Annotated in this window: 100 protein-coding genes, 4 pseudogenes and 1 riboswitch; of the genes and pseudogenes, 61 read left to right on the top strand and 43 right to left on the bottom strand. The window is 40.3% G+C overall.

Annotated elements, in window-relative coordinates; all coding sequences use genetic code 11:
- Nucleotides 1-179 (top strand): IS3 family transposase (locus AC1DVK_RS13340; RefSeq protein ID WP_477626661.1); only part of this gene is annotated, 179 nt, incomplete at its 5' end.
- A 55-nt stretch (nucleotides 180-234) separates the two neighbouring features.
- Here the strand turns inward: AC1DVK_RS13340 and AC1DVK_RS13335 are convergent.
- Nucleotides 235-1,419: a MalY/PatB family protein gene (locus AC1DVK_RS13335; RefSeq protein WP_410863597.1), complete on the bottom strand. Its 1,185-nt coding sequence runs from the start codon at nucleotides 1,417-1,419 to the stop codon at nucleotides 235-237.
- 94 nt (nucleotides 1,420-1,513) lie between these two features.
- Between AC1DVK_RS13335 and AC1DVK_RS13330 the strand changes: the two genes are divergently transcribed.
- Nucleotides 1,514-1,774 (top strand): DUF1871 family protein, encoded by a 261-nt coding sequence (locus tag AC1DVK_RS13330; protein ID WP_089361851.1) that lies wholly within the window; start codon nucleotides 1,514-1,516, stop codon nucleotides 1,772-1,774.
- Nucleotides 1,775-2,208: 434 nt separating this feature from the next.
- Here AC1DVK_RS13330 and AC1DVK_RS13325 read toward each other — a convergent pair whose 3' ends face one another.
- Nucleotides 2,209-3,051: an alpha/beta fold hydrolase gene (locus AC1DVK_RS13325; protein WP_477626658.1), complete on the bottom strand. Its 843-nt coding sequence runs from the start codon at nucleotides 3,049-3,051 to the stop codon at nucleotides 2,209-2,211.
- A gap of 308 nt (nucleotides 3,052-3,359) precedes the next feature.
- Here AC1DVK_RS13325 and AC1DVK_RS13320 point away from each other — a divergent pair, with 308 nt between their 5' ends.
- Nucleotides 3,360-3,860 carry an Lrp/AsnC family transcriptional regulator gene (locus AC1DVK_RS13320; RefSeq protein ID WP_061465425.1) on the top strand — a complete coding sequence of 167 codons (501 nt, stop codon included), beginning with the start codon at nucleotides 3,360-3,362 and terminating at the stop codon, nucleotides 3,858-3,860.
- The gene (locus AC1DVK_RS13315; RefSeq protein ID WP_089361849.1) at nucleotides 3,857-5,026 is read left to right on the top strand and encodes an aminotransferase; all 1,170 of its coding nucleotides are present in this window, start codon (nucleotides 3,857-3,859) and stop codon (nucleotides 5,024-5,026) included. Before AC1DVK_RS13320 ends, AC1DVK_RS13315 begins: the two co-directional genes overlap by 4 nt.
- 157 nt (nucleotides 5,027-5,183) lie before the next feature.
- Here the strand turns inward: AC1DVK_RS13315 and AC1DVK_RS13310 are convergent, their stop codons facing one another.
- On the bottom strand, nucleotides 5,184-5,540 hold the full coding sequence (locus AC1DVK_RS13310; protein ID WP_410863593.1) for a helix-turn-helix domain-containing protein: 357 nt from the start codon (nucleotides 5,538-5,540) through the stop codon (nucleotides 5,184-5,186).
- A gap of 141 nt (nucleotides 5,541-5,681) precedes the next feature.
- The gene (locus tag AC1DVK_RS13305) at nucleotides 5,682-7,025 is read right to left on the bottom strand and encodes a sodium-dependent transporter (RefSeq protein ID WP_477626657.1); all 1,344 of its coding nucleotides are present in this window, start codon (nucleotides 7,023-7,025) and stop codon (nucleotides 5,682-5,684) included.
- Nucleotides 7,026-7,372: 347 nt separating this feature from the next.
- Here AC1DVK_RS13305 and yugI point away from each other — a divergent pair, with 347 nt between their 5' ends.
- Nucleotides 7,373-7,777 (top strand): S1 domain-containing post-transcriptional regulator GSP13, encoded by a 405-nt coding sequence (gene yugI, locus AC1DVK_RS13300; RefSeq protein WP_061465421.1) that lies wholly within the window; start codon nucleotides 7,373-7,375, stop codon nucleotides 7,775-7,777.
- 141 nt (nucleotides 7,778-7,918) lie between these two features.
- On the opposite strand, the gene AC1DVK_RS13295 is transcribed toward yugI, so the two are convergent.
- Entirely contained in the window at nucleotides 7,919-8,152 is a 234-nt protein-coding gene (locus tag AC1DVK_RS13295; protein WP_089361846.1) for a DUF378 domain-containing protein, read from the bottom strand.
- 201 nt (nucleotides 8,153-8,353) lie between these two features.
- Between AC1DVK_RS13295 and AC1DVK_RS13290 the strand changes: the two genes are divergently transcribed.
- From AC1DVK_RS13290 to AC1DVK_RS13280, 3 genes are all read left to right on the top strand, one after another.
- Complete coding sequence (locus AC1DVK_RS13290; RefSeq protein ID WP_089361845.1) at nucleotides 8,354-9,517, top strand: iron-containing alcohol dehydrogenase; 1,164 nt, start codon at nucleotides 8,354-8,356, stop codon at nucleotides 9,515-9,517.
- A gap of 145 nt (nucleotides 9,518-9,662) precedes the next feature.
- Entirely contained in the window at nucleotides 9,663-11,009 is a 1,347-nt protein-coding gene (locus tag AC1DVK_RS13285; RefSeq protein WP_089361844.1) for a glucose-6-phosphate isomerase, read from the top strand.
- Between the two features lie 445 nt (nucleotides 11,010-11,454).
- Nucleotides 11,455-11,859 (top strand): YugN-like family protein, encoded by a 405-nt coding sequence (locus AC1DVK_RS13280; protein ID WP_089361843.1) that lies wholly within the window; start codon nucleotides 11,455-11,457, stop codon nucleotides 11,857-11,859.
- Here the strand turns inward: AC1DVK_RS13280 and AC1DVK_RS13275 are convergent.
- Together AC1DVK_RS13275 and AC1DVK_RS13270 are read right to left on the bottom strand one after the other, a co-directional pair.
- Complete coding sequence (locus AC1DVK_RS13275) at nucleotides 11,856-12,848, bottom strand: potassium channel family protein (protein WP_477626656.1); 993 nt, start codon at nucleotides 12,846-12,848, stop codon at nucleotides 11,856-11,858. The genes AC1DVK_RS13280 and AC1DVK_RS13275 overlap by 4 nt on opposite strands.
- 271 nt (nucleotides 12,849-13,119) lie before the next feature.
- On the bottom strand, nucleotides 13,120-14,406 hold the full coding sequence (locus AC1DVK_RS13270) for a glycoside hydrolase family 18 protein (RefSeq protein ID WP_477626655.1): 1,287 nt from the start codon (nucleotides 14,404-14,406) through the stop codon (nucleotides 13,120-13,122).
- A 166-nt stretch (nucleotides 14,407-14,572) separates the two neighbouring features.
- On the opposite strand from AC1DVK_RS13270, the gene AC1DVK_RS13265 reads away from it, so the two are divergent.
- On the top strand, nucleotides 14,573-14,782 hold the full coding sequence (locus AC1DVK_RS13265; RefSeq protein ID WP_061465414.1) for an alpha/beta-type small acid-soluble spore protein: 210 nt from the start codon (nucleotides 14,573-14,575) through the stop codon (nucleotides 14,780-14,782).
- Nucleotides 14,783-14,841: 59 nt separating this feature from the next.
- Here AC1DVK_RS13265 and AC1DVK_RS13260 read toward each other — a convergent pair whose 3' ends face one another.
- Nucleotides 14,842-15,591 (bottom strand): glycerophosphodiester phosphodiesterase, encoded by a 750-nt coding sequence (locus tag AC1DVK_RS13260; RefSeq protein ID WP_176431798.1) that lies wholly within the window; start codon nucleotides 15,589-15,591, stop codon nucleotides 14,842-14,844.
- Between the two features lie 146 nt (nucleotides 15,592-15,737).
- On the opposite strand from AC1DVK_RS13260, the gene AC1DVK_RS13255 reads away from it, so the two are divergent.
- The 4 genes from AC1DVK_RS13255 (at nucleotide 15,738) to AC1DVK_RS13240 (ending at nucleotide 20,036) form a co-directional block, all read left to right on the top strand.
- On the top strand, nucleotides 15,738-16,565 hold the full coding sequence (locus AC1DVK_RS13255; protein ID WP_089361839.1) for an undecaprenyl-diphosphate phosphatase: 828 nt from the start codon (nucleotides 15,738-15,740) through the stop codon (nucleotides 16,563-16,565).
- A gap of 377 nt (nucleotides 16,566-16,942) precedes the next feature.
- Nucleotides 16,943-18,265 (top strand): APC family permease, encoded by a 1,323-nt coding sequence (locus AC1DVK_RS13250; RefSeq protein ID WP_089361838.1) that lies wholly within the window; start codon nucleotides 16,943-16,945, stop codon nucleotides 18,263-18,265.
- A 148-nt stretch (nucleotides 18,266-18,413) separates the two neighbouring features.
- On the top strand, nucleotides 18,414-19,607 hold the full coding sequence (locus tag AC1DVK_RS13245; protein WP_477626654.1) for an MFS transporter: 1,194 nt from the start codon (nucleotides 18,414-18,416) through the stop codon (nucleotides 19,605-19,607).
- 99 nt (nucleotides 19,608-19,706) lie between these two features.
- The gene (locus AC1DVK_RS13240; protein ID WP_410863583.1) at nucleotides 19,707-20,036 is read left to right on the top strand and encodes a hypothetical protein; all 330 of its coding nucleotides are present in this window, start codon (nucleotides 19,707-19,709) and stop codon (nucleotides 20,034-20,036) included.
- A gap of 91 nt (nucleotides 20,037-20,127) precedes the next feature.
- On the opposite strand, the gene AC1DVK_RS13235 is transcribed toward AC1DVK_RS13240, so the two are convergent.
- On the bottom strand, nucleotides 20,128-20,271 hold the full coding sequence (locus tag AC1DVK_RS13235; protein ID WP_176431797.1) for a hypothetical protein: 144 nt from the start codon (nucleotides 20,269-20,271) through the stop codon (nucleotides 20,128-20,130).
- Nucleotides 20,272-20,416: 145 nt separating this feature from the next.
- Between AC1DVK_RS13235 and AC1DVK_RS13230 the strand changes: the two genes are divergently transcribed.
- The 4 genes from AC1DVK_RS13230 (at nucleotide 20,417) to AC1DVK_RS13215 (ending at nucleotide 24,618) form a co-directional block, all read left to right on the top strand.
- Nucleotides 20,417-21,280, top strand: coding sequence for an STAS domain-containing protein (locus tag AC1DVK_RS13230; RefSeq protein ID WP_410863581.1), 864 nt, complete (start codon nucleotides 20,417-20,419; stop codon nucleotides 21,278-21,280).
- Nucleotides 21,281-21,321: 41 nt separating this feature from the next.
- On the top strand, nucleotides 21,322-21,456 hold the full coding sequence (locus AC1DVK_RS13225; RefSeq protein WP_477626653.1) for a hypothetical protein: 135 nt from the start codon (nucleotides 21,322-21,324) through the stop codon (nucleotides 21,454-21,456).
- Nucleotides 21,457-21,543: 87 nt separating this feature from the next.
- A complete protein-coding gene (locus AC1DVK_RS13220) occupies nucleotides 21,544-21,981 on the top strand; it encodes a hypothetical protein (RefSeq protein WP_061465406.1) in 438 nt (145 codons plus the stop codon).
- A 267-nt stretch (nucleotides 21,982-22,248) separates the two neighbouring features.
- Nucleotides 22,249-24,618: a penicillin acylase family protein gene (locus AC1DVK_RS13215; protein ID WP_477626652.1), complete on the top strand. Its 2,370-nt coding sequence runs from the start codon at nucleotides 22,249-22,251 to the stop codon at nucleotides 24,616-24,618.
- A 53-nt stretch (nucleotides 24,619-24,671) separates the two neighbouring features.
- Here AC1DVK_RS13215 and AC1DVK_RS13210 read toward each other — a convergent pair whose 3' ends face one another.
- Both AC1DVK_RS13210 and AC1DVK_RS13205 read right to left on the bottom strand, forming a co-directional pair.
- Nucleotides 24,672-24,890, bottom strand: coding sequence for a hypothetical protein (locus AC1DVK_RS13210; protein ID WP_089361833.1), 219 nt, complete (start codon nucleotides 24,888-24,890; stop codon nucleotides 24,672-24,674).
- Nucleotides 24,883-25,506, bottom strand: coding sequence for a sigma-70 family RNA polymerase sigma factor (locus tag AC1DVK_RS13205; RefSeq protein WP_089361832.1), 624 nt, complete (start codon nucleotides 25,504-25,506; stop codon nucleotides 24,883-24,885). The genes AC1DVK_RS13210 and AC1DVK_RS13205 overlap by 8 nt, the downstream gene beginning before the upstream one ends.
- A 156-nt stretch (nucleotides 25,507-25,662) precedes the next feature.
- On the opposite strand from AC1DVK_RS13205, the gene AC1DVK_RS13200 reads away from it, so the two are divergent.
- The 4 genes and pseudogenes from AC1DVK_RS13200 to AC1DVK_RS13185 all read left to right on the top strand — a co-directional run bounded on the left by AC1DVK_RS13200 (nucleotide 25,663) and on the right by AC1DVK_RS13185 (nucleotide 31,727).
- A complete protein-coding gene (locus tag AC1DVK_RS13200) occupies nucleotides 25,663-25,824 on the top strand; it encodes a YvrJ family protein (protein WP_081092540.1) in 162 nt (53 codons plus the stop codon).
- Between the two features lie 392 nt (nucleotides 25,825-26,216).
- Nucleotides 26,217-27,053: a GNAT family N-acetyltransferase gene (locus tag AC1DVK_RS13195; protein ID WP_477626651.1), complete on the top strand. Its 837-nt coding sequence runs from the start codon at nucleotides 26,217-26,219 to the stop codon at nucleotides 27,051-27,053.
- Nucleotides 27,054-27,091: 38 nt separating this feature from the next.
- Nucleotides 27,092-27,550 (top strand): annotated as a pseudogene (locus AC1DVK_RS13190) (DinB family protein).
- Between the two features lie 358 nt (nucleotides 27,551-27,908).
- Nucleotides 27,909-31,727: a bifunctional 2',3'-cyclic-nucleotide 2'-phosphodiesterase/3'-nucleotidase gene (locus AC1DVK_RS13185; protein ID WP_477626650.1), complete on the top strand. Its 3,819-nt coding sequence runs from the start codon at nucleotides 27,909-27,911 to the stop codon at nucleotides 31,725-31,727.
- A gap of 312 nt (nucleotides 31,728-32,039) precedes the next feature.
- Here AC1DVK_RS13185 and AC1DVK_RS13180 read toward each other — a convergent pair whose 3' ends face one another.
- Nucleotides 32,040-32,252: a hypothetical protein gene (locus AC1DVK_RS13180; protein ID WP_477626649.1), complete on the bottom strand. Its 213-nt coding sequence runs from the start codon at nucleotides 32,250-32,252 to the stop codon at nucleotides 32,040-32,042.
- A gap of 241 nt (nucleotides 32,253-32,493) precedes the next feature.
- On the opposite strand from AC1DVK_RS13180, the gene AC1DVK_RS13175 reads away from it, so the two are divergent.
- Complete coding sequence (locus AC1DVK_RS13175; RefSeq protein ID WP_477626648.1) at nucleotides 32,494-34,089, top strand: spore germination protein; 1,596 nt, start codon at nucleotides 32,494-32,496, stop codon at nucleotides 34,087-34,089.
- Between the two features lie 194 nt (nucleotides 34,090-34,283).
- Nucleotides 34,284-34,505, top strand: a complete 222-nt coding sequence (locus tag AC1DVK_RS13170; protein ID WP_410862284.1) for a hypothetical protein — start codon at nucleotides 34,284-34,286, stop codon at nucleotides 34,503-34,505.
- A gap of 454 nt (nucleotides 34,506-34,959) precedes the next feature.
- Here AC1DVK_RS13170 and AC1DVK_RS13165 read toward each other — a convergent pair whose 3' ends face one another.
- Complete coding sequence (locus tag AC1DVK_RS13165) at nucleotides 34,960-36,171, bottom strand: Ger(x)C family spore germination protein (RefSeq protein WP_477626647.1); 1,212 nt, start codon at nucleotides 36,169-36,171, stop codon at nucleotides 34,960-34,962.
- A gap of 105 nt (nucleotides 36,172-36,276) precedes the next feature.
- Nucleotides 36,277-37,383, bottom strand: a complete 1,107-nt coding sequence (locus tag AC1DVK_RS13160; protein ID WP_477626646.1) for a GerAB/ArcD/ProY family transporter — start codon at nucleotides 37,381-37,383, stop codon at nucleotides 36,277-36,279.
- Between the two features lie 310 nt (nucleotides 37,384-37,693).
- Between AC1DVK_RS13160 and AC1DVK_RS13155 the strand changes: the two genes are divergently transcribed.
- A complete protein-coding gene (locus tag AC1DVK_RS13155; protein ID WP_289336897.1) occupies nucleotides 37,694-38,557 on the top strand; it encodes a DUF4349 domain-containing protein in 864 nt (287 codons plus the stop codon).
- A gap of 51 nt (nucleotides 38,558-38,608) precedes the next feature.
- Here the strand turns inward: AC1DVK_RS13155 and AC1DVK_RS13150 are convergent, their stop codons facing one another.
- The 6 genes and pseudogenes from AC1DVK_RS13150 to AC1DVK_RS13125 form a co-directional block, all read right to left on the bottom strand.
- Nucleotides 38,609-39,976, bottom strand: coding sequence for an amino acid permease (locus AC1DVK_RS13150; protein ID WP_410862291.1), 1,368 nt, complete (start codon nucleotides 39,974-39,976; stop codon nucleotides 38,609-38,611).
- 309 nt (nucleotides 39,977-40,285) lie between these two features.
- Nucleotides 40,286-40,564, bottom strand: a pseudogene (locus AC1DVK_RS13145) (endonuclease); the annotation flags it as partial.
- Nucleotides 40,565-40,577: 13 nt separating this feature from the next.
- Complete coding sequence (locus AC1DVK_RS13140) at nucleotides 40,578-41,753, bottom strand: MFS transporter (RefSeq protein ID WP_477626645.1); 1,176 nt, start codon at nucleotides 41,751-41,753, stop codon at nucleotides 40,578-40,580.
- Nucleotides 41,754-41,881: 128 nt separating this feature from the next.
- Complete coding sequence (locus AC1DVK_RS13135) at nucleotides 41,882-42,193, bottom strand: ArsR/SmtB family transcription factor (protein ID WP_089362084.1); 312 nt, start codon at nucleotides 42,191-42,193, stop codon at nucleotides 41,882-41,884.
- A gap of 421 nt (nucleotides 42,194-42,614) precedes the next feature.
- On the bottom strand, nucleotides 42,615-42,962 hold the full coding sequence (locus tag AC1DVK_RS13130) for a phage holin family protein (RefSeq protein ID WP_061465392.1): 348 nt from the start codon (nucleotides 42,960-42,962) through the stop codon (nucleotides 42,615-42,617).
- Nucleotides 42,963-43,116: 154 nt separating this feature from the next.
- A complete protein-coding gene (locus tag AC1DVK_RS13125; protein WP_061465391.1) occupies nucleotides 43,117-44,007 on the bottom strand; it encodes a TetR/AcrR family transcriptional regulator in 891 nt (296 codons plus the stop codon).
- A gap of 644 nt (nucleotides 44,008-44,651) precedes the next feature.
- Between AC1DVK_RS13125 and katA the strand changes: the two genes are divergently transcribed.
- The 3 genes from katA (at nucleotide 44,652) to AC1DVK_RS13110 (ending at nucleotide 47,626) form a co-directional block, all read left to right on the top strand.
- Entirely contained in the window at nucleotides 44,652-46,106 is a 1,455-nt protein-coding gene (gene katA / locus AC1DVK_RS13120; protein WP_477626644.1) for a catalase KatA, read from the top strand.
- A 131-nt stretch (nucleotides 46,107-46,237) separates the two neighbouring features.
- Nucleotides 46,238-46,363 (top strand): hypothetical protein, encoded by a 126-nt coding sequence (locus tag AC1DVK_RS13115; protein ID WP_477626643.1) that lies wholly within the window; start codon nucleotides 46,238-46,240, stop codon nucleotides 46,361-46,363.
- Nucleotides 46,364-46,432: 69 nt separating this feature from the next.
- Nucleotides 46,433-47,626 carry a M14 family metallopeptidase gene (locus AC1DVK_RS13110; protein ID WP_477626642.1) on the top strand — a complete coding sequence of 398 codons (1,194 nt, stop codon included), beginning with the start codon at nucleotides 46,433-46,435 and terminating at the stop codon, nucleotides 47,624-47,626.
- A 109-nt stretch (nucleotides 47,627-47,735) separates the two neighbouring features.
- Here AC1DVK_RS13110 and AC1DVK_RS13105 read toward each other — a convergent pair whose 3' ends face one another.
- The gene (locus AC1DVK_RS13105) at nucleotides 47,736-47,948 is read right to left on the bottom strand and encodes a hypothetical protein (protein ID WP_477626641.1); all 213 of its coding nucleotides are present in this window, start codon (nucleotides 47,946-47,948) and stop codon (nucleotides 47,736-47,738) included.
- A gap of 373 nt (nucleotides 47,949-48,321) precedes the next feature.
- Between AC1DVK_RS13105 and purT the strand changes: the two genes are divergently transcribed.
- Nucleotides 48,322-49,479, top strand: coding sequence for a phosphoribosylglycinamide formyltransferase 2 (gene purT, locus AC1DVK_RS13100; RefSeq protein ID WP_477626640.1), 1,158 nt, complete (start codon nucleotides 48,322-48,324; stop codon nucleotides 49,477-49,479).
- Nucleotides 49,480-49,776: 297 nt separating this feature from the next.
- On the opposite strand, the gene AC1DVK_RS13095 is transcribed toward purT, so the two are convergent.
- Nucleotides 49,777-49,926, bottom strand: a complete 150-nt coding sequence (locus AC1DVK_RS13095) for a hypothetical protein (protein ID WP_477626639.1) — start codon at nucleotides 49,924-49,926, stop codon at nucleotides 49,777-49,779.
- A gap of 53 nt (nucleotides 49,927-49,979) precedes the next feature.
- On the opposite strand from AC1DVK_RS13095, the gene AC1DVK_RS13090 reads away from it, so the two are divergent.
- From AC1DVK_RS13090 to AC1DVK_RS13055, 8 genes are all read left to right on the top strand, one after another.
- Complete coding sequence (locus tag AC1DVK_RS13090; RefSeq protein WP_477626660.1) at nucleotides 49,980-51,344, top strand: alkaline phosphatase; 1,365 nt, start codon at nucleotides 49,980-49,982, stop codon at nucleotides 51,342-51,344.
- Between the two features lie 22 nt (nucleotides 51,345-51,366).
- A complete protein-coding gene (locus AC1DVK_RS13085) occupies nucleotides 51,367-52,014 on the top strand; it encodes a DUF4352 domain-containing protein (protein WP_477626638.1) in 648 nt (215 codons plus the stop codon).
- A 103-nt stretch (nucleotides 52,015-52,117) separates the two neighbouring features.
- Nucleotides 52,118-52,270 (top strand): YpzG family protein, encoded by a 153-nt coding sequence (locus AC1DVK_RS13080; RefSeq protein ID WP_072272311.1) that lies wholly within the window; start codon nucleotides 52,118-52,120, stop codon nucleotides 52,268-52,270.
- A gap of 214 nt (nucleotides 52,271-52,484) precedes the next feature.
- Nucleotides 52,485-52,865, top strand: coding sequence for a nucleotide excision repair endonuclease (locus AC1DVK_RS13075; RefSeq protein ID WP_176431821.1), 381 nt, complete (start codon nucleotides 52,485-52,487; stop codon nucleotides 52,863-52,865).
- A gap of 164 nt (nucleotides 52,866-53,029) precedes the next feature.
- A complete protein-coding gene (locus tag AC1DVK_RS13070) occupies nucleotides 53,030-53,200 on the top strand; it encodes a hypothetical protein (protein ID WP_176431796.1) in 171 nt (56 codons plus the stop codon).
- 520 nt (nucleotides 53,201-53,720) lie between these two features.
- A complete protein-coding gene (locus AC1DVK_RS13065; protein WP_477626637.1) occupies nucleotides 53,721-54,914 on the top strand; it encodes a GTP-binding protein in 1,194 nt (397 codons plus the stop codon).
- A 21-nt stretch (nucleotides 54,915-54,935) separates the two neighbouring features.
- Nucleotides 54,936-55,085, top strand: coding sequence for a 50S ribosomal protein L33 (rpmG, locus tag AC1DVK_RS13060; RefSeq protein ID WP_061465383.1), 150 nt, complete (start codon nucleotides 54,936-54,938; stop codon nucleotides 55,083-55,085).
- A 66-nt stretch (nucleotides 55,086-55,151) separates the two neighbouring features.
- A complete protein-coding gene (locus AC1DVK_RS13055) occupies nucleotides 55,152-56,297 on the top strand; it encodes an NAD(P)-binding domain-containing protein (RefSeq protein ID WP_477626636.1) in 1,146 nt (381 codons plus the stop codon).
- 14 nt (nucleotides 56,298-56,311) lie between these two features.
- On the opposite strand, the gene AC1DVK_RS13050 is transcribed toward AC1DVK_RS13055, so the two are convergent.
- Complete coding sequence (locus tag AC1DVK_RS13050) at nucleotides 56,312-56,515, bottom strand: hypothetical protein (RefSeq protein ID WP_477626635.1); 204 nt, start codon at nucleotides 56,513-56,515, stop codon at nucleotides 56,312-56,314.
- A gap of 59 nt (nucleotides 56,516-56,574) precedes the next feature.
- Here AC1DVK_RS13050 and rpsN point away from each other — a divergent pair, with 59 nt between their 5' ends.
- Nucleotides 56,575-56,844 carry a 30S ribosomal protein S14 gene (gene rpsN / locus AC1DVK_RS13045; RefSeq protein WP_061465381.1) on the top strand — a complete coding sequence of 90 codons (270 nt, stop codon included), beginning with the start codon at nucleotides 56,575-56,577 and terminating at the stop codon, nucleotides 56,842-56,844.
- A 373-nt stretch (nucleotides 56,845-57,217) separates the two neighbouring features.
- Here rpsN and AC1DVK_RS13040 read toward each other — a convergent pair whose 3' ends face one another.
- Nucleotides 57,218-57,604, bottom strand: coding sequence for a VOC family protein (locus AC1DVK_RS13040; RefSeq protein ID WP_061465380.1), 387 nt, complete (start codon nucleotides 57,602-57,604; stop codon nucleotides 57,218-57,220).
- Between the two features lie 31 nt (nucleotides 57,605-57,635).
- Here AC1DVK_RS13040 and AC1DVK_RS13035 point away from each other — a divergent pair, with 31 nt between their 5' ends.
- Nucleotides 57,636-57,782, top strand: coding sequence for a hypothetical protein (locus tag AC1DVK_RS13035; RefSeq protein WP_477626634.1), 147 nt, complete (start codon nucleotides 57,636-57,638; stop codon nucleotides 57,780-57,782).
- A 48-nt stretch (nucleotides 57,783-57,830) separates the two neighbouring features.
- On the opposite strand, the gene AC1DVK_RS13030 is transcribed toward AC1DVK_RS13035, so the two are convergent.
- Nucleotides 57,831-58,514: a DUF3600 domain-containing protein gene (locus tag AC1DVK_RS13030; protein WP_477626633.1), complete on the bottom strand. Its 684-nt coding sequence runs from the start codon at nucleotides 58,512-58,514 to the stop codon at nucleotides 57,831-57,833.
- Nucleotides 58,514-58,981, bottom strand: a pseudogene (locus tag AC1DVK_RS13025) (sigma-70 family RNA polymerase sigma factor); the annotation flags it as partial. The pseudogene AC1DVK_RS13025 and the gene AC1DVK_RS13030, both read right to left, overlap by 1 nt.
- A 180-nt stretch (nucleotides 58,982-59,161) precedes the next feature.
- Between AC1DVK_RS13025 and AC1DVK_RS13020 the strand changes: the two are divergent.
- From AC1DVK_RS13020 to AC1DVK_RS13010, 3 genes are all read left to right on the top strand, one after another.
- Nucleotides 59,162-59,431: a DUF1292 domain-containing protein gene (locus AC1DVK_RS13020; protein WP_089361813.1), complete on the top strand. Its 270-nt coding sequence runs from the start codon at nucleotides 59,162-59,164 to the stop codon at nucleotides 59,429-59,431.
- A gap of 457 nt (nucleotides 59,432-59,888) precedes the next feature.
- Entirely contained in the window at nucleotides 59,889-60,359 is a 471-nt protein-coding gene (locus AC1DVK_RS13015; protein WP_477626632.1) for a hypothetical protein, read from the top strand.
- Between the two features lie 18 nt (nucleotides 60,360-60,377).
- The gene (locus tag AC1DVK_RS13010) at nucleotides 60,378-60,758 is read left to right on the top strand and encodes a hypothetical protein (protein WP_477626631.1); all 381 of its coding nucleotides are present in this window, start codon (nucleotides 60,378-60,380) and stop codon (nucleotides 60,756-60,758) included.
- Between the two features lie 222 nt (nucleotides 60,759-60,980).
- Here the strand turns inward: AC1DVK_RS13010 and AC1DVK_RS13005 are convergent.
- Nucleotides 60,981-61,064: pseudogene (locus AC1DVK_RS13005) on the bottom strand (SF0329 family protein); the annotation flags it as partial.
- 393 nt (nucleotides 61,065-61,457) lie between these two features.
- On the opposite strand from AC1DVK_RS13005, the gene AC1DVK_RS13000 reads away from it, so the two are divergent.
- Complete coding sequence (locus AC1DVK_RS13000) at nucleotides 61,458-61,652, top strand: hypothetical protein (RefSeq protein ID WP_477626630.1); 195 nt, start codon at nucleotides 61,458-61,460, stop codon at nucleotides 61,650-61,652.
- 34 nt (nucleotides 61,653-61,686) lie between these two features.
- Entirely contained in the window at nucleotides 61,687-61,854 is a 168-nt protein-coding gene (locus tag AC1DVK_RS12995) for a hypothetical protein (protein ID WP_176431795.1), read from the top strand.
- Nucleotides 61,855-62,090: 236 nt separating this feature from the next.
- On the opposite strand, the gene AC1DVK_RS12990 is transcribed toward AC1DVK_RS12995, so the two are convergent.
- Complete coding sequence (locus AC1DVK_RS12990; RefSeq protein WP_477626629.1) at nucleotides 62,091-62,300, bottom strand: hypothetical protein; 210 nt, start codon at nucleotides 62,298-62,300, stop codon at nucleotides 62,091-62,093.
- 433 nt (nucleotides 62,301-62,733) lie between these two features.
- Here AC1DVK_RS12990 and AC1DVK_RS12985 point away from each other — a divergent pair, with 433 nt between their 5' ends.
- Nucleotides 62,734-63,162: a cell wall hydrolase gene (locus AC1DVK_RS12985; RefSeq protein ID WP_061465376.1), complete on the top strand. Its 429-nt coding sequence runs from the start codon at nucleotides 62,734-62,736 to the stop codon at nucleotides 63,160-63,162.
- 137 nt (nucleotides 63,163-63,299) lie between these two features.
- The gene (locus AC1DVK_RS12980) at nucleotides 63,300-64,760 is read left to right on the top strand and encodes a PAS domain-containing sensor histidine kinase (protein WP_477626628.1); all 1,461 of its coding nucleotides are present in this window, start codon (nucleotides 63,300-63,302) and stop codon (nucleotides 64,758-64,760) included.
- 37 nt (nucleotides 64,761-64,797) lie between these two features.
- Here AC1DVK_RS12980 and AC1DVK_RS12975 read toward each other — a convergent pair whose 3' ends face one another.
- Complete coding sequence (locus AC1DVK_RS12975; protein ID WP_477626627.1) at nucleotides 64,798-65,790, bottom strand: NADPH:quinone oxidoreductase family protein; 993 nt, start codon at nucleotides 65,788-65,790, stop codon at nucleotides 64,798-64,800.
- A 161-nt stretch (nucleotides 65,791-65,951) separates the two neighbouring features.
- Between AC1DVK_RS12975 and AC1DVK_RS12970 the strand changes: the two genes are divergently transcribed.
- The gene (locus AC1DVK_RS12970; RefSeq protein WP_089361807.1) at nucleotides 65,952-66,392 is read left to right on the top strand and encodes a peptidylprolyl isomerase; all 441 of its coding nucleotides are present in this window, start codon (nucleotides 65,952-65,954) and stop codon (nucleotides 66,390-66,392) included.
- A 468-nt stretch (nucleotides 66,393-66,860) separates the two neighbouring features.
- On the opposite strand, the gene AC1DVK_RS12965 is transcribed toward AC1DVK_RS12970, so the two are convergent.
- Together AC1DVK_RS12965 and AC1DVK_RS12960 are read right to left on the bottom strand one after the other, a co-directional pair.
- The gene (locus AC1DVK_RS12965) at nucleotides 66,861-67,799 is read right to left on the bottom strand and encodes an oxidoreductase (RefSeq protein ID WP_410862312.1); all 939 of its coding nucleotides are present in this window, start codon (nucleotides 67,797-67,799) and stop codon (nucleotides 66,861-66,863) included.
- 123 nt (nucleotides 67,800-67,922) lie between these two features.
- Entirely contained in the window at nucleotides 67,923-68,693 is a 771-nt protein-coding gene (locus AC1DVK_RS12960; RefSeq protein WP_089361806.1) for a TSUP family transporter, read from the bottom strand.
- A gap of 226 nt (nucleotides 68,694-68,919) precedes the next feature.
- On the opposite strand from AC1DVK_RS12960, the gene AC1DVK_RS12955 reads away from it, so the two are divergent.
- The gene (locus AC1DVK_RS12955) at nucleotides 68,920-69,702 is read left to right on the top strand and encodes a TrmB family transcriptional regulator (RefSeq protein ID WP_318686569.1); all 783 of its coding nucleotides are present in this window, start codon (nucleotides 68,920-68,922) and stop codon (nucleotides 69,700-69,702) included.
- Nucleotides 69,703-69,794: 92 nt separating this feature from the next.
- Here AC1DVK_RS12955 and AC1DVK_RS12950 read toward each other — a convergent pair whose 3' ends face one another.
- Nucleotides 69,795-70,148 carry a hypothetical protein gene (locus tag AC1DVK_RS12950; protein WP_089361804.1) on the bottom strand — a complete coding sequence of 118 codons (354 nt, stop codon included), beginning with the start codon at nucleotides 70,146-70,148 and terminating at the stop codon, nucleotides 69,795-69,797.
- 271 nt (nucleotides 70,149-70,419) lie between these two features.
- On the opposite strand from AC1DVK_RS12950, the gene nagZ reads away from it, so the two are divergent.
- Together nagZ and AC1DVK_RS12940 are read left to right on the top strand one after the other, a co-directional pair.
- Nucleotides 70,420-71,664: a beta-N-acetylhexosaminidase gene (gene nagZ, locus AC1DVK_RS12945; RefSeq protein ID WP_477626626.1), complete on the top strand. Its 1,245-nt coding sequence runs from the start codon at nucleotides 70,420-70,422 to the stop codon at nucleotides 71,662-71,664.
- Between the two features lie 89 nt (nucleotides 71,665-71,753).
- A complete protein-coding gene (locus AC1DVK_RS12940; RefSeq protein ID WP_410862316.1) occupies nucleotides 71,754-71,942 on the top strand; it encodes a hypothetical protein in 189 nt (62 codons plus the stop codon).
- A gap of 267 nt (nucleotides 71,943-72,209) precedes the next feature.
- Here the strand turns inward: AC1DVK_RS12940 and AC1DVK_RS12935 are convergent, their stop codons facing one another.
- The 3 genes from AC1DVK_RS12935 to AC1DVK_RS12925 form a co-directional block, all read right to left on the bottom strand.
- Nucleotides 72,210-72,611, bottom strand: a complete 402-nt coding sequence (locus tag AC1DVK_RS12935; protein WP_056523115.1) for an SET domain-containing protein — start codon at nucleotides 72,609-72,611, stop codon at nucleotides 72,210-72,212.
- A gap of 273 nt (nucleotides 72,612-72,884) precedes the next feature.
- On the bottom strand, nucleotides 72,885-74,510 hold the full coding sequence (locus AC1DVK_RS12930) for a M4 family metallopeptidase (RefSeq protein ID WP_410862318.1): 1,626 nt from the start codon (nucleotides 74,508-74,510) through the stop codon (nucleotides 72,885-72,887).
- A 146-nt stretch (nucleotides 74,511-74,656) separates the two neighbouring features.
- Nucleotides 74,657-74,845: a hypothetical protein gene (locus AC1DVK_RS12925; RefSeq protein ID WP_477626625.1), complete on the bottom strand. Its 189-nt coding sequence runs from the start codon at nucleotides 74,843-74,845 to the stop codon at nucleotides 74,657-74,659.
- A gap of 134 nt (nucleotides 74,846-74,979) precedes the next feature.
- Between AC1DVK_RS12925 and AC1DVK_RS12920 the strand changes: the two genes are divergently transcribed.
- Nucleotides 74,980-76,464 (top strand): amino acid permease, encoded by a 1,485-nt coding sequence (locus AC1DVK_RS12920; protein WP_061465366.1) that lies wholly within the window; start codon nucleotides 74,980-74,982, stop codon nucleotides 76,462-76,464.
- Nucleotides 76,465-76,785: 321 nt separating this feature from the next.
- A complete protein-coding gene (locus AC1DVK_RS12915) occupies nucleotides 76,786-77,310 on the top strand; it encodes a hypothetical protein (RefSeq protein WP_061465365.1) in 525 nt (174 codons plus the stop codon).
- A gap of 102 nt (nucleotides 77,311-77,412) precedes the next feature.
- Here the strand turns inward: AC1DVK_RS12915 and AC1DVK_RS12910 are convergent, their stop codons facing one another.
- From AC1DVK_RS12910 to AC1DVK_RS12900, 3 genes are all read right to left on the bottom strand, one after another.
- On the bottom strand, nucleotides 77,413-78,588 hold the full coding sequence (locus AC1DVK_RS12910; protein WP_410862322.1) for an MFS transporter: 1,176 nt from the start codon (nucleotides 78,586-78,588) through the stop codon (nucleotides 77,413-77,415).
- Nucleotides 78,589-78,743: 155 nt separating this feature from the next.
- On the bottom strand, nucleotides 78,744-79,046 hold the full coding sequence (locus tag AC1DVK_RS12905) for an ArsR/SmtB family transcription factor (RefSeq protein WP_410862324.1): 303 nt from the start codon (nucleotides 79,044-79,046) through the stop codon (nucleotides 78,744-78,746).
- Between the two features lie 211 nt (nucleotides 79,047-79,257).
- Nucleotides 79,258-80,361, bottom strand: coding sequence for a 5-methyltetrahydropteroyltriglutamate--homocysteine S-methyltransferase (locus AC1DVK_RS12900; protein ID WP_477626659.1), 1,104 nt, complete (start codon nucleotides 80,359-80,361; stop codon nucleotides 79,258-79,260).
- A 247-nt stretch (nucleotides 80,362-80,608) separates the two neighbouring features.
- A riboswitch (SAM riboswitch) is annotated at nucleotides 80,609-80,710 on the bottom strand.
- 175 nt (nucleotides 80,711-80,885) lie between these two features.
- Here AC1DVK_RS12900 and AC1DVK_RS12895 point away from each other — a divergent pair.
- From AC1DVK_RS12895 to glpK, 4 genes are all read left to right on the top strand, one after another.
- A complete protein-coding gene (locus AC1DVK_RS12895; protein ID WP_477626624.1) occupies nucleotides 80,886-81,314 on the top strand; it encodes a hypothetical protein in 429 nt (142 codons plus the stop codon).
- A gap of 154 nt (nucleotides 81,315-81,468) precedes the next feature.
- Entirely contained in the window at nucleotides 81,469-82,011 is a 543-nt protein-coding gene (locus tag AC1DVK_RS12890) for a glycerol-3-phosphate responsive antiterminator (protein WP_089361795.1), read from the top strand.
- Between the two features lie 237 nt (nucleotides 82,012-82,248).
- Entirely contained in the window at nucleotides 82,249-83,073 is an 825-nt protein-coding gene (locus tag AC1DVK_RS12885; protein ID WP_377385844.1) for an MIP/aquaporin family protein, read from the top strand.
- A gap of 24 nt (nucleotides 83,074-83,097) precedes the next feature.
- Complete coding sequence (gene glpK, locus AC1DVK_RS12880; RefSeq protein ID WP_089361793.1) at nucleotides 83,098-84,588, top strand: glycerol kinase GlpK; 1,491 nt, start codon at nucleotides 83,098-83,100, stop codon at nucleotides 84,586-84,588.
- Nucleotides 84,589-84,683: 95 nt separating this feature from the next.
- On the opposite strand, the gene AC1DVK_RS12875 is transcribed toward glpK, so the two are convergent.
- Together AC1DVK_RS12875 and AC1DVK_RS12870 are read right to left on the bottom strand one after the other, a co-directional pair.
- Complete coding sequence (locus AC1DVK_RS12875) at nucleotides 84,684-84,917, bottom strand: hypothetical protein (protein ID WP_477626623.1); 234 nt, start codon at nucleotides 84,915-84,917, stop codon at nucleotides 84,684-84,686.
- A 66-nt stretch (nucleotides 84,918-84,983) separates the two neighbouring features.
- Nucleotides 84,984-85,304, bottom strand: a complete 321-nt coding sequence (locus tag AC1DVK_RS12870; RefSeq protein WP_477626622.1) for a hypothetical protein — start codon at nucleotides 85,302-85,304, stop codon at nucleotides 84,984-84,986.
- Here AC1DVK_RS12870 and AC1DVK_RS12865 point away from each other — a divergent pair.
- From AC1DVK_RS12865 to AC1DVK_RS12845, 5 genes are all read left to right on the top strand, one after another.
- On the top strand, nucleotides 85,292-86,944 hold the full coding sequence (locus AC1DVK_RS12865) for a glycerol-3-phosphate dehydrogenase/oxidase (RefSeq protein WP_477626621.1): 1,653 nt from the start codon (nucleotides 85,292-85,294) through the stop codon (nucleotides 86,942-86,944). The two genes, AC1DVK_RS12870 and AC1DVK_RS12865, sit on opposite strands and share 13 nt — an antisense overlap.
- A 204-nt stretch (nucleotides 86,945-87,148) precedes the next feature.
- Nucleotides 87,149-88,603, top strand: a complete 1,455-nt coding sequence (locus AC1DVK_RS12860) for an alanine/glycine:cation symporter family protein (protein WP_477626620.1) — start codon at nucleotides 87,149-87,151, stop codon at nucleotides 88,601-88,603.
- A gap of 212 nt (nucleotides 88,604-88,815) precedes the next feature.
- Nucleotides 88,816-89,520, top strand: coding sequence for an MBL fold metallo-hydrolase (locus tag AC1DVK_RS12855; protein WP_477626619.1), 705 nt, complete (start codon nucleotides 88,816-88,818; stop codon nucleotides 89,518-89,520).
- Nucleotides 89,521-89,538: 18 nt separating this feature from the next.
- The gene (locus tag AC1DVK_RS12850) at nucleotides 89,539-90,138 is read left to right on the top strand and encodes a TetR/AcrR family transcriptional regulator (protein ID WP_477626618.1); all 600 of its coding nucleotides are present in this window, start codon (nucleotides 89,539-89,541) and stop codon (nucleotides 90,136-90,138) included.
- Nucleotides 90,139-90,236: 98 nt separating this feature from the next.
- Nucleotides 90,237-90,440 carry a hypothetical protein gene (locus tag AC1DVK_RS12845; RefSeq protein ID WP_477626617.1) on the top strand — a complete coding sequence of 68 codons (204 nt, stop codon included), beginning with the start codon at nucleotides 90,237-90,239 and terminating at the stop codon, nucleotides 90,438-90,440.
- 113 nt (nucleotides 90,441-90,553) lie between these two features.
- Here the strand turns inward: AC1DVK_RS12845 and AC1DVK_RS12840 are convergent, their stop codons facing one another.
- Entirely contained in the window at nucleotides 90,554-91,990 is a 1,437-nt protein-coding gene (locus AC1DVK_RS12840; protein ID WP_477626616.1) for a 4-hydroxyphenylacetate 3-hydroxylase family protein, read from the bottom strand.
- Nucleotides 91,991-92,069: 79 nt separating this feature from the next.
- Nucleotides 92,070-92,540, bottom strand: a complete 471-nt coding sequence (locus AC1DVK_RS12835; protein ID WP_477626615.1) for a cysteine dioxygenase — start codon at nucleotides 92,538-92,540, stop codon at nucleotides 92,070-92,072.
- Between the two features lie 271 nt (nucleotides 92,541-92,811).
- On the opposite strand from AC1DVK_RS12835, the gene AC1DVK_RS12830 reads away from it, so the two are divergent.
- A complete protein-coding gene (locus AC1DVK_RS12830) occupies nucleotides 92,812-93,234 on the top strand; it encodes an RrF2 family transcriptional regulator (protein ID WP_061465352.1) in 423 nt (140 codons plus the stop codon).
- 182 nt (nucleotides 93,235-93,416) lie between these two features.
- On the opposite strand, the gene AC1DVK_RS12825 is transcribed toward AC1DVK_RS12830, so the two are convergent.
- Nucleotides 93,417-94,637 (bottom strand): PucR family transcriptional regulator, encoded by a 1,221-nt coding sequence (locus AC1DVK_RS12825; RefSeq protein ID WP_410862341.1) that lies wholly within the window; start codon nucleotides 94,635-94,637, stop codon nucleotides 93,417-93,419.
- Nucleotides 94,638-94,917: the final 280 nt, after the last annotated feature.

Below are 94,917 nucleotides of genomic sequence, written 5' to 3'. Positions count from 1 at the left end.
GTATAGAAAGTTTCTTCTCGCATTTAAAAACAGAGAAGTTATATTTGGTATGTCCAAAAACAGCAGAGGAAGCTTATGTAGCTATTCAGGAGTATATAGACTTCTACAATACGGATCGCTTCCAGGAAAAATTTAACGGCCTTTCCCCGATTGAATATCGAGAAAAGGCCGCAGCTTGAAATACTCTTTTTTTATTGTCTACTTGACAGGGTTATGTGCAACCTGGTTCTTTTTTTATGAAAAAGCCAATTTTAAACGGTTTAGACCTTCCATCATCATGCTGCGTGAGCAACCTAGATTCATTCGGACGAAACCTTCTCCGCCAGGTCCATATTTTGAACCAGGCTCCAATGCGAGCTTCCCTTGATGGATAAGCCGTTCCTTAATTTCCTTGTCATTCAATCCAAGATCACGGCAGTCAATCCATAGAAGGTAAGAAGCATCCGGATGCATGACATGCAAAGAAGGGATTTCAGCAGCGATGAATTCCTCAGCCACTTTTATATTCTCCTCAATGTAGCCAATCATGTCTTCCAGCCAGTTTAAGCCCTCTCGATACGCAGCTTCCATCGCTGTTAAAGCGAGGATGTTAAGGCCATGAAATGCCAATTTCGTTTGTGCCTTTTGCAATTTATTTTGTAATTTTTCATTACTGGTGACCAGGAATGAAGCCTGAAGGCCGGCAATATTGAATGTTTTACTTGGCGCCATTAACGTGACGGTTATGTCGGCTAACTTCTCTGAAAGCGAGCCTATCGGATAATGTCTGGATGTTGTATGGAATAAATCAGCATGAATCTCATCACTGACGATGACTACATCATATTTTTCACAGAGCTCTCCGATTCGGAGGAGTTCTTCTTTTGTCCAAACGCGTCCGCCAGGGTTATGTGGACTGCAAAAAAGGAAAAGCTTCACTCCGCTTTTCAGCTTGTCCTCAAAATCAGCGAAATCAATCTGAAAGCGATCTTCTTCTATGATAAGGGGACTATTGACCACTTCCCGGTCATTATTTTTGATCATATCAAAAAATGGTGTGTAGACGGGTGATTGTAATAATATTTTATCGCCCGGGTCTGTGAAAGCTTGGATTGTTGTACCAATTGCAGAAACGACGCCAGAGCTAAATGAAATCCACTCTTTATCGATTTGCCAGGAGTGCCGGTCTCTAAGCCAGCGTTGAATTTCGGTGAAAACCGCTTCGGAAGGGACGGTATAACCGAAAATTGGATGATTCAAGCGTTCTATTAACGCTTTTTGAATGCCCACAGGAGATGGGAAGTCCATATCGGCAACCCACATTGGCAGAACATCTTCGCGCCCATACAATGATTTGAGCGAGTTTTTATCCCATTTTACGGATCCTGAATTTTCTCTGTTAATGTGTTCTTCAAAAATTGACTTGTTCAAAATGTCCACCGCCGAATAAAAATTTGTCGTCTTCGTGAAAAGCCTGTTGTTATGATACTATGATAACATGTTCTTTGAAAACCTATTGAGCAGGTGATGAATTATGGATACACAGCAAATGAATTTAGCGTTGGTTGCCGTTTTGCAAGAATGGGACCCTTTCCAGATAGGATGGGATCTATATGAACCGGAAATTGCGGATACGGTCGTAGCAATCCGGGATATAGATAGCCCGCAGGAACTGGCGGAAAAAATAAAGTCCATTTACGAGTTCGCTTTCGATGAAACCGTTAAGATGGAAAAATGCCTAGAAGTTGCACAGAAACTGCTCATCATAAAAAATGATGCCAGCTGTTCGATCTAAAGGTGAAAAAGGGTGTACCCAGAAATAAGGGTCACCTTTTTTACGTTGTTTTTTTGCTCTTTACTCATAGTTTTCTCTCTTTACTCATAGTTTGAGCTGTTTATTCGTGAGTTTGCGCTGTTTACTCGTGAGTTTGGGCTGTTTACTCGCGAATTTGCGCTGTTTACTCGTGAGTTTGGGCTGTTTACTCGCGAATTTGCGCTGTTTACTCGTGAGTTTGAGCTGTTTACTCGTGAGTTTGGGCTGTTTATTCGTGAGTTTGCGCTGTTTACTCGTGAGTTTGCGCTGTTTACTCGTGAATTTATGCTGTTTACTCGTGAATTTATGCTGTTTACTCGTGAGTTTGGGCTGTTTACTCGTGAGTTTGGGCTGTTTATTCGTGAGTTTGCGCTGTTTACTCGTGAATTTACTGTTTACTCGTGAGTTTTGTTTTTTTAAGTTGGGGAGGCTACACCAAGAAATTCCTTAATTAATTGATAAACCTCTTCCGGTTTCTCCTCTGGAAGAAGGTGCCCGGTATCCTCAATGACAACAAGCTCGGAATTAGGCAGGTCATCATGGAGCCTTTGGCCAATATCCAACGGTACCACTCTATCATGCCTTCCCCATATAAGCAGGCAAGGCGTATGGATATCACTAAGGTCTTCCTTCAACAAATCGATTTCCTTATCTCGGAGCATCCTCCCCAATGCACGGAAAATATCATGCTTCTTTATGAATGGCCCTAGATAGCCCTGTCGCATTTCATCGTCAATCATGGTCGGGTCATGAACGACATTTTTCAAGTTCTTTTCGATCCCGGACTTTTGTAAATACCGTTTTATCCCGAATGAAAAGAAAGGCAGGTAACTGACCATCTTCATTTTTTCCGAATAGCCGGGCTGATAGCCTGATCCGGCAAGGAGGATGGCATGGTCGACAAGATCAGGATGTGATTTTATGAGCTGCAGGGAAATCTGCCCGCCCATGGAATGGCCGATAATACTGAATTTCCTGATGTTTTTCCCCCCCAAGAACAGAACAACGGATTTAGCAATGTTCCCGAATGAATATGTATATCGATAATCCTTACCGCTTTGCCCAAATGGGGGAAGGTCTATTGAGATCACATTGAATTCCTTGATCAAATAGGGCACCAATTTACGGAAACTGAAGCTGGATGACAAAAATCCGTGAAGCAGTACAAGTGTGGGGAAGGAATCATCCATATGGTCATATTCAAAATAGATTTCTATATTTCCTACCCGTTCAATGCCTTTGATTGTATGAATTTCCATATAAATCCCTTTCTCCTCCGGTATTAGTCATAGATACAAGTGTGTGTTCACCTGAATATCCCAAAAAAGGTCCTTAAATACTGTTGCATAACAGTAATTGTAATAATAACGATGAAAAAAGACAATTACTATAACAGGTCGCCAACCAATTTTGATATAATAGTATAAGTTTATCCTGACAGAATAGGACTTATTAATTTATATTGTCATATAGGATTCTAAAAAAGTCTAATAAGGTAATTCGTGAGACTATCTGCCAGCCAAACCATCACATCTAAATTAGTGAATTCCAAAAGGGGGGTTTTCCAATGCACTTGAATGAAGAGGAATTGGAAGTCTTGAGAATCATTGAAAATAACAGCCGGATTGATCTGAAGGATTTGGCTAAAATGACCAATCTATCAGAAGCGGGCATTGAAATAACATTGAAGAAATTAGAAGATATGCGGGTTATTGTCCGTTATTTAACAGTCATTAACTGGGCGAAAGTGGATGAATACCATGGTGTCACAGCGATGATTGATGTAAAAGTCACTCCGAAACGCGGTGTCGGTTTCGATGAGGTAGCAAAAAGGATTTACAAATTCAAAGAAGTCGAGTCCGTTTATTTAATGTCGGGGGCTTATGATTTATCAGTCATTGTCGAAGGGCGTTCTATGAACGAAGTGGCAAACTTTGTTTCAGAAAAACTTTCGACACTGGATTCCGTCATTTCTACGACGACTCACTTCATTATGAAAAAATACAAGCACGATGGCACAATTTTTGACCAAACTGATGAAGATAAGCGGATAGTGGTGTCACCATGATTAAAACGAGTTATGTTTCAAGAACGATTGCAGAGCTTAAACCATCAGGCATCCGCCGCTTTTTCGACCTGGCAGCCAATTTGGAAGGGGTCATCTCACTTGGTGTGGGTGAACCGGATTTCGTTACATCTTGGGCAGTGAGGGAAGCTGCGATCAACTCCTTGGAGGAAGGGTATACCTCTTATACGGCTAATGCAGGATTATTTGAATTAAGGTCGGAAATCAGCTGGTATATGGAGAAGCAGTTCCATGTTTCATATAGACCAGAGGATCAAATCATTGTCACGGTCGGAGCAAGCCAGGCTCTCGATATTGCCCTGAGGACCATCTTGAATCCAGGGGAAGAAGTCATTGTAGTGGAACCTTGTTTCGTCGCCTATGCACCGCTTGTGACCATGGCAGGGGGAATACCGGTCACGGTCCAAACTTCAAAGGATGATGACTTTAAGTTGACTCCCGGGCAACTCGAAGCGGCAATCACGCCTAAAACGAAGGCGGTTTTAATCTGTTCACCGAATAATCCAACTGGCACCCAGCTTGGACAGGAAGAATTAGTGATGCTTGCTGATATCATTAAAAAGCATGACTTGCTTGTCATTTCCGATGAAATCTATGCTGAACTTGCTTATGATGAGAAATTCACCTCTTTTGCTGCCATTGACGGCATGCTTGAGCGGACAATTGTCATCAATGGGTTTTCGAAAGGCTTTGCAATGACCGGATGGCGTCTTGGGTTCGTTTGTGCACCTAAGGAAATTTCTGAAGCGATGCTTAAGCTTCATCAATATGCGATGATGTGTGCGCCGACCGTTGCTCAACATGCTGCATTGGAAGCTTTAAGGCACGGAATGCAGGATGTAGAAGAAATGCGTCGGAGTTATCGGAGAAGACGAAATTATATCGTGAATTCATTTAACGATATGGGTCTGGATTGTCACAATCCTGGCGGGGCATTTTATGCTTTTCCTTCCATTGAGAAAACAGGGATGACTTCGTTGGAATTTGCTGAAAAACTTCTGACGGAAGAACTTGTAGCCGTTGTACCGGGAGATGTGTTCGGGGAAAGCGGTGAAGGTCATATCCGCTGTTCCTATGCATCCTCCATGGAACAACTTCAAGAAGCGCTTAGAAGGATGGAACGTTTCATGAAGAACCATAGCCAATAAAAGCAAAAAAAATAGGGATCCGGCCGTTATAAGCAGCCGGATCCCTTTCCATAGGGGGAATTAGAAAAAGAGTTAATCTAATGGATTAACATAGAAAGTGTTAATCATAGTATATCCAGCACTCTGAAAAAAAATACACATACTACGACCATTTTTTTCAATTAGCTTGTGTATTATATAAAGTATGCATAACATTCAGAATTTGTTCTTCGCTAAAGTCTTTAGCTGTTCTTAGGATGAGCTCAGCCTTTTTGGATCCGATTTCTTCAATCAGCTTTTTTATGTCCTCGTCAACACCAGAAGCGTTTCCGGTTTGGGCGTCCTTCAAGAACTCTGAAGCTGGAATGTCAAGAACGGTCGAAAGCCGTAAAATGGTTTGAGTATCAGGAATCGATTCACCAGTTTCATACTTTTCAATCTTTTTGGTGCCGATTCGTAATTTCAAAGCCAGTTCCTGTTGAGTGAGGTTATGATCTTCTCGATATTGCCGGATTTTCTTCGCGATATTTGACATAGTCAGGCACTCCTTTTTCAGGAAATATTTTCTTTATGTAATGATTTTACCATATTATAACTAAAGGAAATCAAATGAATATGTAGGTTTTGTGAAAAAAAAATGCCGCCTCGAGAAATATCGAAACGGCATTTTGGATTACTAAATGAGATTAATTGAGTTAAGAAATACGAGTATGATCATGATCGGCACAATGTAGCGAATCAGGAAGTACCAAAGTTTAAAAAGTGACCGACCGGAATCTGCGCCAGTTTCGAACTCTTTTTGGACCTCGATCCTTTTCATTTGATAGCCGATGAAAAGGGATATGAACAAGGCGCCGACTGGCAGTGCGATGTTGCTTGTCAGATAATCAGCCAAATCGAATATGGATAAATTGAAAATCTTCACATCTGAAAGCACCCCAAATGATAATGCGCTTGGAATTCCAATCAAGAAAACGACGCTACCAGCTATCCAAGAAGCCTTCTTCCGCTTTGCGGTATCACCTTTGATCATGGCTGCAACGACGATTTCGAGAATGGAGAAGGCCGTTGTAAGTGTGGCGAATAATAATAATATGAAGAAAATGGCCATGAAGATCCCGCCAAGCGCCATTTCATTGAATACGGCAGGCAACACGACGAATACTAGTCCAGGACCGCTAGAAGGGCTGAAGCCCAGTGCGAAAACAGCTGGGAAAATGACTAAACCTGCTAACAAGGAAATGAAGATATTCAGTCCAACCACCGAGAAGGCCGATTTAGTTATATCTTCTTTTTTACTTAAATAGGATGCATAGGTTACCATCACTGAAACACCAACACTAAGTGCAAAGAAGGATTGGCCAAGAGCTAATAGGATCGTTTCCCCTGTTAAAGCGGAAAAGTCCGGCTTCAAGAAGAATTTTACACCCTCCATTGCTCCGTCCAGAGTCAAGGAACGGATGAGGAGAATAATGAAAAGAATGAACAATGAAGGCATCATATATTTATTCGCTTTTTCAATTCCTTTGGATACGCCACCTTGCACGACCCAAATGGTTAAAACCATGAATAATAATTGAGCGATGACCGTTTCATAAGGATTGCTGATTATCGTATTGAAGAAGTTTCCATACTCAGTCTGGGTTAAGTTTGAAAGGGAACCGGTTAAACTTCTTGCTAAATAGGAGATGATCCAGCCGCCAACGACACTAAAGAAGGAAAGCAGAATGATGGAAGCGACGACACCGCCATATCCGATCAAAACCCAAGGTTTTCCTGGGGCGATATATTTATATGCGCTAATGGCATCTTTCTGTGCATTGCGGCCAATTGTGAATTCCGCTATTAATATGGGGGAACCGATAAGCAGTGTGAACAAAATGAAGAGCAGGAAAAAGACCCCTCCACCATTTTCACCAGTCATATATGGGAGCTTCCAGATGGCGCCTAATCCAATAGCGGATCCCGCGGCTGCCAGGATAAACCCAAGTTTTGAAGTCCATTGTTCTTGTTTTGACATGATGGAAAAACTCCTTTAGATGTAAAGATTATCTAGCTGTAAACAATAATTTCTTTAAAACATTTTTTCATCTTACTATGATTATGAGGAAATGGGTAGTGTTTTAATATTACAATCTTTAGAAAAATGAGTAAATATATTAAGGGAATGGAGGTTATTTGCAAATTTTTAGGATAAATTATAAATAACGTTCTTATAATATTTATTATTTCCAAAAAACAAACATTTTTAATGAGTAAAATTCAAAAAAGTATGGTATACTTAACTTTGATTATTTTCCAATTATGTGATATAATTTTTTATTGCGTGAAAAGACGAAAAAATATATATAAAATAGGAGTGTTACCATGTCTGAAAAATTCGAAATTGGTGCGGTAGTTACTGGTAAAGTAACTGGTATTCAACCATACGGTGCTTTTGTTGCTTTAGATGAATCAACTCAAGGTTTAGTTCATATTTCTGAAATTACTCACGGATTCGTTAAAGATATCAACGAACATTTAAAAGTGAACGATGAAGTAAAAGTTAAAGTGCTTTCAATCGATTCAGCTGCTGGAAAAATCGGCTTATCGATCCGCGCAACAGAAGAAGCTCCTGAGCGTACTGAAGCTCCGAAAAAAGCTCCAAAAAAACGCCAAGCATCTGTTAAAGCAACATCTCACATCGAATCTACTGAAGGTTTCAACACATTGAAAGACAAACTTCAAGAGTGGATTGAACAATCTCAACGCGAAGACTTAATCAAAAAATAATTTTGTGAACCGACAGATCAATCGATCAGTCGGTTTTTTTTGTCATTTTCATGATTTCATGAAAATGAATTAAATAAAGCCGGGTCATGTTTTTTATCCATGGTCCGGCTTTATTTTTATAGAATATAAACAAAATCCCTTTCAACGATTCGGTTTGGTTTCTGGTTCACTGGCAATTTCAGGACTTGGTTTAAAGAGAAGACCAAGGTTAATTAGGCCGGCAATTCCAACCAATCCATAAATGATACGGGCCATTCCAGCATCTTGCCCTCCGAAAATCGAAGCGACCAAGTCAAATTGGAAAAACCCTATTAATCCCCAGTTGATTGCCCCGATTATTGTAAGAACAAGTGCAATTCTTTGAATTCCACTCATTGTACAGCCTCCTTTTTTTGAAAAAATTAGTTCTTTACTTATCATGCTTTTTCATCATGTAAATATACATCCTTACAGAAGTTCGGACGGATGCTTTGTATTTATATGGAATATTGGTCATAATGAAGAAAAGAAAAAAACTGCCATTGGCCAAGTGGGCAATTTTCTAGAGGCCGATGTGGCATTAAGGAGAGAAATCTTTTGGAGAATTTCACTTATAAAAACCCTACTAAAATAATTTTCGGGAAAGATCAGCTTGGAAGTTTAAAAACGGAAATCCCTGCATATGGTGATAAGGTTTTACTTGTATACGGTGGAGGAAGCATAAAGAAAAATGGCTTATATGAAAAAGTGATCAATGCCTTGAAAGAGATCGATGCAGAGGTGCACGAACTTTCCGGAGTTGAACCGAATCCGCGCATCTCAACAGTCCGGAAAGGTGTGGAACTTTGTAAAGAACATGGTATCGACTTTGTGCTTGCTGTTGGAGGCGGCAGTGTCATTGACGCGACAAAGGCCATTGCTGCCGGTGCTAAATATGAGGGGGATCCATGGGATCTAGTCATTAAGGAGGCATCAGTAGAAGAGGCCCTTCCGTTTGGAACGATACTGACTTTAGCTGCAACCGGCTCCGAGGCAAATTCCGGCTCAGTCATTACAAACTGGGAAACGAAAGAGAAATATGGATGGGGAAGTCCATTGGTATTTCCCCAATTCTCCATTTTGGATCCAGAAAATACTTTTTCGGTACCGAAAGATCAGACTGTATACGGAATGGTCGATATGATGTCACATGTGTTCGAAACGTACTTCCATCCGGAAACGCATGCACCTCTTCAAGACCGTTTTTGTGAATCGCTGTTACTGACAGTGATTGAAACGGCGCCTAAACTATTGGAAAACCTGGAGGATTATGAACACAGGGCCACTATCCTATATGCAGGAAATATTGCCTTGAATGGTTCGCTTGGGGTTGGCTACAGTGGGGATTGGGCAACGCATAACATTGAACATGCCGTTTCAGCTGTTTATGACATCCCGCATGCCGGAGGATTGGCCATCTTATTTCCAAATTGGATGAAACATGTGCTCCATGAAAATGTTGCACGCTTTAAACAGGTTGCAGTCCGTGTGTTCCATGTTGATCCGGAAGGTAAAACGGATGAGGAAGCGGCCCTTGAGGGCATTGAAAGACTAAGGTCGTTTTGGAGCAGCTTAGGTGCGCCGACCAATCTTTCGGATTATGGCATCGATGACTCACAATTGGAAGTCATGGCTGATAAAGCGATGAGCAGAGGGGGATTTGGGCGATTCAAAATCCTGAACCGTGAAGATGTCCTTGCCATTTTACGGGCTTCATTATAATTCAAGTGAAATGTTCATTCTCCCGCCTTGTCAGGTGGGAGATTACTTTGAACGTATAATTCGTTATTTACTTGACCGATATCTTGATTATGAGAATTACATCAGATAAAGTGATAGGGAAACTAAAAATCAAGGAGGAATTTGAATGGCCCATATTCGTTTCGATTATTCAAAAGCCCTGCCGTTTTTCGGGGAGCATGAAATTACCTATTTACAGGATGCTGTAAAAGTGGCCCACCATTCTCTGCATGAACAGACAGGGGCAGGCAATGAATATCTTGGCTGGCTTGATTTACCCGCCAATTATGATAAAGAAGAGTTCTCGAGGATCAAAAAAGCAGCGGAAAAAATAAAAAAAGATTCAGATGTGTTACTGGTTATCGGAATCGGTGGATCATACCTGGGAGCGCGCGCGGCAGTTGAAATGCTTCAACATAGTTTTTATAACATTTTGCCGACGGACAAAAGAAAAACACCGCAAATTTTATTTGTAGGTAATAATATAAGCTCTACATATATGCAGGACGTAATGGACCTGTTGGAAAACAGGGATTTCTCGATCAATGTTATCTCTAAATCCGGTACGACCACTGAACCAGCACTGGCCTTCAGGATATTCAGGAAACTGCTGGAACAAAAATATGGTGTTGAAGAAGCTAAAAGCCGAATTTATGCGACCACTGACAAAGAAAAGGGCGCATTAAAAACGGTAGCAACGGAGGAGGGTTTCCAAACTTTCGTCATTCCTGATGATGTTGGCGGACGTTACTCTGTCTTAACGGCAGTTGGGTTGCTTCCGATTGCGGTCAGCGGGGCAGATATCGATCAAATCATGGAGGGAGCCGAGCGTGCAAGGTTGGACTACAGTTCTTCCGAGCTAGCTGATAATGAGGCATACCAATATGCAGCGGTTCGAAATATCCTTTACAATAAAGGGAAAACCATTGAAATGCTGATAAACTATGAGCCTGGACTTCAATACTTCTCTGAGTGGTGGAAACAATTATTTGGAGAGAGTGAAGGAAAGGATCAAAAGGGGATTTTCCCTTCATCCGCTAACTTTTCGACTGACCTGCATTCATTAGGGCAATATGTTCAGGAAGGGCGGCGTGATCTTTTTGAAACAGTCATCAAAGTGGAAAAGGCCCGTCATGAAATTTTAATTGAAGAAGCGGACAATGACTTGGATGGCCTGAATTACCTTTCAGGTGAAACGGTGCAATTCGTAAATAATAAAGCATTTGAGGGCACTCTTTTAGCACATACGGACGGTGGCGTTCCCAACCTGATCGTAACGGTTCCTAAGCTTGATGCTTATACATTTGGCTACCTTGTATATTTCTTCGAGAAAGCTTGTGCAATGAGCGGTTACTTACTAGGTGTCAATCCATTTGATCAGCCTGGAGTGGAAGCATATAAGGTGAACATGTTTGCGCTTTTAGGCAAGCCAGGTTATGAAAAGAAAAAAGCGGAGCTAGAACAGCGCTTATAATAAAAAAAGCATGAAGCAGGAATAACATCCAGCTTCATGCTTTTTTATTGAACTCTAAAGTTAAATTAACATATTCGAATGCTTGCATTAAAAAACCGAAGAATTTGGGTTCATGTGTGCACAATTCATCAATGATGAATTCCAATTACACAGGTTCCGCAAATTCCGGTTCTTCAAAGATGAAAAGGCTTTAAGCAAAGCGGGAGAAAATCCAGCAGCTGCAACAGGAAGTGCGGCAATCTAGAAATGCAGATCCAGCAATTGCAATTAATGAAGCTCTGAAGCTGAAATAAACTTTATAAAAGAGCGTAAGGATACCTTGGGGATCAGAGAGAAAGCCAATCTTCTTTATCCTGAACCGAGGGTACAATCGAGTCATTCCAGGGGTTTTTTTAAAGGCCTTTTGGTTAAGCTAATAGAAAAATGGCGAAAGAGGTTTTTTACTATGATTAAAATTTCTTCTGAGTTGGAAGGGAAAACATTCGGTTTGTTCGACCTGGAGACGAAGTTAAAGCCGGAAGGATATGTGATAGGTGGAGGCTGGGACTATGACAATGGGTCGTTTGATTATAAAATGGATAACAGTGATGGGTACCAGTTTTTGCGTGTCCCTTTCAGGGCGGTTGATGGTTCACTCGATCAGGATGGGGTAATGGTCGAACTTTTACAACCGTTTTTGTTATCTCATAAATACGAGGACGGTGTTGACGGTGAAGGAAATATCGGAAACCTCACCGCTTCCTTCAATCAGTTTGCTGAGCCGGAAAATCCGGATGCCGAATTTCCGGAAAACTATATCTCTTATGGAAAATCGCTTGTCCATGATTTGGAAAAGCTTTTATTACATTAATCTTCAATGATGATTAGAGTGTCATTGCGATGTATGATTACATTTGCAGGGGGCTTGATGAATGTCTCGCCTCCTGATATGATGCCCACCAATAGAATGTCTTGATCAAATAGCTTGGCGCTCAACTGTTTAAACGTCAATTCCGCCCAGTCACTCTGGATGGCCAGTTGTTTGATGTTCAATCCATCCCATTCATTTTGCTCTTCAGCTTCCACAATGATCCCTCTCGATAAGCAATCCTGCATATAATCACTTGCAAATTTATTCGTTTCGACAATACCATCCGCTCCTGCCCGCAAAGCATTTTCCTTTTGTTCTTGCGTCAATATTTCCACTAGACAATACAAATGCGGATTCAAGCCTTTGACGGCCAGTAACGTTAATATCGAGAACATATCCGTATGCAGCTCGTCTTGCTTGAGGTCAGCGGTGATAAGGACGCGTATGGCCTGTTTTATATTAGCTTTTTGCAAAACGGAATCCAATGTAGCTTTTCCTTGGATAAAGTGGATATTCGTTCTTGGTAGCGGGTGCTTTTGCAGCGTATCATCTATAAGGACAATAGGTTGATGATGAGTTCTATTATGAATGTTTTGGATGATTCTCCTGGAACGGCCATTCCAGCCCACAATGATAATATGGCCACCGCCGCTGAATACTTTCTTTCCTGTTAGAAATTGCTGTTCATTGGAAATGGACATTTTAGCAATGTATGCAAAATAAGAGGTGATCAGGCCGGCACCTGACAAAATGAGGGTGATCCCAATGACTTTACCAAGATTGGTCACAGGCGTGTAATCTCCGTAACCTACCGTTGACATAGTCACGATTGCCCACCAGATGCCATCGAGTAAAGTAGGGAATCTTTTCGGCTCCACAAGGTGGATCAATACCCCGAAAGAGAGTAAAAATAATGCGATGGTAGAAAGCAATCTGATGAAACGCGGAATTCTAGGAACGGTGCTAATGTATGTACCGAATCTAATCATGTTTTTCACACCCCTTAAGCTGTTCCTTTTAGTATGGTCAAAAAAGGCTTTGCTCATAAGGCAGTCAAACAAACTTTGAATCATGAATTTCGTAGATTATCTAAAAAAGTGCAACTCGGATAACAGGGAAATGATAAAAGCCTTCCAGAACGTCGGAAGGCTTTTATGGCTGAGTCACGTATCCTGAACTGGACTTCATGCTCGATGATGGATTATATGTCAGGTTGCGTTTCGGTATTCCAAAAGTTTGATAAATAGGCTCAATCTGTTCTTAGACCCTTCTGCGTACGTTGAAGTTATCACTGATGAGCAGCCAGTTTTGAGGGAAGGCTAGGCCGAGCTTCCAATAACTCATCCCCCTTAGATTCAATTCCTTGATTAAATCGAATTTTGCCTGAATGGATCTGGCATCTTCAAACCACACCTCATGCTGCTTATCCTCAATATCCGTATAATTGAAGTGCGGGGCCTGTGCGGTTTCATCATACTCGATGGCAACATTATTGGCAGCTGCAATCTGGATGGCCTGCTGCGGACTAACAGCCTTGGCAGTGGATCCCTGTACAAAAGGCAGGGTCCAATCATAGCCATATAGATTTTGCCCCATCAGGATTTTGTTGGCAGGAATTTCAGTGACGGCATATTCGAGCACATCCCGAACAGATCCAATTGGCGATACAGCCATTGCCGGTCCCCCGCTATACCCCCATTCATAAGTCATGATGATAACGAAGTCGACGATTTCGCCATGTGCTTTATAGTCATGAGCCTCATACCAACGGCCTTTTTGTTCCGCACTTGTTTTGGGGGCAAGTGCCGTAGAAATGAACCATCCTTCTTTCTTGAAACGTTCCTTGGCTTTTCGGAGAAATTGATTATAAGCTTCTTTATCAGACGGCCTTAAAAACTCAAAGTCAAAGTGGATATCCCGGAATCCATATTTCTTTGCAGTTGAAACGATATTGTTCAGGAACTTATTTTGAACGGAAGTGTTCGTCAAGATGATTTGCCCGAGCTCATCGCTGAATTGGTCTTTTTCCTGATTCGTGATCACCATCATCAAGACATTTTTATTTTCCCTGGCGATGGCAGGGAATTCATTGAGCAATGGCTCTTTTAAGGAGCCGTCACGAAGCGCCTGGAAGCTGAATGGGGCCAAATAGGTTAAATAGGGCCCAGCTTCCCTTGCAGCCGTTTCAAGGGCCGGTGCAACCGTCGTACCCCTCGGCTCGACATACCCATTGAATTCGGCGGTCCTTTTCTTACGTGCTGGAATATAGAGCCGGTATCCAACGGATAAGTTTTGATTTTCGGAAATGCCATTTATTTTTGCCAATTCTTGAAAAGGGACATCAACCTTTTGGGAAATGGAATAAAGACTATCACCGGGTTGAACGAAATAATAGCTGCCGACAATTGGAATGACAAGGGCCTGCCCAGTAACAAGATTAGTTGGGTTAGGAATCTTATTTGTTTCCACGAGCCTATCAACAGTTACGCTGTACGTCTGGGCGATGCCATATAACGTCTGGCCTGGCCTAACCACATGTATTTGCAAATCTTTTCCCTCCTACTGAAAGTTTCCTAACAGTTTATGAACAGAAAAAGGAATTCATGATAAAGAGCTTTGGATTGAAGGGATCGTAAAGAAAAATAATTCAATAAATTGGCAATAATAATTTAAGCTAAAAATGCTAATTAATATTAGTAGGAGGTGAAAACACATGGCAAACAACAATAACAGCAATCAACTAGTAGTAGCTGGTGCAGAGCAAGCCCTAGAACAAATGAAGAATGAAATCGCTAGTGAATTTGGTGTAAACTTAGGTGCAGACACTACTTCTCGCGCTAACGGATCTGTTGGTGGGGAAATCACAAAACGTTTAGTTCAAATGGCTGAACAACAATTAGGCGGATCAAACTTTTCTCGTTAATAACTGAATAAATATGGATTTGAAAGAGAAGGGGCATCGCTCCTTCTCTTTCGCATTATTCAGCCATGTGACTGCCAAGCCTTTAAAATCTTGATTGCCTTTTCAGGGAAATCGGTCATGATAACGTCGACATCCATCTCTGCGAGCTTGACGATGTCCGCTTCATCATTGGCGACCCAAGGGCGGATTTTGTATCCAAGTTTTTTCGCTTTATCACTCATTGCTTGAGTCAGGCTATTTTTATCAGGATGAAAACCGGCTTCTTTTTTATCACGTAAGATTTCTTCGAAGTTTTCAGGAAGCCCTTCGAACAATAATGCACGTTCAAGTTCTGGGGCAAGCATCTTCACTTTTTCAATTGATTGATGGTTGAAGGAAGATAGGATCACCCGATTTTCCATTCGGTATTGATGAATTAAATCAATGATCTTCTGTTCGATCCCTTCGTAAGCGAGTTTATCCGTTTTGATTTCGATATTCATCAATAAAGCATTATCCCTGGCCCAGTCGAAAACTTCTATTAAAAAAGGAATCCGCTCCCCAAGGAATTCCTTGGAGAATTTGCCCCCGGCATCAGCCGTCTTCAGCTCCTGTGACGAATGATCTTTTACATAACCAGTAAGGTTGGTCGTTCGATCAAGTGTTTCGTCATGGATGATGACCAATTCCCCATCAGAACTGAGGTGGACATCGAACTCGATCCCCTCGGCACCGATTTCTGCCGCCTCTTGAAATGCAGCCATGGTATTTTCAGGATGCGTCCCTTTGGATCCTCTATGGGCGAAAATCAATATGTTTTGCAAATTCATCACTTCCCCTTTAAACTTTATCTTGAACCCTATCATACATGTATCCCTAAATTGTTTCAGCAATGTTTAATAGACAATATTTTAAACAACGAGTAAAATACATATGGTATTTCCATAACAGGTGTTCGAATTATGAGGTGAAAAAAATGAATATGTGGGAAATTTTTGTTGCTGTTGTCCTTGGTCTTGTTGAAGGATTAACTGAATTTGCTCCTGTATCGTCTACAGGGCACATGATTATCGTTGATGATTTATGGCTGAAATCGAATGAACTTTTCGGTAGTGAAATAGCCAATGTGTTCAAGGTGGTTATCCAGCTTGGTTCGATACTCGCTGTAGTCGTGCTCTTCTGGGGGCGATTCATGGACTTGCTTGGTTTAAGGAAAATGAAAGACCCATCTGCTGTGAAGGGCCAAAAGCTTAACCTCTTGCAGATCATCGTCGGATTGTTACCAGCTACTGTATTAGGTCTATTGTTCGAAGATTATATCGATGAAAATTTATTTACCATGAAGACGGTTATCGTTGGATTAATCTTGGGCGCATTTTTAATGATTGCGGCTGATAAATTCCGTCCAAAGCTGACTACAGAAACGGTTGACCAAATCACTTATAAACAAGCTTTTGGTGTAGGGTTAATTCAATGTTTGGCACTGTGGCCGGGATTCTCACGTTCAGGTTCAACGATTTCCGGTGGTGTACTATTAGGGATGAGCTATCGGGCTGCTTCCGATTTCACGTTCATCATGGCGGTGCCGATCATGGCGGGTGCCAGTCTTTTAAAGATAGTTAAATATTGGGATTACTTCACACCTGAAGTTATGCCATTCATTATCGCAGGTTTCATAAGCGCATTCATCTTTGCGTTATTCTGTATCCGCTTTTTCTTGATTTTAATCAATAAAGTTAAATTGACTCCTTTTGCCATCTACCGGATTGTCTTGGCGGTTGTGCTTTTATTCATTATTTGGTAATACGAATTGAAGCTTGAAAGAGGAGTGGAACCACCCCGTTGATTCGGAGTGGTTTTTTTTGTGTCCGAGAAAAAACCTGGTATCTCAGACTGTATATATAACGAATGATACTTGCGTTTTGTGGTATTTAATTCGTTATTATCGAGTTAAATTTCTATAAAACGTTTTTTCTACAGAGAATATTCGGTTTTTGTTGCGGTTCCAGACATAATTAGTAAAAAAAATATAATTGTAATAAAGCTAGCCAAGCACAGTAATACCAACGTGTCCGGAACCTTATTGGACTATTCAAATTATTGAATAAGTTATTTCCATATAATTTATATGATATAATTTTAGTATAAAACAAGTACATGTGTACACCTAGGGAGGACATCATGGGGAATGACCAATTGAAAAAAACGATTGGCTTTTGGATTGGAACATCTATTGTAGTTGGTACAGTTATCGGTTCTGGTATTTTCATGAGACCTGGTGACGTGCTTGAGTTAAGTGGTAATTCAACCATGGCCTTATTAGCTTGGCTGATAGGTGGCCTGATTACCCTTGCAAGCGGATTGACGATTGCGGAAGTGAGTACTCGGATTCCTAAAACTGGCGGCTTATATGTCTATATGGAAGAAGTGTACGGAAAAGCATGGGGATTCCTATGCGGCTGGGTTCAGACATTGGTATATGGACCTGCAGTCATGGGCGCACTCAGTTTATACTTCGGGTTATTAGTCGCAGGAATATTTAATATCGCTTCAGATTACACTTTGGCAATAGGCATTCTTACAATCGTATTTATAGCAGGCATGAATCTGCTGGGGACAAAATACGGCGGTATAATACAAACATTATCGACCGTTGCTAAATTGATCCCGATCATATTCATAGCGGTGTTCGGTATCGCACAAGGTGATATGCCTGTATTCAATATCAGTAGTGAAAGTTCAATGAAAATCAGTATGGCTGGTGCGATTTTGGCTACTCTCTGGGCGTATGATGGCTGGATGAATGTCGGCTTCATGGCAGGGGAAATGAAAAATCCACAGAAAACGTTGCCGAGAGCTATCATAACAGGATTAGTCGTGGTCATGGTCGCATACTTGGCTGTGAACCTTGCCATGCTTCATGTTTTGGGAGCAGAGGGAGTCATCGCTCATGGTACGAATGCAGCGAATGTTGCGGCAACGCTTCTATTTGGTGAATTGGGCGGGAAATTGATATCAATCGGAATAGCGATTTCAATCTTCGGATGTTTGAACGGAAAGCTTCTGACCTTTCCGCGCATAACCTTGGCGATGGCGACTGATAAAATGATGCCTGGCCATAAACAAATCGGGAAAATATCGCCCAAGTTTAAAACGCCCATAAATGCTACGATATTACAAGTGATCATTGCCATCATAATGATGGTTGTAGCAGACCCTGACAAACTTACCAATATGGCCGTATTCTCTGTCTTCTGTTTTTATGGATTAGCCTTCTTCGCGGTCTTCATCTTACGCAAGAAAGATCCCGATGCAAAAACATATAAAGTCCCGTTTTACCCATTAATCCCCATTGTAGCCATTGCTGGTGCAATATATATTGTTGTAAGCACATTAATCCAAACACCTTTAAATGCCCTGTACTCGGTGATCATCCTCTTTATAGGTATGCCTGTGTACTGGCTGCTTAAAAAAAGTGAGCGGGATGATAAACGTTCATATTAATGAAAAACCCTTCACTGCATACAGTGAAGGGTTTTTTGTGAATTGCTGGAACTTACTTTTCCGTTTGGCCATAAGTGGCGAAATAGACAACTCAGGAAGTTCGTATTAACATAGGGGGAAAGTTTAATAGTGAAGGGTCTGAACAAAAGTGAATTATATCGAGCCTGCTGGCAAATCATTCAGGAAAACAATCTTGGCTTTATTTCTTGGTAGCTTTGTAACGTTTGCGGATCTGTATAGTACTCAGCCGGTCATTCCGGTTTTCGCAAAGCAATTCGGGGTCTCTCCTGCAATGGCAAGTCTTACATTATCTTTCGCAACAGGAACGCTTGCCATCTGTTTATTGCTTGTTTCCTTTTTCTCAGAAAATATCGATAGGAAAAAAATAATGGGGACAGCGCTCACTCTGTCTGCGTTGTTATCCATATGCGTCAGCTTCATCCAGGATGACCTATACATCCTTATTGCAATACGGGCGATTCAAGGAGCGGTGCTTGCAGGTTTCCCGGCAATTGCGATGGCCTATATCAATGAAGAATTCGATCCGAAAAGCCTGGGCTACGTGATGGGAATCTATGTGAGTGGTTCGAGTATCGGCGGATTGGCAGGCAGGCTGATTGTCGGAGTGCTGACCGACCATTTCTCATGGAACATAGCGATTGGCAGCCTTGGGGCTTTAAGTTTGATCATCAGTCTGGCTTTTTGGTTGATGCTTCCACATTCGCAGCATGCTGTCCGTAAAAAAGTATCATTGTCGAGAATTAAAACCTCCCTTATTAATAACTTATGGAATAGCAGACTAGTACTTTTATTCGGGATGGCCTTCCTATTAATGGGCTCGTTCGTTACCGTTTATAACTTTGTGGGTATACCATTAATGGGACCGCCATATCATTTATCACAGACATTGATCGGCTTCATTTTCATTATTTATCTAGTGGGGACATTTAGTTCTACATGGATGGGGAAGCTTGCCGATCAATATAGTCGGAGGTTTGTTCTTCTTTCCGGAATCGCAATCATGCTGCTTGGGGCCCTTTTAACCTTATTGGATCCACTTTTGTTGAAGATAATCGGGCTTGCCCTGTTTACATTTGGCTTTTTTGGAGCTCATTCAATTGCGAGCACCTGGGTCGGATCGTTAGCTGATAAAAGTGAAAAGGCACAAGCATCCGCTTTATATCTCCTGTTTTACTATGCGGGGTCAAGTGTAGTGGGAGCATCAGGAGGTTTATTCCTGATGAAGTTCGGTTGGGGAGGGGTCATCTCTGCTGTATCCATCCTAATCATCCTTGCTGCCGTTTGTGTCATGATGGTTGATAAAGTGAAAATCGTTAAATAAAATGTTCTTTTCTATCATGATTTTCCGGAATCCTGAATATAATCCAGTGAAAAATGATATTGAATAAAAGATTGATAAGAGAAGAGGGTAATAGATAGAGTGAAACGAAAAGCAGTAATTCTCATTGGGTTAATAGCCGTTTTAATTATATTATTCGTTGTATACTTAACAAGTCCGGGCCGATTGGAAAAGGTGGAGATTGTTGAAAAATACTATCCACATTTCTCCGATGGCAAGGCAGTCGGTTTTAAGACGAACGAAGTCATTGATGTAACGGAAACCAAAGAGGGATCCAATTGCGCAATGAAATTCAACAATGGGAAAACGTTGGAAATCGATTGTGACCGTTATTTAACATACAAAATCGATGAAACAGTTTATATTACCACGGAAGGAAACCATGTGAAGGAAATTCGAAGAAAAAGATAGTGGCAGGAAGAGCTGAGTTTGCTCAAAAAACAAACTCAGCTCTTTTATTTTATCCCATTTAAAAACCCAGACCATATTGGAATGGGCTTTTTCACTTTTTATCTTTGTTTTTATTTTTATCCTTTTTATTACGCCGTAGTACATCAAGGATTCTGCGGCTGTTATTTTTACTGTTTATTAGTTCGACTAAATCGCTCATGTTTTCAGATTCAAAGTCTTTTTGATCCTTTTTCATGATAATCCCTCCAAGTCATATATCATAATACCCTTATTAAGAGAAGGGTAAACGTCTATTATCATATTGGTAATAGAAGGATTTTATATCCTTTACCATTAACTATTTGATAAAATGTGATAAAAGCCCTGTGTGGGAGGTCTACATGGAAGAATTAAGAATGATCGGTGAAAAAATCGAAAAATTCAAATATATCTTAGTGGAGCATATCGAGTTGTTTGAAGAAGAGGGCCCACTCTATGATTTTGAAACCAGTAAAGAGGTAAGGTCGCAACTAATTCAAATTCATGCAGATGCCTTGATTCACGGTAAGGCACAAGCGATGGAAAGTATGAAAATAACGGGTATGGAAATAGGAAAGCGCGTCGTGGACATGGGAATCCCTTTAAATAAAAATATTGAGGAAGCTCAGCTGGTGCGTAACCTTTTCTGGAGTTTCATTGAAGAAGAAGTAAGCAACCGCTACTACTCCATTGAAATTTTGCTAAAGGCAAGCTTGATAATTGATGCAATACTGGATCAATTCATACACTGTGTGAGCATAAGTTATGTGAATCATTATAAAGAAATGGCAAAAGTGGCAAACGATTCTTTGCAGAAAATAAAAGAAAACCAGGAAGTCATGGAAGAATTGGCCACTCCGATTGTTCAGACCGTTTTAAAGGATGTGCTGCTCTTACCATTGATCGGGCGCATTGATGATTGGAGAATGGAGTCGATGCAATCGACGGTACTGCAAAAATGTACAGATCTGCATGCGGAAGTATTGATTATGGATTTCTCCGGCATTACCTTTACGAAGGAAAGCAATATGCTCACACTGCTGGATCAATTAGTGGGGGCACTGGCGTTGATGGGAACGGAAACGATGTTTGTCGGTTTTGCCCCTGATGTGGTGAAAGAGATTGTCAAACTTGATTTGTCTAATCAGGTAAAAGCTTTTCTATCGTTCAGGCAGGCACTGGAATATCTGCTTAAACAAAGAGGGCTGGCCCTTCAGCCAGTATGATGGAGGTATCCTCTTCAGGGTATCTTTTTTTGTATGTCATGATGTTTCCTAAATGCAAGAAGTTTGGTGAATGGTGGCAACCATACCAGCAGCTTTCTTCATTTTTCGTCAAATGGATATATCTCCATGATATAGTGAAATGGCGTGAATACGGACATGTTGCTTTATTCATCTAGATAATGAATGGGAAAAACGTGAATACGGAAAAGCATACAAAAAAAAGAGATAGGACATGTAAAGCCCGAAAGGAAGGTGGATGAAGAGTGTTTTTCAAGAAAAATGAAGAACTTGATCCGAATGAAAAATGGTATTGTGTGGGGATCATGACGGATAATGGGTTGGAGGATGAAGAATATGATGTTTTGTCGAAACGCATCCTTGAATCAGTCCAAAATGTGTCGGTCATTTCTGACTTAATAAGGGTGGAGTGGGATCGGGAAAAATTGCGAACCTTGAACGAGCGTTTTAATGCTGATGCATTTTCTGACCCATGTTATATCATTAATAAATTCATACCAGAGGATATAAAAAGGGAAAGAAAACTTCTGGAGAAAAATCATAAATGGAAGAGGCTCTTTGGTTTCCTATCCCCGGTTGAATACATGGAAGCTGAGGCGAAGGCAGCCCATGACTTCGATAAGGCCCTTTTTTATACGGATGATCCAGATAAGGTGATTGAATACATAATTGCTAATAGCTAACATCCCCTGAACATCGATACATTGTATCGGTGTTTTTGTATTTGACAATGTTTATCGAATTTCGCGGAAACAATTCGTCCTTGCGCGGAATAATCCGACCTTTAGCGGAATAATCCGACCTTGAGCGGGAACAACCGTCCTTGCACCTTTCTCCCTTCCGGAAATAAACAGAGGGAATGTTAGGAAGTTGGTAGGAAAGGCGGGTGGGGACGCGGAATATCTTAAGTAGATAATAAGAGAGTTTTAAGGGGGGAGTGAGATGAATTGATGGAAGTTGCCGTACCTCAGCAAAAACCAAAACGGAAGTGGAAAAAGCGGGTGCTATGGAGTCTTGCAATCCTGATTCTACTTTTGCTGTCTGTCTTGATTGCAGCAAATGTATTTCTTTCAAGGTCCTTGCCGGAAACAAAGGGGGAAATTTCGCTTCCAGGCCTTTTGAAACAAGTAACAGTTATGAGGGATTCCAGCGGGGTCCCGCATATCAACGCAGCGAATGAACATGATTTATATTTAGCCCAAGGGTATATCCAAGCACAGGACCGTTTATTTCAAATGGATTTAAGCAGGCGTCAGGCGTCAGGAAGATTGAGTGAAGTGATTGGTGAGAAAACCGTCAAAAATGATAAATATTTCCGCACACTTGGGCTAAGGCGGGCAGCTGAAGCGTCTTATGCAGCATATACAAGCGACGGTAAAGAAGCCTTGGATGTGTTTGCAGAAGGGGTAAATTTATATATCGATGAATTGAAGGAGAATGGGAAATGGCCGACCGAGTTCACTTTACTTGGATACGAACCAGAACCGTGGACACCCGTCGATTCGCTCACCATCGGTAAGTATATGGCCTTTGATTTAGGCGGGAACTGGGAAGATCAGGCGTTTAGACAGTATTTGTTGCAAACCTTCCCAAAGGAAAAAGCGTATGATCTATTCCCGGATTATCCAGAGGGCGCACCATATATCATCAGCAAGGAAGAACTGGATATTGAAAAAAGCTTCGCCGGGGCCGTTGTTCCTAATGAATTCAACGGCAGCAACAACTGGGTCGTATCTGGCAAGAAAACGGATTCCGGGCAGCCGTTATTGGCGGATGATCCCCATCTGGGGTTAGCTACACCGTCCGTTTGGTACCAAATGCATTTGGAGGCCCCGACAGTCAATGTGAGCGGTGTTATTTTTGCCGGGATTCCGGGTATCATTCTCGGTCATAACGATAAGGTCGCTTGGGGTGTGACGAATACAGGACCGGATGTCCAGGATCTGTATATTGAGAAGAGACACCCGGAAAACGAGAAAGAATTCGCCTTCAAAGATAAATGGGACAAGGCTCACATCTTAAACGAACCGATCAAGGTTAAGGATGGTAAGACACTTGACTATAAAGTGACGGTTACCCGTCATGGACCGGTTGTCTCCGACTTTGCCGGGAAAAGCGGAAAAGACACAGTCCTTGCATTAAGGTGGACGGCACTTGATCCATCCGCAGAGCTTGAAGCGGTACTTAATATGAATAAAGCGGAAAACTGGAAAGACTTCGAAAAGGCCCTTTTGAAATTCGAAACGCCGGCACAGAATTTCGTCTTTGCCTCAGTCGATGGGACCATTGCCTTTAAGGCGAATGGGAAAATCCCTATCCGTAAAAAAGGCGATAGTATGCTGCCTGTACCTGGCTGGACGGATGAATATGAGTGGAAAGGCTACATTCCATTTGATGAACTTCCAAAAACGGTCAATCCGGAAGAGGGATTCATTTCGACAGCGAATAATAAAGTCATCTCAGATGATTATCCTTACCATATCAGCAATAACTGGGCACAGCCGTACCGTCAGATGAGGATACAGGAGTTTTTAAAAGCGAATAAAAAGCTTACTGCAGAAGATATGCAAAGCTTGCAGATGGATCAGATGAATCTGCAGGCTAAGGAGTTCGTCCCTCAATTTATAGAGGTACTGAAAGGTCCATCGGGAATACAGGAAGACAAGGCACTAAGGATTCTGGAGAAATGGAATCATATTGATTCCGTTGATGAAGCAGCACCGATGATTTTTAATGTATGGATGAAAAAAATAGGGGAAGTTTTGCTTACAGAAGAAATACCGGAAGAAACGCTCAACCTCTTTAATGGAAGGCGTTCGGCCGTTGATGAACTACTAAGGCGGGCATTGGGCGGTAAGCCGGGTCCTTGGATTGAAGAGGCAGGCGGACTGGAGCAGGTACTCGCCAAGTCGTTACAGGAGACGTTAATGGAACTGGAAGAATCACAAGGTGACGATATAGCTGATTGGGAATGGGGAGACTATCATCAGGTAAGGTTCAACCATCCGTTACGAAGTGTCGCCCCGTTAAATTATTTATTTAACAGCGGCGGCGGATTGCCGGTCGGCGGTAGCAGTGTAACCGTTCAGGCAGCGGCATTTTTAGATAACGGAACCGTTAATCATGGTGGCTCCTGGAGATTTGTCATTGACCTATCCGACATGAATAAGGGATATCACCTCGTTGGGCCTGGGCAATCAGGTAACGTAAAAAGCGAGTGGTACCACGATCAGCTTGATGATTGGGCAGAAGGTACTTATCACAAAACGGTATTGGATGATCCAAAAGGTGATAAGCTGACATTGAATCCATTATACTGATATTCAGCAAAAAAAGTACCAAGTCCAGCATGCATGCTGGACTTGGTACTTTTTCATTGTTTTTGCTTAGTCAGGAATTCTGCAAGGAACTCCTCAAAATTAGGGGCCTCGATTGAAACGATTTTTTCATATGACTCAATGATCTTGAGTTTAATCTCTTGTTCCAGATCATTCCGGTCTTGATAGTTGGTGTTTTTTAACGATTTTTTTATTTTAGGATTCAAAGAGTCGATTAGATTCATCAATTCTTCTTTTGATAGTTTTTTATCCACAATGGCTTTTCTCCTTTCTATTATATACCTCATCCATATAGTGCTTTCGAAGTTTTTTGAGAGCCTGTTTACGAATGCTTGAGATATTCTGGGGAGATTCATGAAAATAGGCAGCTATTTCCTTGTTGGATAGGCCATAGGAAAAGATCATGGTCAGTACTAGACTTTGTTTGGCTGTTAACTTCTTCAGGGCTTTTATCATCTCTTCATCACTTATGTGTGAAGAGAGCTCATTCGTTTCCCCCATCTTTTCAAGTTGAACGTCCAAAGTGCCGATTCGATCGATCATTCCGAAAGTATCCTTTGGTGTCGCATCAAGTACCATTCGATAGCGTTCCCGCTGCTTCCGTGCCCTTTTATCAAAATCAACGGAGAAAAAGTAAATCAAGGAGCACATGTATTTGTATACTTTAGCCCGGTAATAGAAAAGTTTGAAGGTCTCGTTGAGATGACAAATGTTATGTGAAGAAGGGGAATCAAGAGTTTCGGTAAAAATCTTTAAATGCTCTGGGTTCTGTAAAAATACTTGAATGATCGGTTGTTCAAAGAAAGATGAGTACTGTTGTTGCAGAAACTCCAATGAATGAGAAAAAAAATGAGAAGTTAACTGGTTCATTGCTATCCCTCCTTTATTTAATAAAGTGATAGACAAGGGGAATAAATCAATTATATAGGAACATTTGTTCCTTTATCCATAAACCAATAGTGCTAGATTGATTTTTTTAAACAAGTTTCACTTTAGATATCAGATACATGAAAAGGGGTGAAGAGGATGATGATTGAGGATGCTACTGTGTGGGTGTCATTAGTTAGCGAATTTGGCTATCCATTCGTCGTTTCTATGTTTTTGCTCTTCCGCTTCGGTAAACAATTAAAAGAACTGACAACGGACGTAGAGAACTTAAAAAAGTCCGCTCATAAAACGAAACGATAACCTCAGGACGTAATGTGCTAGGTAGTAAAAACCGAATTTCGGATTCTATTCTAAAAAGGGTCCGGAATTCGGGTATAAAGAAATAGGTACTATTTCACCAATGAATCCCTCCTTTAAAGTCAAATAAAAAAATCGCAGACCATTATTTGGAATATAGCACAAAATGGGTAAAAAATAATCGTCAATTGGAATCATTTTACTACAATAATTCATCCGTCAATGGAATTAGATAGGAAATCCTCCCCTCATACGATCTTAGTTTTATGGATTAAAGTGAAAATACTTTTAAAAAAACAACATTTGTAGAAAACTTATGGAAAGTATGCGGCATCCATGTAAAAGGATGCTGCTTTTATTTTTTTTTGGTAATAAACTGATAGTATGGAAAAGGGGTGGGAATTTTGAATGAGAAACAGCTAGAAGATATTCGGATTCTACAGCAGGAATGTGAGCGGGAAGATTTTACATTAAAGCTGAACTGGGAGACACTTCGCAGTCGAAATGGTGTGAATAAGAATGATTTTCTTCACTATGATGGATTAAAACTTGTTGGTTTTCTTGGTCTTTACGATTTTGGAAATAAAGTGGAGATGTGTGGGATGGTACATCCTGAATTTCGGAGGCAAGGAATTTTTACAAAGCTGTTGGACGACGCTATAAGGAGTGCCATGGAGCGCAACTTTAAGTCGATCATCTTGAACTCGCCTGCTCAATCACATTCAGGGACAGGGTTTTTGAAACAGCTGCCATGTAAGTTCGCTTTTTCTGAGTTTCAAATGAAATGGTCTGGAACGGAGCTTGATGATTATGAGGATGCAGTCGTTCGCCCTTCACGGAGAGAGGATGAGGAAACGGAAATTCAGCTGGATATTCAATGTTTCCAATTTACGGAAAAAGAGGCGAGGGATTATTATCAGCGCATCCTGCACGAGGATACCCTGAAAACCATGATGATTGAAAAGGATGGCTGTCCTGTCGGTAAAATTCGTGTTGATCAGTCAGGTAGGGAAGCATGGATTTATGGATTTTCCATTTTACCGGAATACCAGGGAAAAGGACTTGGCAGAAAGGTATTGAAAAAGGTGGTAGCTGAACAATGCCAGCTTGGATATGATATTTTTCTCGAAGTCGAGGCGACTAATGAGCATGCTTTAAGACTCTATGAATCTTGTGGATTCAAAACGATTCAAAGACAGGATTATTATCAATATAAAGGGCTGCAGCGCTAAAAGGGATATTAACGAAAAAGAGTTTTTTGGGGGTAGGAATGCTGACATTATTCACTTATAACTGGCAGGTCAGAAATGAGTGGTTCAAATGGTGCCGGTCCGTATCGTGTGAGGAACTTAAACGGCAGCGCACGGGCGGGATGGGCAATATTTTGAGGACACTCGCTCATATTATCGATGTTGAATGCAGCTGGATCCGGGCCATTCAGGGGAAGCCGGATGTCGGGATTGATCTAGACGCCTATAATACAATCCAGAAAGTAGAAGATTTATCTAAGCATTATCATTCTGAGGTCATGGACTATTTGAACTCGGATTCGTTTAATGGGGAAAGTGAATTGATTCAGCCACCTTGGATGGAGGGGACTTAAGAAAAAGGCAGGATATTGGGCCATCTGATAGCCCACGAAATACATCATATTGGCCAGTTGTCCATCTGGTCGAGGGAGATGGGGATTAAACCTGTATCAGCCAGTTTAATAGATAGGGCTTTATAGATTTCTATATTTTTAAAACTGGTAATGCGCTTTACCAGTTTTTTTGTTTTCAAAAAGGGGATTACGGTGAAGTAGAGAGCGTCTGAGAAAGAGGGAGGACATTGAGATCCCATACGATGGAAGCAGGCTTGCTCATGTATGGCCGAGTCGCAAAAAGCAACTTTCTTCCCAAGGATTCCATGGGATTCTGTAATGATTTTAAATATATAAAGGAAAAATGATTCATGTCAGTGAATGAAAATGGTTAAATAGGACCGATTATTAAAAATTCTTAATATTAAGGTAAAACTTAACATGCTTTCGACAAAATCATGTTATATTATTCTAGCATTTTACAAAAATAGAAGGGTTGTGAAGTATGTCGTACAAGATGCATGTTAAAAGGATGCTCGCCCCGATACTTGCTGTAAGTTTGATTACTGCCCCATTTACCGTACCAGTCGGGACATCTGCCAAAGAGGCAAATAAGAAACCGGTCGCTACTAAACCATTTATCATTTCAGCTCCTGCTGTTAATTACGCAAATGGCACTAAAGCGACTGTGAAGGTCACGCCGAAAAAAGGGAATAAAGGAAATGAAACCGTTGTCTTCCAGTTAATGAATGGGACGAAGGTCATTTCACAGTCAGCCATTGAGGCGGATATTAAATCGGCCCAAAAGTTCTCTGCCTACTTCAATTCGTACAAATCGGGTTACTGGGTCAAAGTATCGGTTGTCGCCAAGTATAACGGTAATACGAGTAACTTCGGCAACAGCCTGGCAACCTCCGTTTCAGATGCGCCATTTGAACTTAGGATCATGGAAACGACAGATATACACACTAATCTAGTAAGCTATGATTATTATAAGGATGCCGTATCAGACTCCGTCGGCTTTTCTCGCACGGCATCTTTAATCAAACAGGCACGAAAAGAAGTGAAAAATAGTGTTTTAGTGGATAACGGCGACCTTATTCAAGGGACCCCCCTAGGTACGTACAAAGCGAATATAGCGCCACTGAAAAAAGGTGAAGTCCACCCCGTCTATAAAGCGATGAACTTGCTTGACTATGATGTGGCTACATTCGGCAATCATGAATTCAATTATGGTCTATCTTATTTGGACGAGGCCATCAACGATGCGAATTTCCCTTATGTCAATGCCAATGTTTATAAAAAGGATAAAGACAATAATCCAAAGAATGATAAAAACAAATATACTCCATATAAAATCGTCACGAAGAAAATAATGGATATAAATGGAAATGAAAAATCAGTGAAAATTGGCTACATTGGATTCGCCCCTCCGCAAATCATGGATTGGGATAAAGCGAATCTTGATGGTAAGGTCATTGCAAAAGAAATCGTCACGACTGCAAATAAATATGTACCTGAAATGAAGAAAAAGGGTGCAGATGTCATCGTGGCGCTCACACATTCCGGGTTTAATGGCGACACCAAGAATACCGAGGATGTCATCTATTCATTAAGCAAGGTATCCGGCATAGATGCCATCACGTTCTCCCATACGCATAAAGTCTTTCCTGCACAAGATGAGGCGTCTTTAGACAGTCTATTTAAAGATAGCCAAGGAAAAATCCTTAAAGGCGTGGATAATAAAAAGGGAACCATTAATGGTGTACCAGCCGTTCAAGCAGGATATGGCGGCAGTAATCTGGGGATCATTGATCTTGATATCCAGAATATCAAGGGAAAATGGAAAGTCGTTCATTCTGATTCGTCAACACGGGCAATCAATGATAAAGAAACAGGAAAAAAAGCAGTTGAAGATGCATCTGTCGTCAAAGCTGTTAAAAAGGATCATGAAGGAACGATCAAGTATGTTAACACGCCGATAGGAACGACTACAGCTCCAATTCATAGTTATTTCGCCCTTGTGCAAGATGATCCTTCCGTACAGGTCGTGACAAGCGCACAGAAATGGTATGTAGAAAAATACATCCAAAGCAACCGCCCAGAATACAAAGACCTGCCCATTCTCTCTGTAGGAGCTCCTTTCAAAGCGGGTCGCAATGGAGTCGAAGAATTCACCGAAATCAAAGAAGGCGGACTGACCATTCGCAGCGCCGGCGATTTATATTTATACGATAATACCTTGAAGGCAATCAAGATCAAAGGATCCGTTGTTAAAGAATGGCTTGAGATGTCTGCCGGGAAATATAATAAAATTGATCCTGCCAAGTCTGAGGAACAGGAATTGCTTAATGGAAAGTTTGCCGTCTATAATTTTGATGTGATTGACGGCGTTACGTATCAAATCGATGTCACTAAGGCTCCGCGCTATGATGAGAAAGGGATAAAAGTGTCGGATTCAAGCAGGATTGCAAATTTGAAATATAATGGCAAGCCAGTGGACCCGAATCAAGACTTCATCGTCGTGACGAATAATTACCGTGCTTCGGGCGGAGGAAACTTCCCGGGAATCAAGGGCAGCGAATACGTAGTTGACTCTGCGGATGAAAATCGCCAGATCTTGATGGATTACATTACACAAGAGAGTGAGATCAATCCAACCGCTGATAATAACTGGTCGATTGCCCCGATTTCAGGCAAGGTGAACGTGACTTTCACCTCATCACCAAAGGGTGCGGAATATTTAAATGAAGAAAGCCCGATTTCCTATACAGGCAAAACTGATGATAAAGGATTTGGCATTTACAAATTTAATTTGGGGAAAGAGAACGTTAAAGTGCAATTGCTCGGGATCAATGATCTTCACGGCCAGCTGGATACCACTTCTGATTTTGGCGGTATCAAACAAGGGCGTGCTGATTATTTAGCTGCGCACTTGAAGCAGCGTAAAGCTGAAAACCCTGAAAATACACTTTTACTTTCGGCAGGGGATGCTGTTGGGGCAAGTGCTCCCGTTTCTTCATTGATCCAGGACAAACCGACGCTTCAGTTTTTGAATAATATGAAGTTCGATGTCGGAACTGTCGGGAACCATGAATTCGACAAAGGGGTAGAAACCCTGATGGCTCAAATCAATGGCGGAAAGTCGCCTACATCCGATGTGGTATTCGATAAATTGAACTTTCCATATGTTGTAGCCAATGTCGTATATAAAGACACGAAAAAACCGATTCTGGACCCTTACGTCATAAAAAAGGTCGGCGGGGTTGATATGGGGTTCATAGGTGTAGTCACGAATGCCACACCTCAAAAAGTAAGTCCGGATGGCATTAAGAATGTGGAATTCATTGAACAGGCACCTGCCGTAAATAAGGCGGTTAAAGAGTTGAAAGATAAAGGCGTCAAATCGATTGTGGTCATCTCACATGACCCAGGCACGGAAAAGGAAGGGGTCATCACAGGCGAAGTGGCTGATCTTGCTAATGCCGTGGATGATGAAGTAGATGTGATCTTAGCCGGAGATAATCATGCAAAGGTCAACAACTATGTGGATGATAAATTGATTGTACAAGCTTACTCTTATGGAACGGCTTTTGAAGATGTGGATTTGGAAATCGATCCAAACACTAAGGATATTGTCAAAAAGTCAGCTGAAATTGTTACGGTTACACAAGAGGGCATCACACCGGATGCCGGGACGACGAAATTCATTAACGACTATTTAGACATGTTCCCCGAGTTGAAGGCCCCGCTTGGGACAACGGATGAGAAAATTTTAAGAACCAATGCCTATACACAGGAAACTGGACTTGGGAATTTAATCGCCGATTCGATGAAAGCAGATTTGAATTCCGATTTTGCTTTCATGAATCCAGGTGGAATTCGTGCTGATATTCCAAAGGGAGAAGTCACCTTTTCCGATTTAGCGAAAATCCAGCCTTTCGGAAACGTATTGGTTAAGCTGGAACTGACTGGAGCCGAAGTGAAAACGCTGCTTCAACAGCAATGGATCGTTGAAGGAGCTCCGAAGACTTTGCAAATATCTGGACTGAGCTATACAGCCGATTTCAGTAAACCTGTCACTGAGCGTGTCACTTTATTGAAGAAAGCGGATGGGACACCAATCAAGGATGCCGCAACGTACACAGTGGCCGTCAATGATTTCATGGCAAGCGGCGGTGATAACTATACCGTCCTGAAAGGAAAAGAGCGTGTGTTTGGACATGCTGATCTAGAAGCTTTCGTTAACTACGTGAAAGAAACCTTCAAAGGCGGAAAAATCACGGCAGAAATTGAAGGCAGGATTACCAATATCAATAATTAATTAGGATTTACCGGTGAGTTAAGAGAGTTTACTCGTGAAACTATAAAAAAGAGCGTTCCATAATACAAAGGGACGCTCTTTTTTCTATTCATGACATAGACGTAGCTATATAAACACCTTTGTGTAGAAAAGTATTAAAAATTGGAAAATAGGCATGATAATAGCGAAGACATTGAACAATTCATTCGTTAAAACGATAAACTTGGACTGTTAAAAAAATGAACAATGCATGCAGCCGGATAGTGAAAAAAGAGAGCAAACCCTGTATTCGGAAACAGAATTTACTTCAAATAGTGAACATTTAGTGGGAAATCATAAAAATAAAAGGCTGTTTTCACATACTTTGTTGCTATTTACCAGGTAGTGAGTTGTGGTTGATTTCCCCTCCAGATGCTCGCTTTCCTTGGTGCGGGCGGTGAGCCTCCTCGGCGTAAACGCCTGTGGGGTCTCACCTGTCCCGCTGCTCCCGCAGGAGTCTCGCACTTCCGCTCCAATCAATCTTAAATAGTTTCGTTTTAAAAACAACAATCTTTACGAAAAGAGCCCAATAAAAAGAATCTTAGCACGTCCGTGAATCTTCATGGCTGATAGTCCAGATTATTGTACATATAACCTCCATAAACATGACCATCATGAATTAGCAAATACATAGCAGAGAATAAATATAAAATTACAAGTGCTTTTAAGAACCAAATCTTTTCTCAATAATTTATCTAATAACTCTACCTTCTAAAGAAGAAAAAAAACTGAGAGGGGGATAAAATGTATGAGTTTATTTAAGAAAAAAAGAAAAAACAGCATTAACCTCTCCTCATCCAAAGACGATCAAAATAAGGAAACAAACAAAGACTTGTTAAAAACAAGCCTTCAAGGAAACATTCAACATGTTAAGCAACAGCTTGGAAATAGCGGCGATATCGTGATTAGAGAAATACAAATTGGCAAAGGGCGAATCGTTAAAGCATGTATTTTTTATACGGATGGATTGGTGGACACTAATGCCATTCAGAATTTTATCATGGAATCACTCATGTTAGATATCCATCCTGATCAGGAGCAAATGATATCGTCACAACAGAACGTTTTACAAGTATTGAAAGATCGCATCCTTTCGGTTGGAGACATACAGGATGTTACGGAATTCAATTCTTTATTTACTTCCCTGTTATCAGGGGATGTTATTCTCTTATTGGATGGATATGCACAAGGGTTTACAATCGGTATGCGTGGTGGAAAAGACCGTGGTGTAACGGAATCCACCACGGAAAGCGTCGTTCGTGGGCCAAAGGAAGGTTTTACTGAGAACTTGCGGACCAATACGGCGTTAATCCGCAGAAAAATAAAAACCCCCCGACTTTGGTTGGAATCGAAAAAAATTGGAGAATTGACCAAAACCGAAGTAGCGATCATGTATATCGATGGAATTGTGAATGACAAAGTCGTCGAAGAAGTGCATAAGCGTCTGAATCGAATCGATATCGATGGAATCCTGGAAAGTGGGTATATTGAGGAATTGATTCAAGATGAAACGTTCAGTCCCTTTCCGACTATATATTATTCGGAACGCCCTGATGTGATTGCCGCCGAGCTTTTGGAAGGGAAAGTTGCCATACTAGTGGACGGAACGCCGATTGTTCTAGTCGTTCCTGCACTATTCATCTCCTTTATTCAGGCTGCGGAAGATTATTATCAGCGTGCAGATATTAGCACCCTGATTCGTTTTCTTCGTTTTTTTACTATTTTTATTGCTCTACTAGGACCATCCCTATATATCGCTATCACCACGTACCACCAGGAAATGTTACCAACCCGACTGCTGATCGGTCTAGCCTCTCAACGAGAAGGCGTTCCCTTTCCTGCATTCATTGAAGCCCTTATGATGGAAGGGGCGTTTGAAATTTTGCGGGAAGCTGGTTTGCGAATGCCAAAAGCTATAGGACAAGCTATTTCAATTGTAGGGACACTGGTGATTGGAACAGCGGCAGTAGATGCTGGAATCGTATCGGCTGCCATGGTAATTGTTGTTGCAATCACGGCTATTTCAAGCTTTGTGCTTCCTGCTTTTACCATGTCCATGTCGATTCGAATGCTCCGTTTCCCGATGATGGCGCTTGCCGCTTCTTTTGGCATATTCGGGTTAATCGTTGGGTTCATCGCAATTGTTCTTCACATGTGCAGCTTGCGTTCCTTTGGGGTTCCCTATATGAGTCCTTTTGCTCCTTTTATCAGTGAAGACATTAAGGATACGTTTATTCGGGTACCTAGAGGGGGGATGTTTTCTCGCCCCCGTTTAATCAACCAGAAAAACAATAAACGCGAACAAGTTTCGACAGCACCGAAACCGCCGCGGAATAACATATAAGATTGAAACCAAAGTTATGTAAAGGGCCATCAAAATACACAAAATGCTTCTATTCAGATTGGATGAAGTCAAAAGCTACCAAGTGGTATTAGTTGGATTGGAAATAAACAATGTTTATGTAAGGTAGAGACAAAGATTTGACCGTACGGTATCCCATTCTGTTATAAAGCAATTAGGGAAAGGAGTAATCAATAGTGGTGGGTGTTGCAGGAATCCTTGTCATCGTCGCTGGGATTATCGCGATTGATGTTCCTTATCTTTTGAGGAAAAAATTAAAAAAGGAACTATGGATTTTTTCCATTATTCTACTATTCGGAACCGCATTAAGCGTTGCCCAAGCACTGAATATCAAGGTTCCCAATCCACTAGGTTGGGTTACAGCTATTTATAAACCGCTTTCTGACATGATTTTTTAGAAAGTATTGAAGTGAAAAAAGAACAAAAGATGTTTAGAATGGAAAAATAAGCAAGTGTGTCCGCTTCATATCGAGTATTTAGACGAATCTGATTAGAAAGAGAAAGATTTTGAAAGTGGACCTTTCATGGATGATTCAGGCTACTTTACAGAAACACTTGAAGAAGCGCATTCATGTCTACATTATGATCCACAAGTCGATCATAATGTAGACATGAATTAAAAATTGGTCAATTTAATAACGAATGGCTAAAAGAAATGAATCAGTGTGATTCGGAGTAATGAGGCCTTCAAAACGGGAGCTGGAGACAGTTCCTTTTCTTTTCCGCTAGATGATGGGAAAATCCTTGGTTTATTCCTTTGTGTGGTATACCAATTAGGGGCCATGTGCAAATAGATTCCTAAAGGCTTTCATGAAACACAACATAACCCCATTTCTTGATAAAGCAAACCAATTACTTGATCTTTTCTAAAAAGGAATTACCAACAGTACCTACGTGCCGTATTTCTCCTTCTACATTTATATTTACAGGCAAGTTCTCAAAATTTTTATCCCAATCTTTTTTTAGTTTTTTCCAGGCTTTAGGATCAGCTCGATGAATCGCCTCACCAAATCCAAAAATGTCCACTTTTTCATTTTTCTGTACCTCTATTATTGACTTTTTGAACGCTTCCTCCGCTCCTTTTTCATAAATTTCCTCCAATTTTTCAATCGTTTCTGGTTTTGTCAAATCAATATGACATTCTACTTCACCTAAATTGCCTTCCACATGAATATTTAGATCAATCTCAGGTTTTCCATTCTTTATCTTACCTTTCATTTCCGTGTTTGACCTTTTCACTTCATACACAGCTTTTCCACCTTTAGGACACGGTAAATTCACAACAGTACTTTTCTCCTTGTTTGTAATGACGTTATACGTTTTGCTTTGCATTTCATTTAACCAGCCAACTAATTTATCATATTTAAATACCGCTAATTTTTGAAAATGCAAACGAGCGGGGGGATCAATCATTTCTATATTCTGTTTGCTTAAAGAAGTTTTTTTGTCTCCTTTTATATCTGCTTGAATTCCTGTTAACACCGGTTGTTTTCCATCACTTACAATATCGGCGACCAGATCGTCTAACTCAACGAAACTTGTCGCTGACCATGCAGTAGCTGAGACATCCAGGGCATCAAATATCTGATTTGCAGGGATTTTTTCTAAAGAAGTGGGCACCTTCAGGATCTCTTCTGCTCTCATTCCCTTAGCTACGACGATATAAAAATCGGATCGCAGTTCCCAGTCCCTTGTGAGAAGATCTAACGGTTTACCAATTCCTTTTTTCGCTAATGACTCACCAATCACGAGGATTCGAAGATGTGAGGGATATATTTTTCTTGGGGATTCCTTGGTCATTTTGCGGAAAGCCTCAAAGACAGTTTTCCCTTTCGCCTGATAGATGACTGTCGGTGATATACCGGAACTTCCACCGCTTTTTCCCGTACCTAATTCTCCTGGATTTACCACTTGGGCGGTTAAGAGAAATTGACCATCCTTTGTACTATCCAGCCCTAATGCCAGCGCAATAGCTAGTTCATTCAATTCACGACGGTTCCAGCAACCTGTAGTGAATAACAGGAATACGATTAGCAGGATAAACAGGGTATAGCTCCGTTTCATAGACGAGACTCCTTTCGCTCTATTCATTTATAGGGGTTTCAGCCGAGAAGAATATAGTTATGTGGTATATTTATACTCTAAAAATCTGAAGTAAAGGAACGTTTTTTATTTTTGATGTATTTTTTTTCGGAATGCATTGACTGTTAATAAGAGAATAGGAAAAACAAGTCCGTACGTTGAAACATATAGGGGCCAAATTTCTTTATCAAATTTGATTGAATGGGCCACATTGGGATGTATAAGTACTGAAAGCGAAACCAAGACCATCCCTAAAGGTAGCGTAAGCGGCCGGTAATTCTTCATATTAAATGTATGTGCAAGACCTATAACCGAAGCGTAAAAGTAAAAACTCATTTTATAGTAAATCGAGATAATCCACATGATAGCCATTATTGCTTCAATCCTTTGAAAAAAATCGCCAACGTTTATTTTTCTGGCCAAAATATAACTTGGATACGTGTTTCGGGCACTAGCATCTGCACCTAAAACTATAATAGTTAAAGTGATTATGATGAGTAAACAGATTCCGGCGATTAGTACTCCGATAAAAAAGGTTTTTTCTGCTGCTTTTTGTTGATTCACTGAAACAGGAAAAATCATTAATAAAACAATCAATGGCAAAGAAAAAAAACCTGTAAAAAGAAAAACAGCATGAATCATCGGTTTTATTCCTGCTTCAAATACCGGTTGTATATTTTCAACCTTATATTGAACAGGAGGTAATAATATTGAAACCACTAGAATTATGAATAAAAAAACAAAGATAGGAAATAACAATTCTGCAGAACGAGCCAATGTTTCAAGACCAAGTCGAATTCCCATTATTAAGATGCATGCGAAAAGAATAATGATCGCTTCAATTGGTGTATCAGGCATAATCTGTGTAGTTAAGAAGTTCCCAACATAAAGCAATAGTTCTGACGTTGAGTAAAGTGAAAATAAAACAAACGAAAGAGAGACTGCCTTACCTAAACATTTGCCAAAAAGTGTTTCATTGATTTCCACCAGTGTCATAGTAGGGAACATCCTGCCTACGGCGATATATAAAGCCACCAGCAATAAACCTATGCCTATACCGAATACAGCTGCAATCCAAGCATCTTGTTTTACCTCTTGAGCCATGATTCCAGGAATCACCAAGATGGTCGTACCTACAGAAAATAGAATGACTATTATTGCAAATTGTCGAGCGCTAATTTTGAAATTTTCCACTATATCCCGGCTTCCCATCGCTGATTATAATTCTTATTGTTGCCTTTGTATTGTTAGAATAAACTCGTGCCTTTTAGAAAGTGTTGATACATCTAGGCTTTCAAAATTCTTTAGAATTTCTTGTGGGTCAATACATCTTCATTTGAGCCTCAGACAACCGGAACTAATCCACTTTTAGCTAATTCTCTATAGTCGATATACCATCCATCTTTATACATAATTTGGATGTTTTGGAATGCCACCTTTTATCCGGAAGTGTAACTTTCTTCCAAAATATTCGTCGGTAATGTTAAGACAAGGAGGAATACCGATGAATCGAAAAAAAGTGATACTAATTTTCGGCTTGTTTCTTTTCCTGGGGGCATGTAGTAGTAATGATAAAGAAGAATCCTTACCGAAGTCACAGGAAGAAAAAGCGGAAAGTAAAATGGACTCCTCTTTATCAGGGGAACAGGCTTCTGATAAGAAGGCGGAAAAAGAGGCGGCAACAAATGATAGGATGGTCATCCACCAAGCACAGCTTCAGTTGAAAGTAAAAAATCTAGAAAAAACACAAATGAAGATTGAAAGAAAGGCGAACGAATACGGCGGCTATATTGTAGAGTCCAATGTATACAGGGAAGATGAAGAGAGGGTAGAAGGTACGATCACAGTCAGGATTCCGGAAGCTCGTTTTCAGGACTTTCTTGTCGTTACCGAGGGGCAGGCTTCAGAAGTGGTCGGAAGGAACGTGACAGGCCAGGATGTAACGGAGCAATATGTAGATTTAAAAGCAAGACTGAAGTCAAAGCGGGCTGTGGAAGAGAGGTTACTTGCATTCATGCAGGACGCTAAGAAGACGGAAGATTTGCTGAAAATATCATCCGATCTTGCCGCGGTTCAAGAAGAAATCGAGCAGCTGACCGGCCAAATGAAGTATCTTGAAAACCAGACCTCATATTCGACGGTTACAATCACATTATCACAGGAACGGATCGTGGTACCGGGTATTGATAATGCAAAACTGGATACATGGGAGAGAACGAAGAAACAACTTGCAACAAGTGCGAATCTATTACTTAAAGCGGGCTCAGGGATCATTGTTTTTATAATAGGAAACTTGCCGATCCTCATTGTTTTAGGCGGAGCTGGTGCGGTGGTACATTGGGCGATGAAAAGAAGGGGTAAAAGGTAAAAGGCAGAAAAAAAGAGGGTGCCCAAATTCGTTTTGGGCACCCTCTTGCATTTATCCTTTTCGTTTATTCAATCCGGTCACATAATACAGGACTACCAACAGGACGATCCAGATTGGACCAACGATAAGAGCAATTCTTGTATCTGCAGAAAAGCCGAGTATAACCATTACGAATACTAAAAAGGCTAGAGTGAAATAAGAAGTGAATGGGAAAAGTGGCATCTTGTAAGCTAAGCCTTGTTTTTCTCCCGGACTCATTTTCCGTCTAGAGATGATCTGTGTGACAAGTATGGTTCCCCATGTCCAGAGTGCACCAAATGTGGCGACACTTGTAACGTAACTGAAAACTTTCTCGGCTTCCATGTAGTTAAGGTAAACACCGAAAAGTAGAACTACAGCTGAAACGATAATGGCAACGCCAGGAACGCCTGACTTTGTAGTACGTTCGAAACTTTTAGGTGATTCACCTTGCTGGGCTAGGTTGAATAACATTCTTCCTGTACTGAAGATCCCGCTGTTACAAGATGAAAGGGCCGCTGTCAGTACGACAAACTGAATGATTCCTGCTGCGCCTGGTATACCGATTTTATCAAACATCATAACGAATGGGCTGTCTTTTCCATTCATTTGATCCCACGGAGTAATCGATAGAATGACTGTAAGAGCTAAAACGTAAAAAAGTAAAATTCGATAAAAGACGGTATCGATGGCTCTTTTTAAAGATTTTTCTGGATTTTTGACTTCACCTGCGGTTACACCGAGCATTTCAATTCCCAAATAGGCGAACATGACCATTTGGAAAGAGAGGATGACACCGGATATTCCATTAGGGAAAAATCCACCATGTTCAACTAGGTTACCGAATCCAACCGCGATTCCGCCGTTCCCCAGTCCAAAGATAATCATCCCGAAGCCAAGAACGATCATAAGGATGATTGTAACTATTTTAACTAAGGCGAACCAAAACTCCAATTCACCGTAAGCTTTTACAGCAAGAAAGTTAACCGTTGTCATGATGGCAAGTGCGGCTAACGCCCAAGCCCATTGTGGAGTCCCAGGGAACCAAAATTGCATATAGATTCCGACTGCCGTAATTTCAGCCATACAGGTGGCAATCCAAACGAACCAGTAATTCCAACCGGTTATATATCCGGCAAGAGGACCGACAAATTCACTTGCATAGCGACTGAAAGAGCCTGCGACTGGATTTTTGATCGCCATTTCCCCTAGTGCCCGCATGATAAGATAGATCATAAGCCCGCCGATAGCATAAGAAATAATAATGGCTGGGCCAGCTAATTTAATCGCAGAGGCCGATCCGAGAAATAAACCGACTCCAATTGCTGCGCCAAGAGACATTAATGCGATATGTCTTTCTTCCAAACCTCTATGCAGTTGAGATTCTTTGGAGTTTTGCATAAGTTTCCCCTTTTCTTTTGGAGTTAATTTTCTCTATCTAGCATTTTATCACTAGTAGAGCTGAATACATATTATTTATTGATTTTTCACATAATATTACAACTAAATAATATATTTTAATAGAAAGTTTGTAAAGTAAAAAAATGAAAACGCTTACTATAAAAGGTGTTAGCAATATAAAAAAAGTTGTAATTTTTATAATATTAAAATAGATTGCTATTTAAATAAAATATAATTATGTGATTTTTCTAAAAATTTGGACTTTTAAATAAGGAAAAGCTGTCCCATAAAAAGGAACGGCTTTTTCGTTTAATCATGACAGGTGGCTAGGGCCAATTCCGGGTGATCTATGAAAGGGTTGCGATTATCGATTATAGTAATATTTATTATAAATGATTTCATTTCGATTTCTTTTCGTTCAAAAGTATCTGCTGGGTCCTGTTCGTTCCATTCCAGCAGGACCGCCAACTTTCCATGATAGGGATTGGTGCAGCTGCTCACTTGATTATTTAGTTCTAAATCAATTTCACCACTTTCACCGTAATGAACGGCCATATAAAACAGCATTCGAGCAATTTCGCTGTTCATTCAATTCACGAACCTACGCTACGTTAACTCCCTCTACGTTCGAACTGAAAATTTTAATTTTTATCATGATCAAAAAGAAAGCTAGCAATGCAAACACTATTCCGCTCCACATGAGTTGATGTATTCCTAAGTGAGAAATAAACCAACCACCAATAGACACCCCTATAGTAATTCCAAGATTTGAAAATGAGACAAACAAGCTGTTGCCGAATTCAGGTGCTTCGTTCGCTTCAGTTGTCAACCATGTTTGACTGACAATTAGACCACCAGAATGAACTATTCCCCAAATGAAAACCATTAGAATCATTGGAATTAAATAAGAGCCCAAATAATAAGCGAATAAATAAATTACTATGTATAGAAGGGGAAACATTATAACGGTCTTAGTTATGCTTTTTCGCAAGAATCCACCAAATAAAAAATTCCCAAAAATCATGACTAGACCAAACGCCATCAACATTACACTAATCAACGAACCATTCATATGTGTTAATTGTCCAAAATATTCGGCAAAGTAGCTGTATACAGAGAACATTGCTGCAAAGATAAACATAACGGCGGCGATGTTTAACCATAATCCCGGTTTACGTAATATACCAAGCTGCTTGCCATAAGACATTTTTTCCTCATTAGGCATGGAAGGAAGCCACAATAATATTCCTACAAAAGCAATCGCATTTACAACAGCCCCAAATAGAAAAGCAGTTTCTAACGAAAACTTTTCCGCGAAATAAGAAGTTAAAGGTACACCAAATGCAAATCCGAAAGTAATTCCGGCAAAAACCTTTGTAACTGCTTGGTTACTTTTTTCCGGAGGAACAATTTTGGCTGCAGTCACAAGGGCTATCGAAAAAAAGACAGGATGAAAAATGGCGGGCAGTATACGGAAAGCTAGCATGATATCAAATTTCGTTGTACATGCATACATAATATTTGAAATCGTGAACATAAATACTGAGGTTAATAGAATTACTTTACGATTAATTCCAGAAGCGAGTAAGGTCAAGAATGGACCTGAAATGGCAACAATTAAAGCAAATATACTTACAAGTAAACCTGCTTGTGAAGTTGTTATATTAAATTTTTGAGTGATCTGGGGTAGGACTCCCACAATACCCATTTCAGTTGTAATAATGCCGAATACGCCTAGAGCCAACATAATGATAAGCAAAGGGTTAACTGTTTTCATTAATAAAAATCTCCATTCCTATTGTATATTCCTTTATTTATATACAGATTAAAATCATTCATAAAATTAAATATCTGTATATCTAGATATGTAAAAACAAAAAAAGAATGRCCTCCTTTACGTTTATTTTATAGTTCTTTTTGAATGTACTCGGAAAATTCATGTATTGTTTTTTCATTCCGACGATAATAAGTCCACTTTCCGATTCGCTCAGACTCCAACAGACCAGCTTTTTGCATGGTTAACAAATAACTAGAGATGACAGATTGGGCAAGCCCGGATTTAACCTGAATATCTCCCACACATACACCAACTTGAAAATTTAGACCTTGTTGAAAATAAGGCTTTTCATTAAAGTACTTCTCTGGATTTTTTAGCCATAGCAAAATTTGACGACGTGTATCGTTTGATAAAGCTTTATAGATTAATGTAGGTTCCATATAAATCATTATATCTATTTTTATAGATTTGTAAATGCAAATTTACCGATTTACTAATGCGGAATTTGAAGATGCGGAAAAAGTAATACGAAAAGAAGTGAATCTATGTAGTGAATAAGCTCTCATCAAAGGGCGACTTTAGTCGTCCTTTCGATATTCCTGTACGGTCATCGATGATTTCGTGCAAGGGGGAATCTGAGCATAAAGGGCAGCATAAAACTTGGTTTAGCTTTGTGAACAGGTCATTCCTCCATAAATCGATTCGTTCCATTTCCATATAAATCGGTATGTACGGTTATTCCTTGTTAATTGTCAAAGATGGGCGAATACAGCCAGTGAAGGTCTGCGGAATTTGGGGAAATAGCCCGGGAAATATCGAAGGCTGTTATGAAAATGGCATGGATACTAAAAACCGTCAGCATCACTGACGGTTTTTTTTACTCTTTTTTATAAGAAGACTCTGAATGAAACTCAATAACAATGATCCGATTAAAGCTCCCCAAAAAGAATGTATGACAAAGCCACTGACTACATAGGAAGTGATTTGGAATGTGAAAGCATTGATAATGAAAGAAAACAATCCGAACGTCAGGATGGTGATCGGCAATGTGATAAGTTGTAGAATGGGTCTAACCAGCAAGTTCATGATTGATAATATAAAAACCGCCAGCAGGGCTGTGCCATAAGATTTAATCGTGATGGAGTCGAGAAGCCAGTCAATAACGAGCAATACCAGCCCGTTGATAAGAAAACGCATTATTATGTTCATGAAAAACTCCTCCTGAAGTCACTATACTACAAGTCCATTATACTAAAACTTCGTCAATTTCAGTTAAATGTTTGCAGAATTGTCACAAAAAAAGAGGGTACGGATTTGTATTCCCCATAAGAGGAAGCCCCATTTTTGGGGCCGTTTTTTCTATTTAGTTGTTGGCAATGATCTTTTCAAATTCACTTAATTCCAATGTGTTTTTCAGCTTTGGATTGGTGTTTAAGGAAAGAAGGGCACTTTCGATGAGAAAGATTCGCGGATCGCTGCTTTGTAAAAATTCCTCTTGGATAAAGTGAATTAATTTTAAGTTTTTTACCCGTTCTGCTTCATCATCTTGACATAGTTTCAAGATCATCTTTTTTAGATCATTTGCAGAGTGCAGCAGTGCTGTATGAAAATCCTGCTGTGTATGGAAGCACTCCGGCAGCCATTGCTTGATAAGATCGGGTTCTAAAAGCTGTGCGTTTGACTTGCTAACATCTTCGAAGATGGTTTTAATCCTGTCCACACAATAACGGATAATTTCAGTAGGGTTGAATTCGGGCTCTTTAGCCAGGGCATTAAAATGAATCGTTTGATGCATCATCCCCGAGTAAAGAATGGCACAGTCCAATATATAGGGTTTTTTCTCAGTACCGAAAATATCCAGAAACCGTTTTGATAGCCAATGTATATGCTGGAATTTAGCATGTGTAATGAAGTTCTTAAGTTCTGTATCATTTGAAATCATTACTTCTTCATATAAGGAAAAGAGTTTATTACTTTTATTGGAGTGCATTTGTAATTCAGATTGTTTGATGAATATTTCAATATTTGAAAGGTTTTGCCCAATTAGCAATTCATTCCGCTCTTTTTCGAATTTTTCTTGCGTAGATAGGAAGACTGCCTTAAGCAATTCGCTTTTAGAAGAAAAGTAGTTATAAAATGTTCCTTTTGAAATGCCGCTATAATCTAAAATATCCTGAATGGATGTTGCTTGATAACCCTTTTCAATAAATAATTGGTGTGCATATTTTACTACGTGCTGTTTCCGCTCATTCATATATTTATATCACCCTTACTTTTATTGGACGGTCATTTTATCGTAATAGTATCTTATTTTCTATACGAACACAAACCAGTATGTTTACAATTTCCCCAGCATAATAAGGGCGATGGCTTCTTATGGACACTTTGTTTCAGTGCTGCTTGGGAATGGATCAGGACTGTTTAAATCAACTCACAAAAGCGATGAAAAATTAAGTTCCATGCATCCTTCTTTTCATTATGTAAATAAAGGCTAATGAAGTGAATAAAGTCACAGGGAGAACCATCGGGTTTGTTATAAAATAAATAGAATGAAATAGGTGCAGTGGCATCATTTCAAGAAAGCATAAATGGATATCCGCTCCGATTCTCGATTACTATCCCATTAGTGGGAGAAATGATAAAATCACTTGTCATGAAGGAATATTGGATATGAAGGTCGTATACCATTATTAGGAATTCCATTATGGGGACATGTTTTATACCGTCAGTGTTTATACTTCGCCTATTTTCCATATGCTGGATAAATATAAAGTTATAAATTAATGAAAAGAATAATGAATTGATTATTATATTAAAATTATTATAAATAAGTATTGATTTTTTCCTGAGAAGCTTTATCATTATATACATAAATAATAATGAAAAGGTGGTTCAATTATGACAAACAAGAAAAACCTTACTACAAGCTGGGGAGCACCAGTTGGAGATAATCAAAACTCAATCACTGCCGGCGAAAGGGGTCCTGTACTCATTCAAGATGTACACTTGTTGGAAAAACTTGCCCACTTTAATCGTGAACGTGTGCCTGAACGTGTAGTTCACGCGAAAGGTGCCGGTGCATTCGGTACTTTTGAAGTAACGAACGACCTTTCTCAGTATACGAAAGCTAAACTTTTCAATGGTGTTGGCAAGAAGACAGATCTTTTTATCCGTTTCTCTACAGTAGCCGGTGAATTGGGTTCTGCTGATACAGTCCGTGACCCACGTGGATTTGCTGTTAAATTCTACACGGAAGAAGGAAACTACGATATCGTCGGTAATAATACGCCTGTATTCTTTATTCGGGATGCGATTAAATTCCCCGACTTCATTCATACACAAAAAAGAGATCCTAGAACACATTTGAAAAACCCGACGGCAGTTTGGGACTTCTGGTCACATTCACCAGAATCTTTACACCAAGTAACGATCCTGATGTCCGACCGAGGCATTCCTGCCACACTTCGTCATACACATGGTTTCGGAAGCCACACATTTAAATGGGTGAATGATGAAGGGAAAGGCGTTTGGGTGAAATACCACTTCAAAACAGAACAGGGCATCAAAAATCTTGATGTCAATCTAGCTGCAAAACTAGCAGGTGAAAACCCTGATTACCATACGGAAGATCTTTTCAATGCCATTGAAAAAGGGGACTTCCCTGCATGGAAGTTATATGTTCAGATCATGCCTTTGGAAGATGCGGATACTTACCGTTTCGATCCATTTGATGTAACGAAGGTATGGTCTCAAAAAGATTATCCGCTAATCGAGCTTGGGCGTATGGAATTGAACAGAAATCCTGAAAATTACTTTGCTGAAGTGGAGCAAGCGACGTTCTCACCGGGAACATTCGTACCGGGAATTGAAGCTTCCCCAGACAAGATGCTTCAAGGACGTCTATTCGCATATGGAGATGCACACCGTTACCGTGTGGGCTCGAATCACAACCAGCTTCCAGTTAACCGTCCGAAAGTAGAAGCGAACAACTATCAGCGTGATGGCTTCATGCGTGCAGATGACAATGGCAAGGGATCCGTTTATTATGAGCCAAATAGTTTTGGCGGCCCTGCAGAATCAACGGAAAATAAAGTCACTCCTTTTGAGGTGACAGGGAAAGCTGCACAAGTAGGTCATAATAGTGATGATCACTACACTCAAGCAGGTGACTTATACCGTCTATTGAGTGAGGAAGAGAAAACCCGTCTTGTTGAAACGATTGTGGGCGCAATGAAACCAGTGGAATTGGAAGAAATTAAACTTCGCCAAATCGGCCATTTTTACAAAGCTGATCCAGAATACGGAACGCGCGTAGCTGAAGGTTTAGGTTTGGTCGTACCACAAGAAGTGTAAAATATGGAAATTCTAACCTGTTAAATGCAAACAGGCACCCATTCATGAATGGGTGCCTGTTTTGTTTTATTCCGGGATGTCCTGTTTATCAGGAAGGTGAATGTTATGCCCCATTTTAAATAGTAAGCTTTTTGAAAGCTTGGCGAATGCCTGAAGTAAATAATCAAAAGGCATCGTTGGAGTTCATGGATCAGCGAATTCTGGATGATGCCATTTTGAGGAGTGATCTACAACAATCTTATAGTCCCGATAAATGAAGAAAGGTCCGGGTGCTTTGGCAATAATTAAACCGAATCAGCATACATTTGGTTAAGAGGAGGTGCAGTATGGACGTTTTTGTTCGGCAGAATGATTCCTTGTGGTATTATAGCCAATTATTCAAGGTGAATTACCAACTTATCATTGATTCCAATAGTCGGATTGATCCGCTTGCGCTTATTATAGGACAGCAAATCAAAGTTCCTGGCTTTACGACGACCGGCTATAAGATTAAGCGAGGGGACTCATTATGGGCAATTGCCAAATCACATAATCTTTCACTGGATGCCATATTTCTCGTTAATCCTAAACTCAACCCTAATGCCCTGCATGTCGGTCAGACGATTTCTGTGCCATTAAGGATTACGTGGAGGCTAATTCAAGGAAACCAGGAATATGATTATGGGACGATGGTGACCGATGTAAGACGTTTGAAAAGTATCTACCCATTTATTAAAACCTCCCCCATTGGGGACTCGGTGCTTGGAAAGAATATTCCCGAAGTAATGATTGGGAATGGTGGCAAACGAGTTCACTATAATGGTTCCTTTCATGCGAATGAGTGGATTACGACGCCTGTGATCATGACCTTTTTAAATGATTATTTACTGTCGGTCACGAATCAGACTGACATCCGCGGTATGTCCCTGTTGCCTTTTTATCAACAGACGATGCTGTCGATCGTTCCAATGGTGAATCCGGATGGAGTGGATTTGGTTTTAAAAGGCGCACCTGCCGATGAGACATTGAGAGGACGGCTCGTGGAATGGAATAATGGAAGCGAAGACTTTTCTGGCTGGAAAGCCAATATTAATGGGGTGGATCTGAATGATCAATTTCCTGCCAAATGGGAATTGGAACAAGCTCGCAATAATGTAACAAAGCCAGGTCCGGCAAATTATTCCGGGGAAGGGCCGCTTACACAGCCTGAAGCTATTGCAATGGCAGAGTTGACAAGAAAACGTGATTTTAACAGAGTTCTTGCTTTCCATACCCAAGGAGAGGTCATTTATTGGGGGTTTGAAGATATGGAACCGCCCGAGTCCGAAACGATAGTCAATGAGTTTGCGAGGGTCAGTGGATATGAACCAGTCAAATCCGCCAATAGTTACGCAGGGTATAAGGATTGGTACATTCAGGATTGGCGAAGGCCAGGGTTTACCGTGGAGCTTGGCAAAGGAACCAATCCCCTTCCTATATCACAATTCGATGAGATTTATCAAAAGTCGCTAGGGATTTTCTTAGCAGGGGTATATATGTGAATTTTGACCAATTGAAAAAGCTCGACTCCGTTTCCATGGGGAAGAGCTTTTTAGTCTTATAAACTATTAGACTTGAGACGATGAGGGCTGCTGCAAAAAATAAGTAAAGTTATGCTTTACTTATCGATTGCATGATTAACTCGCTTTTTAGCCTAAAAAGTAACGGACGTTCTCCAGTACTCGTCCGAGTAATATTGCAGCCCCTACCAAAAAGAATCCTGATAGTTTTACGGTAAAGAAGTTTGACTTCCTTAGCGCTAGTATTGGCCCCACCTACGCCATATACTTTGACGGCCACGCATGCCATCCAACCTAATTCCATTATAATAGAAAGCGCTTACATTTTCAAAATGAATCGTAGTACAAATTTCGACATGTGCATCTATGTCCCCCAATCAACAGAGGGGAAAGGGCCTTATCGAATCCTTTTGCATAGGGTATTTCCTCCCTCATTGATAAACATGAAAAGACCATCTATTCATGTTGAATAGGGAGACTCCGGTGTATATACCTTTCCGGAAAACTACATAAAACTTATTATTCCTAGTTTTCAAGTTATTTTTAAAAAACTTAAATGAACTGTAGTCATTTCATGTTTTTTGTGTGATTTTTAATGAAAATACGAATAAATATTTATTTTTATTCGTTTATAGTTCGTATATAATGATTTTAAGGTATTGAGGAGGAGAGACTGAATGTATAAATCCAAAAAGATTTTATTATTGGGCTCCGGTGAATTGGGGAAAGAAGTCATACTTGAAGCACAGCGCCTTGGTGTGGAGACCGTTGCAGTAGACCGCTATGAACTAGCCCCTGCCATGCAAGTCGCCCATCGCAGTTATGTGATCGATATGCTTGACGCGGAACAACTAAGGGGAATTGTAGAAAAAGAACAACCCGATTTGATTGTACCGGAAATCGAAGCCATTGCTACATCTGAATTAGTCAAATTGGAAGAGGAAGGCTTTCATGTCATTCCGACGGCAAGAGCAGCTAAATTGACTATGGATCGTGAAGGAATCAGGAGGTTGGCTTCTGAAACCTTGGAGATTCCGACGGCAGCCTACAAATTCGCTGATACTTATGAAGAATTTGCCCAAGCTGCCAAAGAAGTTGGATTTCCGAATGTCGTAAAACCGCTGATGAGTTCTTCAGGGAAAGGTCAAAGCGTGTGCCGAACGGAAGGTGACCTGGAAGAGTGCTGGAAAATCGCGATGGAAGGCGGCCGTGTTCAAAATGGACGGGTGATCATTGAAGAATTTATCCGTTTTGATTCGGAAATCACGCTGCTTACTGTCCGGGCCGTAAACGGTACCATGTTTTGTGCTCCCATCGGCCACATTCAGCAGGGCGGGGATTATATTGAATCCTGGCAGCCGCATAATATGACAGAAGCGCAAATAGTGGAAGCGAAAAGAATTGCCCATGCCATTACAGATGAACTTGGAGGGTACGGTTTATTCGGTGTTGAGCTTTTCCTCTCTGGGGATAAAGTCTATTTCAGTGAAGTTTCCCCACGTCCGCATGATACGGGGCTAGTGACACTAGTGACTCAGAATTTGTCGGAGTTTGCCCTGCATGTTCGAGCGATCCTAGGATTTCCCATCCCGGAAATCACGCTGGTCAACCCAGGTGCCAGCCGCCCATTAAAAGCGCAAGATGAGTTATCGGAATATTCTATAGTCGGTGTTGAACAAGCCTTGGCTATACCAAATACACAAGTCCGTCTTTTCGGAAAACCGGTTACAAAGGCCGGGAGAAGGGTCGGTGTAGCCCTGTCATCTGCCGATTCAATCGAGGTAGCGAGAGTAAATGCGGCCCGTGCTTTGGAATGTTTAGTTGTAGAAAAATAATAGTGAAAAAAGCGCTCTTTGAATGGAGCGCTTCAGTCAGTCGGCGGTAAGGGAGCGGATTTCTGAAAATGACTGGAACGTTTTTCAAAGAAAAAAACTGAAGGCAAACTCGCTTTCTGCGAGTTTGTCTACAGTCTGAAGCATCCTGAATGGATGCTTTATTTTCTTTTTTTTCATTAATTTTTTTAGCACTTTCAAATCCCTAACAAATCACCCCGAATTGAAGAAGTTGAATGAAAAGAACTTTGTTCAAGATCACTTAACCACATTGGTGTTAACCAATTTTTTTTCACTCCTCTAAACCATATAAAATGGTCCCACTACTGATGATTTTCCTGAATCACCAACAACCTCATAAAGTGCATACAATCCCGTGACATGTCTGCCTTTACCTTGTCTTAACAATAATTCTACTGCATTTTTACATAGCCTTGACATTGTATTCATCTTCTTCACCTATAGTTTAATTAGATATTAATTATAGGGAGGTCATTCATTTGATTCATAATTGGAGTAAAAAGGTTTTGCCCATCACATTCGCTTCTGCATTAGCATTTGGAAGTTTATCATGGTCCGCAGCGGATCGTGTTTCGGCAAAGGATAAGCAAAAAAAAGAACCGGAAATCAAGAACGTGATTTTCCTTATCGGTGACGGCATGGGTGTTTCCTATACTTCCGCTTACCGGTATTTAAAAGATAATCCTGGTACGAAGGTGGCAGAAAAGACTGAGTTTGATAAATACTTGGTTGGCCAGCAGATGACCTATCCTGAAGACGCTGCACAAAATATAACGGATTCAGCCTCAGCAGCAACGGCAATGTCTTCCGGAGTGAAGACCTATAACGCAGCAATTGCAGTGGATAATGATAAATCTGAAGTCAAAACCGTATTGGAAGCAGCAAAGGAAAAAGGAAAAGCGACGGGATTGGTTGCCACTTCTGAAATCACTCATGCTACACCAGCATCTTTTGGAGCCCATGATGAAAATCGGAAAAACATGAATTCGATCGCAGACGATTATTATAATGACTTAATCAAGGGCAAACATAAAATTGACGTCCTATTGGGCGGTGGGAAGTCCAATTTTGTCCGGCCTGATGTCAATTTGGCGAAAGCCTTCGAAAAAGACGGGTACAGTTTTGTGACTGATAAAAATCAAATGCTTAAGGACAAAAATGAACAGGTCCTTGGTTTATTCGCTTCTGAAGGACTCCCGAAAATGATTGACCGCCCAAGTGAAACGCCTTCTTTGTCAGACATGACTAGTTCGGCAATCCAGCGCTTGAATAAAGACAAAGATGGATTCTTCCTTATGGTCGAGGGAAGCCAGGTCGATTGGGCCGGACATGATAATGATATCGTAGGTGCAATGAGTGAAATGGAAGACTTTGAAAAAGCATACAAAGCGGCCATCGAATTTGCGAAGAAAGACAAACATACATTAGTGGTGGCCACTGCCGATCACTCTACAGGAGGATTCTCGATCGGGGCTAAAGGAATATATAATTGGTATGGTGAACCGATCAAGGCAGCCAAACGCACCCCTGACTTCATGGCGGATGCCATCGTCAAAGGGGCCGATGTTGAAAAGACTTTAAAGCAATATATTAATCAAAATGAACTGAAACTAACTAACGATGAAATCAAAACGGTAACAGAAGCCGCCAAATCAAAAAATGTGACGAACGTCGATAATGCCATCGAAGCCATATTCGACAATCGGACCAACACTGCATGGACTACAGGGGGACATACAGGTGAAGATGTTCCGGTCTACGCATATGGACCATATAAAGAACGTTTTGCAGGACAGGTCGATAACACGGATCAAGCCAAAATCATCTTTGATCTATTAAAGAAGTAAAAATACTTCAGGGAGGGATTCAATGAACAGACTGATGATTGGTGCCCTGATATTAACGACATTTGGTGCTCTTAATACACAACCAGCTTTCAAAGAAGAAACGACAGCTAAAGAAAAAACAGAGGAAGTTGCACGGCCACTGGTGAAAAAGGATGTCTATGTTCCGAATCCACAGCTTCCTGATGATTTAAAATTGAACCAAATCGGCCAAAACGTTTCCGATGCTAAGGGCGACTTAACTTTGAAAGCCTATAAAAAAGTGAATGAAGCGTTGAATGTTGGTCCGATTGAGGTTGAAGTCAAAGACATGAAAGTGATGCATGCCACTCCGGATTACAGCATGATTGATTTTTTTCATGGCTATACTCATGATGAAGATTTCGATATCGTAAAAGTGAACGTGGAAATCAAAAACAATTCGGATAAAAAAATCAAGTTTTCCCCAGTCGCATTTCTTGAAACGGACAGCGGGGAACATCTGACGTGGGAAGATGACATCTACTTAGAAGAACTTACTGGTGAAATAGAAGGAAATGGTTCGAAAAATGGAAACATTGGTTTCATTCTAAGTGATGGAAACATAGAAGGCATATCCTTCATGACAAGTGATGCGGTAGATGAAGAAGGGGAAGTCCTTGCAAAAGGCAAGTCAGCTGAATTCGCTTTTTAAAGAATATGTATAAATGCCTTGGAAAAATAAAATACTAGAACAAGTGATGGCGATTACTATCACTGAACGGAATATCCAAATCCTAATGATGAGGTGACACAGAATGAGCTATAAAGATCAATTAGATCCACATTCTCAAAAGTTTCACCATAATTGGACAAGACCTAAGCGTTCAAAATCTCAAGTTAATGGCCATACGCAAGAATCGCAAACAAACATTATACTAAGAAGCAATGCAAAGGCTCACAGGTGGTAAGGATATTTCCGACAAAGAAGGAGGCTCTCAGCGAGTCTTCTTCTTTATATTTAATGCTGAATCTACATCGAATCTAAACCATTAAAGGGATACATGGCTTTTCATTCATAATTATGATACCATTTACCTTTAAGTGTGCCTGGCGTGAAATTTATCCATTACCGGAGTTTTGATTCCGATAGAAAGTTTCACCTTATACAAATAGAGGACGTGAATTGTAATGATAAAAATTGAAATCCCTGCAGCGGATATAAGCATCAAACAAAGAAAACAAGTTATAGAAGGAGACGAAGCTGTCATTCCTGAAATTTACGGGTTTATCGATTTTCATTTGATTCCCCGTGATAAAGGCGGCATCATCTTGTTTTACAATGAAAATGATGAGCTGATTTTTGTCGGAAAAGCTCGTAAATTAAGACAAAGGGTCAAGAAGCATTTCGAGGATAATGTTTCTCCGATTAAAGAGCATCGTAATGAAGTCAAGAAAATTGACATTCTTATAGTCGAAGACGCTATGGAACGTGATATCTATGAAACGTACATGATCAATAAACTTCATGCTAAATACAACGTCGACAAAGTGTTCTATAAATAAGGAAAAAAAGCTGGCTGCGCATGCAATCAGCTTTTTTTTGTGGGCAAACAAAGTTTACAACTTATGTACAAATATAAGTTCCGTACATTTACAGTCGCTTAATGTTAGGTTAACAGTGTTGGTTTATATTTAAAGTAATCCAATACATTTTCAGGAGGTTGCTATTGAAGAAAATACTTTGTAAAAAGGTGTTAGTTATCTCGATCGGGACAGTGATTGCCTTTGGGAATTTAACATGGTCCGTGTCACAAGCTTCTAAGCTGGCTAAACAGAGAGAGATCGAAACTTTTGAACAAGAGACAGTAAAATCTTCAGAGTGGGAAATGGCGGAATAAGCATATGAACCAAAAAGTTTGTTGCTCGATTTGCAACAAAGTAATACGTTAAAGGTTCTTCTTAAAAAAGGAAAAATGAATTGGATAATGAAACGTTGCTGAAAATCAGCTGTTATATGGAAGTACAATAAATTATAAAGCCGCACTGGAGGTTCATTACACATGTTGTTAGGTGTGATTGGGCTTCTATTTATTTTTATAAACTTACTTTAATTCAATTCGTTAATAATAAAATAACTTATACAGTCAAGGCCGGCGAAAACGATGGAGCGTATTTTTGGAATTTCTGCACAGATGAATTTTTTACGTGAGTGCCCATGCTGCTGTATTTGGAGCAATGGCGATAAACTCGTTCAGGAAATATTCGAGAGGTAATTTTGAAAAAAACTTGCAAATAGTAATGATTACGTTTTATTATAAAGGGGTAGTACTAAACGAAAAAATAATTCTATCTAATAAATCGTAATGATTTTGATTTGCGGGTGGGTAAAAAGCAGAAATGTTTAAGGAGTGTTTGTGAATGAGAAATAAGAAAATCCCTGTTACAGTTTTGAGTGGATACCTTGGCGCGGGAAAAACGACACTGCTGAATCATATCCTTGAAAATCGGGAGAATCTGAAGGTTGCCGTCATCGTCAATGATATGAGTGAGGTCAATATTGATGCTTCCCTTGTCAAACAGGGAGGGTTTACCCGGACAGATGAAAAGTTGGTGGAAATGCAGAACGGTTGCATATGCTGTACGCTTCGTGAGGATTTAATGATTGAAGTGGAAAAGCTGTCCACACAAGGTAATATCGACTATATCGTGATTGAATCGACCGGTATCAGTGAGCCCGTTCCGGTCGCCCAAACCTTCACGTATGTTGATGAAAACGTGGGAATTGATTTATCACAATTTTGTCGGCTCGATACGATGGTCACCGTTGTTGATGCGAAGAACTTTTGGCAGGATTACGCTTCAGGGGAAACTCTTATTGATCGAATGCAGGCAAAGGATGAGGCCGATCAGAGGGAAGTGGTTGATCTATTGATTGATCAAATTGAGTTCGCCAATGTAATACTTCTAAATAAAGTGGATTTAATGAAGCCCGAAGATATAGGGGAGTTAAATGGGGTCCTTCAAAAAATAAACCCGGATGCGCGGATTATAGAAACGGATCATTCCCAGGTGCCATTAAAAGAAGTCATCAACACCCATCTGTTTGATTTTGAAAAGGCAAGCCAAGGGGCGGGTTGGATCAAGGAATTAAATGAAGAGCATATTCCAGAAACCGAAGAATATGGGATTGCCTCCTTCGTTTTCAGAAGGAAAAAACCATTTCATCCATCGCGGCTGATGACGTGGTTGGAAAGTTGGCCGGTGGAAGTTGTGCGGGCAAAAGGCTTCCTTTGGTTGGCATCAAGAAATGATACAGCGGGCCTGCTATCACAGGCTGGACCGTCATTAATGATCGAGGGAGCAGGTAAATGGATTGCTGCTTATCCTAGAGATGAACAACAGCAGATACTGCAGGATGAACCTGAATTATTGGAACGCTGGGATGATCTTTACGGAGACCGGATGACGGAACTAGTGTTGATTGGCATTCAAATGAATCAACAGGAAATCGAAAATGAATTAGATCAATGCTTATTGACGGAAATAGAGCTGCAGCAGGATTGGTCTCTGTATGAAGATCCATTACCTGCATTTACGGAAATAGTTCATTAATAAACCATAGGAGGAACAAACATGAGAGTAAACATTACTTTAGCATGCACAGAATCAGGGGACCGAAATTATATCTCAACGAAGAACAAGCGGAATAACCCGGATCGAATCGAATTGAAAAAGTACTGCCCGCGTTTAAAGAAACACACGCTTCACCGAGAAACGAAGTAATTCCGAGGTTTAAATCGTAATGATTATGTTTTATTGAAGAGAATGGATGTAAAAGGGGGGGAGTTCATGTTGGAATGGATCATTATTGGCGGAGGCATTCAAGGTACGACGATGGCCACATTTTTACTAAAGTCAGGAAAAACGACAGTGGACCAGCTGGCGATTGTAGATAGAAATGAAGAACCATTGGCGAGATGGAAGCATTGTACGGAAGTGATTTCAATGCCGTATTTACGTTCACCATCCGTACACCATCTGGATGTGAATCCATTCAGCCTGCAGAAATATGTGGAAAGAGCAGACTGGAACAATAACTTTTATGGCCAATATAAGCGGCCATCCCTACAATCCTTCAATGAACACTGTGCTCACGTTGCAGATGATTTATCTATTAAGCAGGCATGGGTGCAAGGGAAAGTCACGTCTGTCTGTAAAACGGGACAGGGCTGGGAAGTACAATTGCAAAACAAGCGACGACTTGCAGGGAAAAAACTCGTGATTTCAATTGGTATTGGTGAACAGCATTATTGGCCGGATTGGGCACTGCAATTAAAACAAGAGCATGAGGGCTCCATTTTTCACATATTCGATGAAAATATTCCGGAGCTGACACAATTACATGGACCCATCACGATCATTGGGGGAGGCATATCTTCTGTCCATCTGGCTTTAAAGCTGAGTAAGATCTATCCCAATGAAGTAACGGTACTAAAGCGGCATCCGTTTAGAATTCATAATTTCGATAGTGATCCTGGTTGGTTGGGGCCGAAAAGACAGCGTCCTTTCCGTGCTATAACAAGCTATCAAAAAAGACGCGAAGCCATTATCCATGCCCGTTATAAGGGATCCATTCCACCTGACTTACATAAAGTGCTGATGAATCAGGTTAAACAGGGATTATTGCGTGTCATGGATGTTGAAGTGATAAGCGCTGTGTGGAGGGACGGGTATATTAGCCTCAGGGATAAAAACGAAAAGGTTATCCAACAAACAGGGACGATCCTTTTAGCAACCGGCTTTAAGTCTTCAATGCCAGGGAAGGATTCATCCAGTCGCATGATTTACGCCTTGCTGAATGTGGTTATCCGATTGTATCGCAGTCGTTGCAGTGGGGACCTGGTTTATATGTCACGGGTGGATTGGCTGAACTTGAAATGGGACAGATATCCAGGAATATATCTGGAGCAAGACAGGCAGCGGAACGAATTGTGAACAGTTTATAGAATTTATAGGCCGTTTTCACATACTTTGTTGCTATTTACCGGGTAGTGAGTTGTGGTTGATTTCCCCTCCAGATGCTCGCTTTCCTTGGTGCGGGCGGTGAGCCTCCTCGGCGTAAACGCCTGTGGGGTCTCACCTGTCCCGCTGCTCCCGCAGGAGTCTCGCACTTCCGCTCCAATCAACCTTAAATAGTTTCGTTTTAAAAACAACAATCTTTACGAAAAGAGCCAATTTATAAAATCATTATGTTTAAAAAGGAGAGATTAAAATGGCTAAAAAATCCAAGGTGGTAAAAGCACAAAAACAGTTGGCAATGGTCGAAAAGTATGCAGAACTTAGAACGCAATTGAAGGAGAAGGGGGATCATGCTGCATTGGCCAAACTCCCGCGTGATTCTTCGCCGACAAGGGTTCACAATCGTTGCGGAGTAACAGGAAGGCCCCGTGGATATATGCGCAAATTCAACATGTCACGTATCGTTTTTAGGGAACTTGCTCATAAAGGGCAACTGCCAGGTGTCAAAAAGGCAAGCTGGTGAAGCGGGGAGAAAAGCAAGGTTGATTCAGGGGGAAGGTTCCTTGAATCAACTTTATATTTTGAAAAGGAAAGCTTTAAGCAGTAAGAGTATATAATATTAAATCGGTTAATAAGACAATTTGAGAAGCAGGATGTATGATTTTTTGTTAGTTACAAAGAGGAATCGTTCACGAGAATAAGAGCCCTTAATAAACCTAGGGCCGCTTCATGTCTAACCTAGCTTAAAGGAAGTGTATGGCGTAATTTTATTTAATGCTTGTTCAGAAATTAAGGCACGAAAAGGGGGCGTGAGAGAACCAGATCGGTTTAGGTAAGGTAAGATAACGTAAAGAAAGCAGAAGTTTTATCAACTCTGCTTTTTTATTAATCAACTTTTACCTTTGGAAAAATTCAATCCACTCTTTTTCTGGTCCATATATGTAGAAATAGCGATAACCATTTGGAAGGGTGACGATTTCTTCATCAATCAGCTCGATGTTATCTAAACTTTTAATCCGGTCATATTCCTCTTCGATATCATCCACAGTAATTGCAAAATGGTGGATCGTTGCTTCGGATGGCAGTGTGTCGCTATAACCTTGAATTAATTCAATTTCTGTTTCGTCTGAATCATTGTATCCAAGGAATGCTAGTTGGATTACACCATTAGTATGTAGCACCCGCGATTTCACTTTTAAATCTAATACATCCTGATAAAAGGTTATGGATTCTTCAAGATCTCTTACAACAACTCCGATATGATCGACTCTTTTTATAGCCAAGGAACTTCCTCCTAATTTTGTTTAGTACAATATGAAAGTATTAGTATATATAACATTATTCGTAATAAAATTACAATTTCGGGGTAGTGTTTTTCTGATTATTAAAAAATTATGGATGAAGGAAGAATTGGCTGGTGAACCGTGGAAAATGATTGATAAAGAAATAGACAATACTTAATGAAGAAAAGTATTGTCTATACATGTATAGTGGAGAACTCTTTCTACTTCATTGAATTTGCATCTCATTTACATAATCCATGAAATCCCTTGCTTCTTGAAATTCAGCTTGAAGATTGGCAGGTAAGTCATCGACATTAACTGAGCCGTTTTCACTCCCACTTTGCACGGCAATTTTTTCATATGTCATAAGAGCCTCAATATACGTTTCGTATTCCTCAGCCGTTAACAACTCTTCACTGGATACTAGTCCGTTTAATTTATCGAAATATGGCTGTATTTCCATAAAAGCTGTTTTTAATTCAGCGATTTTTCTTGAAGGAAGTTGGTCGTAATCAATATTGCCGTTTGCATCTCCATAGTCTAGCTTAGACTCAGTTACTACATGTAATAATTCTTTGAAATCAGCATACTCTTCTTTTCCCAATTCACCTTTAGCTTGGGACAGTTTTGCATCGAAAAGGAGGTATCCCTCCATGGTAGCATTAGCCAAATGCTTTTTTACCTGCTCGAATGATCCGTATAGATCATCAGCCAGGAAGGATTGATAGGCGAAAGCACTGGTTGGGAGTAACAGTGAAGCAATCAGCACGCTTGTTATTAAATATTTTTTTCTTTTTCCTCGATTAGTTGTTATTGTACTTATTACTTTCACTTTTAGTTCTGGTGAAGGATTTAGGCTCTTACTTTCTTCATATAACGCTTCCCTTAATTGATTATGAAGATTGTTCATTATACATTCCTCACTTTCTCTAAAAATAATTGACTTTCTTTTCCTTTCGCATTCAACTTTCTTAAAGAAGCGTGAATCCTGGATTTAACGGTTCCAATCGGGATTTCTAAAATTCTGGCTACCTCTTCTTGTGAATAATCATTTAAGTAGCGAAGAATTACGACTTGTTTTAGCTTGTAAGGTAACTGGTTTACTAAATCTACGAGTTGTTGATTAGAAATTTTATCAACAATGTCATGAGAAAAATCTGGAACATTGATTCGTACTGCTACTTCTGCTTCTGCCTTTTTAGAAATCCTTAGGCGCATCCATCTTTTCCGTCGATAGGTTTGAAGCTGCCGTATGACAATCCCCATTAACCATGGTTTGAAAGGTCTTTCGCAATCATATTTAGGAAGAGACTTATAGACCTCTATGTAGATGTCCTGAATCACATCGTCAATATCCGCTTTTTCGTCTATACTATATATTGGTAAGGTATTAATATTTCGTTCGCTTTTTAGGGGTATTTCCCCATTTTAATGGATTATTTTCTTGAAAAGAAAAGAATTTATTTTTTTCCAGGGCAAAAATTTGTTTCTATATGGAATAGTCGATATACTATGGAAACAACTCCATTATTTAATGGATATGGGAGGAGAGGTAATATGGGTAATATTCGTGAAGGTGAGGTTTTCACCCTTACTGATGACAATGATGAAGGCCATGAAGTTGAGGTTTTAGGATCATTGGATGTAGAAGGAACGGAATATGTAGCAGTAGGTTTGCTTGAAGATATTGAAGAAGATACAGAGGAAGATATCGATATTTTCTTTTTCAGGGTCGAAGGCGAAGGTGAGCTGCTCGATATCGAATCGGATGAAGAGTTCGAAAAGGTATCATTGGCGTTTGAAGCGGCATTTGAAGAGAAAGAATGATGGGGCAAGAGTAAAAGGCGGCACAATATGTGTCGCCTTAGGCTGTTGAACAAAAGGTTTCGGAATGTTCTCATTCCGAAACCTTTTTGATTTTTTATTGAATTTGAAGTACTTTCTTTAATTTCTTTCTCTTCTTCCTTATCGAAACTCTTTATAAAGCTTCATTATTCCATCTGCTTCGCATCGCAAGTTATAAAATAATTGTTTTTCCAATTTGGAAATCTCCCGATCTAAGGGAATGGTATGCTATATTAACTTTCTACAGCAGTTCCGCAATAACCTCCTAATTAAATTTTATAAAATATGGTTTATTTGTTAATATGGACCAATTCGATTAAAAGGGGTTATGAAACAATGAAAAAGATTGAAGTTAAAGCAATTAATGTTAAGAGAATTATAGTTCCGGCTGTTGCTAGTGTAATGTTATTTGCAGCCTTTACACCTTTTTCAAAAGCTTTTGCTTGAAATAAAAGAACCAGTTCAATCAAATACCGAAGTAAGTTCTGAAATTATAGAAGATCAAGCTCCTATTACATTTGAAGAAATTGAGAGAGTAATTGCTGAACAATCTATTCCAGCAAGTGTGCTTGTACAACAGGCTAACCCTGTCAACCCTTATGATGGTACTCAAATTTCATCTGAAATTATTCAACAATTAGAACGTGAGTCCCAACAAAGAGGATTTAAAAAGACAGTTGTAGTGTATGCATTAAAGTATGGCGGTACAGCACTGAGCAAAATAGTCGGTAGTCTATCACCTACAAATGGTAAGCTGTTGAAAAAACATGCCTTTGAAATTGGAGATGCGCTAAATCGTATGTCTAGTAACATAGAAGCAAGATTAGTTGATTTCATGTATCATGAATTGGGCTTGCCACTAGCTGCTTCTAGGTCTATAGCTTGGGCAATTGCACTTTGGGTACTATAATAAAAGGAGCAAATTTTAATGGAAAATATGTTAGACGAATTTAATAAAATGAAATATCATCAAAAGTTATTGCTTACAATTGCATTGGATAAAAAACCTGAACAATATACCTATTTTCACTTCATTATGAATCATGATTTAAGTGAAAGGGATTCAAAGGTGATTTTCGATATACTTCATGCCTTAGAAGACAAAAAGGAAGGTATTTACCAAAAGGATAAATATGAAGAAGTCATTGCATCATTTTTAGGAGATAATCCTTCGGTTTCGATGGAAACCTTTGAAAATGCATTGTTGCATGTAAATATTGATGTAAACCCTATTTATCTACTCAAGTCTTTGAAAAATCAATATATTCAAGTTGATTTTTGTAATTATCTATTAGAAGAAACAAAGTAAAGATAGCAAACCCTGTAGAGTCAATTCTACAGGGTTTTTTCTATTCATTGATTTTCTCTGTTATTTCTACTGTTGAAAAAGATTGTCTTGGTATCTTTTTAATCTTCGCTTAGCTGATAAAACGAACATTGGCGTCTGTCAACGGTACCGGACCGAAGGGAGGATAAGGAGTTGATAGACTCACTTCACCAAGACCCTCTAGGTGTCTCAAAAGGCAACTTGTATTGATTCTTTCATTCCTTCTAAAGTTCTCTTTCCCACTCTTCTATCTACCAAAGAAAGAATCTTAATGACCATATCATCTGAGTGGGCAATTGCTTTAATATTATCTTGTGTATTACTTTTAAGTTTATTATTACCTCAAACATCTGTATCTACTGCTGAAAACGATCAAGATTTTTCATTTGAATTATTAAGTGTAGATGAAAATGAAACTGTCTTTACCAATGTTGAGGATGGTTTGACTTATAAATACGTTCAATCTACTTTAAATACTAATACTAAAGATGAAACGATTAAAGTTGACAAATATTTAATTTCAGAAAATAGTAAACCAGAGTTAGTTGAATCTTCAAGTGTCCTTACTCAAAGTGAAGGAGTAATGAGTCTAGCTAAAGTATCATGTGTAGGTAAACAAACAGTTACTGTTTCAGCCTCGTCAATTAAAGCATTTTTAAACTCTTGTAATACAAAAAAAAAGTGAAAATTATTGATGATGCAAGTGGCATGACAGCGGCTATCGCTGGGATTACTGCTGCTATAAAACAAATGGGCAGCTTTGGAATGTATACTGGTGAGTGCAGGCCTTTTATGATGCAAGGATACATTGTAAAAAAAGTATCAGATAATGGGAATGGTATATCATTTGTAACCACACTCCACCAACAGTTCTAGTTCCAATAAGAAATAAATAATGGGGGTGTTTTAAATGCCAAGTAAATTATTAGTTGGTCTTGCTATAATAATATTTATAGTAAACTTTGTAGTATCACCAATGTTTTTCGATGAAACTCCTAATTCCTATGGCACCTTCATAGGTTTAATTTTACTAAGCATATCTCTTATTTCTTTAATTGATCAGGTAAATAAAAAATAAAAGGCATCCTTTGTGGATGTCTTTTATTTGTAATTCTTATTTTTTTCTCTCTTCCCACGCCTATAACCTTGTTCTTAAGTATGCTGCCAAGCATTTATATTTACTTATAAATGACCCGCTAACTCGAATAGCTCACCAAGCTTACAGATGTATTGTTCACAACAACGGAAAAAGCGTAAGCTATTGCCTACGCCTTACTTCTCAACTTATTTTTACAGTAACAAAATACTATCTATTTACCAAAAAGGCGGGCGAGCCACCCCTTCTTCTCTTCTTAAATGATTAGTAACGGCAGCCTGTTTTATACTTTCCTCATTTTCTTTTATACCTGCCATTAATCTTCTGTCTTTTTCTTCTAGTTTGTTATTTATATATTCTTGCTGTTTCTGGATTTGTTCAACCAATGACTGAATGACTTTTCTCTGTTCGTCTATGGATTTTTGCATGTCCTGTACGGCTCTCCAGCGACATTTACAGTCACCGGTTCCTTGAGACCAAGTTTTACCTTATATTTACCGAACGAACAACTGTTTAGAACTAAGGAACGGGTGTGCGGGACTCCTACGGAAAGCGATTGCCCTACGTTTCAATCAACATTCAAAAGTTACAAACCCTCAAAAAAACTGTAGACAAACTCAATTATTTATCGAGTTTGTCTACAGCTTGAAGGCGGCACAATATGTGTCGCCTTTTTATATGTAGAAAGAAAGTATTGGCCCCGCCTTCGCCAAATACCATGATAGCCACGCGTGCTACCCAGCCTTACTTAAGTATAATGTTTTAATATTGATGGGACGTGTATCTTATATGAAGGTTTTGTGAAAAAACGGAGTATTTTTCCATCTCAGGGGCATAGGATAAAAAAGTGGAGGTGATAGGATGGCTGTTGTAAAGAACACTGCAGCCGATCGTGCCTTATTGGCAAGATTGCTTAGAGCTGAAGGCGAGGGTGAAGGTGATCAAGGCATGTTGATGATCGGGAATGTAGGGATCAATCGGATTAGGTCTAATTGTTCCGATTTCAAAGGGTTGAGGACGATTCCAGACATGATTTATCAGGAACATGCCTTTGAAGCTGTGCAGAAGGGTTATTTTTATCAACGAGCAAGGGAAAGGGAAATAAGGCTTGCACGTCGCAGTATAAATGGTGAAAGGCTATGGCCCTCGAAATTTAGTCTATGGTACTTCAGGCCACAGGGAGATTGTCCGGCAACCTGGTATAATCAGCCCCTCGTTGGGCGTTTCAAGCTTCATTGCTTTTATGAACCTACAGGTGCAGAATGTGAAAATATTTATAGTACATTTTAAGGAAGAGGCTGAACCTTATGGGGGTTTGGCCTCTTTGTGCATCAATCTTTATCATATGATAAAACTGGCAAATGATTTACTGATACTGTAAAATTGAGACTGTAAATTTCCGGATAAGAAAGGAATAAAAAAATTTGATGAGTAAAAGGCTTATTAATTATGGACAAGGGAAAATGGGAGAACAGTCGGTGGATGATACACTTAAGTCATTCATGGAGAACAACCCGGACGCCATATCCATTGTTGATCTGGAAGGAAAGACCCTTCAAGTAAATGCCGCTTTTGAAGAGTTTTTCGGTTGGAAGAATGATGAACTCATTGGCATGCCATATCCAATTATTCCTGAATTCTTGAAGGAATCAGCCAAGGAATTGCATGACCAAATTAGGGCAGGGGTAAAAAAGAAAGGCTTTGAGACGGTCAGGCAAAGGAAGGATGGCCGGTTAATCAATGTGAGCATCTCCCTGTTTAATATCCGGGATAATGAATATGAGCCGTCCGTACTGGTCTTCGTTTATCGGGATATCACGAACCAAAAGCTTGCTGAAGCTGCCTTGAAGGAAAGTGAGCAAAGATATCGCAGTTTAGTGGAGGTGTCACCTGAAGCGATTTTTGTACATCGTGATGGGATAATAGAGTATATGAATCCCATGGGGGCAAAAATGCTGGGGATGGATAGTGTGGAAGATATTATCGGTAAGTCGGTCTTTCAGTTCGTTCACCTGGATTCCCGGGAAAGTGTACAAAAAAGAATCGAGATAATGAGGGACGATTATCAGGCGGTTGGTTTACTGGAACAAAAGTTCATTCGACTTGACGGACAAGTATTTTATGGAGAAACACTCGGTCTTCCGATTATTTATAAAGGTCATCCAGCCATACAGGTATTCTGCAGGGATATTACGGAGCGTAAAAAAACCGAAGAGCTGCTTTGTAAATCCAATATGTTATCGGCCGTTGGACAAATGGCTGCGGGTATCGCACATGAAATAAGAAATCCATTAACTACGGTCAAAGGATTTTTACAATTATTAAGCGAATACCCTGAGCAAAAGGACTATCTTGAAATGACGGTCAGCGAAGTTGAGAAAATTGAAATGCTGGCCAATGAATTTTTAAGTTTAGCAGAGCCTGAAGCGAAGGCTTGTGAATCGATTCAGCTTAACGATATTTTGGATAGTGTGATTACATTAGCCGAGTTTCAAGCGATATTGTATGATGTTGAAATCATCAAGGAATATAATACGGGTTTGGGATCGGTCATTGGCGAACCGAATCAGTTAAAACAGGTTTTCACGAATGTCGTCAATAATGCGATTGAAGCCATGCCGAAAGGCGGCAAACTTCATATACAGTTAAACTATGAGGGAGTCTACGCGATGATCCGATTCATTGATCAAGGCTGTGGAATCTCAAAAGAGCGCATGAAGCATTTGGGGCAGCCTTTTTATAGCACAACGGAAAAAGGAACAGGGTTGGGGCTCATGGTCAGTACTAAAATCATTCATGGGCATAATGGGGAAATTCATTTCAGTAGCGAAGTGGGAAAAGGGACGATTGTAGAAATCATTCTCCCCCTCAATGAGAGCTCACAATGAAAAGTGACGAGAAGCCATGCTTTCGTCACTTTTTGGATTATAGCTTAACGATCGTTCTGCCTCTTGCTTCCCCTTTTAATAGGGTAGGAAGGATGTCAGGCAATTCTTTAATAGTAATTTCCTGTTGAACGAGCTGTTCTAAATGTGCAAGTTTAAAGTCGGTGGCAAGGCGATGCCAAACTTGCAATCTAGTATCCATCGGGCAATTGACCGAATCGACCCCAAGTAAATTAACACCTCTTAAGATGAAAGGAAAGACGGTGGCAGGAAGGCTTGTGCCAGCTGTTAATCCGCTTACCGCCACAGATCCGCCATACTTGATTTGGCTAAGGACCGAGGCTAACGGTTCACCGCCGACGGGATCTACCGCCCCGCTCCACTTCTGTTTGCCAAGTGCCCGAAGCCTGCCATCATATACATCTTCACGGGATACAATGGTCGTCGCTCCGATTTCCTTTAGGTATCCATGTTCCGATTCCTTTCCTGTACTTGCTTCCACTGAATAGCCAAGTTTGGCAAGGATCGAGACAGCGAAACTGCCGACCCCGCCAGTTGCACCAGTGACGAGAACGCTCCCTTGATCAGGAGTGAGGTTATTTTCTTCAAGGCGCAGAACTGATAAGGCAGCAGTGAAACCTGCAGTTCCGATGATCATCGCCTCTTTCAGTGTAAGGCCATCAGGAAGTGGAACGATCCAATCTGCTGGAACACGGGCAAATTGACTGTAGCCGCCGGATTGTGAAACGCCAATCCCGTAGGAGGTCGCAATCACTTCGTCGCCTTCCTGAAACCGGGAATCCTCAGATGAAACGACTATACCAGCCATATCAATTCCTGGAACGATCGGATAGCTGCTGACAATGTTTCCATTCGGAATGCTGGCAAGGCTATCTTTATAGTTCACCCCGGAATAATGGACACGGATGAGCACTTCCCCTTGCGGCAAATCATCAAGTGATAGTTGCTGAATGTTAACGGAAAATCGATCATCTTGCTTGTTTACAACCAATGCATCAAATTGCTGTAACATGGTTCGTTCCCCCTTTTATACTGAATCTACTCCATTATAGAAGGAAAAACGTCAAAAAGTATAGTGATGCAATTCGAAATAAGTAGCGCTTCCTTTTCTTTCTACTTCTAAAAATGTTACTATTAGATTTGATTCAGTTCATATTAAAGGAGATGTTTTACATGGCTAAAAAAGGATACATACTTATGACAAATGGAGAAAAGATCGAATTCGACCTTTTCCCGAACGAAGCACCGAACACAGTGGCTAACTTCGAAAACTTAGCAAACACAGGATTTTATAATGGTGTAGTCTTTCACCGTGTAATCCCTGGTTTCGTAAGCCAAGGCGGAGACCCTACAGGTACAGGTGCAGGCGGAAGCGGCAAGCAAATCAAATGTGAAACAGTAGGAAACCCTCACAAACATGAGGCAGGTAGCCTATCGATGGCACACGCTGGAAAAGATACTGGCTCAAGCCAATTCTTTATCGTGCACGCGCCACAACCGCATCTTAACGGTGTTCACACAGTATTCGGTAAAGTGACATCTGGACTTGAAACGGCTAAAGCTATGAAAAATGGCGACAAAATGGAAAAAGTAGAAGTTTTTGACGCTGAATGATGGAAGTGAAAAGAGGGGGCATATGCTCCCTCTTTCTTTTTGCTATTTAAAGGGCAGAGACTTAAACTATAAGCCCATTTTGTATAGTAACTAATGAAAGTAAACCTATTTGAAGAAATCTTTTCATTAGAGCAAAGCAAATATAGAAAGAACCCTTTTCGGGGGCCCTTTCTCGCTGTCTAGAACTCCGGCTTTGATTGTTGATTTTACTTCTTTTGCAGGAGCATGGTTAAGAATGACACATACCCATTGTTCCAACACAAAGATCAAAGTTACCACTTTTGTTCATGCTCCCCACTCCTTTTTACATCTTTACAATAGAACCACCTGTGGATCCTTTATAATTTCCCCATACCGTCTGTTTCTTGTCTGTCCTAATTCATGACCCTTTTTAAATGTAAATTAGGGGGCAGCATTTTTGTTGGAGATACACATATACGAAAAGAGAGAACCTTTTAAAATATTGAGTCATTTTGGCGTAATGCTTTCACTGAAACAATATTTGACCCCTGACATGGTTTCCGAAATATCCCATAATCTTTTCGAAGTTTCTTCATTATACAAGGTATCGATGATAGTATCTTTTCTAGGAAAGCCTTTTCTGCTTTTCTTTCCATCGGGTCCGATATACTCCCCGCCTGTTAAGGTTGGTTCCGTTGCGGCATAAAGAGTGGGGAGTGCTCCCATATTTGCCGGCTGGGTGAAGGTTTTGGAAAGAAAGTGGACGAACCTATTCATGGGTTTGCCAGATCCGCGTGACATGAGATTAGTATGGGCAAGGCCTGGATGACAGGCAACGCTAATCGGGTTTGCTTCATGCTGGTTGAATTTTTTCTGTAATTCGCGGGCAAATAGAAGATTGGCCAGCTTGCTTTGCCCATAGTATTTCATCGGTTTATAGCCGTTTTCACCATTTAGATTTCCGAAGTCTATGAATCCATTGATGGCGGCCAAGCTGCTCAATGTGACAACCCGCGATTTTGGTGTAGAAAGGATACGCGGAAGAAGGAGGCCTGTCAAAGCAAAATGACCGAGATGGTTGCTGCCGAATTGCAGCTCGAAACCATCCTTCGTTTTGCTGTATGGCGGAATCATCACACCTGCGTTATTGATAAGGACGGAGAGTGAATCATAGTTTTCGTTAAAGGAATCAGTAAAATGCCGAATGCTGCTTAAATCACTTAAATCCAGCTGCATCACGCGTACATTCGCTTTAGGATGCACCGAGATGATTCTATCGACCGCCTTTTCACCCCTAGAAGCATTCCGGACGGCAAGAATGATCTCTGCCCCCTTACCGGCCAGGGCAAAAGCCGTTTCGAAGCCAAGTCCACTATTTGCACCAGTAATCACAATGGTTTGCCCTGATACATCGGCCATATCTTCGCCATTCCACTTTTCAATCATACAAATCACACCTTTCCACACATTCTATACCTATCATATACCCAAATAATTCCTATATGTCACATTCTGTGGAGGGAATCAGGTGCTGTATTCTATTTTTCTGATGTAACCGGAATTTTTTAATTAGCCGCCCATTAAGTAATCAATTATATTTTTCATGATCAGGATGACGGTAACGATGATGAATAATACTCTTACATATGCCACTCCCTTCTTAATGGCGAATTTAGAACCTGCCAATGCTCCTGCTATCATGGAGATCCCCATCGGTATTCCATAGGAAAAGTTGACGGTATCAAGAAATATGAACATGATCAGTGCTGCCAGATTACTTCCGAAGTTTAGAAATTTTGCGTTTCCTGCAGAGTGCAAAAAATCAAAGCCAATCATTAAAAAGGCAAACAAAATGAAAGATCCCGTTCCAGCCCCCAAAAATCCATCATAAAAACCAATGGCAAATATAGCGAACGCGAATAGTGCGGCCTTTTGCCATGTGAGCCTCTTGTAAGTCGATTCTTGTCCCCAGTCCTTTTTTAAAAAGGTATAAATGGCTATAGCTAGTAAAAGAACTAAGATCAGTGGTTTTAATAATTCGGGTGAGACGAAATTGACGACCCAGGCACCCAGTAACGATCCTATAAAAATAAATGGGAAAAGTTTAGCCACGAACCGAAAATCGACCTTACCTGAACGAATGAAGGCAATTGTACTTGTTAAAGACCCCATGGAACTTGCTAACTTATTCGTTGCAATCGCAGCTGCTGGGGAAAGTCCAGAAAATAATAAAGCGGGTATGGAAATCAGGCCACCACCGCCGACCACAGAATCAATGAATGCTGCCAAAAAGCCAAAAAACATCAGCAGCAAGAGTGTTGAAATTTGTATATCTTCCATCCAAGAAGCCTCCGTATCAAGGGCATTATGGCCAAAATGCTTACTTTTGCGGCAGCCATAACCCAAAGTATTTTAATTAGTCACTATTTAGATAGTAACTAATTAAAATCTTTCTGTAAATAAGAATATGATGAGTTATGTTCCCATACCTTTTGAAATCGAATAGATTTCGATAGGAGATTTGGTATGATAGGCATATAACTTACTTAATGCACTAGGAGGTACTATGCAAGATATCATTCAAAAACTACAGTCTCTCGGGTTTAGTCAATATGAAGCAAAGGCTTATGTTTCTTTAGTTCGCCAAGGTCCAACCAGTGCCTATCAAGTAAGCAAGGAATCTGGAATTCCCAGGGCACGTATCTATGAAATATTAAATGGACTTCAAGAAGAAGGAGTCGTCTTAAAAGAGGAAATCAATGAATCGATACAATATTCACCATTACCAGTCGATGTGTTTTTGGAATCCGTCCAATCGAAATGGAACAATACCTATCAATCCATCAGCCATACACTAAAGCAATTCGAGAAAATCGAGCCCATGACCGACAATCGTGTAATGACGCTTAAGGGTGAAGCGCATATCCTATCCTTTTGCCGTACTTTGATTCAAAAAGCGGAGAGAAGGGTGGTAGTTTCCTTATGGGACAAGATGTATGGGAAACTTGAACAAGAGCTTAAGGGGGTAGCTGCACATTGCACTCTCAAGGGGATTGTATTTCAGGTTGAACACCCATTATCAGGTTTAGATATACATCGTAAAACCAGCTATGTGGACAATATAGGAGAGAACAAATGGTTCATCCTATCCATTGATGGCAAGGAGACGATTTACGGCCCTTCTTCGGAAACGAGAGAAACGGCGTTTTACACAGATGATCCCATTCATATTAATTTTCTCGAAAATTACATTTGGCATGATATCCTCGTTAACCGCTTAGTTAAAAAGGACGAAGAAGATGCTGAGAAATGGATTTCGAGGGAAAGGGACCGTTTTTTCTCGCTATAGCAGTTGGAACCATAATAAAAAAGCTGATAACCCCTTATGTAAGGGGACATCAGCTTTTTTATTATTTATTAACGCAGTATAAATCAGAGTTGTCATCTGGATAAAAGGGTTTTAGGAAATCTAATCGCCGTCGGTAAGTTGGATTTATCTCGATAAGACCTGTACGACACAATGATATGGTCATGCGCTAGAACATCCAACTGGAGAATTTGTGAGCTTTTCATTTCCACATAGTACGTAACACCTTCTTTTTGTAAATGATAAAAAGAAAAGGGTATACCTAAAAGGTCTTTCCTGATTAGTTTTGTTTCAGGCTGATTGATGATGTGCTCACTCAATTCCACTATTGTAACAGAAGTTGTTCCTGTAATTGTTGTTATTTTTTCTTTTGCATAATCGACTGCATGACTGAAGGTTTCGGCAAGATTCTTCAAGATTCCATCCATGGGGGCATCTCCTTTGAAATAGGGTATGTATGTAGTATGGTACGTGGCATATGCTTTATGCAAAAAATACTCAATGATGCTATAGAATTGTCCGTTTATGAACATGATTAAGAGAGTGTTCAACGAAATCACGTTGTCAGGTGTGGGATAAATAAATACGCAGTTAAGGAAGGACGGGCAGTATGAATGATGAAGTACTATTTGAAGAGGAAGAATCAATGAAGAAAAGAAACGCTTTTGAAATGCAAGGGCCCCAAAGGAAAGGCAAAGCATGAAGAAAAAAAATATATATTTGGGTCTGGCCTTTATCGCAATCCTCTCTTTTTTTACAGTGTTGTTCATTCAGTTGAATATGGATGCGAATTCTAAAGAGGGTAAAGGGAAAGACTTCGATGCCAACACGGATAACCATGAGAAAATAGAAAAAATGCTCGAAAAAATGACGCTTGAAGAGAAAATCGGACAGCTTATGATCGTTGGTTTCAACGGAACTGAAAAAAACAGTGAAATTACGGAGCTTATCGAACAAAAACATATAGGGGGCGTCATTTATTTTGACCGCAATATGAAATCGCCTGAACAAGTGGCTAAGTTATCCAATTCGCTGCAGCAAACAGCCGATCAAAGCTTACATCCGCTTCCGCTCATGGTGGCCGTCGATCAGGAAGGCGGGGACACAATCCGGATGAGGGAACGGGTATCGCCACTCCCGGCGCAAAAGGATCTTGGGAAAAATGCATCTGCCGAAGACATGTACAAGGTGGCAAAATTGAATGGGAAAGAACTTGGTTCAATGGGGATTAACATAAATTTCGCCCCTGTTCTTGATCTATCGAAAACGGATGAGCGTTCATTTGGAAAAGATCCGGAAAAGGTCTATCAATACGGAAAGAAAGCCATTCAAGGCTTGAATGATGTATCCATAACTGGTGCATTGAAGCACTTTCCAGGAAACGGACGCAGCGAAATCGATCCCCATGTCGAAACATCGTCAGTGGAAACAAACCAACTTGATCTAGAAAACTCGGATATTTATCCTTTCAAGCAAATCATAAGTGAAATGGATAACCAAAAGTTTTTCGTGATGGTGACCCACATTAAATATCCAGCCTATGATAAAGAAAAACCTGCAAGCCTTTCTAAAGTCATCATAGAAGACCTGCTTCGGGGGAAACTTAAGTATGAAGGGCTTGTGGTCACGGACGATTTGGAAATGGGAGCTGTGAACAAGTATTTCTCTTATGAAGAGATGGGGAAGCAAGCAATCCTTGCAGGAGCTGATTTATTACTTGTCTGTCATGAATACTCCCATGAACTTGAGGTATATAACGGATTACTCGAAGCTGTAAAAGCAGGAGAAGTTCCAATAGATAGAATTAACGAGTCAGTGAAAAGAGTGTTGACATATAAATTCTACACTATGAAGCAAACGAAGGCAGACCCGGATCAAGCTGAAAAAGTGGTGAAAAGCCCTGAAAGCATAAAGTATATTGAAAGTCTGAATTTGGATAAATAAAAGGGAAATCGCACACAACAGGATGCTTTAGTTTAAATCAGTTGATAGAGGGAATACTAACTATAACTAACTTGAAGGAGGAAATTCACATGCCATCAAACAAAATGATTGGAACCGTCCTGATAGGAGCTGCAGCATTTTTAATGCGCAATAAGAAAACTCGTGAAAAAACCATGAGTCAAATAAAATCGCTAGCCACACCAGAAACCATTGATAAGGTTAAGAGCCAACTCCAATCATTAACTAAATCAAAATCAAGTGACCCATCCCCTCATTAAGATGAAAAACCCCATCAGGTTGCTCAAGCATGCAATTTGATGGGGCTTTTTTCATTGCTCCCTTTTTGATCAAACATCTTCACTTTTCCATTCTTCCCCCGATCCGACTGGTTAAAAAAAATAACGGGTTAATGGCGTGTTACCTGACTTTAAAGAAGACCTCCATTAATTAGAACCCGGTGGAAGGAAAATGAAAAGCACTCGTTTCTTCCGAAGACCTTGGACAGGTCTGTCAAAAGTACAAGTGCTTTCATGAATGATCAATGATCATTCAGCTTCATCTTCACCATTATCTTCTTTATTGAACCAAAGCGGATCCTCATTATCGACTTCACCATTATAATTAATCAGGATTTCTTCTCCTGCCTTTATGTCAGTGTAAGCAAAGAAATCAAACGTATGATTCTTAAAGTTGATGTCGTACGTAGCATTTGGTGTATAAGAGTGATTAAACAGCATGCCATAGCCTAAAAGCATGGCAGTATGGTTAATTCCATATTCAAATGCATAATCAGCAAGCAATGTTTTCTCTATGAAAACATGCTCCTCGTTTGGGTAAGCAATGACAGGTGCTTCATGCAAAAGCTCACCTTTTTTAATGTCTTGTGTTGCGAATACGCCTCTATTGAACTCACCATCACTGAGTGTGGAAGTTTTAACTTCAATCATGTTCGTCACCTACTTGTTCTATTCAATATAGTCCAGATCATCTAAGCTTGACAGTTAATAAGGAGAAAAGCAACTATTTTACGGAAATAATCATTTTCACACTCATTTTGGGAATTTATTGAGGCCCTACCTTTTATCATAGGTTCCGAGTGACGGAATAATTCATATGAAGGCCGAAAAAAGTGATCATTCGGCCGGAAAATATATATACATACAAAAAACACCTCCGCTACAAGTGAAGCTAGGGAGGTGTCGGTCATATAGGTAAATCCCTTAAATCACACCGACAGCTGTAAAGGCATTTTTGACAGCTGTGACTTCTGCACTGCTAGAACCGTATAAATCAGAGGCCGCTTGTATGACGGCCGCTCTGGCTTGTGAAAAAGTAGACGACGAAGTTAAATATGTTGTGTTTGCCCGATAAAAGATGGTGCCTAGTTTATCGATGCCGATTCCGGATACGCTCACACCATGGTGGGTTCCGCCTGCAGAGATTAAATAAGCTGCCTTATTAATGATTCCGCTGTTCGTGTGGACTCCGCCGTTATCACCCGTTCCTGTATAACGGTTCGAATAATGGTCAGGATCCCCATTCAATGTTGGATTAGCCATCGAGCGAAGTGCATCACCGGAAATGTTAGGTGTGTAAATATCTTCTCCGATCAAATAATCCGCTTTGGCACTTTGATTCTTAAATTCTACGACAGTGCCAAAAATATCAGATATCGCTTCATTCAAAGCACCGGATTCATATTGATAGGTAAGGTTCGATTCCGAGGAAGTGACGGCATGCGTCAATTCATGCGCAACGACATCGAGCCCGCCGGACAATGGAATGAACGTCGTGCCATCTCCATCACCGTAAACCATTTGGGTGCCATCCCAAAAAGCATTATTGTATCTTGAGCCATAATGGACGGTTGATTTCAGGGTGGTTCCATTACCATCATAGGAGTTCCGGCCAAATGTGGATTTGTAATAATCATAGGTGTTACCTGCATAAAAATGGGCATCCACCGCAGCTTTATCGGCAGAAGTAGTAAAAGCATTTGTCGTGTTGGAAAAGAGTGTACCAGGCAATTTTGAACGGTTATTGGCATTATAGGTGAAAATGCCTTTGCCGCGTGTATTGTCTTGTAAATAGTATTGACCGTTGGATAAGGTAGTGTTCAACGATACGGTGTTGTTTAAGACGCCAGTGCCCGTTCCGACGGAATTGGTTCCCGTCACTTCATCTAGTGTATTGTATTTATTCAGGATTTTACCCGTTTTGACTGAAATGAAATAATTATGATTTCCAGGTTCCGGACTTAAGAATTTCAAATTGACTTTATATACATAATCGGCCTTGCCTTCATTTGCGTATACATATAGCTCAGATTCAGGTGATTGCTCGTAGGCAGGTGTGAACCCCAGATCCGCTTCCGCTATTTTGATAGCTTCAGATTCACTGATGCCTTTTTTAGCCTTTTTCCCTAATTTCGTGTTTAGATTGGCTTCAACCGTACCGGACACGACGGTCAATACACCTTTAGCGTCAATCAATACGGCTTGTGTGGAATTCCATACTGGTACGCCTTTATAGGTTTGTTGCAATTTAAGGACAGTATTGCCCAGTTCATCCTTGCTTTCTTTCTCGATCGTGAAGGAGTCCTTCGCCTTTTGCTTTTCTAGCTTGTAAGACTTTTTGTTCTCATCAAAAAAGGTAAGAATGATATCTTCTGCCGTTTGCTTTGAGGGTTCCGTAAGCTTCCCAGACTTGTATTCTAGCGAATCCCTATGCTTATTGTACTTTTCAACACTTAACACATTTTTTGCCGCTAAAGCTTCTTGATGGGGAATAGCAGAAAATAATAGACCGATGGATAGTGCAGTTCCTACAAATACCTTACCTTTCATAAACACTCAACTCCCTCATGAGAATACCTCATTTTTGCATCCTTTCATATTATTATCAAATGGAGAAAACTCGCAAAAAATATGACATTTAAAGTTATAAAATGGAGAAAAATGGTTTTTGGTAGATTTATTATTTCTGAATATTCTTACAGTAATATTTCAATTATGTAAAAGGATCTTAATATTTTCCCCGTTAAAAATCCTGCTTTTTTATAAGTGCAAAAAACCGTGGCATAAAGTGCAAAAAACCGTGGCGTAAAGTGCAAAATATTTTGTCTATTTAAGTCGTTTTTTTTGATAATTTGTTGAATATTGCGGTTTTTTAATTCTGGCATAGAACTTGCATATATATCAGAAAAGGAATATTCGATTGTAAATTAGCTCTATTTGAAGGTCGATGAAATAGGAAAATTTATTAAATGGATTTCCCCATAAATGAAAGCGCTTATATAGAAAGGGATGAAAATTTATGATACCAAAACAAGAAAACGACATCTTGCAGCATCCTCCAAAGCAAGAAGAACAGGGATTAAAGCGCGGTTTAAAATCTCGTCATTTAACGATGATTTCCATTGGAGGGGCGATTGGCACCGGACTGTTTCTTAGCAGCGGGGCAGCTATCCATACAGCTGGACCAGGCGGCGCATTACTTGCTTATGCCTTAGTTGGGGCAATGGTGTACTTCGTGATGACCAGCTTAGGGGAACTGGCCGCCTTTATGCCGACAAGCGGTTCATTCAGTACCTATGGAACGAAATTCGTCGATCCGGCATTTGGGTTTGCCTTGGGATGGACGTACTGGTTCAATTGGTCGATGACCATAGCGGCCGAGTTGTCAGCCTCAACAATGATCATGAAATTTTGGTTTCCGAATAGTCCATCGTTGTTATGGAGTTCATCATTCTTGGTGCTCATTTTCCTATTAAACTACTTATCTGTTAAAGGATACGGTGAAGGGGAATACTGGTTTTCCTTCATAAAAGTAACAGCCATCGTTATTTTTATAATCGTTGGAATACTAATGATTGTCGGCATCATGGGTGGCGAAGCAGTAGGTTTTAAAAACTTCACAGTCGACGACGCTCCTTTCCCGGGTGGGTTCATGGGTGTCTTCATCGTATTCATAGCGGCTGGCTTTTCTTTTCAGGGTACCGAAATTGTCGGCGTGGCTGCCGGTGAAAGTGAAGATCCTGCACGGAATATACCAAAGGCCATTAAAAGTGTCTTCTGGAGAATCCTGCTCTTTTACGTATTGGCAATCTTTGTGATAGGACTGCTTATCCCTTATACAAATTCAAGTTTACAAGGGGATAACGTCATGGTAAGCCCGTTCACGCTCATATTTGAAAAGGCTGGTGTGGCCTTTGCAGCTTCGCTTATGAATGCCGTCATTTTAACAGCGGTATTATCAGCAGGTAACTCTAGTCTATATGCATCTACGCGTATGTTATATTCAATGGCAAAAGATGGACAAGCACCGCGCATTTTTGCAAAACTTAATAAACGCGGCGTACCGGTTGCAGGAATGATTTTGACGTGCTCAATCGGAATGCTAGCCTTTTTAGCTTCCGTATTCGGTGATGGTAAAGTGTATATTTGGTTAATGAATGCGATTGGAATAACAGGATTTATCTTTTGGCTCGGCATTTCCATCAGCCATTACCGTTTCCGCAAAGCATTCATCGCTCAAGGCAATTCTTTGGAGAAGCTTCCATATAAGGCATTATGGTTCCCGATAGGGCCAATCTTCGCCATTTTAATTGGCATGATCGTCATCCTGTCCCAAAATATCCAAGCCTTTTTCTCAGACCAGATTGATTGGGGCAGTGTTATAGCTGCATACCTGGGAATCCCGCTTTTCCTTGGCCTTTGGCTTGGCTATAAACTGGTAAGAAAAACTAAATTCGTTAAACTTGATGAAGTAGAATTTGACTTTGACAAAAAATATGAATGAACAAGCGTAAAGTAAAATCAGCCGGACAATTTAATTGTCCGGCTTTTATTTGTTTATCAATAGGCTCATATTAAAGGCCGAAAAATAGGAGATAGAACGAATTAAACGGAGATAGGACGAATTAAGTAGGAGTCCGGTCTGATTGGAAACAGTCAAATTTAAGTTGGTAGATGAAGAAATTGTTCTCTTATCATTATGGAAATCCACACATACCTTCTGTGAAAATTTACTAGTTATAACTAGTGTGGGCAGGGTATCAGAGTAACATCCTTTTAAAAGGACGTTCAAGAAAATTGCACTGGTAAGGAGGGTTGCTTAAACATGTTTGGTCTCTCTGATATCATTAAATTTCTATTTTCCTTTTTTTTGATCATGCCAATCGTTACGCTGATACATTTGAGCGGGCATATTTTCTTTGTTACGATCTTTGGGGGATCAGAAAAGAAGATCTTGATCGGTTGTGGTAATAAACTTTTCGCCTTTCGGAACATAGAGGTGAGGAAATATTATTTTTGGAATGGGACTTGCGAGTTCAAGGGATTAAAACATGATAATCGATTGACGAATACGCTGATATATTTAGGGGGGGCTATCTTTAATTTAGTCAGCATGTTGATCATATATAGCTTAGTGTATCAGAATATCCTGGACAGCTCGGTGATCTGGTATCAATTCATCTATTTTTCTTTCTATATTATGTTTTTCTCCTTGTTTCCGATGTATTTCGCGGACGGGTCGCCTAGTGATGGGAAGGCTGCGGAATTGGCCTTGAGGAACAAGCTGGAAGATAGGGTGACGGATGATATATTTGTGAAGAAAATGGATGATGATGATAGCTGCAAGTAAAAAGGGGACGTGCTAGTGACCGTTCCTTTTTTGTTTGCTTTCAGCTTTAGGATTTATCATAAGGCTAAAATCTAGCCTTATGATGAATGTTTATATAACGGTCTAGGATTTTATGGATTGTGCTATTTTACTGCTTGACGATGAACTTGAAAGGACCAGAACTATGACCATGGCAATGGCAACCCCTGTTGCACCGATCCAGGTTATGGAAGCAAGGGATACTTGTTCTACAGCAACACCGCCAATTCCAGCACCTGCCGCCATGGCCAATTGCATCATCGACTGATTCAGACCGAGCATGACTCCTGATGATTCAGGTTCAAGGGTCGCTAAATGATATTGCTGTGTCGGCCCTGATGACCATGCTGCGAACGACCATAATGTAAGGATTATCAAAACGCCCATCAATGAATTCGTAACGATGGATAACATGATGATCATCATAATATGCAGCGCCATACCGCCAATTAGTGTAAATGATACACCCCATCGATCCGTACTATAACCGCCAAACTTTGATCCGATCAAGCTTGCGATACCGAATATAAGCAAGGCCGTGCTAAGTAGAGAGTCACTTATCCCTGATACGGATAGCAGGTAAGGGGATAGATAGGTATAAGCTATCGAGTATCCGCCAAGCCAGAAGAAGGTTATCGATAATCCAAGGGCAACTTTCCTTTTTTTAAGAAGGGCCAGCTGCTGGAGAAGTGGTATTGGTTTATCCCCTTTGGTAGGAGGAATGGTAAAGAATAAAACGATCATGGCAATCAGGCCGAATAGGGCGATTCCGCCAAAGACGGATTTCCACCCGAATGCATCTGCCATGATTCTTCCGAGAGGTACGCCAATGATAAGGGAAGCTGTAAACCCCATGACAACTGTCGCAATAGAACTTGCTTGTTTATCTGGCGGAGCAAGCTTAGCGGCAATATTCAGAGCGGTGACTACAACCAATCCTGCACCAAGTGCCATGATTATGCGTGCAAATAGAAAAGGTCCAAAGCCTGGTAATAGAAAGGCAAGCAGATTGGCCACTACGAATAGTCCAAGGGAATACAACATTAATCTTCGTCTGTCTAAACTTGCTGTCAAAGCCATGAGAATGGGTGTACCGATTGCGTAGACAAGGGAGAAAATTGTAATGAGCTGTCCTGCGGCAGCAATGGTCACTCCAAGAGAATCCGCAATCTTATCCAAAATTCCGGATATGATGAATTCGGATGTTCCTACTAAAAAACTGATGATCGCTAACATGTAAATTTTCCATGTATTAAGCAAAATAGATTCACTCCTCATTAATGATTATTAATTTATATGAAGACATATCGTAATATGTTAATATGTATGAATAAAAAAATAAACATATCGCGAAATATCGAAATGTTAGAGAGAAAAATGAACCCAACCCTCTAAGGTACGGATCAGGCTCATTTTCATACTTCTTCTTTCAAGAAATCAGTAATTTTTGAGATCGCCTCTTCATCTCGTTTGTAATACGTAAACTTTCCTATCCGCTCCGTTTTAATCAATCCTGCTCTAAGAAGGATCGAGAGGTATTGAGAGGCCGTGGACTGGGTCATGTTTAATTTTTCCGTAATCTGACTTACGCAAACGCCGGTTTCCTTCATGTCTATTCCCTCATGAGGGGTGAAGTGGAGTTCAGGCGCCTTGAGCCATTGTAAGATTTGCAACCTGGATTCATTGGATAATGCTTTAAATATCTCGATTGTTTTCATACATTTCATTATATCGAGAATTATCGATATGTCAAATGGTTTTATCATTCATCGTTAGTTTCATAAATAGCAAAACTTGATACCGTTATCTAAAGAGTCATTAAAGGAATGGAAATGTATTATTGCAAGAACCTAATCGGCTCCCATATCAGTGCGGGCCGATTAGGTTGTTCAAATCCTGTAAATCAGAATTAAAGTCTCCGCTAAAAAATCATTTCCATACTTCTTTTGCTACATCAACGACGAATTTCAGCTTTTCCCATTGCTGTTCTTCGGTCAGCTTGTTACCGTGATGGGTGGAGGCGAAGCCGCATTGCGGACTTAAGCATAATTGTTCGAGAGGAACGAAGTGCGAGGCTTCTTCAATGCGTGCCTTAACAGCTTCCTTGTCTTCGATTTCTCCATTTTTTGAAGTGACGACACCCAGTACGACCCGTGCACCGCCGTTTGGAATGTATTCCAATGGCTTGAAATCTCCTGAGCGTTGATCATCATATTCCAAGAAAAATCCATCCACTGATTCTTTTGCCAATAAAGTTGGGGCGATACGGGCATAGCTTCCTTCAAACGCCCAAGTCGACTGGTAGTTCCCACGACATAGGTGTGTAGTGACGACAAGGTCTTCTGGTTTGCCTTCCAATGCGCCATTAATTACGCGAAGTGCAAGATCGATTAACTGTTCCCTCGTATATTTTCCATCTTTGAACTGGAAATCTGGAGCTGAAAGTCTGGCAATATATACATCATCCAATTGAAGATAACGTACACCTGCTTCATAAAAATCCTTCAAAGCATGCTGATACGCTTTGATGATATCATTAGCATAGTCTTCAATATCAGGGTAGATGTCTTCATTATGAATGCCTGCAGCAAATAATTGATTCGGACTGGGAATGGTTTGCTTGGCAACGGCGCGTCCGTTCACGATTTTGTTCAATTCAATGAAATCGCGAATGAAGGGATGTTCAGGATTGAATGAAACCTTCCCGGTATTGCGAACGTTATATCTCTCTGTTTCCACACCATCGAATGTGAGACCTTTTTCAGTCACATATCCCTCGATGCCATTTAAATGTTCGAGGAAGTCAAAGTGCCACCATGTTCGTCTGAACTCACCATCCGTCACGGCCTCCAATCCAACTTCAATTTGTTTTTCGACAATCCGATTGATTTCTTCGGTTTCAACTTCACGAAGCCGCTCTGCTGAAATGGTACCTTCCTTAAATTGCTTTCTGGCAATATGTAAACGTTCTGGTCTTAATAAACTTCCGACGTGATCGGCCCTGAATGGTGCCTTCGTTAATGTGATTGACATGTTGCATTCCTTCTTTCCTTTTAAAAATAGGCTGTTTTCACGTACTTTGTTGCTATTTACCAGGTAGTGAGTTGTGGTTGATTTCCCCTCCAGATGCTCGCCTGTCCCGCTGCTCCCGCAGGAGTCTCGCACTTCCGCTCCAATCAACCTTTCGTTTTAAAAACAACAATCTTTACGAAAAGAGCCTAAAAATAAAACACCTCTTCTTAAAAATAAGAAGAGGTGTTGGCAGCAAAGCTATATACTCTTCTTATCTTCAAGTTTCTACACTTCTGGAATTAGCACAGTACATGATCAGTCTGTTGCTGAGGCATCAAAGGGCCAGTCCCTCCACCTCTCTGGATAAGAGTTGTCTATTAAATTAATTAAGACTATACAGGTAGTTTTTATAAAGGTCAAGTAATGAAGGTGGAAGATTTCGAATATACCGATTATTAATATGGGTTGAAATGTTAACTACATCAGGGAACCCGGCATATGCTATAACCGACGTTTCATATGAGCGGCAGGAGGGGAATGCAAGGATGAGTACATTCAGTCCATTCAAAAATGGCTTACCGATAACGGTAACTGAAGCCATGATAGAGAAAATCTTAAGAATGAAATCATATGGTCAGGATATTAAAGTCGAGATTACGCCAAAGCATATAGTGCTTTCCGGAACGACGGAAGTGAAAAAAATGATGTTAAAGAAAAACGTAGCTTTCCGGATTACATTAAAACCGGTTCACGTGGAAAAAAGAACGATTTCATTTGAATTAGTGGAAATGGAACCAATTGACAGGAACTTCATTAACCGAAGGATATTTAACAAACCGCCATTTTTTGAATTCGAAAATAGAACGGTCAAAATGAATGTTAATGCTTGGAACATCGTGAGAAAAATCCCCGTTGGCACAATTAAATCGTATGAACTCGTCGAAGGTGCATTGAAAATGAAACTTTCAATATGATGGATCGTTTTTAGCCACAATATTTAAAGGGGATGCCAGGTATGTTAGTGTAAGGGTAGGTTGAAATGCCATACCTCACAATGTGTTTGATAAATCAAGCTCTATAAAATATACTAAATTACTTATAGTTTTCCAGGAGATAAGGAGGGAAATAATGGACCAGAAGATTTTGCCTGCTTCGGCAAGCATGAAGGATTTCGAAAGATTTTTAGAAAGTTCCTATGAAATAGGTGTGTTTCTTGATTTGCATATATCACAATTGAAAAACGTAAGTATGATGGCAAAGCAGCATAATAAGAAAATGATTTATCATGTCGATTTGATCCATGGCATAAGAAGTGATGAGTACGCGACAGAATTCATTTGTCAGGAATATAATCCATATGGGCTGATTTCAACTAAATCAAACGTTATATTGAAGGCGAAGCAAAAGGGGGTCATTGCCATCCAGCGAATCTTTTTAATAGATTCACATGCGCTGGAGAAAAGTTATAAGCTGGTGCAGAAAACCAAGCCGGACTATATCGAAGTTTTGCCAGGCGCCATGCCATGGATGATAAAAGAGGTGAAGGAACGATTGCAGACACCGATTTTTGCAGGCGGCCTCATACGTACTTCAGATGAAGTCCTGAACGCCCTTGATGCTGGAGCGTCGGCAATCACCACTTCCAAAACTGAATTATGGGATATCGTTTAATGGGGTCGAACGAGGAAGTTGAAAAAAATTACAGAAAAATAGAATAATTCCTCGCCAAATAATTGACAGCGTTTTCACAAACTAGTATATTGTAAATTATAAGTTAATATATGTGACGGAGACTAGGAGATTCACAACAGATCTATTCATAATTCATTTTATGAAGATAGTTCTGCTGTGAATCTCCTTTTATTTGTTGGCATGGTTTAAAAATTTATCAGGGGAGGGGTTTTATTCATGACTCCATTTTGGGGAGAAGTGGTAGGCACGATGATTTTAGTTTTATTCGGAGCAGGTATTGGGGCTGGTTCATCTTTAAAGGGTTCTTATGCAAAAGATGCCGGCTGGATCGTTATCACGATTGCATGGGGACTGGCTGTTACAATGGGTGTTTTTGCAGTGGGTTCCATAAGCGGGGCGCATTTAAACCCGGCTGTTACAGTAGCGTTAGCTATCAATGGAGATTTTCCTTGGGCTGATGTGCCAGGGTACATCATGGCCCAAATGATAGGGGCAATTATAGGTGCGACTCTTGTATTCCTGCATTATTTACCACACTGGAAAGCTACGGAGGATCCAGGTACAAAGCTTGGTGTGTTTTCAACCTCACCGGCTATCCCACATACTTTTTCAAATCTATTAAGTGAAATGATTGGCACGTTCATCCTTGTTCTTGGCTTATTGTTTATTGGAGCCGGCGAGTTTACAGAAGGTCTGAACCCATTTGCTGTCGGTTTATTGATTGTTGTCATCGGGATGTCGCTAGGAGGAACGACAGGCTATGCCATAAACCCTGCCCGTGACCTTGGACCTCGTATTGCTCACTTCCTGCTGCCAATACCGGGTAAGGGAAAATCAAATTGGGGCTATGCTTGGATTCCGGTTGTTGGTCCGATTGTCGGTGGAGCACTTGGAGCTGTCTTCTATAAAGCGGTCTTTTTAGGTGAATTGACGACAGCCTTTTGGGCTGTTTTAGGAGCAAGTCTGATAATATTGGTGTTAGCATATACTTTTGGAAAAAAGCAATCAAGTGAGTTAGAAATTAGCAACATGGCTAGTTAAATTAAAAAAGGGGGGAAACACAGTATGGAAAAATATATCTTATCATTGGATCAAGGAACAACGAGTTCACGGGCGATTTTGTTTAACGAAAAAGGCGAGATTGTCCACTCGTCCCAAAAGGAATTCACGCAGCATTTCCCTAAGCCGGGCTGGGTAGAGCATAACGCCAATGAGATTTGGGGATCAATTTTAGCGGTAATTGCCGGTGTACTATCGGAATCAGGTGTAAAGCCAGAGCAAATTGCCGGGATCGGAATAACCAATCAGCGTGAAACGGCAGTCGTTTGGGATAAGGAAACGGGTACCCCTGTTTATAATGCGATTGTATGGCAGTCAAGGCAAACAAGTGAAATCTGTGATGATTTGAAGGAGAAGGGACTTAATGATCTATTCCGGGATAAAACGGGATTGTTGATAGATGCTTATTTTTCCGGAACGAAAGTGAAATGGATCCTCGATAATGTGGAAGGGGCACGACAAAGGGCAGATGAAGGCAAGCTGTTATTCGGTACCATCGATACTTGGCTGATCTGGAAGCTTTCAGGAGGCAAAGCTCACGTAACGGACTATTCCAATGCATCCCGGACATTGATGTACAATATCCATGAACTGAAATGGGATGAAGAACTGCTGGAGATATTGACTGTGCCGAAGTCGATGCTGCCAGAGGTTAGACCTTCTTCCGAAGTGTATGCCCATACGATTGAATATCATTTCTTCGGCCAGTCGATTCCAATCGCAGGAGCAGCCGGTGACCAACAGGCGGCATTATTTGGCCAAGCTTGTTTTAATGAAGGAATGGCAAAAAATACGTATGGAACAGGTTGTTTCATGCTTATGAATACGGGAGCCAAGGCTGTCAGTTCCGAACACGGACTATTGACGACACTTGCTTGGGGATTGAATGGGAAGGTTGAATATGCATTGGAAGGCAGTATATTCGTAGCTGGCTCCGCAATCCAATGGCTGCGTGATGGTCTGCGGATGCTTAATGATGCCAAGGACAGCGAAGCTTATGCAAAGCGGGTGGAAAGTACAGATGGAGTATATGTAGTACCGGCTTTTGTAGGCCTTGGGACCCCATATTGGGACAGTGAAGTACGGGGAGCCATTTTTGGTTTGACGCGCGGGACATCAAAAGAACATTTCATTCGTGCCACACTTGAATCACTGGCGTATCAAACGAAGGATGTCCTTGATGCAATGGAGGCGGATTCGGGAATCGAGCTGCAGACATTGAGAGTGGATGGCGGGGCAGTCAAAAATGACTTTTTAATGCAGTTCCAAAGCGATTTATTACAGGTGCCAGTCGAAAGGCCGACAATAAACGAAACTACGGCACTCGGGGCGGCGTATTTGGCGGGCCTTGCTGTCGGGTATTGGAAGGACCAAGAAGAAATATCTCAGCAATGGGCGGTGGACAAAACCTTTAAACCATCCATGGAAGTGCAAGATAGAGATAAATTATATGAAGGCTGGAAAAAAGCTGTACATGCAGCAATGGCTTTTAAATAAAAAACAAAGCGAAGTCTTTCTAATATAAGCTAGAGTATGATATACTAAAATCAAGTTAATAACTCGGCCGGAGAACAGGAGAGACCATGAATGCGTTATCGTGAATTCGATAATGTGCATTTATGGTCTCTCTTTTTTGTTTTTAAAGGCAGATTAGGGATATTAATATCTATATGGACACTATGAGAACAAATGAACCAATTGAATATAAGGGTAAACAGTGCGAACTCACGAGTAAACAGCGCGAATTCACGAGTAAACGTGCAGAATTCACGAGTAAACAGCGCGAATTCACGAGTAAACAGTGCGAACTCACGAGTAAACAGCACGAATTCACGAGTAAAGTGCTGAACTCACGAGTAAAAGTGCAGAACTCACGAGTAAACAGCACGAATTCACGAGTAAAGTGCAGAATTCACGAGTAAAAGTGCAGAACTCACGAGTAAACAGCACGAATTCACGAGTAATGTGCAGAATTCACGAGTAAACAGCGCGAATTCACGAGTAAACAGCGCGAATTCACGAGTAAACAGCGCGAATTCACGAGTAAACAGCGCGAATTCACGAGTAAACAGCGCGAATTCACGAGTAAACGTGTAGAATTCACGAGTAAACGTGCAGAATTCACGAGTAAACGTGCAGAACTCACGAGTAATACAGGCTAATTGACATTGGAAGGCATTACTTAAAGGAGGAGTCAGGCATGAGGTTTTCAAATTTATATCGGAAAGAAACGATCGAACTTCTGAAAAAAGAAAAATATGATGTGGTAGTCATTGGTGGGGGAATTACCGGTGCAGGGATTGCCCTGGATGCAACGACCCGTGGAATGAAAGTGGCATTGGTTGAAATGCAGGACTTTGCGGCAGGCACATCAAGCCGTTCAACAAAGCTTGTCCATGGTGGTCTGCGATATCTTAAGCAATTTGAAATAAAAATGGTTGCTGAGGTTGGAAAAGAGAGAGAGATTGTTTATGAAAATGGGCCACATGTGACTACACCAGAAAGAATGCTGCTCCCGATGCATAAAGGCGGCACCTTTGGGAAATTCAGTACATCCATTGGACTCCGAGTCTATGATTTCCTGGCAGGCGTTAAAAAAAGCGAACGAAGGAAAATGCTATCGGTTAGTGAAACACTGAAAATGGAACCCCTTGTAAAGAAAGAAGGGCTTAAAGGCGGAGGCCATTATGTTGAATACCGAACAGATGATGCACGGCTAACGATCGAAGTCATGAAGGCAGCAGTCGATAAAGGTGCAACACCGATAAATTATACAAAAGTAGATAAATTGTTATATGAAAATGGAAAGGTGAACGGCGTCCAAGTTGCCGATTTACTTTCGGGTGATGTTTATGAAATATACGCAGACAAAGTTATTAATGCAGCAGGTCCATGGGTTGATTCCATCCGTGAGAAAGACCAATCGAAAAAAGGGAAAACGCTGAAGTTATCAAAAGGTGTTCATGTGGTAATCGACCAATCGAAATTCCCATTGAAGCAGGCGCTTTATTTTGATACACCAGATGGACGGATGATTTTTGCCATCCCGAGAGCCGGTAAGGCTTATGTAGGGACTACGGACACTTTTTATGATGGTGATCCTGCAGTGCCAACCGTTACATCCGAAGACCGTGCCTATTTATTAAAGGCGATAGATTATATGTTTCCGGAAGTGAAAATTTCGGATGAAGATATCGAATCAAGCTGGGCTGGAGTGAGACCGTTGATTCTTGAAGAAGGAAAAGATCCTTCTGAAATATCAAGGAAAGATGAAATTTGGGAGTCCGATTCGGGCCTTATCACGATTGCTGGAGGAAAATTGACCGGCTATCGCAAAATGGCAAAAACGACGGTCGACCTTGTGGCAGGGAAGCTTTCCCAGCAGTCCAATAAGACTTACCGAGCCAGCAGCACTAAAGGAATGCCGATTTCGGGCGGGGATGTCGGGGGATCAAGCAACTTCTCCTATTATATCAAGCAAAATATTCAAATGGGGGTAGACTCAGGACTTGCTGTTAAAGACTCCGAGGATATATTGGCCATGTACGGGTCTAACGCACCTGTGTTATTCAATATCGCCAAAAGCGAAGGAAACGGAGGAATAAGCACTGGCATTCCGCAGAAATTGTTCGTACAGCTGAAATATGCACTTGATCATGAAATGGGTGCAACTCCAGTGGACTTTTTCTTCCGCAGGACCGGGACCTTGTTATTCGATATTGATTTAGTCCAAACGCATAAAAATGCAGTGATCGATTATATGGCTGGATATTTTGGATGGTCAGAATCGACAAAAATGGAGAGAACCAATCAATTGGAACAGGAAATACTCGGTGCGATTAGAGTATCTTGACCTATATGCAAAAAAATGACGCCGGCGGAATTGCTGGCGTTTTTTTCAATTTGGGAGGAAAGTATGGATATCTCAGTTGGAAAAATAAAAAAGTGGCATGTTAGGTCTTTTGACGCAAAAACTATTGTTTAATACATTAAGATGAAATATAATCAAAAATAGATAAGTTTGAATTTTCAAAATATAATCAAAGGGGGAGCTTGATTGTCTGATTTTATTACGGCTTTAAATGGAGTTTTGTGGAGCACGCCAGTCATTTACATTTTATTGGGAGTAGGTTTAGTATTCTCGATTTTGACCCGTTTTCTGCAAGTGAGGCATATTAAGGAAATGGTCGTTTTGATGTTCCAAGGGAAAAGTTCAGAAGCGGGCGTTTCCTCTTTCCAGGCTTTATCCATAGCTCTTTCGGGTCGGGTCGGTACAGGTAACATTGCTGGTGTGGCGACGGCTATCGCTTTTGGTGGTCCTGGTGCCGTTTTTTGGATGTGGGCCATAGCCTTCATAGGAGCATCAAGTGCGTTTGTGGAATCGACCTTAGCTCAAATATATAAAGTCAAACAAGACGGTCAATATCGAGGGGGCCCTGCCTATTATATTGAAAAAGGAATGGGCGTGAAGTGGTTTGCTGTTCTTTTTGCACTCGCTGCACTAGTAGCCATGGCCGTGCTGATGCCTGGTGTTCAGTCCAATTCAATTGCTGCCGGAATGGAGAATGCATTTGGCATTAAACCTGCAATCACAGGTATAGCTATCATCCTTTTACTTGGTTTCATTATATTCGGTGGTGTAAAACGGATAGCTAATGCCGCGCAAATAATCGTACCGTTTATGGCCCTTGGCTATATATTACTTTCTGTTGTCATCGTCATAATGAATATTACAGAATTACCAGGTGTCATTTCATTAATATTCAGAAGTGCCTTTGGGATGGATTCTGCATTTGGCGGGCTCATCGGAATGGCGATAGCATGGGGAGTGAAACGCGGAGTTTATTCGAATGAGGCGGGGCAAGGCACAGGTCCTCACCCGGCTGCTGCGGCAGAAGTTTCGCACCCTGCCAAACAAGGTCTTGTGCAAGCATTTTCTGTCTATATCGATACATTGTTCGTTTGTTCAGCAACGGCTTTCATGATCTTATTTACAGGTATGTATAATACTCAAGCGGAAAATGGATCATTCATTGTCAATAATCTAGCAGATGTAACACCGGGTCCAGGGTATACACAAGCGGCCATCGATAGCGCAGTACCGGGATTTGGTGCTGGGTTTGTTGCTGTTGCGCTTTTCTTCTTCGCTTTTACGACGATCATGGCATACTATTATATTGCAGAAACGAATATTGCTTATTTAATGCGCAAGCGGAATAGTAAGTGGGCCATGTTTGCATTGAAACTCATCATTCTTGCGGCCAGTTTCTATGGAACCATTCGTACGGCAGAGCTGGCTTGGGCATTAGGTGATGCTGGATTAGGGATTATGGTATGGCTCAATGTCATTGCCATTTTAATTCTCGCTAAACCAGCACTTATTACCTTAAAGGATTATGAGAGGCAAAAGAAGAAAGGGTTGGATCCCGTTTTCGACCCAAAATCGTTAGGCATTAAGAACGCCGATTTTTGGGAGAATGAATATGTCGGCGACAGGGAAAATGTTTCCTAAAAAATAAATGAATATGATGTGATACATGAAAAACCAGCTCAAGGTAATTGAGAGCTGGTTTTTTATGGTTTTTCGATAACTAGGGATAGTTTGTTCGCATCATTGTGAGACTGACCGTGATGTTTTAGTCAAGTATGGAATAATATCGTAAAACTAATCATATTAGTTACAATATTAATTACATTAGTTTTGAGGGAGGAGTTTGATTAAAGATGAAGATGACAAAGGTTGGTACAGTATTTCAACTATCTTTCATGCCACGTGTATTTCCCGTAAACTGTTATTTAGTAGAGGAAGAGAATAGCCTTACACTAGTAGATGCAGCATTACCCTATAGCGGAAAAAGCATAATGAAAGCGGCGCAAATTATTGGAAAACCGATAACAAGAATAATAGTTACTCATGCTCATGATGATCATGTTGGTGCACTTGACGGGCTAAAAGCATCAATGCCTGATGTACAAGTAAGTATTTCTATTAGGGAAGCATCATTACTTGCTGGCGATGTCACGCTCCTGCAAAATGAAAATCCAATCCGTGGCGGAGTCCCTAAGAATATTCAAACTCGACCAGACTTACTGCTTAAAGAGGGTGACCGTATCGGTTCATTGGAAGTTATTTATTCACCTGGACATACCCCTGGTTCGATATCGCTTCTTGATACCCGTAATCATAGTTTAATTGTCGGGGATGCCCTGCAAACAAGAGGTGGAACTGCGGTTTCTGGAATGATCAAGCCTTTATTTCCATTCCCAGCCTTTTACACATGGGATAAACTCATCGCACTTGAAAGTGCAAAGAAATTAAGAAGTTATAAACCAGCTTTACTTGCTGTAGGTCATGGAAAGATGCTGGAACACCCTGGGAATTCTATGGACAGAGCAATAGTTGAAGCCAAATTAAAACTTCAACAATGAAAAAGGAGGTTAAAATGGATGTCTAAACTTATAAGGTTGGATTTGTCTATCATTTTACAGAAAGCGACTGAACTAGTTGATGAAAACGGCCTTGATCATCTTACTTTAGGCCAGTTGGCTGAAGAATTACAAATACGGCCCCCCTCGTTATATAACCATTTAGACGGCCTAAATGGATTAAAACAGAAACTAGCAGTAAATGGAGTTAAAAAACTTTATGAATACATGATTCAAGCAGCAGTGGGACGTTCCGGTGATGATGCAATCAGGGCACTTAGTGAGGCGTATGTTGAATTTACTAGAGTTCATCCAGGCCTTTATGATGCCACCACCCGTTTTCCAAATTCTGAAGACATGGAATTACAGCAAGCACAGCAAGCAGTTGTGGAGCTTGTTGTCCAAGTACTACAAGCCTATGATTTAAAGGAAGAAATGGCGATTCACTTGGTGAGAGGATTAAGGAGTATTTTACATGGATTTACTTCAATTGAAAAAATGGGTGGGTTTGGAATGCCAATTGATATCGATAAAAGTTTTTCTATTCTGCTAAATACATATATAGAGGGAATCCATTCAATTGTAATGAATAAAGATAAATATGATCTGGTGGAAGGGTAAAATGGGTTTTCTGGCAGTCTTGGGGAATGGTAAACCTATCCCTTCGATTTTCATGAGAAATTTTTGCACTTGCTGTATACGGTCATTGGGGTTTCAAAGTGGGAAATGCCGGTGTTATGAAAGGTATTTTAAGCATTGTCATCCCACTTGGAACATCAGCGAGACTTCATTTCGTGCTGGAGGCATTTATTTTCTTGGTTCCAGTAGGATTACTTTTGTCCCTTAAAAGCGTTAAATTAGCTAGGATCTATGGAGTTATCGTGATTTTAAATAGATTTTTCATGTGGCTCTTGGATCAATAAAGTGCAAAGTTAAAGAAGGTTTTCAAATTACAGTACCTGTTTCATCATGGTCTTCCGCTTAAATCAAAGCTGATGGACTTCCTGCTTGGAATATTTTGCTGTGACCCTAACTATTAATGATCTAAATATTTTTCTAACATTTGTTTAAATCTTTTTTTATCATAATTATTATACTGATTAGCTATATTGCGTATTGGATTTCCTGCATAAAAACGTTCATATAATTCATGCCTAGATCCTAAAGGACTCCCCACAAGATCCCAGGCTAATTTAAATAGTTTTGTTCTCTTTTCTGCCTCCAGATTCGCTCCTTTAAAATATTTTTTCAGCAAATCCGATAAGGGACTTTGGAAGTCCTGTACACTTGAGGGTAATTGAATGAATCCTCCGGCCCCTATGAGCTGTAAGATTTCTATGGCACGGGGATAATATTTGGTCCCGAGGTTTCTGGCTGTTTCAATGTACGTGAAATTTGGGATGAACGTTTGATATTGATCTAGCTTTCCTTCCCTTTCCGAAGCTATCAATAATGCTCTAATCGTTTCAACCTGGATTAATAGTTCCTCTATTTTTTCTTGAACATGCAGATAGGCATCGGCCCCTATTGCTTCAGCAATCTCACAAGCTATTGCTGTAACGAATTCCAGCTTAGTTAATAACCGAACGATAGCCTGATGATACGCAAAGCCATTTGATGCGGGATTCAATTTAATTTGCAGCAAAGCATCAGCGTTGTCGTAAAGTAAAACACGTTCCCAGGGGACGAATACATTGTCAAAAATTAATAAAGCATCCATCTCGTCGTACCTTGAACTTAGAGGAGAATCCACTATTTTTGTCTGATTTGCAGCAAAGGATTCCCGGCAAACCATATGCAATCCAGGAGAGTTGGCCGCAATAATAAGCATATGAGCTATGGATTCCTGTTCTTCTTTCAGATTTACGAGGGGATATACAATTAAATCATTCGAATAGGGTGCTGCGGTACCAATCATTTTGGCTCCACTTAAGAAAACACCATCACTCGTCTTTTTTGTAATTCTTAATAATCCTAGATCCTTTATATCTTTGAAGGATTGATTGGCACGGTTAATCTGAGGATCTCGTTGCACTACACTTAAAAAAAGATTCTTATCCCTTGCTTCTTCATAATAAGCTTTAATTTTATGGGGAAAGTGTTCATCAAACTTTTTATAGTCCTCCCGCGATGCATACCATCCTGTTAACCTTGATCTAGCATAGTCTGACAAACGGCTCATCACGCCATCTGTTGTTTGACTCCAAGTTTCAAAAGCTATCCTCCTCCTCAGTAAATCATCATAAGAGTGTGGAACTAAAAAGGCTGAATGGACAAACCCTTTCGTTTTGGAACTAAGGTAGCCTACCGAGTTTCTTTTTTGTGAATCATCCATCATATTAAATAACTCAGAGATCGTAGTTAATGTACCTTTAAAGTTCTCATCTGTTGTGACATCAATTTTTGTTCCGTTTAACCAAACACTTCTTCCGTCTTGTAAGCTTTGGATAAATTGATCGCCTTGCGAATTCATAACATCCTCCTAATGAACCATGGTTTTTTTGATTGTGAAATATAACACCTCTTTCTCTTTTAGATTATTTGTGATTATCTTATGGGGAAGGATAGATTGTTCCGCCTTTTAATGGTGGAGTGTAAATATGAAAGGTAATAACAGGAGAAGTGGTGGGGTTATACATCATGTGAATGGTATCTTCTTTAACAAGGAGGATATCATTTTGGGAAAACTCCTCTATTTGATCATAAATTGGATTAGATTCTTTGTCTTCCGACTTATATAATACGTTTGAAAAATCACCAGCTACCACAAAAATGCATCCAATAGACAATCCATGATCATGGATAAAAGTCCTGGCCATACTAGGTAAATGAATGACAATTACTTCAACATTTTCGGATTTGTAAATAACATTCCTTCCGTATTCTAAATCCATCGGTTCAGTAACATACTTAGAAACCTCATGAAAAGTTAGATTTAAAGATTGAACGGCTTGTACTAAATTACCTTCATCATACGAGGGTAAATTATCGAAAGTGCATTTGACAGACTCTAAAAAATCCATTCTTCGCGCCTCCTTACAAATAAGATAGTGTTCATTTTTTACAATGAGGAAGTTGAACTTGTCCCGTTATTAAAGGGTTTTAATATTTTCTTTCTATATTAAATTGATTCCATAGAAACATGATTAAATTTGTCAACTTTCTGAAATATAGTATGAATAAAGTATATAGATGTGCATTTCCAGGAATGAAATAGACACAAAATTCCACGTATATAATCTTCATTCATAAAATAGCATGATATAAAGTGTATTGGCTGGGAGTGATGATCATATGAAGATTTCAAGTAAGGGGGAATATGCATTAAGAGCTTTAATAGCTTTAGCAAAGAACGAAAAAGGACTCATGCAGATAAAAGATGTTGCGAATGAGACGCTAGTGTCGCCTCAATATCTGGAGCAAATTCTCTTACATTTAAAAAGTCACGGTTATGTTAAAAGTAAAAGGGGGGTCTACGGAGGGTATAGCTTAAAGGAATTGCCCAATCAGATTATCATTGGAAACGTAATTCGGGACTTAGAAGGACCACTTGCCCCTATGAGCTGTGTAAGTATTACAGCATATGAATATTGTCCCCTTGAAGATAATAACTGTTTATTAAAACCCCTTTGGGCACTGATTAGAGATCAAGTGGCAGAATTGCTGGATCATACTACTTTGGAAGATCTTTTGGAAGGTAATATTTATAAAAATTAATCGGTGCCAAAATCATATGCATCCCACTGACTATGCAAGTGTATAGGTAAATAAAACAGCCGATTGGACTTGATATGATAAAAGCGTACAAACAATGTATAAGGAGAGAGGAACACGGCAGAATAGCTGCTTTTCCTCTCTCCTTAGATGTTTGAAGCTCTCGGCCTCAAAATAGGAATGCCTTAAGATTTCTGCTTTATAAGCTGTAAATCGATGTATAGTTGCATTCTTGAATGAAAGTCATCAAAATCGATTGAGGTGAGATCGGTTATTTGATTCAATCTATATTTCAATGTGTTGGTATGAATGTATAGCTGTTCAGCTGTCGGTTTGATCCGGCAATTGTTCAACAGATATATTTCCATTGTTTGAAGGAGCTTGGTTTGGCTTTCCTGGTCCTTCTTTTGAAGTATCTGTAAATCGGTATTGATATAATTCGTTTTAGTATGATGATTGGAGATCATTTCGAGGTAACGGAAAATCCCAAGCTTGCTATATTGGAAGGGAAGCTGTTCAGGTTCACCGATGAACTTGGCTGCGTTGATCACTTCAAGGGCTTCGAGATAGGATTTTCTTAATTGAAGAATCGAAGAATACTCATTTCCGATTCCCGGGAACACCCTTTGATCATTGAATTGGGCAAGAACCGTGTTCGTTAAATCATTGGCGCTATCAGAAAGCAGGTCTTTCCCTTTACCATTGCTTCCAATCAGGACGATGATCTTCAATTGGTTTGTGAATACATGGGTAAAATGATTCAGCGCATTGGCGAATAGACTGACTGTATCCGCTAATTCATCGAAATGTTCCGCATCGGATTGAGCGATGGTAAAGACATTAATAAGGAATGTTTCCGGAATGAGAAGATTCATATTGGCTGCTTCCCATTTTATTTGGTTTTCCGTTTGATAGACTTCGTCAATGACCTTTTGATAAAACTCATTTTTCTCTTCATCTTTTTTCATGTTTATCTGTTTTTTCTGATGGAGGAGCTTGCCAATATGATGGGAAACCTCATGTAAAAATTCCAATTCGGAATCAGTCATCATTTCCGTCTCTTGGACCCAAATGAATCCGAACACCTGCCCTTTGTGGACAGCGCTTACAACGACTCTTTGATTTAAGCCGATTTCCTCGATTTGTTTCACCCTAAATGGATGCTCCACCGTTTTAAGCTGTTCGACAATGCCCTCATCCATGAATTTCTCCAGAATTGGAATCGGCCAATGCTTTGTGAAGATGGTTTGCCGATTGGCTTGGTCGAAGTGTTCGATATAATATGAACTATATGCCAGCAATAAAAATTGGTCATTTTCGATGACGACTGGTTTTTTTAAATAAGTGCTGACCATATCCGTTATATCGTTGATGTTTGTGAGAGTCAGGATTTTTTCTAATGACATATATGGCCCCCTGTTTTTTGAATTGGAAGATAACTTAGTTTAATAATACTTTTAAACGGAAGATGTGTATAGGGGCAAGAACAAAGAAGGAACGGTATATGAAAAAATACCGTTCCTTTTAGGAGGGCACTGAAAAAGTCCCTTCCGGGCCAATAGAGGTAGATTTTCTCAGTTTATTCTGAGGAAATCTACCTTTTTTTGTTTTATAATCAAGGTAATAAATTTATGTGGGTGAGTACGATGATTCAAAAACAAACGTCTATGGTTTTTAGTCCTCATA

The sequence above is a fragment of the Peribacillus sp. P4_B1 genome (genome assembly GCF_056402395.1).
The sequence above is the reverse complement of the archived record's forward strand: the minus strand, read 5'-3'. Positions and strand labels throughout refer to the sequence as shown.

Excerpts from the sequence above, each read along its gene's own strand:
- AC1DVK_RS13320 (WP_061465425.1), top strand. The coding sequence starts at position 3,360 with ATGCACTTGAATGAAGAGGAATTGGAAGTCTTGAGAATCATTGAAAAT.
- AC1DVK_RS12895 (WP_477626624.1), top strand. The coding sequence starts at position 80,886 with ATGAGTACATTCAGTCCATTCAAAAATGGCTTACCGATAACGGTAACT.
- AC1DVK_RS12955 (WP_318686569.1), top strand. The coding sequence starts at position 68,920 with ATGCAAGATATCATTCAAAAACTACAGTCTCTCGGGTTTAGTCAATAT.
- AC1DVK_RS13150 (WP_410862291.1), bottom strand. The coding sequence starts at position 39,976 with ATGCAAAACTCCAAAGAATCTCAACTGCATAGAGGTTTGGAAGAAAGA.
- AC1DVK_RS12915 (WP_061465365.1), top strand. The coding sequence starts at position 76,786 with ATGTTTGGTCTCTCTGATATCATTAAATTTCTATTTTCCTTTTTTTTG.
- AC1DVK_RS12965 (WP_410862312.1), bottom strand. The coding sequence starts at position 67,799 with ATGATTGAAAAGTGGAATGGCGAAGATATGGCCGATGTATCAGGGCAA.
- AC1DVK_RS13105 (WP_477626641.1), bottom strand. The coding sequence starts at position 47,948 with ATGGAATTAGGTTGGATGGCATGCGTGGCCGTCAAAGTATATGGCGTA.
- AC1DVK_RS13095 (WP_477626639.1), bottom strand. The coding sequence starts at position 49,926 with ATGAATACAATGTCAAGGCTATGTAAAAATGCAGTAGAATTATTGTTA.
- AC1DVK_RS12830 (WP_061465352.1), top strand. The coding sequence starts at position 92,812 with ATGAAGATTTCAAGTAAGGGGGAATATGCATTAAGAGCTTTAATAGCT.
- AC1DVK_RS12930 (WP_410862318.1), bottom strand. The coding sequence starts at position 74,510 with ATGAAAGGTAAGGTATTTGTAGGAACTGCACTATCCATCGGTCTATTA.
- AC1DVK_RS13110 (WP_477626642.1), top strand. The coding sequence starts at position 46,433 with ATGGACGTTTTTGTTCGGCAGAATGATTCCTTGTGGTATTATAGCCAA.
- AC1DVK_RS12925 (WP_477626625.1), bottom strand. The coding sequence starts at position 74,845 with ATGCCAGAATTAAAAAACCGCAATATTCAACAAATTATCAAAAAAAAC.
- AC1DVK_RS13255 (WP_089361839.1), top strand. The coding sequence starts at position 15,738 with ATGAATATGTGGGAAATTTTTGTTGCTGTTGTCCTTGGTCTTGTTGAA.
- AC1DVK_RS12840 (WP_477626616.1), bottom strand. The coding sequence starts at position 91,990 with ATGAATTCGCAAGGCGATCAATTTATCCAAAGCTTACAAGACGGAAGA.
- AC1DVK_RS13200 (WP_081092540.1), top strand. The coding sequence starts at position 25,663 with ATGATGATTGAGGATGCTACTGTGTGGGTGTCATTAGTTAGCGAATTT.
- AC1DVK_RS12990 (WP_477626629.1), bottom strand. The coding sequence starts at position 62,300 with ATGCAAAAATCCATAGACGAACAGAGAAAAGTCATTCAGTCATTGGTT.
- AC1DVK_RS13205 (WP_089361832.1), bottom strand. The coding sequence starts at position 25,506 with ATGAACCAGTTAACTTCTCATTTTTTTTCTCATTCATTGGAGTTTCTG.
- AC1DVK_RS12850 (WP_477626618.1), top strand. The coding sequence starts at position 89,539 with ATGTCTAAACTTATAAGGTTGGATTTGTCTATCATTTTACAGAAAGCG.
- AC1DVK_RS13235 (WP_176431797.1), bottom strand. The coding sequence starts at position 20,271 with ATGAAAAAGGATCAAAAAGACTTTGAATCTGAAAACATGAGCGATTTA.
- AC1DVK_RS12975 (WP_477626627.1), bottom strand. The coding sequence starts at position 65,790 with ATGTTACAGCAATTTGATGCATTGGTTGTAAACAAGCAAGATGATCGA.
- AC1DVK_RS12960 (WP_089361806.1), bottom strand. The coding sequence starts at position 68,693 with ATGGAAGATATACAAATTTCAACACTCTTGCTGCTGATGTTTTTTGGC.
- AC1DVK_RS13165 (WP_477626647.1), bottom strand. The coding sequence starts at position 36,171 with ATGAAACGGAGCTATACCCTGTTTATCCTGCTAATCGTATTCCTGTTA.
- AC1DVK_RS13135 (WP_089362084.1), bottom strand. The coding sequence starts at position 42,193 with ATGGAACCTACATTAATCTATAAAGCTTTATCAAACGATACACGTCGT.
- AC1DVK_RS12970 (WP_089361807.1), top strand. The coding sequence starts at position 65,952 with ATGGCTAAAAAAGGATACATACTTATGACAAATGGAGAAAAGATCGAA.
- AC1DVK_RS12885 (WP_377385844.1), top strand. The coding sequence starts at position 82,249 with ATGACTCCATTTTGGGGAGAAGTGGTAGGCACGATGATTTTAGTTTTA.
- purT (WP_477626640.1), top strand. The coding sequence starts at position 48,322 with ATGTATAAATCCAAAAAGATTTTATTATTGGGCTCCGGTGAATTGGGG.
- rpmG (WP_061465383.1), top strand. The coding sequence starts at position 54,936 with ATGAGAGTAAACATTACTTTAGCATGCACAGAATCAGGGGACCGAAAT.
- AC1DVK_RS13140 (WP_477626645.1), bottom strand. The coding sequence starts at position 41,753 with ATGAAAACAGTTAACCCTTTGCTTATCATTATGTTGGCTCTAGGCGTA.
- AC1DVK_RS13030 (WP_477626633.1), bottom strand. The coding sequence starts at position 58,514 with ATGAACAATCTTCATAATCAATTAAGGGAAGCGTTATATGAAGAAAGT.
- AC1DVK_RS12865 (WP_477626621.1), top strand. The coding sequence starts at position 85,292 with ATGAGGTTTTCAAATTTATATCGGAAAGAAACGATCGAACTTCTGAAA.
- AC1DVK_RS13325 (WP_477626658.1), bottom strand. The coding sequence starts at position 3,051 with ATGGAAATTCATACAATCAAAGGCATTGAACGGGTAGGAAATATAGAA.
- AC1DVK_RS13155 (WP_289336897.1), top strand. The coding sequence starts at position 37,694 with ATGAATCGAAAAAAAGTGATACTAATTTTCGGCTTGTTTCTTTTCCTG.
- AC1DVK_RS12935 (WP_056523115.1), bottom strand. The coding sequence starts at position 72,611 with ATGATTGAAGTTAAAACTTCCACACTCAGTGATGGTGAGTTCAATAGA.
- AC1DVK_RS12985 (WP_061465376.1), top strand. The coding sequence starts at position 62,734 with ATGGCTGTTGTAAAGAACACTGCAGCCGATCGTGCCTTATTGGCAAGA.
- AC1DVK_RS13330 (WP_089361851.1), top strand. The coding sequence starts at position 1,514 with ATGGATACACAGCAAATGAATTTAGCGTTGGTTGCCGTTTTGCAAGAA.
- AC1DVK_RS13125 (WP_061465391.1), bottom strand. The coding sequence starts at position 44,007 with ATGAATGAGCGGAAACAGCACGTAGTAAAATATGCACACCAATTATTT.
- AC1DVK_RS13315 (WP_089361849.1), top strand. The coding sequence starts at position 3,857 with ATGATTAAAACGAGTTATGTTTCAAGAACGATTGCAGAGCTTAAACCA.
- AC1DVK_RS12825 (WP_410862341.1), bottom strand. The coding sequence starts at position 94,637 with ATGTCATTAGAAAAAATCCTGACTCTCACAAACATCAACGATATAACG.
- AC1DVK_RS12890 (WP_089361795.1), top strand. The coding sequence starts at position 81,469 with ATGGACCAGAAGATTTTGCCTGCTTCGGCAAGCATGAAGGATTTCGAA.
- AC1DVK_RS13130 (WP_061465392.1), bottom strand. The coding sequence starts at position 42,962 with ATGAACATAATAATGCGTTTTCTTATCAACGGGCTGGTATTGCTCGTT.
- AC1DVK_RS13020 (WP_089361813.1), top strand. The coding sequence starts at position 59,162 with ATGGGTAATATTCGTGAAGGTGAGGTTTTCACCCTTACTGATGACAAT.
- AC1DVK_RS13215 (WP_477626652.1), top strand. The coding sequence starts at position 22,249 with ATGGAAGTTGCCGTACCTCAGCAAAAACCAAAACGGAAGTGGAAAAAG.
- AC1DVK_RS13035 (WP_477626634.1), top strand. The coding sequence starts at position 57,636 with ATGAAAGTATTAGTATATATAACATTATTCGTAATAAAATTACAATTT.
- AC1DVK_RS13065 (WP_477626637.1), top strand. The coding sequence starts at position 53,721 with ATGAGAAATAAGAAAATCCCTGTTACAGTTTTGAGTGGATACCTTGGC.
- AC1DVK_RS13295 (WP_089361846.1), bottom strand. The coding sequence starts at position 8,152 with ATGAGTGGAATTCAAAGAATTGCACTTGTTCTTACAATAATCGGGGCA.
- AC1DVK_RS13080 (WP_072272311.1), top strand. The coding sequence starts at position 52,118 with ATGAGCTATAAAGATCAATTAGATCCACATTCTCAAAAGTTTCACCAT.
- AC1DVK_RS13305 (WP_477626657.1), bottom strand. The coding sequence starts at position 7,025 with ATGTCAAAACAAGAACAATGGACTTCAAAACTTGGGTTTATCCTGGCA.
- AC1DVK_RS13280 (WP_089361843.1), top strand. The coding sequence starts at position 11,455 with ATGATTAAAATTTCTTCTGAGTTGGAAGGGAAAACATTCGGTTTGTTC.
- AC1DVK_RS13310 (WP_410863593.1), bottom strand. The coding sequence starts at position 5,540 with ATGTCAAATATCGCGAAGAAAATCCGGCAATATCGAGAAGATCATAAC.
- AC1DVK_RS12835 (WP_477626615.1), bottom strand. The coding sequence starts at position 92,540 with ATGGATTTTTTAGAGTCTGTCAAATGCACTTTCGATAATTTACCCTCG.
- yugI (WP_061465421.1), top strand. The coding sequence starts at position 7,373 with ATGTCTGAAAAATTCGAAATTGGTGCGGTAGTTACTGGTAAAGTAACT.
- rpsN (WP_061465381.1), top strand. The coding sequence starts at position 56,575 with ATGGCTAAAAAATCCAAGGTGGTAAAAGCACAAAAACAGTTGGCAATG.
- AC1DVK_RS13230 (WP_410863581.1), top strand. The coding sequence starts at position 20,417 with ATGGAAGAATTAAGAATGATCGGTGAAAAAATCGAAAAATTCAAATAT.
- AC1DVK_RS12900 (WP_477626659.1), bottom strand. The coding sequence starts at position 80,361 with ATGTCAATCACATTAACGAAGGCACCATTCAGGGCCGATCACGTCGGA.
- AC1DVK_RS12995 (WP_176431795.1), top strand. The coding sequence starts at position 61,687 with ATGCCAAGTAAATTATTAGTTGGTCTTGCTATAATAATATTTATAGTA.
- AC1DVK_RS13010 (WP_477626631.1), top strand. The coding sequence starts at position 60,378 with ATGGAAAATATGTTAGACGAATTTAATAAAATGAAATATCATCAAAAG.
- glpK (WP_089361793.1), top strand. The coding sequence starts at position 83,098 with ATGGAAAAATATATCTTATCATTGGATCAAGGAACAACGAGTTCACGG.
- AC1DVK_RS13175 (WP_477626648.1), top strand. The coding sequence starts at position 32,494 with ATGAGTTTATTTAAGAAAAAAAGAAAAAACAGCATTAACCTCTCCTCA.
- AC1DVK_RS13265 (WP_061465414.1), top strand. The coding sequence starts at position 14,573 with ATGGCAAACAACAATAACAGCAATCAACTAGTAGTAGCTGGTGCAGAG.
- AC1DVK_RS12950 (WP_089361804.1), bottom strand. The coding sequence starts at position 70,148 with ATGGATGGAATCTTGAAGAATCTTGCCGAAACCTTCAGTCATGCAGTC.
- katA (WP_477626644.1), top strand. The coding sequence starts at position 44,652 with ATGACAAACAAGAAAAACCTTACTACAAGCTGGGGAGCACCAGTTGGA.
- AC1DVK_RS13225 (WP_477626653.1), top strand. The coding sequence starts at position 21,322 with ATGTTTCCTAAATGCAAGAAGTTTGGTGAATGGTGGCAACCATACCAG.
- AC1DVK_RS12940 (WP_410862316.1), top strand. The coding sequence starts at position 71,754 with ATGCCATCAAACAAAATGATTGGAACCGTCCTGATAGGAGCTGCAGCA.
- AC1DVK_RS13055 (WP_477626636.1), top strand. The coding sequence starts at position 55,152 with ATGTTGGAATGGATCATTATTGGCGGAGGCATTCAAGGTACGACGATG.
- AC1DVK_RS13085 (WP_477626638.1), top strand. The coding sequence starts at position 51,367 with ATGAACAGACTGATGATTGGTGCCCTGATATTAACGACATTTGGTGCT.
- AC1DVK_RS12905 (WP_410862324.1), bottom strand. The coding sequence starts at position 79,046 with ATGAAAACAATCGAGATATTTAAAGCATTATCCAATGAATCCAGGTTG.
- AC1DVK_RS13285 (WP_089361844.1), top strand. The coding sequence starts at position 9,663 with ATGGCCCATATTCGTTTCGATTATTCAAAAGCCCTGCCGTTTTTCGGG.
- AC1DVK_RS13185 (WP_477626650.1), top strand. The coding sequence starts at position 27,909 with ATGTCGTACAAGATGCATGTTAAAAGGATGCTCGCCCCGATACTTGCT.
- AC1DVK_RS13260 (WP_176431798.1), bottom strand. The coding sequence starts at position 15,591 with ATGAATTTGCAAAACATATTGATTTTCGCCCATAGAGGATCCAAAGGG.
- AC1DVK_RS12980 (WP_477626628.1), top strand. The coding sequence starts at position 63,300 with ATGAGTAAAAGGCTTATTAATTATGGACAAGGGAAAATGGGAGAACAG.
- AC1DVK_RS13275 (WP_477626656.1), bottom strand. The coding sequence starts at position 12,848 with ATGATTAGATTCGGTACATACATTAGCACCGTTCCTAGAATTCCGCGT.
- AC1DVK_RS12855 (WP_477626619.1), top strand. The coding sequence starts at position 88,816 with ATGAAGATGACAAAGGTTGGTACAGTATTTCAACTATCTTTCATGCCA.
- AC1DVK_RS12920 (WP_061465366.1), top strand. The coding sequence starts at position 74,980 with ATGATACCAAAACAAGAAAACGACATCTTGCAGCATCCTCCAAAGCAA.
- AC1DVK_RS13250 (WP_089361838.1), top strand. The coding sequence starts at position 16,943 with ATGGGGAATGACCAATTGAAAAAAACGATTGGCTTTTGGATTGGAACA.
- nagZ (WP_477626626.1), top strand. The coding sequence starts at position 70,420 with ATGAAGAAAAAAAATATATATTTGGGTCTGGCCTTTATCGCAATCCTC.